At 41.8% G+C, this 114,781-nt stretch carries 113 protein-coding genes and 2 tRNA genes (2 of these 115 running past the window's edge); 44 read left to right on the top strand and 71 right to left on the bottom strand.

The window, feature by feature from the left end; genetic code table 11:
* The 4 genes in view from murC to ftsZ are tightly spaced (at most 28 nt apart) and all read left to right on the top strand, a layout consistent with a single transcriptional unit that may run on beyond the window.
* On the top strand, positions 1-602 hold the final stretch of the coding sequence (gene murC, locus FLP08_RS03380) for a UDP-N-acetylmuramate--L-alanine ligase (protein WP_156274034.1). It extends 754 nt beyond the left edge of the window; the window shows 602 of its 1,356 coding nt (coding positions 755-1,356); its start codon lies beyond the left edge, outside the window; its stop codon occupies positions 600-602.
* Positions 592-1,308 carry a cell division protein FtsQ/DivIB gene (locus FLP08_RS03375; RefSeq protein ID WP_156274032.1) on the top strand — a complete coding sequence of 239 codons (717 nt, stop codon included), beginning with the start codon at positions 592-594 and terminating at the stop codon, positions 1,306-1,308. The genes murC and FLP08_RS03375 overlap by 11 nt, the downstream gene beginning before the upstream one ends.
* Positions 1,309-1,311: 3 nt before the next feature.
* The gene (ftsA, locus tag FLP08_RS03370; RefSeq protein WP_156274030.1) at positions 1,312-2,664 is read left to right on the top strand and encodes a cell division protein FtsA; all 1,353 of its coding nucleotides are present in this window, start codon (positions 1,312-1,314) and stop codon (positions 2,662-2,664) included.
* A gap of 28 nt (positions 2,665-2,692) precedes the next feature.
* Positions 2,693-4,687, top strand: a complete 1,995-nt coding sequence (gene ftsZ, locus FLP08_RS03365) for a cell division protein FtsZ (protein WP_156274028.1) — start codon at positions 2,693-2,695, stop codon at positions 4,685-4,687.
* Positions 4,688-4,755: 68 nt separating this feature from the next.
* Here ftsZ and FLP08_RS03360 read toward each other — a convergent pair whose 3' ends face one another.
* The 4 genes from FLP08_RS03360 to FLP08_RS03345 all read right to left on the bottom strand — a co-directional run bounded on the left by FLP08_RS03360 (position 4,756) and on the right by FLP08_RS03345 (position 7,721).
* Entirely contained in the window at positions 4,756-4,959 is a 204-nt protein-coding gene (locus FLP08_RS03360) for a hypothetical protein (RefSeq protein WP_156274026.1), read from the bottom strand.
* A 194-nt stretch (positions 4,960-5,153) separates the two neighbouring features.
* A complete protein-coding gene (locus FLP08_RS03355) occupies positions 5,154-5,624 on the bottom strand; it encodes an inorganic diphosphatase (protein WP_238388433.1) in 471 nt (156 codons plus the stop codon).
* Position 5,625: 1 nt separating this feature from the next.
* The gene (locus FLP08_RS03350) at positions 5,626-6,183 is read right to left on the bottom strand and encodes a hypothetical protein (RefSeq protein WP_156274024.1); all 558 of its coding nucleotides are present in this window, start codon (positions 6,181-6,183) and stop codon (positions 5,626-5,628) included.
* A gap of 17 nt (positions 6,184-6,200) precedes the next feature.
* Positions 6,201-7,721, bottom strand: a complete 1,521-nt coding sequence (locus FLP08_RS03345) for a helicase HerA-like domain-containing protein (RefSeq protein WP_156274022.1) — start codon at positions 7,719-7,721, stop codon at positions 6,201-6,203.
* Positions 7,722-7,869: 148 nt separating this feature from the next.
* Between FLP08_RS03345 and FLP08_RS03340 the strand changes: the two genes are divergently transcribed.
* Positions 7,870-9,003, top strand: coding sequence for a serine hydrolase (locus tag FLP08_RS03340; RefSeq protein ID WP_156274019.1), 1,134 nt, complete (start codon positions 7,870-7,872; stop codon positions 9,001-9,003).
* Between the two features lies 1 nt (position 9,004).
* On the opposite strand, the gene FLP08_RS03335 is transcribed toward FLP08_RS03340, so the two are convergent.
* Together FLP08_RS03335 and FLP08_RS03330 are read right to left on the bottom strand one after the other, a co-directional pair.
* Positions 9,005-10,060, bottom strand: a complete 1,056-nt coding sequence (locus FLP08_RS03335) for a S66 peptidase family protein (RefSeq protein WP_156274017.1) — start codon at positions 10,058-10,060, stop codon at positions 9,005-9,007.
* 19 nt (positions 10,061-10,079) lie between these two features.
* Entirely contained in the window at positions 10,080-11,354 is a 1,275-nt protein-coding gene (locus FLP08_RS03330; protein ID WP_238388432.1) for a D-alanyl-D-alanine carboxypeptidase, read from the bottom strand.
* 247 nt (positions 11,355-11,601) lie between these two features.
* Here FLP08_RS03330 and FLP08_RS03325 point away from each other — a divergent pair, with 247 nt between their 5' ends.
* From FLP08_RS03325 to FLP08_RS03315, 3 genes are all read left to right on the top strand, one after another.
* Positions 11,602-12,267, top strand: a complete 666-nt coding sequence (locus FLP08_RS03325) for an N-acetylmuramoyl-L-alanine amidase (RefSeq protein ID WP_156274013.1) — start codon at positions 11,602-11,604, stop codon at positions 12,265-12,267.
* Between the two features lie 5 nt (positions 12,268-12,272).
* Entirely contained in the window at positions 12,273-13,739 is a 1,467-nt protein-coding gene (locus FLP08_RS03320; protein ID WP_162430890.1) for a M14 family zinc carboxypeptidase, read from the top strand.
* A gap of 64 nt (positions 13,740-13,803) precedes the next feature.
* A complete protein-coding gene (locus FLP08_RS03315; RefSeq protein ID WP_156274011.1) occupies positions 13,804-14,436 on the top strand; it encodes a 7-carboxy-7-deazaguanine synthase QueE in 633 nt (210 codons plus the stop codon).
* Between the two features lie 48 nt (positions 14,437-14,484).
* On the opposite strand, the gene FLP08_RS03310 is transcribed toward FLP08_RS03315, so the two are convergent.
* Complete coding sequence (locus tag FLP08_RS03310) at positions 14,485-15,063, bottom strand: DUF2911 domain-containing protein (RefSeq protein WP_156274009.1); 579 nt, start codon at positions 15,061-15,063, stop codon at positions 14,485-14,487.
* Positions 15,064-15,321: 258 nt separating this feature from the next.
* On the opposite strand from FLP08_RS03310, the gene asnB reads away from it, so the two are divergent.
* The 6 genes from asnB (at position 15,322) to FLP08_RS03280 (ending at position 25,036) form a co-directional block, all read left to right on the top strand.
* A complete protein-coding gene (gene asnB / locus FLP08_RS03305) occupies positions 15,322-16,932 on the top strand; it encodes an asparagine synthase B (RefSeq protein ID WP_156274007.1) in 1,611 nt (536 codons plus the stop codon).
* Between the two features lie 179 nt (positions 16,933-17,111).
* Positions 17,112-19,052 carry a DNA topoisomerase (ATP-hydrolyzing) subunit B gene (gene gyrB / locus FLP08_RS03300; RefSeq protein ID WP_156274005.1) on the top strand — a complete coding sequence of 647 codons (1,941 nt, stop codon included), beginning with the start codon at positions 17,112-17,114 and terminating at the stop codon, positions 19,050-19,052.
* A gap of 117 nt (positions 19,053-19,169) precedes the next feature.
* Positions 19,170-20,156 carry a DUF6588 family protein gene (locus tag FLP08_RS03295; protein WP_156274003.1) on the top strand — a complete coding sequence of 329 codons (987 nt, stop codon included), beginning with the start codon at positions 19,170-19,172 and terminating at the stop codon, positions 20,154-20,156.
* Between the two features lie 96 nt (positions 20,157-20,252).
* Entirely contained in the window at positions 20,253-21,179 is a 927-nt protein-coding gene (gene mdh / locus FLP08_RS03290; RefSeq protein WP_156274001.1) for a malate dehydrogenase, read from the top strand.
* Positions 21,180-21,348: 169 nt separating this feature from the next.
* A complete protein-coding gene (secDF, locus tag FLP08_RS03285) occupies positions 21,349-24,348 on the top strand; it encodes a protein translocase subunit SecDF (protein WP_156273999.1) in 3,000 nt (999 codons plus the stop codon).
* Between the two features lie 79 nt (positions 24,349-24,427).
* The gene (locus tag FLP08_RS03280; RefSeq protein ID WP_156273997.1) at positions 24,428-25,036 is read left to right on the top strand and encodes a hypothetical protein; all 609 of its coding nucleotides are present in this window, start codon (positions 24,428-24,430) and stop codon (positions 25,034-25,036) included.
* Positions 25,037-25,122: 86 nt separating this feature from the next.
* Here the strand turns inward: FLP08_RS03280 and FLP08_RS03275 are convergent, their stop codons facing one another.
* From FLP08_RS03275 to folE, 5 genes are read right to left on the bottom strand one after another with little or no spacing between them, the layout of a single operon-like run.
* Complete coding sequence (locus FLP08_RS03275) at positions 25,123-25,623, bottom strand: DUF192 domain-containing protein (protein ID WP_156273995.1); 501 nt, start codon at positions 25,621-25,623, stop codon at positions 25,123-25,125.
* On the bottom strand, positions 25,620-26,441 hold the full coding sequence (gene lgt / locus FLP08_RS03270) for a prolipoprotein diacylglyceryl transferase (protein ID WP_156273993.1): 822 nt from the start codon (positions 26,439-26,441) through the stop codon (positions 25,620-25,622). The genes FLP08_RS03275 and lgt overlap by 4 nt, the downstream gene beginning before the upstream one ends.
* Before the next feature lie 45 nt (positions 26,442-26,486).
* On the bottom strand, positions 26,487-26,735 hold the full coding sequence (yidD, locus tag FLP08_RS03265) for a membrane protein insertion efficiency factor YidD (protein WP_156273991.1): 249 nt from the start codon (positions 26,733-26,735) through the stop codon (positions 26,487-26,489).
* A gap of 9 nt (positions 26,736-26,744) precedes the next feature.
* On the bottom strand, positions 26,745-28,229 hold the full coding sequence (gene cysS, locus FLP08_RS03260; protein ID WP_156273989.1) for a cysteine--tRNA ligase: 1,485 nt from the start codon (positions 28,227-28,229) through the stop codon (positions 26,745-26,747).
* A 23-nt stretch (positions 28,230-28,252) separates the two neighbouring features.
* Positions 28,253-28,930: a GTP cyclohydrolase I FolE gene (gene folE / locus FLP08_RS03255; RefSeq protein ID WP_156273987.1), complete on the bottom strand. Its 678-nt coding sequence runs from the start codon at positions 28,928-28,930 to the stop codon at positions 28,253-28,255.
* Between the two features lie 199 nt (positions 28,931-29,129).
* Between folE and FLP08_RS03250 the strand changes: the two genes are divergently transcribed.
* Entirely contained in the window at positions 29,130-30,914 is a 1,785-nt protein-coding gene (locus tag FLP08_RS03250; protein WP_162430888.1) for a T9SS type B sorting domain-containing protein, read from the top strand.
* Between the two features lie 41 nt (positions 30,915-30,955).
* On the opposite strand, the gene FLP08_RS03245 is transcribed toward FLP08_RS03250, so the two are convergent.
* Both FLP08_RS03245 and FLP08_RS03240 read right to left on the bottom strand, forming a co-directional pair.
* Positions 30,956-32,437, bottom strand: a complete 1,482-nt coding sequence (locus tag FLP08_RS03245) for an OmpP1/FadL family transporter (RefSeq protein ID WP_156273983.1) — start codon at positions 32,435-32,437, stop codon at positions 30,956-30,958.
* Positions 32,438-32,511: 74 nt separating this feature from the next.
* The gene (locus FLP08_RS03240; protein WP_156273981.1) at positions 32,512-33,585 is read right to left on the bottom strand and encodes a hypothetical protein; all 1,074 of its coding nucleotides are present in this window, start codon (positions 33,583-33,585) and stop codon (positions 32,512-32,514) included.
* Between the two features lie 105 nt (positions 33,586-33,690).
* Between FLP08_RS03240 and proS the strand changes: the two genes are divergently transcribed.
* From proS to rpsT, 4 genes are all read left to right on the top strand, one after another.
* On the top strand, positions 33,691-35,169 hold the full coding sequence (gene proS / locus FLP08_RS03235; protein WP_156273979.1) for a proline--tRNA ligase: 1,479 nt from the start codon (positions 33,691-33,693) through the stop codon (positions 35,167-35,169).
* Positions 35,170-35,246: 77 nt separating this feature from the next.
* Positions 35,247-35,318 (top strand) — tRNA-Glu (locus FLP08_RS03230).
* A gap of 69 nt (positions 35,319-35,387) precedes the next feature.
* A tRNA-Glu gene (locus tag FLP08_RS03225) sits at positions 35,388-35,459 on the top strand.
* A gap of 30 nt (positions 35,460-35,489) precedes the next feature.
* Positions 35,490-35,738 carry a 30S ribosomal protein S20 gene (rpsT, locus tag FLP08_RS03220; protein ID WP_156273977.1) on the top strand — a complete coding sequence of 83 codons (249 nt, stop codon included), beginning with the start codon at positions 35,490-35,492 and terminating at the stop codon, positions 35,736-35,738.
* 69 nt (positions 35,739-35,807) lie between these two features.
* Here the strand turns inward: rpsT and FLP08_RS03215 are convergent, their stop codons facing one another.
* Positions 35,808-36,722, bottom strand: coding sequence for a glutaminase (locus FLP08_RS03215; protein ID WP_156273975.1), 915 nt, complete (start codon positions 36,720-36,722; stop codon positions 35,808-35,810).
* A gap of 1 nt (position 36,723) precedes the next feature.
* A complete protein-coding gene (pepE, locus tag FLP08_RS03210) occupies positions 36,724-37,428 on the bottom strand; it encodes a dipeptidase PepE (RefSeq protein ID WP_156273973.1) in 705 nt (234 codons plus the stop codon).
* A 115-nt stretch (positions 37,429-37,543) separates the two neighbouring features.
* On the opposite strand from pepE, the gene FLP08_RS03205 reads away from it, so the two are divergent.
* From FLP08_RS03205 to FLP08_RS03175, 7 genes are all read left to right on the top strand, one after another.
* Positions 37,544-38,371: a BamP family beta-assembly machinery protein gene (locus tag FLP08_RS03205; protein ID WP_156273971.1), complete on the top strand. Its 828-nt coding sequence runs from the start codon at positions 37,544-37,546 to the stop codon at positions 38,369-38,371.
* On the top strand, positions 38,352-39,119 hold the full coding sequence (locus FLP08_RS03200; RefSeq protein WP_156273969.1) for a BamP family beta-assembly machinery protein: 768 nt from the start codon (positions 38,352-38,354) through the stop codon (positions 39,117-39,119). The genes FLP08_RS03205 and FLP08_RS03200 overlap by 20 nt, the downstream gene beginning before the upstream one ends.
* A gap of 20 nt (positions 39,120-39,139) precedes the next feature.
* Positions 39,140-39,988 carry a BamP family beta-assembly machinery protein gene (locus FLP08_RS03195; protein ID WP_156273967.1) on the top strand — a complete coding sequence of 283 codons (849 nt, stop codon included), beginning with the start codon at positions 39,140-39,142 and terminating at the stop codon, positions 39,986-39,988.
* A gap of 108 nt (positions 39,989-40,096) precedes the next feature.
* Entirely contained in the window at positions 40,097-40,597 is a 501-nt protein-coding gene (locus tag FLP08_RS03190) for a DUF6702 family protein (RefSeq protein WP_156273965.1), read from the top strand.
* Positions 40,598-40,660: 63 nt separating this feature from the next.
* Positions 40,661-42,958, top strand: a complete 2,298-nt coding sequence (locus FLP08_RS03185) for a M1 family metallopeptidase (protein ID WP_156273963.1) — start codon at positions 40,661-40,663, stop codon at positions 42,956-42,958.
* A gap of 84 nt (positions 42,959-43,042) precedes the next feature.
* The gene (locus FLP08_RS03180) at positions 43,043-43,324 is read left to right on the top strand and encodes a Sec-independent protein translocase subunit TatA/TatB (RefSeq protein ID WP_156273961.1); all 282 of its coding nucleotides are present in this window, start codon (positions 43,043-43,045) and stop codon (positions 43,322-43,324) included.
* 12 nt (positions 43,325-43,336) lie between these two features.
* The gene (locus tag FLP08_RS03175) at positions 43,337-43,894 is read left to right on the top strand and encodes a phosphatase PAP2 family protein (RefSeq protein WP_156273959.1); all 558 of its coding nucleotides are present in this window, start codon (positions 43,337-43,339) and stop codon (positions 43,892-43,894) included.
* A 1-nt stretch (position 43,895) separates the two neighbouring features.
* Here the strand turns inward: FLP08_RS03175 and FLP08_RS03170 are convergent, their stop codons facing one another.
* Positions 43,896-44,537: an O-methyltransferase gene (locus FLP08_RS03170; protein ID WP_156273957.1), complete on the bottom strand. Its 642-nt coding sequence runs from the start codon at positions 44,535-44,537 to the stop codon at positions 43,896-43,898.
* Between the two features lie 92 nt (positions 44,538-44,629).
* Between FLP08_RS03170 and kynU the strand changes: the two genes are divergently transcribed.
* The gene (kynU, locus tag FLP08_RS03165) at positions 44,630-45,922 is read left to right on the top strand and encodes a kynureninase (protein WP_156273955.1); all 1,293 of its coding nucleotides are present in this window, start codon (positions 44,630-44,632) and stop codon (positions 45,920-45,922) included.
* A 101-nt stretch (positions 45,923-46,023) separates the two neighbouring features.
* Here kynU and FLP08_RS03160 read toward each other — a convergent pair whose 3' ends face one another.
* The 9 genes from FLP08_RS03160 to FLP08_RS03120 all read right to left on the bottom strand — a co-directional run bounded on the left by FLP08_RS03160 (position 46,024) and on the right by FLP08_RS03120 (position 52,979).
* Entirely contained in the window at positions 46,024-46,695 is a 672-nt protein-coding gene (locus tag FLP08_RS03160; protein ID WP_156273953.1) for a hypothetical protein, read from the bottom strand.
* A gap of 35 nt (positions 46,696-46,730) precedes the next feature.
* A complete protein-coding gene (locus FLP08_RS03155; protein ID WP_156273951.1) occupies positions 46,731-47,489 on the bottom strand; it encodes an SDR family oxidoreductase in 759 nt (252 codons plus the stop codon).
* 68 nt (positions 47,490-47,557) lie between these two features.
* Complete coding sequence (locus FLP08_RS03150) at positions 47,558-47,713, bottom strand: lmo0937 family membrane protein (protein ID WP_011710576.1); 156 nt, start codon at positions 47,711-47,713, stop codon at positions 47,558-47,560.
* 145 nt (positions 47,714-47,858) lie between these two features.
* Positions 47,859-49,406: a cryptochrome/photolyase family protein gene (locus FLP08_RS03145; RefSeq protein WP_156273949.1), complete on the bottom strand. Its 1,548-nt coding sequence runs from the start codon at positions 49,404-49,406 to the stop codon at positions 47,859-47,861.
* On the bottom strand, positions 49,391-50,680 hold the full coding sequence (locus FLP08_RS03140) for a DASH family cryptochrome (RefSeq protein WP_156273947.1): 1,290 nt from the start codon (positions 50,678-50,680) through the stop codon (positions 49,391-49,393). Before FLP08_RS03140 ends, FLP08_RS03145 begins: the two co-directional genes overlap by 16 nt.
* The gene (locus tag FLP08_RS03135) at positions 50,677-50,811 is read right to left on the bottom strand and encodes a DUF2256 domain-containing protein (protein ID WP_156273945.1); all 135 of its coding nucleotides are present in this window, start codon (positions 50,809-50,811) and stop codon (positions 50,677-50,679) included. Before FLP08_RS03135 ends, FLP08_RS03140 begins: the two co-directional genes overlap by 4 nt.
* Entirely contained in the window at positions 50,808-51,458 is a 651-nt protein-coding gene (locus FLP08_RS03130; RefSeq protein WP_156273943.1) for a flavin reductase family protein, read from the bottom strand. Before FLP08_RS03130 ends, FLP08_RS03135 begins: the two co-directional genes overlap by 4 nt.
* A gap of 73 nt (positions 51,459-51,531) precedes the next feature.
* Positions 51,532-51,777 carry a hypothetical protein gene (locus FLP08_RS03125; RefSeq protein ID WP_156273941.1) on the bottom strand — a complete coding sequence of 82 codons (246 nt, stop codon included), beginning with the start codon at positions 51,775-51,777 and terminating at the stop codon, positions 51,532-51,534.
* Positions 51,778-51,866: 89 nt separating this feature from the next.
* The gene (locus FLP08_RS03120; protein WP_156273939.1) at positions 51,867-52,979 is read right to left on the bottom strand and encodes an alkene reductase; all 1,113 of its coding nucleotides are present in this window, start codon (positions 52,977-52,979) and stop codon (positions 51,867-51,869) included.
* 204 nt (positions 52,980-53,183) lie between these two features.
* On the opposite strand from FLP08_RS03120, the gene FLP08_RS03115 reads away from it, so the two are divergent.
* Positions 53,184-54,527, top strand: coding sequence for an FAD-dependent oxidoreductase (locus tag FLP08_RS03115; RefSeq protein WP_156273937.1), 1,344 nt, complete (start codon positions 53,184-53,186; stop codon positions 54,525-54,527).
* Between the two features lie 31 nt (positions 54,528-54,558).
* Here the strand turns inward: FLP08_RS03115 and msrA are convergent, their stop codons facing one another.
* The 4 genes from msrA to FLP08_RS03095 all read right to left on the bottom strand — a co-directional run bounded on the left by msrA (position 54,559) and on the right by FLP08_RS03095 (position 57,873).
* Complete coding sequence (msrA, locus tag FLP08_RS03110; RefSeq protein WP_156273935.1) at positions 54,559-55,221, bottom strand: peptide-methionine (S)-S-oxide reductase MsrA; 663 nt, start codon at positions 55,219-55,221, stop codon at positions 54,559-54,561.
* 2 nt (positions 55,222-55,223) lie between these two features.
* Positions 55,224-55,811, bottom strand: a complete 588-nt coding sequence (locus FLP08_RS03105; protein WP_156273933.1) for a hypothetical protein — start codon at positions 55,809-55,811, stop codon at positions 55,224-55,226.
* Positions 55,812-55,997: 186 nt separating this feature from the next.
* Positions 55,998-56,777 (bottom strand): zinc ribbon domain-containing protein, encoded by a 780-nt coding sequence (locus FLP08_RS03100; RefSeq protein ID WP_156273931.1) that lies wholly within the window; start codon positions 56,775-56,777, stop codon positions 55,998-56,000.
* A 1-nt stretch (position 56,778) separates the two neighbouring features.
* Positions 56,779-57,873, bottom strand: coding sequence for a Nif3-like dinuclear metal center hexameric protein (locus tag FLP08_RS03095; protein ID WP_156273929.1), 1,095 nt, complete (start codon positions 57,871-57,873; stop codon positions 56,779-56,781).
* A gap of 117 nt (positions 57,874-57,990) precedes the next feature.
* Between FLP08_RS03095 and lpxK the strand changes: the two genes are divergently transcribed.
* The gene (gene lpxK, locus FLP08_RS03090) at positions 57,991-58,995 is read left to right on the top strand and encodes a tetraacyldisaccharide 4'-kinase (protein ID WP_156273927.1); all 1,005 of its coding nucleotides are present in this window, start codon (positions 57,991-57,993) and stop codon (positions 58,993-58,995) included.
* Between the two features lie 105 nt (positions 58,996-59,100).
* Here lpxK and FLP08_RS03085 read toward each other — a convergent pair whose 3' ends face one another.
* The 6 genes from FLP08_RS03085 to FLP08_RS03060 all read right to left on the bottom strand — a co-directional run bounded on the left by FLP08_RS03085 (position 59,101) and on the right by FLP08_RS03060 (position 65,219).
* Entirely contained in the window at positions 59,101-61,329 is a 2,229-nt protein-coding gene (locus FLP08_RS03085) for a response regulator (protein ID WP_156273925.1), read from the bottom strand.
* Positions 61,330-61,369: 40 nt separating this feature from the next.
* Positions 61,370-62,377, bottom strand: a complete 1,008-nt coding sequence (gap, locus tag FLP08_RS03080) for a type I glyceraldehyde-3-phosphate dehydrogenase (RefSeq protein ID WP_156273923.1) — start codon at positions 62,375-62,377, stop codon at positions 61,370-61,372.
* Positions 62,378-62,384: 7 nt separating this feature from the next.
* Positions 62,385-63,266: a lipoyl synthase gene (lipA, locus tag FLP08_RS03075; protein WP_156273921.1), complete on the bottom strand. Its 882-nt coding sequence runs from the start codon at positions 63,264-63,266 to the stop codon at positions 62,385-62,387.
* A 77-nt stretch (positions 63,267-63,343) separates the two neighbouring features.
* On the bottom strand, positions 63,344-63,913 hold the full coding sequence (locus FLP08_RS03070; protein WP_156273919.1) for an RNA polymerase sigma factor: 570 nt from the start codon (positions 63,911-63,913) through the stop codon (positions 63,344-63,346).
* On the bottom strand, positions 63,904-65,007 hold the full coding sequence (locus tag FLP08_RS03065; protein WP_156273917.1) for a glycosyltransferase: 1,104 nt from the start codon (positions 65,005-65,007) through the stop codon (positions 63,904-63,906). The genes FLP08_RS03070 and FLP08_RS03065 overlap by 10 nt, the downstream gene beginning before the upstream one ends.
* Positions 65,007-65,219: a membrane or secreted protein gene (locus tag FLP08_RS03060; protein WP_156273915.1), complete on the bottom strand. Its 213-nt coding sequence runs from the start codon at positions 65,217-65,219 to the stop codon at positions 65,007-65,009. The genes FLP08_RS03065 and FLP08_RS03060 overlap by 1 nt, the downstream gene beginning before the upstream one ends.
* Before the next feature lie 166 nt (positions 65,220-65,385).
* Here FLP08_RS03060 and FLP08_RS03055 point away from each other — a divergent pair, with 166 nt between their 5' ends.
* On the top strand, positions 65,386-66,003 hold the full coding sequence (locus tag FLP08_RS03055) for a fasciclin domain-containing protein (protein WP_156273913.1): 618 nt from the start codon (positions 65,386-65,388) through the stop codon (positions 66,001-66,003).
* Between the two features lie 50 nt (positions 66,004-66,053).
* On the opposite strand, the gene murB is transcribed toward FLP08_RS03055, so the two are convergent.
* The 3 genes from murB to FLP08_RS03040 form a co-directional block, all read right to left on the bottom strand.
* A complete protein-coding gene (gene murB / locus FLP08_RS03050; RefSeq protein WP_156273911.1) occupies positions 66,054-67,067 on the bottom strand; it encodes a UDP-N-acetylmuramate dehydrogenase in 1,014 nt (337 codons plus the stop codon).
* A 5-nt stretch (positions 67,068-67,072) separates the two neighbouring features.
* Positions 67,073-68,263 (bottom strand): pyridoxal phosphate-dependent aminotransferase, encoded by a 1,191-nt coding sequence (locus FLP08_RS03045; RefSeq protein WP_156273909.1) that lies wholly within the window; start codon positions 68,261-68,263, stop codon positions 67,073-67,075.
* Between the two features lie 192 nt (positions 68,264-68,455).
* Positions 68,456-68,854, bottom strand: coding sequence for a DUF1573 domain-containing protein (locus FLP08_RS03040; RefSeq protein ID WP_156273907.1), 399 nt, complete (start codon positions 68,852-68,854; stop codon positions 68,456-68,458).
* Positions 68,855-68,988: 134 nt separating this feature from the next.
* Between FLP08_RS03040 and FLP08_RS03035 the strand changes: the two genes are divergently transcribed.
* A complete protein-coding gene (locus FLP08_RS03035) occupies positions 68,989-71,619 on the top strand; it encodes a valine--tRNA ligase (RefSeq protein ID WP_156273905.1) in 2,631 nt (876 codons plus the stop codon).
* Positions 71,620-71,688: 69 nt separating this feature from the next.
* Here FLP08_RS03035 and FLP08_RS03030 read toward each other — a convergent pair whose 3' ends face one another.
* The 6 genes from FLP08_RS03030 to rsfS form a co-directional block, all read right to left on the bottom strand.
* A complete protein-coding gene (locus FLP08_RS03030) occupies positions 71,689-71,964 on the bottom strand; it encodes an acyl-CoA-binding protein (RefSeq protein ID WP_156273903.1) in 276 nt (91 codons plus the stop codon).
* A gap of 5 nt (positions 71,965-71,969) precedes the next feature.
* A complete protein-coding gene (locus FLP08_RS03025) occupies positions 71,970-72,626 on the bottom strand; it encodes a phosphatidylserine decarboxylase family protein (protein WP_156273901.1) in 657 nt (218 codons plus the stop codon).
* Positions 72,616-73,452: a phosphatidate cytidylyltransferase gene (locus tag FLP08_RS03020; protein ID WP_156273899.1), complete on the bottom strand. Its 837-nt coding sequence runs from the start codon at positions 73,450-73,452 to the stop codon at positions 72,616-72,618. The genes FLP08_RS03025 and FLP08_RS03020 overlap by 11 nt, the downstream gene beginning before the upstream one ends.
* Before the next feature lie 3 nt (positions 73,453-73,455).
* On the bottom strand, positions 73,456-74,067 hold the full coding sequence (locus FLP08_RS03015) for an LUD domain-containing protein (protein ID WP_156273897.1): 612 nt from the start codon (positions 74,065-74,067) through the stop codon (positions 73,456-73,458).
* Between the two features lie 97 nt (positions 74,068-74,164).
* A complete protein-coding gene (gene ftsH, locus FLP08_RS03010) occupies positions 74,165-76,225 on the bottom strand; it encodes an ATP-dependent zinc metalloprotease FtsH (RefSeq protein WP_156273895.1) in 2,061 nt (686 codons plus the stop codon).
* A gap of 23 nt (positions 76,226-76,248) precedes the next feature.
* Entirely contained in the window at positions 76,249-76,620 is a 372-nt protein-coding gene (gene rsfS / locus FLP08_RS03005; RefSeq protein WP_156273893.1) for a ribosome silencing factor, read from the bottom strand.
* Between the two features lie 92 nt (positions 76,621-76,712).
* On the opposite strand from rsfS, the gene FLP08_RS03000 reads away from it, so the two are divergent.
* Positions 76,713-77,444, top strand: a complete 732-nt coding sequence (locus FLP08_RS03000) for a biotin--[acetyl-CoA-carboxylase] ligase (RefSeq protein ID WP_156273889.1) — start codon at positions 76,713-76,715, stop codon at positions 77,442-77,444.
* Between the two features lie 53 nt (positions 77,445-77,497).
* Here the strand turns inward: FLP08_RS03000 and FLP08_RS02995 are convergent, their stop codons facing one another.
* Positions 77,498-77,890 carry an SRPBCC family protein gene (locus FLP08_RS02995; RefSeq protein WP_156273887.1) on the bottom strand — a complete coding sequence of 131 codons (393 nt, stop codon included), beginning with the start codon at positions 77,888-77,890 and terminating at the stop codon, positions 77,498-77,500.
* Entirely contained in the window at positions 77,890-78,534 is a 645-nt protein-coding gene (gene pyrE / locus FLP08_RS02990) for an orotate phosphoribosyltransferase (protein WP_156273885.1), read from the bottom strand. Before pyrE ends, FLP08_RS02995 begins: the two co-directional genes overlap by 1 nt.
* A gap of 8 nt (positions 78,535-78,542) precedes the next feature.
* Between pyrE and FLP08_RS02985 the strand changes: the two genes are divergently transcribed.
* Positions 78,543-79,166 (top strand): NUDIX domain-containing protein, encoded by a 624-nt coding sequence (locus tag FLP08_RS02985; RefSeq protein WP_156273883.1) that lies wholly within the window; start codon positions 78,543-78,545, stop codon positions 79,164-79,166.
* Here the strand turns inward: FLP08_RS02985 and FLP08_RS02980 are convergent.
* A complete protein-coding gene (locus FLP08_RS02980; RefSeq protein WP_156273881.1) occupies positions 79,134-80,885 on the bottom strand; it encodes a M14 family metallopeptidase in 1,752 nt (583 codons plus the stop codon). The genes FLP08_RS02985 and FLP08_RS02980 overlap by 33 nt on opposite strands.
* 265 nt (positions 80,886-81,150) lie before the next feature.
* Between FLP08_RS02980 and FLP08_RS02975 the strand changes: the two genes are divergently transcribed.
* The gene (locus tag FLP08_RS02975) at positions 81,151-83,442 is read left to right on the top strand and encodes a TonB-dependent receptor domain-containing protein (RefSeq protein WP_156273879.1); all 2,292 of its coding nucleotides are present in this window, start codon (positions 81,151-81,153) and stop codon (positions 83,440-83,442) included.
* A 216-nt stretch (positions 83,443-83,658) separates the two neighbouring features.
* Here FLP08_RS02975 and coaD read toward each other — a convergent pair whose 3' ends face one another.
* Together coaD and FLP08_RS02965 are read right to left on the bottom strand one after the other, a co-directional pair.
* A complete protein-coding gene (gene coaD, locus FLP08_RS02970) occupies positions 83,659-84,114 on the bottom strand; it encodes a pantetheine-phosphate adenylyltransferase (protein ID WP_156273877.1) in 456 nt (151 codons plus the stop codon).
* 51 nt (positions 84,115-84,165) lie between these two features.
* A complete protein-coding gene (locus FLP08_RS02965; RefSeq protein WP_156273875.1) occupies positions 84,166-85,143 on the bottom strand; it encodes a D-alanine--D-alanine ligase in 978 nt (325 codons plus the stop codon).
* Positions 85,144-85,244: 101 nt separating this feature from the next.
* On the opposite strand from FLP08_RS02965, the gene FLP08_RS02960 reads away from it, so the two are divergent.
* The 4 genes from FLP08_RS02960 to FLP08_RS02945 all read left to right on the top strand — a co-directional run bounded on the left by FLP08_RS02960 (position 85,245) and on the right by FLP08_RS02945 (position 88,640).
* Positions 85,245-85,862, top strand: a complete 618-nt coding sequence (locus FLP08_RS02960) for a PASTA domain-containing protein (RefSeq protein WP_156273873.1) — start codon at positions 85,245-85,247, stop codon at positions 85,860-85,862.
* On the top strand, positions 85,852-86,913 hold the full coding sequence (locus FLP08_RS02955; protein WP_156273870.1) for an RluA family pseudouridine synthase: 1,062 nt from the start codon (positions 85,852-85,854) through the stop codon (positions 86,911-86,913). Before FLP08_RS02960 ends, FLP08_RS02955 begins: the two co-directional genes overlap by 11 nt.
* Positions 86,914-87,170: 257 nt before the next feature.
* A complete protein-coding gene (yaaA, locus tag FLP08_RS02950) occupies positions 87,171-87,932 on the top strand; it encodes a peroxide stress protein YaaA (protein WP_156273868.1) in 762 nt (253 codons plus the stop codon).
* A 42-nt stretch (positions 87,933-87,974) separates the two neighbouring features.
* A complete protein-coding gene (locus FLP08_RS02945; RefSeq protein ID WP_156273866.1) occupies positions 87,975-88,640 on the top strand; it encodes a uracil-DNA glycosylase family protein in 666 nt (221 codons plus the stop codon).
* Between the two features lies 1 nt (position 88,641).
* Here the strand turns inward: FLP08_RS02945 and FLP08_RS02940 are convergent, their stop codons facing one another.
* The 12 genes from FLP08_RS02940 to FLP08_RS02885 form a co-directional block, all read right to left on the bottom strand.
* The gene (locus tag FLP08_RS02940; RefSeq protein WP_156273864.1) at positions 88,642-88,776 is read right to left on the bottom strand and encodes a 30S ribosomal protein THX; all 135 of its coding nucleotides are present in this window, start codon (positions 88,774-88,776) and stop codon (positions 88,642-88,644) included.
* 3 nt (positions 88,777-88,779) lie between these two features.
* Positions 88,780-88,935 carry a hypothetical protein gene (locus tag FLP08_RS02935; protein ID WP_156273862.1) on the bottom strand — a complete coding sequence of 52 codons (156 nt, stop codon included), beginning with the start codon at positions 88,933-88,935 and terminating at the stop codon, positions 88,780-88,782.
* A gap of 71 nt (positions 88,936-89,006) precedes the next feature.
* The gene (trpA, locus tag FLP08_RS02930; protein WP_156273860.1) at positions 89,007-89,777 is read right to left on the bottom strand and encodes a tryptophan synthase subunit alpha; all 771 of its coding nucleotides are present in this window, start codon (positions 89,775-89,777) and stop codon (positions 89,007-89,009) included.
* Positions 89,778-89,857: 80 nt separating this feature from the next.
* Positions 89,858-91,039 carry a tryptophan synthase subunit beta gene (gene trpB / locus FLP08_RS02925; RefSeq protein ID WP_156273858.1) on the bottom strand — a complete coding sequence of 394 codons (1,182 nt, stop codon included), beginning with the start codon at positions 91,037-91,039 and terminating at the stop codon, positions 89,858-89,860.
* Position 91,040: 1 nt separating this feature from the next.
* The gene (locus tag FLP08_RS02920) at positions 91,041-91,754 is read right to left on the bottom strand and encodes a phosphoribosylanthranilate isomerase (protein WP_156273856.1); all 714 of its coding nucleotides are present in this window, start codon (positions 91,752-91,754) and stop codon (positions 91,041-91,043) included.
* Entirely contained in the window at positions 91,755-92,543 is a 789-nt protein-coding gene (trpC, locus tag FLP08_RS02915) for an indole-3-glycerol phosphate synthase TrpC (RefSeq protein WP_156273854.1), read from the bottom strand.
* A gap of 4 nt (positions 92,544-92,547) precedes the next feature.
* Positions 92,548-93,543 (bottom strand): anthranilate phosphoribosyltransferase, encoded by a 996-nt coding sequence (gene trpD, locus FLP08_RS02910; protein WP_156273852.1) that lies wholly within the window; start codon positions 93,541-93,543, stop codon positions 92,548-92,550.
* Positions 93,544-93,546: 3 nt separating this feature from the next.
* On the bottom strand, positions 93,547-94,164 hold the full coding sequence (locus FLP08_RS02905; protein WP_156273850.1) for an anthranilate synthase component II: 618 nt from the start codon (positions 94,162-94,164) through the stop codon (positions 93,547-93,549).
* Between the two features lie 10 nt (positions 94,165-94,174).
* Positions 94,175-95,569, bottom strand: coding sequence for an anthranilate synthase component I family protein (locus FLP08_RS02900; RefSeq protein WP_156273848.1), 1,395 nt, complete (start codon positions 95,567-95,569; stop codon positions 94,175-94,177).
* Positions 95,570-95,792: 223 nt separating this feature from the next.
* Positions 95,793-96,362 (bottom strand): YceI family protein, encoded by a 570-nt coding sequence (locus tag FLP08_RS02895; protein ID WP_156273846.1) that lies wholly within the window; start codon positions 96,360-96,362, stop codon positions 95,793-95,795.
* A 19-nt stretch (positions 96,363-96,381) separates the two neighbouring features.
* The gene (locus tag FLP08_RS02890) at positions 96,382-97,035 is read right to left on the bottom strand and encodes an NAD(P)H-dependent oxidoreductase (protein ID WP_156273844.1); all 654 of its coding nucleotides are present in this window, start codon (positions 97,033-97,035) and stop codon (positions 96,382-96,384) included.
* Positions 97,019-97,471, bottom strand: a complete 453-nt coding sequence (locus FLP08_RS02885) for a MarR family winged helix-turn-helix transcriptional regulator (RefSeq protein WP_156273842.1) — start codon at positions 97,469-97,471, stop codon at positions 97,019-97,021. Before FLP08_RS02885 ends, FLP08_RS02890 begins: the two co-directional genes overlap by 17 nt.
* Positions 97,472-97,620: 149 nt before the next feature.
* Here FLP08_RS02885 and FLP08_RS02880 point away from each other — a divergent pair, with 149 nt between their 5' ends.
* Together FLP08_RS02880 and FLP08_RS02875 are read left to right on the top strand one after the other, a co-directional pair.
* Entirely contained in the window at positions 97,621-97,935 is a 315-nt protein-coding gene (locus tag FLP08_RS02880; protein ID WP_156273840.1) for a rhodanese-like domain-containing protein, read from the top strand.
* A 161-nt stretch (positions 97,936-98,096) separates the two neighbouring features.
* Positions 98,097-98,786, top strand: coding sequence for a porin family protein (locus FLP08_RS02875; protein ID WP_156273838.1), 690 nt, complete (start codon positions 98,097-98,099; stop codon positions 98,784-98,786).
* Positions 98,787-99,041: 255 nt separating this feature from the next.
* On the opposite strand, the gene FLP08_RS02870 is transcribed toward FLP08_RS02875, so the two are convergent.
* Together FLP08_RS02870 and rlmF are read right to left on the bottom strand one after the other, a co-directional pair.
* Complete coding sequence (locus tag FLP08_RS02870) at positions 99,042-99,641, bottom strand: HD domain-containing protein (protein WP_156273836.1); 600 nt, start codon at positions 99,639-99,641, stop codon at positions 99,042-99,044.
* Positions 99,642-99,827: 186 nt separating this feature from the next.
* On the bottom strand, positions 99,828-100,679 hold the full coding sequence (gene rlmF, locus FLP08_RS02865; protein WP_156273834.1) for a 23S rRNA (adenine(1618)-N(6))-methyltransferase RlmF: 852 nt from the start codon (positions 100,677-100,679) through the stop codon (positions 99,828-99,830).
* Positions 100,680-100,839: 160 nt separating this feature from the next.
* On the opposite strand from rlmF, the gene FLP08_RS02860 reads away from it, so the two are divergent.
* Positions 100,840-102,039 carry an NAD(P)/FAD-dependent oxidoreductase gene (locus FLP08_RS02860; protein ID WP_156273832.1) on the top strand — a complete coding sequence of 400 codons (1,200 nt, stop codon included), beginning with the start codon at positions 100,840-100,842 and terminating at the stop codon, positions 102,037-102,039.
* 50 nt (positions 102,040-102,089) lie between these two features.
* On the opposite strand, the gene FLP08_RS02855 is transcribed toward FLP08_RS02860, so the two are convergent.
* From FLP08_RS02855 to FLP08_RS02825, 7 genes are all read right to left on the bottom strand, one after another.
* Complete coding sequence (locus FLP08_RS02855; RefSeq protein ID WP_156273830.1) at positions 102,090-103,529, bottom strand: exonuclease domain-containing protein; 1,440 nt, start codon at positions 103,527-103,529, stop codon at positions 102,090-102,092.
* A 120-nt stretch (positions 103,530-103,649) separates the two neighbouring features.
* Positions 103,650-104,306: an SGNH/GDSL hydrolase family protein gene (locus FLP08_RS02850; protein WP_238388431.1), complete on the bottom strand. Its 657-nt coding sequence runs from the start codon at positions 104,304-104,306 to the stop codon at positions 103,650-103,652.
* Positions 104,303-105,361, bottom strand: a complete 1,059-nt coding sequence (locus FLP08_RS02845; protein ID WP_156273828.1) for an NAD-dependent epimerase/dehydratase family protein — start codon at positions 105,359-105,361, stop codon at positions 104,303-104,305. Before FLP08_RS02845 ends, FLP08_RS02850 begins: the two co-directional genes overlap by 4 nt.
* A gap of 183 nt (positions 105,362-105,544) precedes the next feature.
* On the bottom strand, positions 105,545-107,323 hold the full coding sequence (locus tag FLP08_RS02840) for a vWA domain-containing protein (protein WP_156273826.1): 1,779 nt from the start codon (positions 107,321-107,323) through the stop codon (positions 105,545-105,547).
* Between the two features lie 276 nt (positions 107,324-107,599).
* A complete protein-coding gene (locus tag FLP08_RS02835) occupies positions 107,600-108,310 on the bottom strand; it encodes a fibronectin type III domain-containing protein (protein ID WP_156273824.1) in 711 nt (236 codons plus the stop codon).
* Positions 108,307-111,366: a T9SS type A sorting domain-containing protein gene (locus FLP08_RS02830; protein WP_156273822.1), complete on the bottom strand. Its 3,060-nt coding sequence runs from the start codon at positions 111,364-111,366 to the stop codon at positions 108,307-108,309. The genes FLP08_RS02835 and FLP08_RS02830 overlap by 4 nt, the downstream gene beginning before the upstream one ends.
* Before the next feature lie 149 nt (positions 111,367-111,515).
* Positions 111,516-112,130, bottom strand: coding sequence for a hypothetical protein (locus FLP08_RS02825; RefSeq protein ID WP_162430886.1), 615 nt, complete (start codon positions 112,128-112,130; stop codon positions 111,516-111,518).
* 350 nt (positions 112,131-112,480) lie between these two features.
* On the opposite strand from FLP08_RS02825, the gene FLP08_RS02820 reads away from it, so the two are divergent.
* The 3 genes from FLP08_RS02820 to FLP08_RS02810 all read left to right on the top strand — a co-directional run.
* On the top strand, positions 112,481-113,359 hold the full coding sequence (locus FLP08_RS02820) for a DUF808 domain-containing protein (protein WP_156273818.1): 879 nt from the start codon (positions 112,481-112,483) through the stop codon (positions 113,357-113,359).
* A 26-nt stretch (positions 113,360-113,385) separates the two neighbouring features.
* Positions 113,386-113,958, top strand: a complete 573-nt coding sequence (locus FLP08_RS02815; protein WP_156273816.1) for a Crp/Fnr family transcriptional regulator — start codon at positions 113,386-113,388, stop codon at positions 113,956-113,958.
* 85 nt (positions 113,959-114,043) lie between these two features.
* On the top strand, positions 114,044-114,781 hold the 5' portion of the coding sequence (locus FLP08_RS02810) for a TolC family protein (protein WP_156273814.1). It continues 636 nt past the right edge of the window; 738 of the gene's 1,374 nt are visible here — the first part of the coding sequence; it begins with the start codon at positions 114,044-114,046; its stop codon lies off the right edge, out of view.

Below are 114,781 nucleotides of genomic sequence, written 5' to 3'. Positions count from 1 at the left end.
ACTATGTGTTCGACCTGAAGACGCCTTCTACGATCATTAAAGATTTAAGATTTAATCTACCCGGCAAACACAATTTGCTGAATGCTATAACAGCCCTGGCGATGGCGATCGAATACGGCTCCCCAACCGACGGTCTGGCCAGGGCTTTATATTCCTTCAAGGGCGTTAAGCGTAGATTCAGCTATAAAATAAAAACGGATAACCTGGTGTTAATCGACGATTACGCACATCACCCCACTGAAATATCGGCGGTGCACCATGCGGTTCGAGAAATGTACCCCAATAAGAAAGTTTTAGCGGTTTTTCAGCCCCACCTGTTCAGCCGCACCCGTGACTTCGCTGAAGATTTTGCCTCCAGCCTTTCAGAATTTGATAAGGTGTTTTTACTGGATATCTATCCCGCAAGGGAAACCCCGATAGAAGGCATTTCTTCAGCCTGGTTGCTGGAAAAGATCAGTAATCCTGAAAAATCCCTGGTGACCAAGTTAGAATTAATAGACTGCATCAAGGCTGAAAATGCCGAAGTAGTGGTTATGCTTGGTGCCGGAGACATTGGAGAAGAAGTTGAACCCGTAAAAAAAGCCCTTTTAAATGAAGCGTAGTCTTGGTTACATAAAAGCTTTCGTTTTAGTGGCACTAATTGGCCTTTTATACGGTTTTGCTGAAAAACGACATAAATCACGGGAAATCAGAAAGGTAGAGGTAAAATTTACTGATACCGAAAATCTCTATGTTACTGAGGAAGTGGTTAATAAATTGTTGATACAAAATAATTCGGCCGTCTCGAGTATAGATAAAGAAACTTTAGATTTGAATAGGGTTGAAGCCCTTTTGAACGAACACGAAATGATTGAAAATGCGGAGGTTTACCTCACTCTTGACGGTAAATTAAAAGCAGAAGTAAGTCAGCGCAAGCCTATTGGAAGAGTAGTTGGGAATTCTTCCTTCTACCTGGATAAGAACGGCGAGCTTATGCCGCTAAGTCAATTTTATACCGCTAGAGTACCACTGATGTTTGGGTTTGATGGAGCCAATGTATCCAAAGCCTACAACATCGTGAACTATATTAAGAACGATGAGTTCTTAACCAGGCATATTACCGGAATTAGCAGGCTTAAAGGCGATAAATATATACTTGAGTTAAGAGAACTGGATTTTGAACTTTACCTCGGAGACTCGAGCAATGTGGCTTTAAAATTCAACAATTTCAAAGCCTTTTATAAAAAAGCACAGAAAGAAAAGAAATTAGATACCTACAAAAAAGTGAACTTACAATTTGGTGACCAGGTTGTGTGCACGAAAAAATAGTTTATGGAACAAAACGATATTGCAGTAGGATTAGATATTGGAACAACCAAGATTGTGGCTATGATAGGCCGCAAAAATGAGTACGGCAAGGTAGAGATCATCGGGATTGGGAAATCCAAGTCTCTTGGCGTACACAGGGGCGTGGTGAACAATATCACCCAGACCATTCAGTCTATCCAGCAGGCAATACAGGAAGCAGAAGCCGATAGCGGTTTAAAGATTAGTGAAGTAGTAGTGGGAATTGCCGGGCAGCATATTAGAAGCCTTCAGCATAGTGATTATATCACCCGCCAGAATCCTGACGAAGTGATAGATGCAGATGATATTCATACCCTTTGTAACCAGGTTCATAAGCTGGTGATGCTTCCTGGCGAGGAGATCATACACGTTCTTCCGCAGGAATTCAAAGTAGACGGCCAGGCAGAGATCAAGGAACCTATCGGGATGTATGGAGGCAGACTGGAAGCCAATTTCCACGTGGTGGTTGGTCAGGTTTCTTCTATCAGGAATATTGGAAGATGTGTGAAGAGCGCCGGTCTTGAGCTTTCCGCCGTTACACTGGAGCCATTGGCTTCAGCAAATGCTGTTTTAAGTCAGGAAGAAAAGGAAGCCGGGGTGGCACTTATCGATATAGGTGGTGGTACTACAGACCTTGCCATTTTTAAAGACGGAATTATTCGCCATACCGCGGTAATCCCTTTTGGTGGTAATGTGATTACCGAAGATATCAAGGAAGGTTGCTCGATCATTGAAAAACAGGCCGAATTGCTGAAAGTGAAATTCGGTTCAGCATGGCCGGGTGAGAACAAGGATAACGAGATCGTTTCTATTCCCGGGTTAAGAGGAAGAGAGCCGAAGGAGATCACCCTTAAGAACCTTTCCAAGATCATTAATGCGAGGGTGGTGGAGATCATCGAACAGGTTTTCCTGGAGATCAAGAACTACGGGCATGATGAGCAGAAGAAAAAACTCATAGCCGGGCTGGTATTGACCGGTGGTGGAGCTCAGTTGAAACACCTGAAGCAAACCGCTGAATATATTACCGGAATGGATACCAGGATAGGTTATCCTAACGAGCATCTTGCCGGTAACAATGATTCTGAAACAACCAGTCCAGTGTATGCGACCGCGGTTGGTTTAGTGATGAACAGCCTGGAAAAAGGAAACAGAAGGTTCCAGGAAGAAGCAGTGCTTTCAGATAAAAGTCCCGTAGAGGATAGCACAGAACATGAAGAGGAAGATCATGTTCAGGACGAGCAGGATCACGAGGAGGAAACCTCGAAAAAAGTTGCCCGCAAAAGCATTTTTGATAAGTGGGCAGAGAAATTCAAAGATTTTTTAGACAACGCAGAGTAATAAAGATACAACCAGTAAAACAGAGTTTATGAGCAGTACAGAATTTGGAGACATCTCATTCGATTTACCTAAGAATCAATCGAACGTCATCAAAGTGATTGGTGTAGGCGGTGGAGGAAGCAATGCCATCAACCACATGTTCCAGTTAGGAATAAAAGGAGTTGATTTTGTTGTTTGTAATACCGATTCACAGGCACTTGAGAACAGTCCGGTTCCCAACAAGATTCAATTAGGTGTGACCTTAACCGAAGGACTAGGAGCAGGAGCGAATCCCGAGATCGGGGAAAAAGCAGCAGTAGAAAGTTTTGAAGAAATCAAACAAATGCTGGATACCAATACCAAGATGGTGTTTATCACTGCCGGAATGGGTGGAGGTACCGGTACAGGAGCTGCGCCAATCATTGCCAAACAGGCAAAAGAACTGGATATCCTTACAGTTGGGATCGTGACAATTCCCTTTCAGTTTGAAGGAAGGAACAGGAACGAGCAGGCCCAGTTAGGGGTAGAAAGACTGAGAAGTCATGTAGATTCACTTATCGTGATCAACAATAACAAGCTTCGTGAGGTTTATGGAAACCTTGGTTTCAAAGCCGGTTTCTCTAAGGCAGATGAAGTCCTGGCTACAGCTTCCAGGGGTATTGCTGAAGTTATTACGCATCACTACACCCAGAATATTGACTTGCGCGATGCCAAGACCGTATTGAGCAATTCTGGTACTGCGATCATGGGGTCCGCTCAGGCCTCTGGCGCAAACAGGGCTACAGATGCGATCATGAAAGCTTTAGACTCTCCGTTGTTGAATGATAATAAGATTACCGGTGCCAAGAATGTTTTACTGCTCATTGTTTCCGGTAACGAAGAGATCACCATAGATGAGATTGGTGAGATCAACGATCACATACAGGCAGAAGCCGGTCACAGCGCGAACATCATTATGGGTGTTGGTGAAGACGAGGCTTTAGAAGATGCCATTGCTGTAACTATCATCGCTACTGGTTTCGATGTAGAACAGCAGAATGAGATTACGAATACCGAAACAAAAAAGATTATCCATACCCTGGAAGATGAACAAAAGGCCGAACAGGACCTTTCTGCCAAGAATTCAGGACCGGTATCCCAGGTTAGTGCTCCCATGAACAAACCTGCAGAAAACCAATTGCAGTTCGAGGAGCCTCAAAAAGAGGAAAAGATCATCCATACCCTGGACGAGAACGAAGAAGAAGTAGATGAGGTAGGAAATATTCAGAAAAAGGTAGATGACGTCTATAAAACTCCAGATTATGCGAGAAAGCTGGACGTTATCTATGAAGAAGTAGATCCAGAGGATTTTATCATTAACGATACTTCAGAAGAAATCAGGGCCATGGAAGTGAACGACCCTGAGGAAGTAAAGTCTGAAAGCGAAGAGCAATTCATGTTCACTTTCGATATGCCGGCAAACCAGGAAAGAGAAGAGCCAAAGGCAAAATTCCAGCAGGAAGAAATTACCAGACATAGCCTGGAAGAGGAAGAAGATCAGCAGGAAGCGAGAAATATCAAGGTAAACGAAGCCATAGAGATAGTTCCTGTGACCGAAAGCTCTAACCAGGGGATAAAAAGATACAGCCTGGACGATTATATGGAAATGGAAGAGAAGCTGGAGAGATCCAAGGCACCTCAAAAAGAAGAGGAGATAAAGGATGAAACCATCGCTTTTGAAAAAAGAACCGTGGAACCTGCTCCTAAGAAGGAAGAAAGCGGAGATGCGCACGATCCTTTCGACAATCCAATTTCATCTGAGGTTGTGAGACAAAGAACTGCCGAGAGAAAAGCAAAAATGAAAGAATTCAATTATAAGTTCAGAACGGGATCTGCACAGATCGACGAGATCGAGAAGCAGCCTGCTTATAAGCGTGCGGGGATCGAACTGGATAATTCTAAACCAGGAGAGGGAAAATTGTCCCGTACCAGCATAGACCAGGACGAGAACAATGATCTTCACTTCAGGAGAAACAATTCTTTTCTACATGATAATGTAGATTAATTTTCAACCTAGCCACGAAAAAGGGACGCAAAATTGCGTCCCTTTTTTATTGCTTAAATTTACAAGTGCTATTGCTGGCTTTGTGCCGCTACCTCGTCTGTATCTCTACGGTATTTCAACATGGAAATTCCGGCGACGAAGAATACAAAGCCCAGGATAGTAAGCGCCCATGGACTAAGCATTAAGGCTACACTACCAAAAATCCCTAAAACTCCCATTACAAGCGCTATGGCGCCACCAATGGTCATTATCATTGCTAAGACTTTAATCATAACTTGTTTTATTGGTTATGAAATAAAAGTAGCTAAACAATCTTTTGAAAAATGAACATTAACAAATTTTACCACTTGCGTTGCAGGCGTAGGATCTCGTTTTCAGTTTCTTTTTCATCGGCCCAACCCAGTAATTCAGAGGTGTCGGCAGGATCGTAATTCAGGAACCAGCTTTCCATGATGATCCTGGCTGGTTAATACTTTTTTACGAAATCTTTAAAACTTTCTACATTAATCGTCCTAAGTGACTCATCGGCAGGGATCGCGATCACTTTAAAATCTTCTTCTCCTGCATCTATCAATTTTATCATTCCTATGGGGATGAACTCTATGATCTTACCGGAGGGAATGGTGGAACTAAGCACCATCACATCAAGGGCATCACCATCTCCTCCTTTTTCAGGATCTGAAAAAGTGGATGGGATGAACCCATAATTCCCTGGGTAGGGCAAGAAATCTATCTTGCGTTCTTCACCATCCCTTAGTGAAGGTTTAAAGACCTTATCGATCTTATGATATTCTATCTTGGAATTTGTACCCGCCGGGATCTCTATGACCGCCTGGAAATAACCATTTTTCGACCTGAGTTCTGTATTTAGGTAATCCTCCGGAGATTTACAGGCCTGGAAAAGGCAAAAGAAAATGAGCAGGAGGCTGGCTCGCATGCTAGTTCCAGTAGATCATGAAATACTTGATCTTGGCCGTGTCTGGGATCTGCGAAGCCATGATCTTGCTGTCTGTATCGTATCTCAGGCTGGTAGGTAACTGGTCTTTGTCTATAGTGATATATGCATTGATCTCGTCGATGAAAACCACTGCAGAATTGATAGTATTTTCTATTCTCGAGATATTATAATTTTCAACGATGTCCTTGAAAGTGCTCTGTATGGTGATCCCGTTCTTGGTCTCATACCTCGGATCCAGAATCCTGATATACCCGATAGTACTTGTGGAATCGAATTCCTGAAGTGGTTCCAGGCTTAATAAAGCTTCTCCATCCTGGCTGAATATCTTGATCTCATCTGTAGACCTGAATTCCTGTGGACCGCTGGTTTGGCGTACGATACTGTCGTTCTTAAAAATTGAGTCTAGTTGATTAATCCTGATCTCTTTTTTAAGCGGACCCACCTGGTTAGAAGTAATTAAATAAGGGTTTTCTTCATCATTGGTACAGGAAACGATACCTGCACATAAACCAAGAATAAATAAAGCTTTTTTGTACATATTAGATTGAGTAGTTTTTATTTTAAAAATTTATTCAGGATGCCCATGACTCCCCTGATAAAGGTAGCACTCGTAAGGACCTTGATTACTGCTCCTTCGGTACTGCTTGTTCGACGGCGGGTGCTGGGTTTTGTTACTTCTTCTCGTTGTTTTTCTGCCTTTTCTTTTGCTTCCGTTTTTTCTGCTTCTTCTATCTTCCTGTTCAGCAGTTCATAGGCGCTTTCGCGGTCTATTTCCTCGTTATATTTTTTTACCAGTTCAGACCTGTCTATTAGTTGCTTTAATTCAGAATCTGAAAGTATGTCCATCCTGCTCATCGGCGCCCTGAGCATGGTAGCTACCAGGGGAGAAGGTCTTCCTTTCTCGTCCAGTGCGGAAACCAGTGCTTCACCAATACCTAACGAGGTAAGCATGTTTTTGGTATCATAAAATTGAGATTCGGGATAATTTTCTGCGGCAAGTTTTATGGCTTTCCTGTCCTTGGCTGTGAAAGCCCTTAAGGCATGCTGAACTTTTAGTCCCAGCTGGCCCAATACCTCTTCCGGAACATCGGCCGGGTTCTGGGTAACAAAGTAGATGCCTACTCCCTTAGATCTTATGAGCTTAACGATATTCTCGATCTGGTCGAGCAATGCATCTGAAGCCTCCTCGAAAATAAGATGTGCCTCATCTATGAACATCACCAGTTCTGGTTTGTCCATATCGCCCTTCTCTGGAAAGGTGGTATAGATCTCCGCCAAAAGGCTTAGCATAAAAGTTGAGAACAGTTTTGGCCTGTCCTGTATATCGGTTAGCCTTAGAATGTTTACAAAGCCCTTGCCTTCATAGGTCTTCCGAAGCAGGTCGTTCACCTCGAAGGATCTTTCCCCAAAGAAAAGATCTGCTCCCTGCTGTTCTAGAGCCACGATCTTTCGCAAAATGGCGCCGGTAGAAGCCGTTGAGATCCTGCCATAATCTTTTTCGAACTCTTCCTTGCCCTCCTCGGTCGCATACTGAATGATCTTTTTAAGGTCTTTCAGGTCCAAAAGCGGGAGCTGATTATCGTCACAATATTTAAAGATGATAGCCAGGATACCGGTTTGGGCTGAAGTAAGGTCCAGTATTCTTGATAACAATACCGGACCGAATTCGCTAACCGTTGCCCGTAACCGAACTCCCTCCTGGTTGGAAAGGGTGAGTATCTCTACTGGTGCGGCCTTCTTGTCAAAAGGAAAATTGAGCTTCTTATGTCGGTCGTTTATAAAATCGGCTCCTTCAGAGGGCTCGGCGATACCGCTTAGATCTCCTTTAACGTCCATTAAAAGAACCGGCACCCCTTTTTCCGAAAGATTTTCAGCAATGATCTGCAAGGTTTTCGATTTTCCGGTTCCGGTAGCTCCGGCAATAAGGCCATGGCGGTTCATGGTCTTCAAAGGTATCTTTACGGCAGCGTCTGCATGTACTTCAGAATTTAGCATTCCCGCCCCTAAATACAGGTAATCACCTTTGGTGGTATAGCCTTTCTGAATTTCTTCAATAAAATGCGCTGCTGTATCCATTGTTGCTAAGTTATTATAAAATTGATAATTCAAAAGAAGAAACAATTCACATTCTCCTGGAGAACAAAATTGTTTTAATTTAAATATAGCTTTACTTTTATAAATATCAGGATAGTCTAACTTGTTAATTTAACTTTTGCCACCAAGCATGCGAAACCTATATCTCCTGGCCTTAGTAATGTGTATTTCGGCCTGTAGCTCCAAAATAAAGACCTTTAAAAAAATCACCGATTCAGATGAGCCCAGGCTTTCCCAGGTTTTTAAGAATGCCAAAAAGCACGAGGTGCAGATCATCTATTCCCGGATAATTCGAAAAAATGGAGAGGTGAAATTCCGGGATTATAAATACCGGCTGGACCCTGAGGCCTATTTTTATCCAGCCAGTACGGTAAAACTTCCTATTGCAGTACTTAGCCTGGAAAAGCTTAATGAACTTCAGGAGCAGGGCGTTAGCATAGATAAGAATACTCCTTATAGGTTCGAAAATGATTCGGTGACCCATAAGATCTCTGAGGATATTGACGCGATCTTCGCGGTGAGTGATAATGATGCCTACAATCGTTTGTTCGAATTCCTTGGGCAGGATTATATCAATTCAAAATTGAGGAATAAAGGCTTGGCACCCATCAGGATCTCGCACAGGTTTTCGGGAGAGGGCTCAGACGCAACAGATACGAGGCGAATGATCTTCGATACCTCGCAGGGAGAATACGAAATGCCGGTTACGCATAACGAAAAGGCAGATTCGCTGCAGATATTTGATGTGATAAAAGGAAAGGCCTATATAAAGGAGGATAAAGAGGTAAAAGAGCCTTTCAGTTTCGCCTATAAAAATTATTTTCCCTTGCTGGTGCAGCATAATTTGATGAAGCGCCTGTTCTTCCCTGATCATTTTACAAACGACCAGACCTTTTTGCTAGGCCAGGAAGATCGAAAGTTCCTAAAAGCTGCCATGTCCAGGTTGCCTCGTGAAATGGATTATGACGAAACCGAATATTATGACAGTTACGGCAAGTTCTTTATCTACGGTGATTCTAAAGATCGTATCCCTGAACATATGAAAATATATAATAAAGTGGGCTATGCCTACGGCACTCTTACCGAAACCGCCTATATCCAGGATAAGAAAAACAATGTGGAATTCCTTTTATCTGCCACGCTGCTGGTGAACGAGAACCAGGTGTTCAATGACAACAATTATGAATATGATGAGGTGGGTATTCCATTTCTGGCAGAACTGGGCAGGCAGATCTACCAGAAGGAATTAGATCTTAAAAAATAAGTTATTGTACGGCCGGTGATAAAAGGCGGATACTTCCTTCACTGGCGTTTAATTCAGCTTCCAGGCCATTAGGAATAGTAACATTGTCACTTATATGGCCGATCATTGCTCCGGAATATGCCGGGATGTTCAGGGGTTTAATGTAATGGTCTATCACCTCTTCCAGGGTTAATGAGCCGTAGCCGCTGCCGCCGGGGTCACAGTCGGTGCATTTTCCAAAAACGAAACCGCTTATTTGATCAAAGACTCCGCCCAGGTAAAGTTGGGACATCATACGGTCTACTGCGTAAATTTTTTCTCCTACGTCTTCCAGATAAAGGATCTTTCCTGTCCAGTCCTTAGGGAAGTATTCCGAACCCATGATGCCGGTTAGCACAGATAGGTTTCCGCCAAGCAGCTGCCCCTTGACCGTGCCTTCGGTGATCACGCGGATCCGGTTTTTGGTCTGAACCAGTTCATCTCCTTTGTCTGTGGGGTTTCTATAGGTGACGGCTTCCTTCTGAAAAAGAAGTCGTTTTAAATAATCTGTACTAAAGGAATTCCAGCTGGAAACGGCCACGGGACCGTGAAAACTTACCAGCCCGGTTTTTTCAAAAATTGCCGTGTGCAGGGCCGTGATGTCGCTATAGCCAATAAAGACCTTCGGATTCTTTTTGATCGCCGCATAATCTAATTTATCCAGGATACGGGCTGCGCCGGAACCTCCTCGTAACGCGATCACCGCGCTTATGGAATCATCCCGGAACATATCGTTGAATTCCTCTGCTCTTTCTTCATCGGTTCCCGCAAGATGGCCATAGCGGTTGCGGGTATTCTTTCCGAATTTCACTTTTAGGCCCAGGGCTTCGAAAGATTCCTTAGCGATCTCGTAGGGTTCAGATTCAAAAATCGCGCTGGCGGGACTTACAATCCCTATGGTATCTCCTTCTTTCAGGGCTTTGGGAAGTAAAACGTCCTTATTGTATTCATAATTATTTAAGTCCGTGAAAGCATTTGCATGTAGGGGGAGTATCAGGCCTCCTATCCCGATATTCTGTATAAATTTTCTTCGTTGCATTTTTTAAGTAGGTTATCGATTAATAATTATCTCGTATTTGCCCCAGGATCCTCACCATAGCTTTTTTTAGGTCGTAAGTGGGAACGGTGTAGTTGCTATTCATAAAGCTAAAAATAAGCGTTTTGCCACTCTGCGTGAGCAGGAATCCGCTAAGGCTGTGATTGTTTCTCAGCGTTCCCGTCTTGGCATAAATATAGGGAGTTTCGGCATGGTAATAATTCTTGAGGGTGCCCGATTCTCCGCCTGCGGCCAGAATCTGGAAAAGCTCTTCTTTTGGTTTTTTCGCCTCGATCTTTTCTATAAGCTTTACCATTGTCCTGGGGGTGAAAAGGTTATACCTGGAAAGGCCTGAGCCATCTATCCACATAGGTTCGTCTGGCAGGTCCTGCAAATGTTTTTCTTTCATATGCTTTATGGCGATATTCGTTTTTAAGGTGTCTGAGATCTTTCCTGCAGCCATTAAAAGTATCTGCTCGGCAATAAAATTATCGCTAACCTGCATCATACGTTTATAGATGCTGTCGCTGGGGATACTATATAAGGTCTTATCGAATTCAAGATCTTTCATTTCGTCCTTATAAATTGCTACAGGTTTTTTCAGGGTATCTGTAAGTAAGCTGGCAATAAGCTCCTCTGAAAATTTAAAAGGAACCTGCTGGGTCCATTTCTCTCCGCGGTCATAGGCTTGATAAGTGATCTTATTTGATGAAAGCTCTCTCTGGGCATATTTGTTTTCAGGAAAAAATGCTGCGACCTGCTGTACCGAATCCTGAAGTATTTCCGGGCTCACCTTAGGCGCATTGTTGCCGCTGAAAGTTAACTGGATCAGGTTGCCATAGATGGGCAGGTCTATTTTTTCAGCTGAATAGTAAGAATCGTAATCATCCCATGCCCAGCCCGGTCCAAGGCTTTTCTCTTGATATTTGGGCGGAGCATAGAACAGTTGATAAGGGCTTTGCTTTAGGAAATTATAAATTTTGGATTCCGGTAAATCGGGATTCAGCAGCGAGGGGTCTCCGGTACCTTTAAAGATCAAACTGTCACCCTTGATACTATATTCCAGGGCCTTTAGGGAATCTTCCAGGATTACCAGGCCGGTATATAAGGTGAAAAGTTTTGTGTTCGAAGCCGGGGTGAAATATTTACCGGAATTATGCTCATACAGCATTTTATCCTCTTCAGGGTCATACACGGCCAGGCCTGCGAAACCCTTCTGAAAAATAGCCGATTCATTGAACTGCTTTTCAATCTTCCTGTTCGTTCTTTTAATGCTGGAACAGGAGGTACCTAGCAACAGGATTGTCAGAAATGCAGAGATCCGTATAAAAACGGAAGGCGTTAGATCTAAAAGTAGGCCGAAATGGGAGAGTTTATTGTTCAAGGCTGTAGAGAGCTTAGGTTAATTATAGTTGGTGGTTCATAAAAATAGGAATTTTAACTTCATTTAAAGACCTAAAAATTTACAGAGGAGAATTTCCAGTTCAAATTTTATTACTTTTAAAAATACGCCGACCAGAGAATTTTTAACCTAAATTTTTAAAATGAAAACCCTCAAATCTATCTTTCTGTCAAGCTTTCTCTTTATTGGTATGATCTCCTGCAAAACCTCCAGGATCGTTGATAAACCAATAGATTTCGGTGAGGATCGTAAGGATCTCAGTTTGAAATATATGAAAGATCGATATGGTTTGGAAAGTAGCAGTCCCCAGATCGAGCCTAAAATGATCGTACTGCACTGGACGGCAATCCCAACCCTGGAGGCATCTTTCCGGGCTTTTGAAAATTCCCGGCTTCCCCAATCACGCGAGGAGATCTCGGGAGCGGGGCAGTTAAATGTTTCCGCGCATTTCCTGGTAGACAGGGATGGTACTATCTACCGGCTAATGCCCGAAAACCTTATGGCAAGGCATGTGATAGGACTGAATCACGCTGCCATAGGTATAGAGAATGTTGGTGGCACCAGGGATACCCCGCTTACCGATGCACAGTTAGAAGCTAATATTTACCTGGTGAATTATTTAAGCGATAAATATGATATAGATTACGTGATTGGCCATTATGAATACACCAATTTTGAAGGTCATGAATTGTGGCTGGAAAAAGACGAAGCCTATCGTACCAAGAAGACCGATCCCGGAGAAGATTTCATGGCTAAACTGAGGAATGCCGTAAAAGACAAGAATTTTAAAGAAGTACCTTCAAAATAGAAATTGTGAATAAAATCATTAGCCTACTCTGCCTTTTAGTTTTTAGTATAGCAAATTTACTGGCACAGACGGAAGAATTTGCTGAAGAATTATTTGAAAATTATCCGGATTTCAAAGAGGATAAGATCACCGAGCGCCGTATAAAGCATGAACTCATAATTTCGCTTATCGAGGACCTGAAAGCTGAAGCTGAGCTTGAAATAATGAAAGTAGGGGAGTCTATCGAGGGCCGTAGCCTCAATTTGATAAGCCTTGGAAACGGGGATACTGATGTTTTCCTGTGGTCGCAGATGCATGGCGATGAATCTACGGCGACCATGGCGATCTTTGATATTCTGAATTTTTTCAATTCAGATGAATTTGAAGCTGAAAAAAAGGAAATGCTCAGCAACCTCAGGATACATTTTCTACCCATGCTGAATCCTGATGGCGCCGAAAAATTCACTCGTAGAAATAGCCTGGGTATAGATGTGAACCGGGATGCCCTAAGGTTGCAGTCCCCCGAAGCAAAGACCTTGAAAAGGGTGAGGGATAGCCTGGAAGCCGATTTCGGATTTAATCTACACGATCAGAGCAAATATTATAATGCCGAGCGGACAGAGAAACCGGCTACCATCTCTTTCCTGTCTCCGGCCTATAATTACGAAAAGGATATCAACAAGGTTCGGGGAAATGCTATGAAAGTGATCGTAAAGATGAACCAGGTGTTGCAGCAGTTTGCTCCGGGCCAGGTGGGACGCTATAACGATGATTTTGAACCCAGGGCGTTTGGGGATAATATTCAAAAATGGGGTACCAGTACCATTCTTATTGAATCTGGAGGTTATCCTGATGACCCCGAAAAACAGGAGATCAGAAAATTGAATTTTGTAAGTATTATCACGGCCCTACATTCTATAGCCACTGGGAATTTTAAAGATTCAGGTATTTCAGAATATGAAAAAATACCGAATAATGATCGGATGTTGTTCGACCTTAAACTTACTGGTCTTGGTTATGACCTAAACGGAAAGACCTATACACTGGACCTGGGGATCAACCAGTTTGAAAATGACCTAAAAGGGAATTTAGATTTTTACTATTCCGGAAGGATCGTTGATCAGGGTGACCTTTCAACCAGTTTTGCTTATGAAGAGCTTGATGCTTCGGGACTGAAACTTGAATTTGGGAAAATTTATCCAGATATGGTTAATTCTAAAGAGGAACTTGATAAACTGGATACTTCAGATTTGCTTAAAAAAGGTTACGCCTATATAAAAGCAGGTGAAGCTTTATTGCAACAGGACTACGCAGAATTTCCATTAAACCTGGTTTCAATAGAATTTAAGCTCAATGAGAACTTAAGGCCGGGAAAGGATGCGAATTTCTTTCTTGCCAAAAATGGAGATATAAAATACGCGGTGATCAATGGGTTTTTAAGTGATCTGGACAATCCTGAGCAGGAAATCAAGAATGCTTTGATCCTGAAGTAAACTCAATTTTATTCAGATTGGCTGAGGTCGCCTAGAAGTTCAAGTTTGCTTATCTTTGCAGGCTATGATTTCAGAAGAGACAAAAGAACTGGTAGATAGAGGGATTATGCTTCCTTTAATGGAAGAATTCTATACCATTCAGGGAGAAGGATACCACAAGGGAACTGCAGCCTACTTCATCCGCATAGGTGGGTGCGATGTGGGTTGCCACTGGTGTGATGTGAAGGAGAGTTGGGATGCCGAGGTTCATCCGCCAACGCATATTGGCCAGATCGTTGAAAATGCTACAAAATATTCCAAGACTATAGTGATCACAGGTGGGGAACCGCTTACCTGGGATATGACCGAGCTTACGGGCAGCCTTAAAAAACAAGGTTGTGATATTCATATCGAAACTTCCGGCGCTTATGATCTAACGGGAACCTGGGACTGGATCTGTCTTTCTCCAAAGAAGATCAAGCTTCCCAAACCAGAGATCTATCCACAGGCACACGAGCTTAAGGTCATCGTTTTTAATAAGCACGATCTTAAATTCGCCGAGGAGCAGGCCGCTAAAGTAAGTGAGGATTGTATCCTTTACCTTCAGCCGGAATGGAGTAACCGGGAAAAAATGATCCCGCTTATCGTGGATTACGTGATGAAGAACCCAAAATGGAAGGTATCTTTGCAAACGCATAAATATTTGAATATCCCATAAAAAAAGCGCCCTATTGAGGCGCTTTCTTATTTCAGGTAAAATATTGTTCTATTTGGCAGCCTTGAAGGGCACTTTTACATAACTGTCATCCCATCCAATGATAAGGTCTGCTCCGTTGTTAGCTTCCTGGAAGGCCATCGAAAGAGCTTCGATAGTATTAGGTGCCTGTCTCACGGGAACCTGTATTCTCACTTTATCCTCTTTTTCAGAATATTCGTAAGCACCCCAAGTATTGGTCTTATTGTTTAGGATCACCGTCCATTCCTTTTCACCTGGAATAGTATATAAGGTATAAGTGCCTGCTTTGATCAAAGCATCTGCAACTTTCATATCCTTATAAAGAGTGATCTCTGTAGCTTCGTTGGCTCCGGTTCTCCAAACTTCACCATAAGGGATAAGTTTTCCGAAGATCTCACGGTTTCTTTTTTGAGGTCGGCTATAAATTACCCTGGCCACGGCAACATCGTTTTCGTCGCGATACATCGCCAGGTCCATTGGGCTTGCGTCCATTTTTGAGAACTTAAGTTCTTCTTTGGTGAAATTCACCTTATCGTCCTCCTGGGCATTCACCGGGTTGGCGATCAATAAACAAATAGCACTAATTCCTCCTATTATAAGCTTTTTCATGTCTTTCTGGGTTTGATTTAATTTTCACTAAAGATAATTGAAGCCAATTGTCCTATTTGTTAAAAAAGAATAAAGGTGCTGTTAAAATTTAAAGGAGTTTATATATGAAAGAACAAAGGGGGATATTAAGCCCGTTTTCTTTATTCTGAAACCTAATTCCAAATTAAAAGTTTCATTTAATAATCAATAGGGCTTTTTATGTTTTATAAAGATAAGTAAGAACGCATATTTGTCTTGTAATTAAAAAACAAATAAGTCATGTGTGGAATTTTAGCAGTTATCGGAAAAGACATTGAAGCGGCAAAAATAAGCAGCCTTTCAAAAAGAATGTCTCACAGAGGACCCGATGAAAGCGGATTAAAAATTACAGAAAAGGGGCATGTGCTTGCTCACGAGCGCCTTTCTATTGTAGATCTAACAACCGGGATCCAACCAATTCAGGGAAGCAGTTCAGCCTGGATGGTTCACAATGGGGAGATCTATAACCACATGGACTTAAGAAATAATGAATTAAAGGATCATAGTTTCAGGACTACCGGCGATTCAGAGGTGATCGTTCATATGTATGAAAAGTACGGGGTGGATTTTGTAGATAAACTGGATGGTGTGTTTTCTTTCGTAATCATAGACGGCGACGATTTTATCGTTGGCCGGGATCCGATAGGGGTGAAACCACTTTATTTTGGAACCGACGAGACCGGAGCAATGTGGTTTGCCAGCGAAATGAAAGCCTTGGCAGACGCCTGTGTTGAATTTTCAGCATTCCCTCCGGGACATTACTATACTCCTGAGACCGGGTTCGTGAGATATTATACTCCTGAATGGTTCGATTCTGAAAAGGCGGTTCAGCCGGCAGATCTCTCTAAATTAAGAGAAAGCCTGATCGACGCGACCAGGAAAAGATTAATGGCAGATGTACCTTTAGGAGTTTTGTTAAGCGGAGGTCTGGATTCTTCATTAACCTCTTCTATTGCTGCTCGTTTAATGGAAGATTCAGGACAAAAACTACATTCTTTCTCTATAGGCCTGGATGCAGATGCTCCAGACTTGAAGGCCGCCAGGAAAGTTGCCGATTTCCTGGGTACAGAACATCACGAGATACATTTCACAGTGGAAGGGGGAATCGAAATCCTGAGCAAACTGGTATGGCACCTGGAAACCTATGATGTGACTTCCATCAGGGCGAGTACCCCAATGTATTTCCTTTCCAAAGCTATTGCTGAAAAAGGGATCAAAGTGGTACTTTCAGGAGAGGGTTCAGATGAGATTTTTGGGGGCTATCTTTACTTCAAGAACGCTCCTTCAGCAGAGGAATTTCAGAAGGAAACGATCAGAAGGGTGCAAAGACTTGCCACTGCAGACTGTTTAAGAGCTGATAAATCGACGATGGCTCATGGTTTGGAAGCTAGGGTGCCATTTCTGGACAAAGCCTTTTTAAAGACAGCTATGGAGATCGTTCCGGAAGAAAAAATGCCTAAAACCTATGATGGTGTAGAAAAATACATCCTGAGAAAAGCTTTTGATACTCCTGAGCGACCATTCTTGCCGGAAGAAGTATTATGGCGACAAAAAGAACAATTTAGCGATGGAGTGGGCTACAACTGGATAGACCAGTTGATCGAGTACGCTTCAAGACAGGTTAGCGATGTACAAATGGAAACCGCGGCCTTAAAATACCCGGTGAACACTCCGGCGACCAAAGAGGCATATTTCTATCGTGAGCTGTTCCATAAACATTTCCCTCAGGAATCTGCTGCTAAAACAGTGAAAAGATGGATCCCGAAATGGCAAAAAGACCTGGATCCAAGTGGAAGGGCGAACGAAACTCATGTGGCTCCAGGAATGAAAAAAGAGATGCAAAAAGTTTAATTATACCAACCCTACTTTTTAAAAACCCGAAACCGGAATTAATTGTTCCTGGTTTCGGGTTTTTCCACATAATTTGTTGATAACTTAAGACCTTATAAGGTTGCTTCAACCTGTTAAAAATATGCGAATTGTTATATTTGTTCGTTATCCAAAAGAGACGAAATTAATTAGCATATTATATGAGCGAAGAAGCTAAGAAACATAATTATTCCGCCGACAGTATTCAGGCACTGGAGGGCATGGAGCATGTTCGTATGAGGCCTTCGATGTACATAGGTGATACAGGCGTTAGAGGTCTGCATCATTTGGTATATGAAGTTGTTGATAACTCTATCGATGAAGCCCTTGCAGGACACTGTGATAATATTAAAGTTACCATCAATGAGGATAATTCTATTACCGTAGAGGATAACGGTAGGGGAATTCCTATTGATATGCATAAAAAAGAAGGAGTTTCCGCACTTCAGGTTGTAATGACCAAGATTGGTGCCGGGGGTAAATTCGATAAAGATTCTTATAAGGTTTCTGGAGGACTTCACGGGGTTGGAGTTAGTTGTGTGAACGCACTCTCTACTCATCTTAAAGCAACTGTTTACAGGGATAACCAGATCTGGGAACAGGAGTATGAGATCGGGAAGCCGTTATACCCGGTAAAACCTGTGGGAGAAACTGAGCTTAGTGGTACAATTGTGACCTTTAAGCCAGATCCAAGTATTTTCCAGCAAACCCTTGAATATTCTTATGATACCCTGGCAAGCCGTATGCGTGAGCTGGCTTTTCTTAATAAAGGGATCAGGATCAGCTTAACCGATAAAAGAAACAAGGAGGAGAATGGTGAATATGTTCATGATGATTTCCATTCTGAAGAAGGTTTAAAGGAATTTATAAAATTTTTAGACGGTAACCGTGAGCCTATCATTGGGGATGTGATCTCCATGGAAGGTGAGAAGAATGATATTCCTGTTGAGGTTGCGATGATCTATAATACTTCATTTAACGAGAACCTTCACTCTTATGTGAACAACATTAATACGCACGAAGGTGGTACTCACCTTTCCGGTTTCAGAAGAGGTCTTACGACCACACTGAAAAAATATGCTGATGCTTCCGGACTTTTGGATAAGGTGAAATTTGAGATCACGGGGGATGACTTCCGTGAAGGTTTAACGGCAATTATTTCGGTTAAGGTTGCTGAGCCTCAGTTCGAAGGTCAGACCAAAACAAAGCTGGGTAACCGTGAGGTGACTTCAGCGGTATCTCAGGCGGTTTCTGAAATGCTTGAGAATTACCTGGAAGAAAATCCGAACGATGCCAAGACCATCGTACAAAAAGTGATACTTGCTGCGCAGGCCAGAAATGCTGCGAAAAAAGCCCGTGAAATGGTTCAGCGTAAAACTGCCATGAGTGTTGGTGGTTTGCCTGGGAAATTATCTGACTGCTCTGAGCAGGATCCGGCACAATGCGAGGTATTCCTTGTTGAGGGAGACTCGGCGGGTGGTACGGCCAAGCAGGGTCGTGACCGTAAGTTCCAGGCCATACTTCCGTTAAGGGGTAAGATCCTGAACGTTGAAAAAGCCATGTCTCACAAGGTTTTCGATAATGAGGAGATCAAGAATATCTATACTGCACTTGGAGTTACCATTGGTACCGAAGAGGATAGTAAAGCCTTGAACCTTGATAAGTTGCGTTACCATAAGATCGTGATCATGTGTGATGCGGATGTGGATGGTAGCCACATCGAAACTTTAATTCTTACATTCTTCTTCCGTTACATGAGGGAGCTTATCGAGAATGGTCATATCTATATTGCTACTCCGCCTCTTTATTTAGTGAAGAAAGGCCAGAAGAAGCGCTATGCGTGGAACGAAAAGGAGCGTGACGAGATTGCTGCCGAATATAGCGGAGGGGTTCAGATTCAGCGTTATAAAGGTCTTGGAGAGATGAACGCAGAGCAACTTTGGGATACTACCATGGATCCTAATTTTAGAAAACTAAGACAGGTAAACATCGACAATGGGGGAGAAGCTGACAGGATCTTCTCTATGCTGATGGGAGACGAGGTTCCGCCAAGGCGAGAATTTATAGAAAAGAACGCGAAATACGCTAATATCGACGCGTAATTCCAGCTTGAAATATTTAAAAAGACCCACACCAGATTAACAGTGTGGGTTTTTTTGTTCAGGCCATTTTTGGAAATTATATTTTATTATTTTTACCGCAACTAAACCCAATGTATCGTGAAAAATTTAACCAAGGCAATACTTTTAGTAATTGTACTATTTTCAATATCTGCTAAGGCTCAGGAAGAATCAGATCTTGATCGTTTCGTGAACGACATGTTATTTCTTGCAGACGGTTTTGCTTCCCCGGCTTCTGAAAGCGCTGCATACCAGGCGACCGCCGGCTGGTTTACTTCAGCAAGAGCTTTGGAAAAGTGGAAAGTAGATGTTTCCCTTCACGGGAATGCTATTTTTGTGCCTACCAGCAAGAAAGAGTTTACCATAAATAATAATGATTTTTCAATTCTTGAAATTACAGGTAATGATAGAGCTGTAGTTCCAACAGCTTTCGGAAAGAATACAGATGTACAATTCGAGGGCGAGGTGAATTATAATGGCCAGGTAATTCCAATTAGTGGATTTGATGCGATCGACGGGATCGACAAAGAAGCACTTATCTATCCTTTTGCCCAGGTTTCTGTAGGCTTGCCATATGGAACCGAAATTGGGGTGAGAGCTTTGCCATCCATGGAAATCAATGGTTCAGAATTCAGTACTTACGGTGTAGGGATTAAGCATAATTTCAATCAATACTTTAGGTTCGATGATGAAGAGAATCTTCAGGTGGCAGCCATCCTTTCCTATAATATATTTGATGTGAAATATGATTTTGATCCTATTTCTATAGACCAGGTGGTGCAGTTAGATCTTATTGACGTTTCAGCCAATGTTTGGATGGCCGAGGTGCTTGCTTCAAAAAGATATGAGAACTTCGAGATCTTCGGAGCTTTAGGAGTTGCCCAGTCAGATTTCGAATATGAATTTGGAGGAGATGGAATTGCCTTACCGCTTATCAATACAGAATTGACAAGGCTTAACGATACAGAAGCTCAGTTCAAGGGGGATATTGGTTTTAATCTGTATTTTGAAAGATTCAAGATCAGTACCATGGCGACGGCTGGGAAGTTTGTGAATGTGAACCTTGGTTTACACTTCATATTGTAGTCGCTGGCTTTGATTTAACCATTCCTTATTATTATTACTGCCTCATTATTCGTAATTTCGCAGTCAATATTAATAGAAATCAAATAATATTTTAACATGAAAGTTACCATAGTAGGAGCAGGTGCCGTAGGTGCCAGCTGTGCCGAATATGTTGCCATCAAAAATTTTGCTTCAGAAGTAGTGTTGCTGGATATAAAAGAAGGTTATGCTGAAGGTAAAGCAATGGACCTTATGCAGACCGCAACTCTAAATGGCTTCGATACAAAAATAACCGGAAGTACCAACGATTATTCTAAAACCGCGAATTCTGATATCGCTGTTATTACTAGCGGTATTCCACGTAAACCGGGAATGACCAGGGAAGAGCTTATTGGGATCAATGCCGGGATCGTAAAGGAAGTTTCTGCGAATCTTATTAAGCATTCTCCAGATGTGACTCTAATAGTGGTGAGTAATCCTATGGATACGATGACTTACTTAGTTCACAAGACTACCGGTCTTCCTAAGAATAAGATCATTGGTATGGGTGGAGCTCTTGACAGCGCCCGTTTTAAGTACAGATTAAGCGAGGCCCTTGAATGTCCTCCATCAGATGTTGACGGAATGGTAATTGGAGGTCACAGTGATACCGGAATGGTTCCTTTGACCAGGCTAGCTACAAGAAATTCTGTGCCTGTATCTGCGTTTCTTTCAGAAGAAAGACTGAACCAAGTTGCTGAAGATACTAAAGTTGGAGGTGCTACCTTGACCAAACTTCTTGGAACCAGTGCATGGTATGCTCCGGGAGCAGCAGTTTCTGGCCTGGTACAGGCGATCGCTTGCGACCAGAAGAAAATGTTCCCATGCTCAGCATTGCTAGATGGTGAATATGGATTAAGCGATCTTTGTATCGGTGTTCCGGCCATTCTTGGAAAAGATGGATTGGAGAAAATTGTGGAGCTGAAATTGGATGATGCTGAGAAAAATAAAATGAAGGAAAGCGCTGAAGGTGTTAAAAAAACCAACGGTTTGCTAGACGTGTAATTTTTTTAGCAGAATCTTTCAAAATATCCTGAAAAGCCACAGTTTTTGTGGCTTTTTTATTGTATTTAAAAGTTAAAATTATCCAAAAAAAAATATTGGGATTTGATAATTGAAGTCCTATATTTGTCCGTTTTTAAAATAGACCTAATAATCAATAATTTGAGGAATAATGCAGAATAAAGGACTTATAAAAGTTTTTGCAATTTTGTTTGGGCTGGTATGTCTTTATCAGCTGTCTTTTACTTTTATAACAAATAGTGTTGAAACTGAAGCAGAGGAATTTGCCGTTCAGAAGATTGGTGAAGATGTAGAGAATTACTCGGAACTTCGTGACCAGGCCGAGGCCCGGTATTTGGATTCCATTGGTAATAATGAAGTGATTGCTGGAGTTACTTACAGCGAGGCGAAAGACAAGGAGCTTAACAAGGGGCTTGACCTTAAAGGAGGTATCAACGTGATCCTTCAGATTTCTGTTAGAGATATCTTAAGCGGACTGGCGAACGATTCCCAGGATCCTGCTTTTAGAAAAGCACTTGCAGAAGCAGACGAAGCTCAGACAGACAGTCAGGAAAACTACGTAGATCTTTTCTTCGAGGCATTCAATAATATCCCGAACGCAAAACTTGCTTCTCCGGATATTTTCGCAAATAAGACCCTTAGCGATGACATCAATTTCAACATGAGCAATGAGGAAGTTGAGCCGATCATCAGAAAAAAGATCGACGAGTCTATTACTTCAGCTTTTGAAGTATTAAGAAAGCGTATCGATAAGTTCGGGGTTACTCAACCAAACATTCAGCGTCTTGGAAATTCAGGAAGAATCCTTGTTGAATTACCAGGAGCAAAAGATATCAGCAGGGTTCAGAACCTGCTTCAAAGTACTGCTCAGTTAGAATTCTGGCATGTGTATAAGAGCAACGAACTAGGAAATTTCCTTGTTCAGGCAAACAACAGACTTGCCGAGATGAAGCGTTCAGAAGAAGCTCCTGCTAAAGAAGCAGATTCTACTGCAACTTCTGGTGATGACGAGATCGATGAGCTTTTGGCAGATGCCGAGGATAGTACTGAAGTTGAAACTGGGAATAACCCGCTTTTCGATCTAATCGTATCTCCTGGTTACCAGGGAGGACCGGTTCTGGCTACTTTCAAGGTTATGGATACCGCCAAGGTAATGGATTACCTGCAGAAGCCTCAGATCAGGTCTTTACTGCCTAACGATATGCGTTATGCTAAATTCGTTTGGGGTGTGCCAGATGAGGATACTCAAACTACCGGTCTTTACGCTCTAAAAGGGAACCGTAACATGGAGCCACCTTTAAGTGGTAGTGTTATTACCGATGCTCAGCAAACTTACGATCAGCTAGGTCGTATTGCGGTAAGCATGCAAATGGATGGAACCGGAGCTAAGATCTGGGAAGATATGACCGGAAAGGCTTCTAACGAGCAAAGCCAGATCGCCATCGTACTAGATAATATTGTTTATTCTGCACCAGGTGTGTCTACCGGACCGATTTCTGGAGGTAGAAGTGAGATCACCGGTGACTTTAGCATTACCGAAGGTCAGGATTTAGCGAACGTACTACGTGCGGGTAAACTTCCTGCTTCTGCAGATATTATCCAGAGTGAGGTTGTTGGTCCGTCATTAGGTCAGGAAGCGATCGATAGCGGTATCAACTCTTTCGTGATCGCTTTAGTACTTGTTCTTTTATGGATGATCCTTTACTACGGGAAGGCTGGTCTTTTCGCAGACGTTGCCCTAGTTGTGAACATACTTTTCATTTTCGGGATCCTTGCAGGTCTTGGAGCTGTTCTAACCTTACCTGGAATTGCCGGTATCGTTCTTACCATTGGTATGTCTGTAGATGCGAACGTACTTATTTTTGAAAGGATCAAGGAAGAGCTTGCGAAAGGAAAGGTTCAAAAGGATGCGATCAAGGATGGTTTCAACAACGCCTTGTCTTCTATTCTTGATGCCAACATCACCACAGGTCTTACAGGTCTAATTTTATTCCTTCTTGGAACAGGACCCATTAAAGGATTCGCAACCACCTTACTAATTGGTATCGCGACTTCTTTATTCACTGCGATCTTTATTACGAGATTGTTCATCGATGGATATGGTAAAAAAGGAAAATCTCTTGATTTCACTACTTCACTTACGAAGAACCTGTTCACTAATATGAACATCGATTTCCTTAAGAAAAGGAAAGTTGCTTATATCATTTCAGGATTGTTCATCGTAATAAGTATTGGTTCACTTTTCGTACAGGGTCTCAACCAGGGTGTTGACTTTGTTGGGGGTAGAACTTACACGGTACGATTCGCTGATGATGTTAATCCTACTGAAGTTCAGAGCGATCTTGTGGCTACCTTCGGAAGTGCTGAAGCCAAAACCTTTGGTCCAGACAACCAGTTGAAAATCACTACTAAATATAAAGTTGACGAAGAGGGAGCTGAAGTTGATGCAGAGATCCAGAGATCTCTTTACGAGTCACTTTCTTCTTATCTTCCTGCAGACCTAACTTATGATGAGTTTGTAGATGGTGCCGATGATAAGCAGGTAGGAGTAATGCAGTCTATGAAGGTTGGAGCTACCATTGCGGATGATATTAAGAATGCTTCGTTCTGGGCGGTATTAGGTTCTTTAATCGTGGTATTCCTTTACATCTTGTTACGTTTCCGTAAATGGCAATTCAGTTTAGGTGCGGTAGCTGCTGTATTCCACGATGTATTGGTGGTATTAGGTATCTTCTCTCTACTATACAAAGTGATGCCTTTTAATATGGAAATAGACCAGGCTTTCATTGCTGCGATACTTACTGTTATTGGTTACTCGCTGAATGATACCGTGGTTGTATTCGATAGGATTAGAGAATATGTGAACGAGCATGCAAGCTGGCCTTTAGGTAAAACTGTGAACTCTGCGCTTAACAGTACCATTAGCAGAACGCTGAACACCTCGCTAACTACCTTGGTAGTACTTCTTGCGATATTCATCTTTGGCGGTGAAAGCATTAGAGGATTCATGTTCGCGCTTATCGTTGGTGTGGTCGTTGGTACTTACTCTTCCCTGTTCATTGCTACTCCGGTAATGTTCGATAGCGTGAAGAAAAAATCATCTATTCAGAAAAAAGAAAAGCCTAAGACTGAAGAGGCTGCTACTGCCTAAGTGTAGTAGATATCATAAACTTAAAAAGGCTTTCCAATCTGGAAAGCCTTTTTTAATGCCTGAATATTATGGGTTTCTTATGAAAAAAAGGGTTGAGTTCTCTACCATTAATATCATTGGATTCGTTCTGGCTTTCTTGCTGCTGTTTGCAGTCGCATACCTAGTTAACTTATTCATCGAGTTCGATCCAGTATATATCTATAGCTTTATCTTTTTAATTGCGCCTATTTATATGCTTTTCAGGGGAAAGCTACACTTGGAGCTATGCGAAGATTATTTGTTCATCAAATGGCTTAAAAAGCCTCTTTTTGGTAAGCAGCCTGACTATAGAATCCATTATGGCAAAATTCTGCGATGGAAATATCGAAGAGGAGGTAGAGGACCGGATGCCCTGATTTTTATTTTAAAAAGTGGGAAGAAGATTCGGATTCGTCCATCCATATTCAATATGAAAGAATTGGAAACAGATTTTGTAAAATCTTTTGGAAGGCGAATTTCCGAGTTCCATTCGAACCGGTCAACGCAGGAATTAATGGAAGAATTGGCTCAATCAGCCTATGTTCAGAAGCTAAAAAAAGAGAAAGCTATCCTGAATTTCCTGCTAATTCTGAATACGGGAATTACAGTATTATTTCTTGTAGTGGGTTCTTTTTCAGAAGCAGGTTCAGCTGATAAAATCTGGATCTAATTTTGCCTTAGCATTTTAATTTTCCTGCTGCTAAGTTTTAGATTCCATTATGTAAAGAATGAGCTGAAAGAAACTTTGTCTCTGACTTAATCCAGTTTCTTAAAGCTGATTTTATCTCCTTGTTCTACACCCCATGCGTCTGACAAACCTCCGTTTATCTCAAGCACAAATTTTGTAGGTCCTTCTGAAGGTAAAGAGGTTTCATCCCTTGGAGTAGCATTCTTCTGTATGCTCACCAAAGTGCTGTCTGCAGCGTAATAAATGATGTCTAAAGGGATATAGGTATTTTTCATATAAAAGCTTCTTACCCTGGCATCATCGTAAACGAAAAGCATTCCTTGGTCATCTTCCATGCTCTCACGGTACATAAGACCGGTTTGATGCTCATAACTGCTCTCTGCCAGTTCTACATCCAGCTTTCTTAAAGTGTCTCCTGAAGCCTTGATCAGGTAAAGTTCTGCTTCCTTGGTGAAGCTGATCGGTTCGGTCTCGATAACCTCCTCTTTCCTGTCGTCATCACCACAGGAGGTGAAACTCAGGCTTAAAATGAGGGATAAAGAGGCCAGGCTTAAAATTCGTTTTTTCATACCGTTTTTGGTTTAACAGGCCTGTACATAAAGTAAAGACCGGCGATCACGAATGGAATGCTTAACCATTGTCCGGTATTTAATAACCAGTTTGCGCGTTCGCCCACCTGTGGTTCTTTAATAAATTCTATAAAGAATCTAACTGTCCAAAGCAATACAAGGAACAGGCCAAATATATAGCCGGTTTTAAAGCGCTTTTCCGTTTTCCAGTATAAGAACCAAAGAATTAGAAAAATGGCCAGGTAACAGGCAGATTCGTATAATTGGGCCGGGTGTCGCGGAAAGTCCTCGCCCAGTTTTTCGAAGATCACCCCGTAATCTGAATTGGTTGGTTTCCCTATGATCTCTGAATTGATGAAATTCCCTATTCTTACGAAAATGGCTCCACTGGCTACCGGGATCACGATCCTGTCCAGGATCCATAATACTGGTTTCTGAATGACCCTTTTTGCGTAAAGATACATGGCCACAATAATACCTATGGCGGCACCATGGCTGGCAAGTCCTCTAAAGCCTGTAAATTCGAATTCCGGTTCGAACCTTACCGGTAGAAATATCTCTAAAAGGTGGTTCTGAAAATACTCCCAGTCGTAAAAGATCACATGACCTAGTCTTGCTCCAATAAGAGTGGCGAGAACGGTGTAGATAAATAGAGAATCTAAATATGCGATAGGCATTCCTTCCCTGTTATAGATGCTTTTCATAATATACCAGCCCAGGGTGAAGGCGATAAGAAACATTAAGCTATAGTAGTGAAGTGTAAAAAATCCTAAATCCAATCCTTCTGAAGGATTCCAGTGAATGGCATTAAGCAGCATATTTATTTTTTTGATTAGCCGTAAATATACGTATTTGCCGATTCTTTAGGCAGATTTGTCATCGGATTTTCCCGGAACGGGATCGTAGCCCGAACCTCCCCAGGGGTGGCATCTGGCAATGCGTTTTAATCCCATCCAGAAGCCTTTGATTGGACCATGCAATTCTATGGCTTCGAGCATATAGCTAGAACAGGTTGGCTGGTATCTGCAGGAGGCTGGAGTAAGAGGAGAAATGAATTTCCTGTAGAACTGAACCAGGGAGGTCAATATTTTACTTAACCATCGGTTCAGCATACAAAAAGCTTATTTAACGGAGAAGGTGGTTCCTTCTTTCCCGTCCTTTAATTGGATTCCTATTTCCTGAAGGCGGTCACGTATCTGGTCGCTCAGCGCAAAATTCTTATTATTTCTTGCTTCAGCCCTTAATTTGATAAGAAGTTCGATGGTGCCGGAAAGTTTATCCTCGCCGTTGTCATTTTCTGAAACAGCATCTACCAGGCCTAGAATATCGAACATGAAGGCGCTCATGCTGCTTTTTAGTTCATCGCGGTCTTCCTTGCTGATGGAAATACTTCCTTCTTTGATGCTGTTAATGGTCTTCACGGCGTCAAACAGCCTGGCGATAACGATCGGGCTGTTAAAGTCATCGTTCATGGCATCATAGCAGGATTGCTTCCATTCTGCCAGCTTAAAATCAGATTTATCTGAAACCGGAAGGTCTTCCACGGAATGATAAGCTTCCATTAACCTATTAAAGCCTTTTTCGCTTCCCAGTAGGGCTTCGCTGGAAAAATCCAGGATACTGCGATAATGTGCCTGAAGTATAAAGAACCTGACCACATTAGGTGAAAATGCCTTGGTAAGCACGTCGTTGTTTCCGGTGAAGATCTGCTCAGGTAGAATGAAATTCCCGGTACTTTTGGCCATTTTCTTCCCATTAAGGGTGAGCATGTTTGCATGAAGCCAGTAATTAACAGGAGATTTACCCGTTGCGGCTTCACCCTGGGCGATCTCACACTCATGGTGCGGGAATTTAAGGTCCATTCCACCACCATGAATATCAAACTCTTCACCAAGGTATTTCGTGCTCATCACTGTACATTCCAGGTGCCAGCCCGGGAATCCGTCGCTCCATGGCGAAGGCCATCTCATAATATGCTGTGGTTCGGCCTTTTTCCATAAGGCAAAATCCTGCGGATTCCTTTTATCGCTTTGTGCGGCAAGTTCACGGGTGTTGGCGATCATGTCTTCAATCGCTCTGCCGCTAAGTTTACCGTAGGAATGATCCTTATTGAATTTTAATACGTCAAAGTAAACCGATCCGTTAGCCTCGTAAGCATAACCATTATCGAGAATGGTTTTAATGATCTCAATCTGTTCTACAATATGCCCTGTCGCCGTAGGCTCAATGCTTGGCGGAAGATTATTGAATTTCTGAAGGATATTATGGAAGTCTACCGTATATTTCTGAACGACTTCCATAGGCTCGATCTGTTCCAGCCTGGCTTTTTTCGAAATTCGGTCCTCACCGCTGTCGGCATCATTTTCCAAGTGCCCGGCATCGGTAATATTTCTTACATAGCGAACTTTATATCCAAGATGTTTCAGGTATCTGAAAACAAGATCAAAAGAAATGAAGGTTCGGCAATTTCCTAAATGTACATTGCTGTAGACCGTTGGGCCACAAACGTACATACCTACATTTCCTTCGTTGATCGGGGTGAAAGTTTCTTTTTCACCGCTCATGGAATTATAAAGCTTCAGGCTTTGTTCCTGGTATAGCGCCATGTAATAAGATATTTATTGATTTATTAGAACGAAGTGTCTAATTTAATATAATCCAGAAATTCTCTGCGAACTTCTTTCTTTTTAAAAGCTCCTCCAAATTCGCTGGTCACGGTACTGCTTTCGATGTCCCTGATTCCGCGGCTGTTTACACAAAGGTGTTTTGCGTCTACTACACAGGCTACATCTGGAGTTCCCAGTACATTCTGTAATTCATGCACGATCTGCATGGTCATTCTTTCCTGTACCTGAGGTCTTTTCGCAAAATAGTCTACTATCCTGTTCATTTTAGAAAGTCCTACCACGGTGCCATTAGAGATATAAGCAACATGGGCCCTTCCTACGATAGGAAGCAGGTGGTGCTCACAGGTAGAGTAAACGGTAATGTTTTTCTCTACAAGCATCTCACCATACTTGTATTTATTTTCAAAGGTAGAAGCCTTAGGTTTTCTCTTGGGATGAAGACCCGCGAAAACCTCGTTCACGAACATTTTTGCTACTCTTAGAGGAGTTCCTTTCAAGCTGTCATCGTTAAGATCCAGGCCTAAGGTATCAAGGATGTTTCTTACGTCTTCCTTAATAAGATCGATCTTTTCTGCATCGGTCTTTTCAAAAGCATCTTCTCTTAAAGGCGTGTTTGCACTACTGCTGGCATGGGCATCACCCATTTCTTCAATTTCGTTCAATATTTTGTCTACTTTCATGCGTTTTTGCAATAATAGTCGGTATAAACCGTATTGGCTTGCAAAGATACATATTTATAAGGTTTTAGCAGTATTCAAAAATCAATATAGCTGAAGTGGCGTTCTGCCTTATATTTCATATTTTGCACAGGTTAAGGTGACGGCGGGAATGGCAAAGATTTTTAAAATACTAATCGTCCTGATTTTTAGTAGCATTTCAATGAATGCTGTCTATGGGCAGGGTACGCTTTGTGCAGACATAGAGCCTTTCTGTGCCGGGGATGAACGACTTACCTTTCCGAATTCGAACTTCACCAATAGCGAACAAATACGAGGAGAGCCTGGTCCAAATTACGGATGCCTGGAAGAGCAGCCATATCCCGCATGGTTCTTTCTTCAGATCGAAGAGGCAGGAGATCTTACCTTTAGAATTTCCCAGTTCGAAAATTCGAACAATACCGGAGCACCACTTGATGTGGATTTCGTGGTTTGGGGGCCTTTCGAGCGGGGAGATGATTATTGTACCGGTTCAGCATTGAGCGGAGCCAGGATCGTGGACTGCAGTTACCTGCCAGATGCCATTGAAACCATGTCTATTCCCAATGCGCAGGCAAGCGAAGTTTATGTGGTGCTCATAACTAATTTTGAGCAGGTACCCGGTTATATCAGCCTTCAGCAAACCAATACAGGAAGTGGTTCTACAGATTGCTCTATTCTGGACCTGGATCTTGGGGATAATATTTCGGTTTGTGATGATGACCAGTATATTCTTGATGGTACTACCAATGAGGCTGAAATTTACGAATGGTTCGTGTTTAATGAAAACACCTCCCAGTACGACAGGATAGTGGGGGAGGATGGGCCTACGTTAACCGTTACTGAAAATGGTAATTACAAGCTCATTGTTACAGATACCGTGGAAAACAAAACCGAAGAGGATGATGTGAATATCACTTTCTACGATAGTCCGGTGATCGGAGAGCTGGATAACCTGGCCGTTTGCCAGGAGGATGTAGAGGTGATAGATCTTACCGAAAGTTATGAAGACCTGGTTGGTCCAAATGGTCCCGGTGACTATGAGGTTTATTATTACGAAAGTGAAGAAGATCTGGAGAACCTGGACAGGATAGCTCAGCCGCAAACCTATCCTTACCAGGAAGGAAAAACGATATTCGCAGAAGTGATAGACCGGGAAAGTGGATGTATCTCACCCTCAGAAAGTTTTCAGCTCAATACATTCGATTTTCCAGATTATGATCTTGGTGAATTTTCGGTTTTTTGTGTAGACGAGAATATGAACCTGGTCAATCCCGTAAGCCTGGGGCTGGACCTGGGACCTGATTATACCTATGAATGGATCGATGATAATAATATCATAAGTACAGATGCCGTGGTTACTTTTACTGATCTGCCTTCAGGTTCACAGGTACGAGTGATCATAGATCATCCTGAGTCTGGTTGTGAGCTCGAGTTTACCACCTTGGTGGCCGCTGTTTCTGAACCTAAAATACTTAGCATTGATATCTCAGGCTCAGATTTTGGAGAGGGTTACACCGTTACCGCCACTCCGGAGAATTTTATTGGAGAAGAATATGCTGAATTCGAATACCGGCTGGATAACGGTAACTGGCAGGCCAGCGAGATCTTCCGTAAGGTGCCCCCAGGTGATCATACCATTACGGCCAGGGAATTGAACGGTTGCGGGGTAATAACCAGTGAAAGTTTTTTCCTGGTGGGTTATCCCAGGTTTTTCACTCCGAATTCTGATGGTTATAATGATAATTGGAACCTGATCACAGATAGTAATATCAGTATTAAAAGGTTGTACGTTTTTGACAGGTATGGGAAACTCATTACAAAGCTCAATCCTTCGGCTAAAGGCTGGGACGGGACCTATAATGGGAGCGATCTACCGGCAGATGATTACTGGTTCAGGGTGGAGTTCGTAGATGAAAAGACCGGTAAATACCAGGAGTATATGTCTAATTTCACCTTGATGAGATAAAAAAGCGCCTCGATGAGACGCTTTAAGATTGAATGCTTTTTTTATAATCCGAAGCTTAGGGAGAGGACCACTTTTGAGAGGTCGCGATCCAGGGTGCTTGGCCGGATGAAGCCGGTTGAAGAATCCTTATAGCTTGCGTTGGTGTAGGCCAGATCAACATTAAAGCTTCCAAAACTATATCCTAATCCAGCGCTGTAGCCATTAAGATCACCTACATATGAATCCTGGAAAGGACTTTCCTCGAATCTAAATCCGCCTCTAAGGCTGAAGCTCGAGATCCTGTATTCTCCACCAATTTTGAAGGTGGAAACGGCTTTCATTTCTTCAGAAATGGCATTGTTCAATTCGCCATAACCTATATCAAAACCAGAGCTGAATTTAATGTTCGAATAGTCCTTCCAGCTGTAATCGAAACTTATAAGCCCCTGCTTGCCGAAAAGATATGCGATGCTTCCGTTGAATTTTGAAGGTGTCCTGAGGCGGTATTCGGGATAAACATTTACTACTTGGGGAAAAACGCTCACGAATTCATCTAAAGAATTATTGGAATCCAGGAACTGAGTGGCTTCTTCCCTGATGGTATACCAGGTAGGGGAATCATAAGTAAGTCCCAGCCTTAAATTATCTGTCACTTTTGCTATACCTCCCAGTTGAAAGGAAAAACCATCACCGTTGGTATAAAGGCTATTCCCAAAATAAACTTCGGTAGTTTCGCTTCCTGAATTATCATTGAATTCGTTAAAACGCGTTACGTTTTCATAGTTGATAAAATGAGAGTTAAGATTTAGTCCCAGGTATAGAAAATCTTTGTACTGCGTACCCAGATTAAAAGTTAGTTTTCCGTTAAGTCCGGTAGCGGCATATCTGTATTCCTGGTCAAAATTTCCTGGAGCTATAAGTGAAAAATATTCGGTGTTGCCATCATTAATTTCTACTGGATCAATAATAAATGCTTGATAGCCCAGATATGCCTGTTGATAGCCATATCCGTAATTTCTACCTAGAAAGGAATATTCCGCCGCATAATTACTTCCTTTAATTAGCTCAAAAGGTACGCCCTGGGCATAATCAAGAAAATACTGGTCTATAGAACTGGAAGAGTTTCCCTGGACAAAATAATTCTCTTCGTAAATAGATTCGGTGTTGTAATTTATTCCAAGGGAAAATTTGCGCCAGTCATTTTCATCGTTTCCGCTAAAAACAAATACGCCCCCAATGTTATTCAAGTCGAAATCATCCTGCTCACTAGTGCTTCGGCCATCATTAAAGCTTATGTCGTTCGCCATGTTGCGATAGCCTAGACTTACCGTAGCGGTACTGGATAAAAATACGGCAGACGAAGCAGGGTTCAGTGCCATCGCTGAGATGTCACCACCCAGGGCTCCAAAAGCTCCACTCATTCCCATGTATCGTGCTGTACCAGTTAGCTCGCTATGGGTATAGCGGTAAGCATCTTTTAATTCCTGGGCATTCATAAGTGAAGTGGCGCTTATAATGCCTATAAAGAGTAATAATTTTTTCATTTTCAAGAACCTTTTTTATAAAAAAACCTCACAGACATTTCGCCTGCAAGGTTTTAGATTTATCATTTTCTTTCTTATCGATTTCCACGACCTCCGCCTCGGGAACTTGATCTACCGCCACCTGAGCTTCTTGTAGCAGAGCCAGAACTTCTGGAGCTGCCTGAACTTCTCACGCTAGATCTTGAAGAGCTACTCCTTGTAGGAGAAGAGCGGTAGCTCCGTGAATTACTTGTGGATCTTCGCTGATAAGTAGGAGAACTACTTCTTGTTCTATTAGAACTTTCGTATGATCTGCCTGAATCTCTTCTTCTGCTAGACCTAGTGTACATGCCAGAATTTTCGTCTCTTCTGGCGCTATTTCGTACCCTGGAGGTGCCATAGTCTGACCTTGAGTTTCTGATTTCGCTGATCCTTCTGGAATAACTGCTCCTGGTATTCGCAGTATTTCTTGCTCTGGAGGTATAAGAACTTCTTGGTGTCCTATTATATACTATATGATCGTTGTAATATGGGTAAAATCTGTAGTTGTGATATGGGTAATACCATCCGCCATATCCATATCCAAAACCGAATCCAAATCCGCCATTAAAGGCCCATCCGGCACGCCAGCCTGGACCCCAACCTGGTCCCCAGCCCGGACCCCATGGTCCCCAGAACGGATCCCAGAAAGGATCATAAAATCCTCCCCAGCCGGGACCCCAGCCAAAGCCATAGTTCCATCTCCATGGGCTATAAAATCCTCCCATAAAACCGTTGTTAAATACATTGATAGTATAGGTGTCCGGATCTTCACCCCAGGGAGCGTTTCCTCCAACGTAAGCGACATCTCCACCTACATCAGAATAATTTTCATATCCGTCATTTGAAGTATAATCCTCAACATCTGTAAATACTTCACTTTCCAATACTTCACCAACCATTTGAGATTGCTGGGCAAAAAGATTCTTGTAGTAAGAATTATTGGAGTTAGGTCTTACCTCGGTGGTTTGCTGATTATCCTTTTCCCAGATACCCGGTCTCGACTCTCCATAGATACCATCGGTTTCGTAACCAGAATACTGGTAAGAACTACAGGAAGCCAAAGCGAAAATCGCTACGGGAACCATGAGCAGGTTCAGTTTATTTCGGAAAAAGTAGTAAAGTTTCATTGGTAATTCTTTTTATTGTTGGGCATCCTAAAAATGCCTAGTTTTGCCCGAACGGTTAGTAAGTACTACCGTAAAAGATACAAGTTTTATGCCAAATAACAAGAAATGGGTAAGAATCTAACTAAGCGAAGCGAAGACTATTCCAAATGGTATAATGAGCTGGTAGTAAAGGCCGATCTGGCCGAAAATTCTGCCGTCCGGGGATGTATGGTGATCAAACCTTATGGTTATGCCATTTGGGAGAAAATGCAGGCAGAACTGGACCGTATGTTCAAGGAAACAGGCCATCAGAATGCCTACTTTCCGCTATTTGTTCCTAAGAGTCTTTTTGAAGCTGAAGAGAAGAATGCAGAAGGATTTGCTAAGGAATGCGCTGTGGTTACCCATTACAGGCTAAAGAACGATCCGGATAAACCGGGAAAATTGATGGTAGACCCAGAAGCAAAGCTGGAAGAAGAACTGGTAGTTAGACCTACTTCTGAAGCAATCATCTGGAATACTTACCGTAACTGGATACAGTCTTATCGTGACCTGCCAATCAAGGTTAATCAGTGGGCCAACGTGGTACGCTGGGAGATGAGAACAAGGCTGTTCCTGAGAACTGCCGAATTCCTTTGGCAGGAAGGTCATACTGCTCATGCGACTAAAGAGGAGGCCCTTCAGGAAACCGAATTGATGAATGATATCTATGCCGAATTTGCTGAGAATTTCATGGCTATCCCGGTCGTGAAAGGTAGCAAGACAGAAAACGAGCGTTTTGCAGGAGCCCTTGAAACCTATTGTATAGAGGCGCTTATGCAGGACGGTAAAGCTCTGCAGGCAGGGACTTCTCACTTTTTAGGTCAGAATTTTGCCAAGGCTTTTGATGTGAAATTTGCTACCAAAGAAGGTGGATTGGAGCATGTATGGGCTACTTCATGGGGAGTTTCTACCAGGTTAATGGGAGCTTTGATCATGACACATTCTGACGATAAAGGTCTGGTGCTACCACCAAACCTTGCGCCTGTACAAGTGGTGATCGTTCCAATATACAGAAGCCAGGAGCAACTAGATGCGATCTCAGAAGTTGCCAAAGACCTTGTAAGAGACCTGAAGGCAGTGGGTATTTCGGTTAAATTTGACGATGACGATAACCAGAAGCCTGGATGGAAGTTCGCACAATATGAGCTGCAGGGAGTGCCGGTGAGATTAGCGATTGGTCCAAAAGACCTGGAGAAAGGAACGGTTGAGCTTGCCAGAAGGGATACCTTAACCAAGGAGTTTGTAAATAATTCTGAAGTGGTAAATAAGGTGAAAGCTTTAATGACCGAGATTCAGGATACGCTTTTTGATAAAGCAAAAAGCTATCGTGATGAGCATATTACTGAAGTGGATACATTTGAGGATTTCAAGAAAGTTTTAAAAGAAAAGGGAGGCTTTATTTCGGCTCACTGGGATGGTACTCCCGAGACCGAAAATAAGATCAAGGAACTTACAAAAGCTACTATTAGATGTATTCCTTTTGATAGAAAGGAAGAGACGGGAGACTGCGTTCTAACTGGAAAACCATCTAAGGGGAGAGTGCTTTTTGCCAAGGCCTATTAATTTTTTTAAATTTTTTTGCTGAACATTTGCGGCATTCCAAAAAAGTTGTATTTTTGCATCCGCATTTGAAACAAAACGGTCCGTTCGTCTAGGGGTTAGGACGCCAGGTTTTCATCCTGGTAACAGGGGTTCGATTCCCCTACGGACTACGAAGAGTAACACTGAAGAAGTGTTGAGTTAAAAAGCAACTAATGGGGTTGCAAATTGAAATAGATTATGGTCCGTTCGTCTAGGGGTTAGGACGCCAGGTTTTCATCCTGGTAACAGGGGTTCGATTCCCCTACGGACTACTTTTAAAACACATTTAAATAATAACTGAAATGGCAAATCATAAGTCAGCGTTGAAGAGGATTCGTAGCAATGAGACTAAGCGTCTTAGAAATCGCTACCAGCATAAAACTACCAGGAACGCGATCAAAAAATTGCGTGACGCCGATAAGAAAGAGGCTGAAGGAATGTTGCCTTCTGTGATTTCTATGATCGACAAATTGGCTAAGAATAATATTATTCACGATAATAAAGCTGCTAACCTAAAGTCAAACTTGACTAAGCACGTCGCAGCACTTTAATTTTAGCAGTGTTCAATTTATAAAAGAATGCTTTTCGGTCTCCGGAAGGCATTTTTTTGTACCCCTAATTCAGAATACCGAAACGCCGGTAAGGGTGGTAAATCTTTCCAGTGCCTTCATCCCAAGTTCTGAATTTCCCTTTTCGTTCAAAATCGGGCTCCAAACAGCTACTGAATAATTCTTTGGATGGATTGCGACGATTCCTCCACCAACACCACTTTTTCCGGGTAAGCCTACCTGGAAACTGAATTCTCCCGCTTCATCATAGAAACCGCAGGTCTGCATAAGTGCGTTGATCCTTTTGACGGTTTTAGGCTTTAAAATTTTCTCGTTGGTATCCAGTATCCTTCCCCTGTTGGCAAAAAGCATGAAAGCTTTGGAAAGATCTTCACAGGACATCGCCAGGGAACATTGGTGAAAATAGAAATCCACTATGGGTTCTACATCACATTTTATATTTCCAAGCGCCTTGATATAATTTACCAGGGCAATATTGCGGTAGCCAGTAGCTTTTTCTGAAGCAGCCACGGTCTTGTCATAATCTATATTCGGATCTCCGGTAATATGCCTCACGAATTCCAGCAGTTCTTTTTTAGGATCATCCAGTTGGTCTACCAGGATGTCTGAAATCACCAGGGCTCCGGCATTGATAAAAGGATTTCTAGGAATTCCGCTTTCGTATTCCAGCTGGGTAAGACTGTTAAAGGGATCCCCTGAAGGTTCAACATCTACACGGTCCCAAAGATCTTCCCCCATCAAGCGCATGGCCATGGCTAGGGTGAATACCTTGGAGATACTCTGAATGGAAAAGTTCTCCTTGCTGTCCCCAAAACAAAAATGTTGCTTATCCCCGCAATACACATGCATTCCGAATTTTTTTCGGTCTACTTTGGCGAGTTCGGGAATGTAAGAGGCTACTTTTCCTTTTACATCCCTGTAACTCATTTCATCGTGAATTGTATCAAGGATATGCTGGTAATCCATACTAATTTAAATCGGTTAAATCTGTTCCTGTCTCTATTTCGAAAGGTACTTTATCCTTTTTAAAAAGTCTCGCCTTTAGCTTCCCTTTTAACGTAACTTTATTATCCTTCAGCTCAAGCCAGCTGCCCTCCCTGAGGCCGATCACTGGTTGAGAATTGAGGCCGTGAAATTCCTTGATTCTAGTCTCCCTTGTTTCTCCTTTATGGGTAGAGCCTGGATCTGGATCGAGATAGTGCGGATTAATGTTGAAAGGGACCAATCCCAGGGTCTGGAAAGAAGGTGGATATACAATGGGCATATCGTTGGTGGTTTGCATGCTTAGGCCTCCAATATTGGTGCCGGCACTGGTACCCATATAAGGAGTGCCATTTTTAACCGCTTCTTTGATAACATTCATTACCTTATTCCGGTAGAGTTCCGAAACCAGTAAAAAAGTGTTTCCTCCTCCAGTAAATATTCCCTCGGCATTTTTAACCGCTTCAACCGCATCTTCAAATTCATGGATGCCTTTTAATTTTATTCCGGCCTTTGAAAATGCTTCGGCAGCCTTCGCGGTATATTCATCATGGGAGATTCCGCCGGGCCTGGCATAGGGAATAAATAAAACTTCTTCTGCATCTTTATAAAGTTCCGGTAAATGCGGGATTAGATATTCCAGGTAATCCTGTTCATGTAGAGTTGAGGTGCTGGCGAGTATTGCGTTCATGTTATTTTTTAGTGTAAATGTAGAGAATCACTGCGATTAAGAAAAGTTTGGCCATTTCTAAAGGCGAAATCGAAAATTTAGACGTTATAATTTACCGAATACTAACCGATTCAATTTGACCATTATAGATACTTTAAGGTTTCCGGCCTTGATCTGTTCATTATTACTTATGAGTTTTCCGGCTTTCTCCCAGGAGATCGAATGGCTGGAAGGCCGGGTGCAGGCAGATAGTCTTAATGTGAGTAATATCCATGTGGTCAACCTGAACTTTCAGACCGGTACCACCACCAATCAAGAAGGGGATTTCAAGATCAGGGCCCGGCTTGGAGATACTTTATTCTTTTCTTCCATTCAATTCGAAAACAGAAAAATTCAGCTTAAAAAGCAAGACCTTAAAGAAACCGGATACGTGGTCCAACTTTATCCAGCACGGAACGAACTAGAGGAAGTGCAACTTACAGACCTTAGACTAAGTGGTCATTTGGATGCAGACCTTCCAAAGATCGATTATTTCAAAAGGGAGAAGTATGGGATTCCCTATCCTGAAAGAAAACTTACCCAAACCGAGCTAAAACTATATACTGCCAGCGCCGGTATAAAAAGTCGCTGGGCTTACCTGGGCGTATTATTGGGTGGTGTGCCCTTGGATGTTATTATAAATGATATAAATGGCCGGACGAAGTATTTGCAAAATGTTCTGGATCTGGAGAAAATGCAGGCCAGGGTGCAAAAAGGAATCGATCTTTTGGGTGGAGATTTTTTTATTGAAGAACTGGAGCTTCCGCAGGCTGAGATAGAGAATTTCGTTTTTTACTGTGCAACGGATCCCAGGTTTACCAAGAACGTTCAATCATCAAATCCTTTAGACCTCATTGATTTATATGAGTCTAAAATAGAAGCCTTCATCAATCTAAGAGAACTAAATGCCAAAACAGAGAATTAATAAATCCCTAATCTTTCTCCTAATATGCTTTGGGGCTATCAAACTGGCTGCACAGGAAAGACGTATGCTGAATGGAAAGATAGCAGTAGACAGTATGCAATATGCCGGTGGTGTTCATGTGGTTAATTTAACTGCCGAGTTGGGAACTACGAGCAACGAACAGGGAGATTTCAGTATTCTGGCCAGGCCGGGAGACAGTCTTTTCATTTCTTCCGTTCAATATCAACATGAGCGGCTGGTAATTCAGGAAGCTTCTTTCCAGCAAACCTTGCTCATCGAATTGAAGGAAAAATTCAATGAACTGGATGAAGTAAGGCTGGACGATATTAAATTATCGGGAGTGCTTTCAGGAGATATCAACAAAGTTCCCGAATCTGTTTACGAAAAGCTGGGTATTCCTTTTCCCAAACCCAGGAGAAGTAGCCTGGAACTGGCCGTGCAATCTGCTACAGGAAATGGTAGTCCCATAGCAATTCTGAATCGTTTAAACGGTACCACCGAAAGACTGGAAAAAGCAGAAAGCAATAATAAATTGTTCCAGAAAGTGAATAAAGGCCTGGCATTGTTCGGCCCTGCTTTTTTCATGGAGAAATTTAAAATCGAAGAATCCGAGATCATAAACTTTCTTTATTTCTGTGCAGAAGATCCTGAATACACCAGCCATTTGCAAGCGGAAAGCATCTTTAAATTAATGGAACTATTTGAAAATAAAATAGTTTCTTTCAAAGAGTTGCGTGTACTGGAATAAATCACTTTTTTTGTGAAATCATGAAAAACATCAACATCAAAAAATCATTTTCAAGCATCAGATCGAAAAAAGGCCTGTGGAGCCTTTTCATTTTCATGCTAGTTTCAAATCTTACCGTCCAGGCGCAGCAACCCGGACTCCTGAAAGGAAAAGTACAGGCAGATAACGAAAATGTAGAAAAGATTCATATCGTAAACCTGAACCTGGAAAAGGGGGCAATAACAGGGAGTAATGGCGAATTTAATATTCTGGCGCAGGAAGATGATAGCCTGTATGTTTCTTCAGTACAATTTCAAAATAAGACAGTGCTGGTTACCCGCAGGATGATAGAGGAAGGTTCAATTACCATAAAATTGCAAAGTTCCGTGAACGAACTTGCTGAAGTGGTGATAGACGATATCCAGCTTTCAGGATATTTGGCAAACGACCTTTCCCAGATCTCCACCACCGAAGTGGAAAACAAATATAAACTGCAGAACCGGCTGGATGATTTCATCCAGAAAGACCGGGAAATGAATCCTTATGAGAAACCAGTACTTAATGGAGGATTAAGACTGGACCTTATTGCGGGCGCTGTAATGGATAAACTTGCCGGAAAAAATAAGGACGCTCCAAAGGAATATTCGCCACAAGAACTGGCCAATAAAAGTATTGCGATCGTAGGTAACGAATTCTTTAGAGAAGATCTTAAGCTAAAGGAGAACGAAATATGTAATTTCGTTTATTTTTGTACCGAGGATACCCGTTTTAAAAGACTGGTCATCAATAACAACGCCTTTGTCCTTATTGAATATTTTCAGACCAAGATCGAAGATTTCAGGGAGAGAAGAGGAGCTATTTTGAATAATCCCGTACAGCTACCCAGTTAAATTTCCATAAAAAATTAAACCTTTTCTATCCATTGGCGTCTAAAACTATGGAGATTTGAATAAGATCATTTTGGATTGGTTTTTGCTCTATTTATGTTAAAAATGAAAATGAAGAAGACTTTAGCACTTGTCTTTGGCCTTATACTGTTTAGTTCCTTCACGACCAGGGATCACGAAACTTACCTTAGCGTTACTGAAGTTGAATACAATGAGGAAGTTCAAAGCATCCAGATAATTTCCAGGGTTTTTATAGACGATCTCGAAAATGTTCTTAGCAAAAGATATCAGCAGGAAATCAGCCTGTCCTATAAAGAGGACCTGGAAAAGAACAGGGAGATAATTCAGAAATACCTGGAGAAGAAATTAAGGATTTCAGTTGAAGGCAAGGAGCAGAAATTGAAGCTACTGGGAAGTAAGTTTGACGCAGACCAGGTAGTTATGTTCATAGAGGCCGCAGGAGTTAAAAGTTTCAAAAAGGTTAAGGTTGAAAACCTAATACTTACAGACCTTTTTGATTCCCAGAAGAATATTGTTCATGTGAAGAAGGATAAAACTATAGAAAGTATGTTGCTGGTTAAAGGCAACGGGAGCCAGACGGTAAATTTTTAAAAAGCTTTCTTTAGTAGAAATTAAAATACCTATTTTTAGCAACCTTAAATTAAAACAAAGTAAATGAAGAAATTAAACATGCTATGCTCCGTGTTTTTAATGTTCGTTTTCGCAGGCGTATCTGCGCAGGAAGCGACCCAGGAAACAACACGGCAGGAAGGCCACACAAATCAAAACAAATTCAGGCAAATGTACCAGGAGCTTGCCACTCCAAACCAATATAGAACTGCATCTGGTGCCCCGGGACCGGCCTATTACCAGAATGAGGCAGATTATAAGATGGATATCGTTCTTGATGACAAGAACTCTGTGCTTACCGGTGAAGAAACTATAACCTATCACAATAATTCTCCACAGGATCTGGAATATCTTTGGGTTCAGCTGGACCAGAACATCAGGAAAAAGGATGCACCACAGAAAGATGGTGAGGGGATGGCTCCGGTAGCTACACCTGGTAGATTCGCTAATAAGTATATGGAAGAGCCATTTGATGGCGGATTCAATATCAAGGAAGTTTCCAGCAATGGTTCTCCTTTAAAATATACCATTCACCAGACGATGATGAGAATAGACCTGAAGCAGCCTCTTAAAGCCGGTGAAAGCTTTACTTTCGATATCGACTGGTCTTATAATGTGAATAATCACGTAACCAATCGTGCACGCTCTGGTTACGAATTTTTCCCTGAAGATGGAAACAAGGCTTATGTGATCGCCCAGTTCTTTCCAAGAATGGCGGTTTATAATGATGTAGAAGGATGGCAAAACTACCAGTTCTGGGGGAACGGAGAATTCGCGCTTCCTTTCGGAGATTATGAGGTGAACATCACTGTACCGGCAGACCACGTTATGGAAGCTACCGGTGAACTTCAGAACAGGAAAGAGGTTTACTCAAAAGAAATGATGAAGCGTTACGAGCAGGCAAAAAAGTCTTACGACAAGCCTGTAATGATCGTAACCCAGGAGGAGGCTGAAAAAGCTGAAAAAGGTTTTGCTGAAAAGACAAAGACCTGGACCTATAAAGCAGAAATGGTGCGTGACTTTGCATTTTCTACTTCCAGAAAGTTCATTCTTGATATGATGGCAGTAGATGTTATAGGTAAAGATGTGATGGCTGTTTCTCTTTATCCAAAAGAAGGTAACCCGCTTTGGGAAGAATGGTCTACCAAAGTTGTGGCTAGTACCTTGAAGAGCTACTCAAAACACACCTTCCAGTATCCTTATCATAAGGCTGTATCTGTACACGCCAAAAACCAGGGGATGGAATATCCAATGATATGCTGGAACTATGGTCGTCCAGATGAAGATGGGAATTACAGCGACCGTACCAAGTTTGGGATGATGAGTGTGATCATCCACGAGGTAGGTCATAACTACTTCCCAATGATCGTGAATTCAGATGAGCGTCAGTGGGGATGGATGGATGAAGGTATCAACACTTTCGTTCAGTATGTGGCAGAGCAGGAATTTGCCGAGGCCTATCCAGAAGCAGTTGCGCCAATGGATAAATATCCTTCCAGAAGAGGAGAGCCTAGCAAGATCGTACCTTATATGAAAGGTAATCAGGATTATATTTCACCAATCATGTCTAACCCTGAGCAGGTACACCAGTTAGGAAATAACGCCTACGGAAAGCCGGCAACTGCGTTGAACATTCTTCGTGAAACTATCATGGGGCGTGAGCTTTTTGATTATGCTTTTGCAACCTACTCTAACAGATGGATGTTCAAACACCCAACTCCTGAAGACTTTTTCAGAACTATGGAAGATGCATCTTCCGTAGATCTTGACTGGTTCTGGAGAGGATGGTTCTATACTACAGATAATGTGGATATAGGGATCAAGGAAGTGAATAAGTATTATGTAACCGATAAGCCTACTGAAAAAGGAAGGGAATTCTTAGAGCGTTACGGTACTTCTCCTGAAGAGACTAAAGCACTATATGTTGTGACCGAAGAAGACGCAGAATTCGACGAGAATATGAAAGAAAAGTCTCTTCTGGAGAGCTCTGAGACGCTTCAGGCTTATGTGATGGACAACTTTAGTGAGGAAGAAAGAAAGAACCTGAAAGCTCCTAAGTATTTCTACCAGGTAGTATTTGAAAAGCCGGGAGGATTGGTAATGCCGATCATCGTAGAGCTTACCTATGCTGATGGAACTACCGAAAAGCAGACCTATCCTGTACAAATCTGGAGAAAGAACGATAAGATGGTGAGCAAGGTGATCCCAACTAACAAGGAGATCACAAAGATCACTTTAGACCCAGATCTTGAAACAGCAGATGTTGATCTAAATAACAATGCATGGCCTAAGAAAGAAGCTAAAAATGAATTCGATGAATTCAAGGAAAGCTCTCAGGACTAAGCCTTTTTAAGTGATAATTATTTAAGCCGACTTTAACGAGTCGGCTTTTTTTATGCTTAGATTTGTATTTATATTTGTCCTGCTATGCACACGTTACCTTTATTTATAAGTGGAGCTGAAATTGCTTTTATCATGTTTATCCTGGTGATGGTATTTGGAGCCGATAAGATTCCGGATATCGCCAGAGGATTGGGAAAAGGAATGAAAGCGATACGAAATGCCTCGAACGATATTAAAAGCGAAATTCAGAAGAGCGCTGAAAAACAGGGTATAGATACAGATTTCACTAAGGACGTAAGAGGGGAGATCGATAAGGTGAAAGAAGATATCGAAGAGATCACCGGTTCGGTGAGGCGTAAGCCCTAATCTTATTTTTGAATGTGGGAGAAGATTCAGCAATGGGACCGGGAATTGTTCGTTTATCTAAATAACCTGGGAATAGAAAGATATGATGCTTTCTGGATCTTCGTTACCGACCCAAGGCACTGGATTCCACTTTACCTGTTATTTTTCCTGTTCTTTTTTCTCGCTTTTCACTGGAAAAAGGCCTCTTTTTCATCCCTGTTCCTGTTAGCCTGCGTTTTTAGTACATGGAGCTTTACCAACCTGGTAAAAGGAATAGCCCTGCGACTCAGGCCAAACAATACCCCCGAACTTACCGACCTTATCCGGATACTTCAGGAACCCACCAACTATAGTTTTTTCTCGGGCCACTCTTCAACCTCGTTTGCTGCCACCACTTTTGTGGTGCTGATATTATCCCAGAAAACCCGCTGGATCTACCTTGCCTATATCTGGCCAATAGTTTTCGTGACCAGCCGTATCTATGTGGGAGTGCATTACCCGGGGGATATAATCGTAGGAATGATCGTTGGGATCATCCTGGCGAACCTCTTTTATTTCCTTTACGTAAGATCTGGAAGAAGGTTTATCTAGCTTATTTTACCCTGGTAAGCGTCAATCCATCTCTTACAGGCAGGATCACCGTTTCCAGCCTTTCATCTTCCGCGAGGATTTTGTTGTATTCCAGTAATGCCAGGGTGGACTCATCTTCTTTTTTGACTTTTTCTATCACTTTCCCAGACCAAAGTACATTGTCTGAAAGAATGACGCCACCCGGATTCATTTTAGAAATGATAAGGTCAAAATATTTTGGGTAATTCGGTTTATCGGCATCTATAAAAACCAGGTCGAATTTCGAACCTATCTGGGGTACGATCTCGGTAGCATCGCCCAGGTATTGCTTTATCTGCTGGCTGTATTCAGACATTTCAAAATACTTCTTCTGAAAATCGAAAAGCTCCTCGTTCACATCTATGGTGTGGAGTATCCCATCGGCAGGCATTCCTTCTGCCAGGCACAGGGCAGAATAACCCGTATAAGTACCAATTTCCAGGATGGTTTTCGGCGTGATTAGTTTGGAGAGCAGACTAAGCACCCGGCCCTGGTAATGCCCGCTAAGCATTCTTGGCTGCATTACTTTTTGATTGGTCTCACGATTTAATTTAGCTAAAAGCTCCGGTTCTTTTTGAGAATGAGCAACGATGTATTCATCAAGTTCTTCAGGTAGAAAATGCATGCAAGGATTTTTTACAAAATTAAAGATTTTATGCGGTGTTTCAGAACTGGGTCATTTAAAACGAAATCGTATTTTTACAAAAAATTGAAATTATGCAGTTCGAGAATTCCAGGGAATTTGCGATACAATTAGATAAAGAAGATAAACTGTCTGGGTACAGGGACAAATTTATATTTCCGAAGGTCAATGGAAAAGAGGTTATTTACTTTGTAGGTAATTCACTCGGGCTTCAACCCAGGTCTGCTCAAAAATACGTGGATGAGGTGATGAAAGACTGGGCAGAACTTGCTGTGGAAGGACACTTCTATGCTGAAAAATCCTGGTGGGACTACCACGAGCGGTTTTCAGAAAAACTGGCTAGGGTAGTGGGGGCAAAACCTTCTGAAGTAACCGTAATGAATACGCTTACCGTGAATCTTCACCTGCTTATGGTCTCTTTTTACCGTCCTGAAGCTAAACGTTACAAAATCATTTGCGAGGAGAAAGCCTTTCCCAGCGACCAGTATATGATCTCCAGCCAGGTAAGGTTCCATGGCTACGATCCCAAAGATGCGATCGTAGAGATCAAAAAGCGCGATGGGGAAAATAATTTCAGGATCGAAGATATTCTTGAAAAGATAAAGGAGGTAGGGGACGAATGTGCCCTTGTCCTTATTGGTGGCGTTAACTATTATACCGGCCAGGTTTTCGACATGGAAACCATCACTAAGGCCGGGCATGAAGTTGGAGCATTTGTAGGCTGGGACCTTGCGCATGCTGCGGGGAATGTCGAGCTGAAACTAAGCGAGTGGAATGTAGATTTCGCTGCCTGGTGCAGTTATAAGTATATGAACTCCGGCCCGGGAAATGCTTCTGGTTGTTTTATAAATGAAAAGTACCATAACAAGAAAGATATACCAAGGTTCGAAGGCTGGTGGGGACATAATAAAGAGAGAAGGTTCCTCATGGAACCCGAATTCCAGCCAGAACCGAACGCCGATGCCTGGCAAATAAGCAATGCGCCTATCCTGGCCATGGCACCTTACCTGGCTTCACTACAGATGTTCGATGAGGTAGGTATGCCGGCGCTTATCGAAAAAAGAAATAGGATTGTAGCTTACCTTGAATTTATCCTTCACGAAATAGATAAGGAAGTTGAAAGCACTTTCGAGATCATTACTCCCGAGAACCAGGAGGAAAGGGCGACTCAGCTTTCGGTATTCCTGCATGGCGAGGGCCGGGAACTCTTTAATTATTTAATGGAGGAAGGAGTGATCACCGACTGGCGGGAACCAAATGTGATACGTCTGGCTCCGGTACCTTTTTATTGCTCTTTTGAAGATATGTACCAATTCGGGCAGATCCTTAAAAAAGGAATTCTTAACAAGCAGAAGGTTAGTAATTAATATAGATCCTGAAGACTCAGAATACTAAGGATATAAAAGTGATAATAATTGGAAATGAAAAAGGAGGCTCAAGGCCTCCTTTTTTGTTATATGTGTATTTATTATTCTACGGAGATATCTGAAAAATAAAGTTCAAAAGACCCATCTGGCGATTTGTGCATCTTCGAGATCTTCACTCCCTTAAAATCTTCGTAATCTTCCCAGGTGGTGGCCATTTCCCTGCCTCCGGCGGAAGCTTTATAAACCCATTCCCTGATCATAAAATCCTCATCGAAGTAGATATCATAACTGTCTCCCGGGGTGTAGCCTCCTTCTGAAGGATATTTTACCGTGAGCATCTGCATTTCATCCCCGCTTATGGGAGCCTTGGCTTTTTTTACTTCACTAAAATCTGCATCAGACCATTTTAACTGAAAAGGGAATAGCAACCAGTAAGAGTCGTTAACGAAGCGCTGGTCTATATATTCTTTTTCCTTGGCCAGGCTATCTTTTTGAATATAGCTCATAACAGAGTCTTTTTCCCGTAAACTTATCTTGTCGCTATCTATGTTCCAGGTCCATTCCCTTTTAGAGCGCAGGCTGTCGTTCACTTCTACGTTGAAGGTGAACTTGATCTGCTCAAGGCTATCGAACTCCTTAAAACCATTAGCCATGGCTATCTTTTCATGGGTTTCTAGGTTCGGAGCATTTTCCGGCTGTTCCTGTTTTTTCTTATGCTGGTTGCAGGAGATCAGGGAAACAGCGAGAAATGCTAATAATAATAAATTTTTCATGTGTTTGTTTTTTCTAAAATTACTAAATATTCGATTTACAGGGCCTTAATGCTCATTCCTCCATCGGCAACTATATTCTGGCCGGTCACAAAAGAAGATCTGTCCATAGCCAGGAAGCTAACGATAGCCGAGATCTCTTCAGGTTCACCCACTCTGTTTAATGGAGTGCGGCTCAAGATAGCTTCCATTCTTTTTCCATCTTCCAGGTAACCCTGCGTAAGTGGAGTTTTAATGAACCATGGTGATACTGCGTTCACCCTGATCCCGTCCCGGGCCCATTCCGCCGCCAGGCTTCGTGTTTGTTGTAAGAGTCCAGATTTAGACATTGCGTAGGGTGTTCCCGTTCCCACATCCTGGATCGCGGCAGAGGAAGCGATGTTTATCATCGAAGCTTTTCCTGATTCCTGGAGATAGGGATAAAGAACACGGCTAATCTCGAAAGGAGCGACCAGGTTTATCTCCAAAACTTTTCTGTATTCTTCTTCAGAATAATCCCTGGCTCTTTTTCGAATATTGATACCGGCATTGTTTACCAGGATATCCAGTTTTTTCCAATTATTAGCAACCCACTGGGCTAACTTTTCCCGGTCTTCCTGTTTCTCTGCATCGGCAACCAGGCCGGTGGCCTTATAACCCTGCTTACGCAATTCTTTGGTAAAATTATTTATATCCTCTTCATTTCTGGCGGTGAACATCACTTCAGCGCCAAGTTTCAGGAATTCCATTACACAGGCTCTGCCAATACCCTTGGTTCCGCCGGTGATCACGGCTTTCTTACTTTCTAGATCCCACATAGATTTGATTTTATTATAAATGAAAAACCCCTTGATCTCTCAAAGGGTTTTATAAAATTTCAATTTTACTACAGTCGCCTTCCGGTTAATAGCTTATATAATATTAAGATAACGGCAAGCACTATTAAAATATGGATAATGCTTCCCAGGTCTGGAAATGCAAAATATCCTACAAGCCATCCAATCACCAGTAATACGATAATAAGCCAAATTAAATCTCTCATGTTAGGTTGTTTTATGGCGGCACCAGGGCCGGCCGTTGGTTAATATTAAATGTTAGTTAGTTTATTCTGTTGAACAGTTCTTCTACGAATTTAGATAATAGATAAACCTGCCTTGGCTCATTTAACCTTGATTTAACTTTGGATCCTAAAAATCAGAAGGATGGCTAATGATCCTTTTTGCCCTTTTTCTAATTTTCTCCAATTCTTCCGGATCCTTCTTATCCAGTAGGCTGTACATCATATTCATTCTTTGGTTGTCTCCAAAATAGTCCCGATTAGAATCCAGAAAATTCCAGTAAAGACTGTTAAAGGGGCAGGCTTTTTCTCCCAGTTTTTCCTTTACCTTGTAATGACAATCCTTGCAATAATTGCTCATTTTGTTGATATAGCTTCCGCTGGAAACATAAGGTTTGGTAGCTACGATCCCGCCATCGGCGAATTGGCTCATTCCTCTGGTATTGGTGATTTCTACCCATTCTATGGCATCTATATAAATACCCAGGTACCATTTATCAACTTCATCTGGATGGGTTTCTGTAAGCAGTGCATAATTACCGGTGATCATAAGCCGTTGTATATGGTGGGCGTAAGCATTTTCCAGACTGCCCTTGATGCTATGGTGCAAACAATTCATCTTTGTCTCGGCATTCCAGTAAAATTCTGGAAGCTCATTTTGATTACGTAGCTTATTAGATCTTCGATATCCCGGCATCTCTTTCCAGTAAATACCTCTCATATATTCACGCCAACCCAGGATCTGCCTCACAAAACCTTCTATCTGGGAAATATCTATTTCATCTTTATGCTCGTAATAATAATTGGTTGCAGAATCGATAACCTCTTTAGGACTTATCATTTTGGTGTTAAGACTGAAAGATATCCTGGAATGGAACAAATAATCCTGATCTGTATGCAAAGCATCCTGGTAATCTCCAAAATGTACGAGCAGGTTTTTACAGAAGTAGTTCAGGACCGAAAGGGAATCTTCCCGGCTGGTAGGCCAGTTGAAGTTCTTTTCCTCGATGCTCCCCATGGTTTTGATTCCGGCTTTTTCTATTTCCTCCAGAATTCCCGAAACATCCTTTCTGAAGCCTCGCTCATGCGGAATTTCAGGTTCGCCGTCCCATTTTTTTCTATTGGATTTGTCGTAGTTCCATTTACCGCCTTCGGGATCTTTTGAATTGGTCATGAGGATTCCGTGGTTCTTCCGCATATCGCGGTAAAAATACTCCATCACCAGTTGCTTTTTTCCTTCGTAAAACTTTTCCAAATCATCTCTCCTGGTGTAGAAATGTTCGGTATCAAAAGCCTCTGATTCGATAGACAGGTTTTCGCATATCTCTTTAAGCTGCTCATCGAGCCGATATTCGTCTGGGAGCTGGTACTCAAATTTTTCGAAGTTATGGTCTGCGATCAACTGTTCCAGGTTTTTACCAAGATCCTGCTGGTTGTTCTTATCATTTATTTTCATATAGATCACCTGATGATCTCTTTCTTTAAGATGATCGGCAAAATTTCGCATGGCACTAAAAAAACCAACAACCTTCTGAATATGGTGTACTACATAATCTGTTTCCTGGCGCATCTCCATAAAAACATTGGTGATATTTTCCTGGTCGTCCTTGTACCAACTGTGGTGGTGGTTTAACTGGTCGCCGAGAATGAGTCTTAAAATCTTCAATTTTTCAGCCATAAATCCTGATATTCATTATTTGGGTCGTAGCGGTCTGCCTGACTTTTTATGTTGAATTTTCTATCCCGCGGGTCGTTGCCTACGCCGCTGTTGTACATCCAGTTTCCCCAGTTGCTGTGTACATCGTAATCTATGAGCAGGCTTTCAAAATAGGCGGCTCCCATGCGCCAGTCCTGCTGCAGTTCTTTGGCCCAGAAACTGTTTACGTTCTGTCGCCCACGGTTACTCATGAACCCGGTGGCCGCTATCTCTTTCATGTTTGCATTTACAAATGGCTCGCTTGTTCTGCCCGATATCCATTTCTCAAACCTGTCCGTATCCTGTCCCCAGGAGAGCTCCTTTTCTAGGATACCATCTATTTTAAAGATCTTATTACCGTGTTTAAGGGATACATATTTGAAAAAATCCCTCCAGATCAATTCGAAAATGAGCCAGTAAGTGCTTTGGTTGCTGGTCACTTCTTTTTCGTATTTCTTCACCTGCTCATATACCTGTCTTGGAGAAATAGAGCCATTGGCCAGCCAGGCAGATAATTTGGAGCTGTATTCGGTTCCAATTAGTCCGTTCCTGGTTTCCTTGTATTCCGAAAGATTTTTTGAGTTCCAGAAATATTGCTGGATACGTTCTTTAGCCTCGGATTCACCTCCCTTAAAAGGAAAGGCTGATCTCTGGTCTATTTCAAAATCCTTCAATCCTAAATCCTCCAGGTTCGGAATTTCAAGGTTTTTATCAATTTGGAAATTATCTGAGAGGACGGAAGGAGTTTCTAGGCATTTTCTTACTTCAGCATTTTTTTCGCAGGCTTTTCTGAAATCGGTGAAAACCTTAGGAATATCCTGGAAAGATTCAAAGGGAATATCTTCAGGGTGATACAGGAACTGCTGGTAGTATGAATTATAATTTAGCTTGCCGCAGTTTTTCCTTATACCATTTTCAACCTTCTGTTCTTCGGCTGTCCATTCTTTCTGAAAATAAATGCCATCTATATCATATTCTGAGGCAAGCTTAGGGATGATCTCTTCTGGCTTTTTTTGAAAGATTAACAATGGAATATTAATATCTCGCAGGTTTTTTTGAAGTTCCTCTAGCGTTTCTATCAGGAATTTAGCCCTGAACTTTCCCGTTTTTGGAAATCCATAATTCGTTTTTTCAAAATGTCTTGGGTCAAAACAATAAACACCAAGTATCCGGTCATTTTCCTTGCAGGCATTAAGTAGAGCCTCATGATCTGAAATCCTTAGATCGTTCCTAAACCAAACCAGTCCGTTCTTCATTTTTTATTTTTTCGGCATTTTTCACTGCAATATTTTACATTCTCCCAGTCTTTTTCCCATTTTTTACGCCATTTAAATGGCCGCTGGCAAACCGGGCAGATCTTTTCTGGGAGATGTTCTTTTTTTCTCAATTCGATTCCTTGCTAAAAAAGGATTTTACTTCCTGATTAGGTCTGGCATAATGAAACCTGTCCAGTAAACTAGGCAGGGAATAGCCATCCAGACCATTTACCGCGACCGTACCAGCATCGTCCAGGCGCAGCCAGCCATCTGGCATTTGAATTCCTTCGTCGAAATAGAGATGCTCGATAGATGCTACCAGCAGGAGGGTGTCATTTTCCTTGATATGGTATTCGTTAAGAAATTTACAGCCCAGTTTTATTTCAGATTGTTTTACATAGGGAGCATGAAAGTCATCCAGGTATTCCTCAGTAAGGCCCGTCTTATGGAATTCTGAAATTTCCTCGTCATATTTCGCGGCAGTCTGGTGGGCCTGCTCGATCATTCTTTCGTGAATATGGTTCACCGTGAAATAGGAGGTTTCCTTGATATTTTTATAAGTATTGCGGGCAACGCTTAAAGGCCGGGTAACGAATCCCAGCATGGCCGGGTTACTTCCCATATGCGTCACCGAGCTGAATACGGCTACGTTGGGATTACCCGTTTTTGATTTCGTTGCGATGAGGTTGGCAGATTTATACCCGGTGGAGCTGTTGATTAAATTCAGGCGGAAGATCTTTTCCATTCCTTTGATGTCTTCGGAGCTAATATGTTTCATAAAAAAAGGCCAGTTTTTAACTGACCTTAATTTATAGATTGCCAGCCTAAAAGGCTGTTAATGTATTTTTAAATTAATCCTGATTTTCCATTTTATTGATGGCCATCTCATATTCTTCCATGGCTTCTCTAACCTGGTCGATATTGTCTGAAGCTTTTTGATGGGCATCTTCCATTACTTTTTCCAGATTCTTATCTGGATGCTGAAATAAATCGGTGATCACATGATTAATTTTATCAATAAGACTACTCTGAGTATTCTTGATATCTTCCAGTTTGTTTAACGTAGACCTCATGTGGTCAAGTTTCGCCTGATCCATAATTTATATGTTTTAGTTAATCTAATTTACCTTAACATTCAGTTGGTCCAAAAATTCTTAACAGCTTTTAAACCAGCTTTATAATAAAATTATGAAACTTTTTCCTCTTTATAAACAGGATAATCTGTATATCCTTCTTTTCCAGTGGTGTAGAAGGTGTCTTCATCATATTCTGCCAGAGGCCAGTTGTTCTCAAACCTTTTTGGAAGGTCTGGATTCGATATGAAGAGCTTTCCGAAGGCAACCAGGTCTGCATGCCCGTCTTCGATCACCTTGTTACCAGATTCCCTATCGAACCCATTATTGATCATTAAAGTACCCTTGTAGATCTGTCGGTAGCGCTGGGCGATCTCGGTCTCCAGGTAAGGCACGTCGCTTACGTCTGTAAATGGTTCGGAAAGATGTACATAAGCCAGGTCGTAGGCGTTCAGCTTTTCTATGATATAATCGAAGGTCGCGATACTGTCTTCAGTGGCGGTAATTCCGAAAGATTTATGCAGGGAAGGATTGAACCTGCAGCCTATCTGGTTCTCCGGCCACACCTCGGCTACCGCCTCCAGCACGTCGAAAAAGAACCTTGCTCTATTGGGAATGCTGCCCCCATAATCATCGGTTCTCTGGTTGGCGTTCTTGTTAAAGAACTGGTGAAAAAGGTATCCATTAGAGGAATGGATTTCTATCCCGTCAAATCCCGCATCTTTGGCCATCTGGGCGGCGTGTTTGAATTCCTGGACAGTTTCCTGAATCTCCTGTATGCTCATGGCTTTGGGTTCGGTAGTTTCTTCGAAACCTTCTGGAGTGTATACCTTGGATTTTGGATTTACGGCACTTGGGGCTAAAGGTTTATCCCCGTTATGGAATTTAGGATGGGAGATCCTTCCCACATGCCATAGCTGGATAAAGATCTTTCCGTTTTCTTCATGAACCGCATCGGTCACTTTTTTCCAGGCTTCTTTTTGTTCGGGGGTATGAATTCCTGGGGTGTGCACATATCCAACGGCACGGCTCGATACCTGGGAACCTTCGGTGATGATTAGGCCGGCGCCGGCACGCTGGGTGTAATATTCCACATGCAAATCTGTAGGCGCTTTTTCTTCATTATCGGCACGGCTCCTGGTCATGGGAGCCATCACTACCCGGTTTTTCAGGGTCATGTTGCCCAGTTTATAGGGCTGCAGCAGGGCTTGTTTTTCTTCTTTCATCTTATTTCTTTTCCTAAAAATACCAGTTCCGGAGATTTATGGCTGTTAATTAAATTGTAAATGAGATCTGGTGAGGGATAATCTGGCTATTAGCCGAAAGGAGGAAGCTTGTTTCATATTTATTAATTAATTTCGCATTTGAATCAATAGCAATCTTTTGGCGACTGTCAAATCTCTGCCGGGATATACTTTTCAAACCAATTCATGCAAAAAGAAAAAAATGTAGCGATAGTAGGATCGGGACTTGTGGGATCATTACTGGCCATCTTCCTGCGGAAACAAGGCCATAAAGTTAGCGTTTTCGATCGCCGTCCAGATGTAAGAAAGGTACAGTTCTCGGGCCGTTCCATCAACCTGGCGATGTCTAATCGAGGTTGGAAGGCACTGCGGGAAGCAGGGATAGAGGAGGAGATCAGGAAACTGGCTTTGCCGTTAGATAAAAGAGCTATGCATGTTGAGGGACAGCCGGTTTATTTTCAAAAATATGGTGATGAGGGAGAGGCTATCTATTCAATTTCCAGGGGAGTGCTTAATCGCAAAATGATAGACCTGGCTGAAGCTGCCGGCGCCCAGTTCCGTTTTGAGGAAAAGATCTGGGATGTAGATATGCGTGAAGCTAAGCTTTATACAGGCGATTCTGAAAAAGGTCCCTGGAAGGAATACCAGTTCGACCTTATTTTTGGAGCCGATGGAGCTTTTTCCCGGGTGCGCCACAAGATGCAAAGACAGAGCAGGTTCAATTATTCCCAGCATTTTATTGATGTTGGTTACAAAGAGCTTACCATTCCTGCCAATGAAGATGGTACGCATAAACTCGATAATTCCTCTTTTCATATCTGGCCCCGAGGCAATTTTATGCTTATCGCGATGCCTAATTTGAACGGTACCTTTACCTGTACGCTTTTCATGCCTTTTGAAGGCGAGGTGAGCTTTGAAAGTATAGTGACCGAGCAGCAGGCAGATGCCTTTTTCGAGAATTATTTCCCTGATATTAAGGACGAGATCTATAATTTAAAAAAGGACTTTTTTAATAATCCTACCAGTGCCATGGTGACCATCAAGTGTTTTCCTTGGTCTTATTATGACAAGATCACACTTGTAGGCGATTCGGCGCATGCTATTGTTCCTTTTTATGGACAGGGAATGAATGCCGGTTTTGAGGATATTTCTGTGCTGAATGCTAAAATGGAAAAATACGGAAACGATTGGCAGCAGATTTTCGAAGAATACCAAACCGAAAGGAAGCCGAATGCCGACGCTATTGCCGAGCTTAGCTACCGGAATTTTGTTGAAATGAGCAGTAAAACGGCAGATCCGATGTTCCTGCTTAGGAAGAAGATCGAAAAGAAATTTGCCGATGATCATCCCGAACTCTGGATGCCTTTATATTCAAGGGTTACCTTTTCTGATAAGGCCTATGTCGAAGCACTCAAAGTTGGAGATTACCAGCGAGAAATTATGGATGAGGTCATGCAGATACCGGGAATAGAGGAGAAGTGGGATTCCCAGGAAGTAGAAGACAAGATCATAAGTCTTATAAAAAAATAAAAAAAAGCTGCCTCGAAGGCAGCTTTTCTAATTAATGGGACTCATTCTCTTTAAGAATATCAGGGAATTTGCTTTTAAACCTGTTTAGTCTCGGGATCGAAACATTTCTTATATAGGGATTGTTCGGGTTGTTCTTTTCGTAATCCTGGTGGTAGTCTTCGGCCTTCCAGAATTTCTGAAAAGGTAAGATCTCAGCAGCAATGGGTTCATCATAATTGTTGGCCACTTGAGCTTTCACCTCTTCGATGATCTTTTTTTGTTCGGCATTCTGGTAGAAAATAATAGACCTGTACTGAGAACCCCGGTCCGGTCCCTGGCCGTTAACCTGGGTTGGATCCTGGGAACCAAAATATACTTCTACAAGGGTTTTAAAGCTAACCACCTCTGGATCGTAGATTACCTCTACGGCCTCTGCATGTCCGGTCTTACCCGTGTTGCTTTGTTCGTAAGTGGGATTCTTGGTGTGACCTCCCGAATAACCCGATAAAGCCTCCTCAACCCCTTCAATGCTTTCGTAAATAGCTTCTACACACCAGAAACAACCACTGGCGAAATAGGCTTTTTTAAGGCCATCCTGAGCCGGGACTTCCATTGGTTCAGCATTCGCGATTTCCTGGTGGGTTGCATTGCTTTTGGTTTCATTGCCACACCCCAGAAGCACTAGGCTGAGGAAATTTAATAATAAGAGTTTCATGATTATTTCTTTTTATAGGTTCCTTCCAAAGTCTTTTTTCCGTAAAGGGCGTAATCTACAGCGATCTTACCGTCTATAGAAAAGCCTTTCCAGTCAAGTTTCAAAGAGCCATCGCTCTCCGGGCTTAAAACTGCAATTGGCGTACCAGTCTCGAATTTATCCCAGGGAATATCCTTGTTGGTGGTACCTGGAGATTTTCCCGAATAGAAAACATTGATATTATTAGCTTGCCTTTGAAAACGAGCCATTATATATAACTCATCTTCCTTTAGGCATAATTCTGAAGTACCATTTGTTTTGATATTTACGCAATAACAATCGCAATTAACATCATCTGTATGGCTTTTGTTCTGATAAAGTCCAGAAATTACCGAAGCTCTATTTTCACTGGTATCATCAGCGGTATCTTCATCTGAATATTTCAGGTCGCTGTTCTCGCCAATAGGCTGGTCCTGGGCTGAACTGCCCAGTTCATCCTTAGGTTGGATTTTTTCAGTGTTGTTTATAGGAGTTTCGCTTTGTTCTTTTTTTGAATCCTGGCAGGAAACCAAAGCAGCAATAAGTAATATAAGTATGAACGGTTTTTTCATAATGAGTGATTTAGGCTCATTAAAAATACCACATAAATGCTCGTTTATTGTGAAATAGTTGTTAATCCCAATAGCCATGAATGCAGCAAGATATGGGCATAAAAAAACTGCCTGAAAAACTTTTGCTTCAGATCTCGCGATCTTACTGTTATTTTCCAGGCAGTCTGTATGTAAGTTTAAAAAAGTCTAGAACTTTTTAAACATGCTTTGCATTTTTTCCTGCTCTTCTTTAGCCAGTTCCTCATCTACAAGGATTCTTCCACTGTGCTCATCTGTAATGATCTTCTTGCGACCAGCAATTTCCATGATCACCTGTGGTGGAATGGTAAAGAATGAACCTCCTGAAGCTCCACGCTCAACCGGTACTACGGCAAGGCCGTTCTTTACATTGCTTCTAATTCTTTTGTAAGCAGTAACCAGCCTGTCTTCAATTTCCTTCTCGTACTCTTTAGACTTTTCAATAAGAGCCTGCTCTTCCTTTTCAGTCTCTTTAAGGATCTCCTCAAGTTCACCTTTTTTGTGCTTCAGGTGCTCCTCACGCTCAGAAAGTTTTTCTTTAGTTTGAGCGATCACTTCTTTTTTCTGCTCGATCTTAGCCTTGTACTCTTTGATGTGCTTTTCAGCAAGTTCTATTTCAAGCTCTTGGAATTCGATCTCTTTGCTTAGCGCATTGAATTCCCTGTTGTTACGTACATTTTTCTGCTGATCGGAGTATTTCTTAATCGTAGTTTTAGACTCCTCGATCTGGTTCTTCTTGTTCTTGATGTCATTATCAATGACCTCTATATCTGCATCCAGTTTTTCCAGGCGTCTGTTCAAACCTGCTACTTCATCTTCCAGATCTTCAACTTCCAGAGGTAATTCACCACGTACGTTTCTAATTTCATCAATTCGCGAATCCACCAACTGAAGATCGTACAGTGATCTTAACTTCTCTTCTACAGTAACATCGTTTTTTTTCGCCATATTATAAATAATGTATTGGATTGGTATTTGTATCTGCTAAAATAAGTGCAAAACTACTAATTTTTTTGCTAAGAAAAGAATATAGTAAATTTTTTGTAAACTGTTCACTTTCATAGTGTCCAATATCCGCGAGCACCAGCTTTTCCTCGGCTTTGTAGAAGTCGTGGTATTTGAGGTCTGCGGTTACATATACGTCTGCACCGGCCGCCTTGGCATTATTGATGGCAAATGCACCGCTGCCCCCTAGCACCGCAACCTTTTTTACCTTTTTGCCCCGTAATTTAGAATGCCTAACGCAACCGGTCTTAAAAGTTTCTTTAAGCTGCTCCAGAAATTTCTTTTCGTCTACAGGATTATCCAGTTCACCGATCATGCCCATTCCCAGTTGCTGATTTTCATTTTCCAGGCTGTGGATCTCGTAGGCAACTTCTTCATACGGGTGAGCGGAAAAAAGATTTTTGAGGATTTTCGATTCTAAATGAGCAGGATAAGTAATTCCTATTTGTGTCTCTTCCTCATAATGTATTTTGCCTTTTTCGCCCACCACGGGGTTGGAATCATCGTTACCCTTGAAGCTTCCTTTTCCGGTGATGTTGAAACTGCAGTTGTCGTAATTGCCAATACTTCCGGCACCGGCAGAAAATAGTGCTTCCCTTAGCTTTTCGGCATCTTTTAATGGAACAAATGTGGTAAGTTTTTTTATCGAATCCTTGCGTGGAATCAGGATCTGGCGGTCTTTAAGCCCAATTTTTTCGCATATCATATCATTCACCCCTTTATGCTGATTATCAAGAGCGGTATGTATCGCATAGATCGCAATATCATTCTTGATGGCTTTTAAAACTGTTCTTTCCACATAATCCCGGCCGGTAAGCTTTTTTAAGCCTGAGAATATGATTGGGTGAAAACTGATGATAAGGTTGCATTTTTTCTCGACGGCTTCATCTACCGTAGCTTCGAGGGTATCCAGGGTGACCAGAGCTCCGGAAACTTCGGCTGAGGCATCTCCTACCAGTAGCCCTACATTATCAAATCCTTCTGCATATTTAGTGGGAGCAAAGTCTTCAATTAGTTCAATTACTTCCTTTATGATCATAATTAATTATTTTAGCCTTCAGTTTTTAGAATAGAATAGCTGAAATTGTGGATTATTTCAACGTATTCCAGAATAGATCGCCAGTTTTTCAAATATAAATATTATACAAAGCCTTTCATGCCGAATCTCAGAAAATTACTTTTTCCATTTTCAGTGCTCTACCGCGCTGTAACCGGGATACGTAATAATCTTTATGATCATGAGATCCTGAAATCGGAATCTTATGAGCTACCGGTGATCGCTGTGGGAAATCTCAATATGGGAGGTACGGGTAAATCCCCAATGATAGAGTATCTCCTAAAGATGCTTGCAGAAAATAACAAAGTCGCTACCCTGAGCAGGGGGTATAAAAGGGAGAGTAAGGGTTTTCAGTTGGTAGAAATCGCCGATCCCGCAACCAAATCTGGAGACGAGCCATTACAGTTTAAGAATAAATTCCCTAAAGCCATAGTTGCCGTAGATGCGAACAGGAGGGAAGGTATTGCTGAATTATTGAAGTTTGACCCGGATGTGATCCTGCTTGATGATGCATTCCAGCATCGGAAAGTTAAGGCAGGTATGTACATTTTGCTTACAGCCTACGGTGACCTGTATACAGATGATCTTTTGCTTCCTGCCGGAAATCTTCGGGAGTCATCCATTGGAGCTGCGAGAGCCCAGATCATTATCGTCACTAAATGTCCTTCAGATCTTAGCGACTCTGAAATGGAGAAAATTCGACAAAAATTAAGACCAGATTCAGGTCAGCAGGTTTATTTTACCAGCATTAGGTATTCAGAAAACATTTTTTCGGCAAGGGAAGAAAGGACACTGAACGGACTAACTAATGATTTTGTCCTGGTTACAGGAATAGCCAATCCCAAACCCTTAATAGATTATTTGGAATCCAAAGAGATTTCTCTAAAACATCATAAATTCTCTGATCATCATAGTTTTTCAGAAAGGGAGATCGAACTACTTAGAGCTGAGAAAAATATCCTTACCACTGAAAAAGATTATATGAGACTCAAAGACAGGTTGCCGGCAGCAAGGCTTTTTTATCTTCCCATTGAAGTGAAATTCCTTGGGGATGGAGAGTCTTCCTTAAGGCAGAAGGTAGAAAGTTTTATAAATAAAAAATGAGGTGCGAAAACACCTCATTTTTGTTTTTGGCTAATTCAAACAAATTAGAATCTTCTCTGTATTTATTTGATCGCCATCGTATTTACAAAGCCTGTGCCAAAAGATCTATACTGCAGTTTCTTTTGCCGCCAGGTACTTATTTATTTTGTGAAAGAATTCCTCTGTTTTATAAGGTTTTGGGATGATGTCATTAAAACCATTCAGGTAGAATTCATCCAGGTTATCGTCCAGGGTTACCGCGGTAAGGGCGATAATTGGAATAGTCTCATCGAATTTCCTTATTTCTATCGTGGCTTCTATCCCGCTAATTCCCGGCATATGGATATCCATTAAAATAAGGTCGAATTCGTTGTTTTTTACCTTTTCTATAGCGATACTTCCATTATCGGCCACATCGCAAATTACCTTGTTCTTCTCTAGGATCTTCCTGGTGATCATCTGGTTGATCTTATTATCCTCCACTACAAGGATATTCTTACCTTCCATGATATCATTGGTAAGTTCTTCGTCTGGGATCTCTACCGGTTTAGCGATCTTTTTGATCTCGGCTTCCGGTGCTTCAAATGTGAGATCGAACTGGAATTTGGATCCTTCTCCTAATTCACTTTCCAGGTCTATTTCACTCCCTAAAAGACTAAGCAGGTTTTTAACGATAGAGAGGCCAAGACCGGTACCTCCAAATTTTCTATTGATCTGGGTAGAGCCCTGAGTGAAATTCTCGAAAATCGCCTTTTGTTTTTCTTTGCCAATTCCCTCGCCGTTATCCTTGATCTCGAAATGAAGAAAAATGTTCTTGTCTTCGACCCTGGTTTGTTTTACTTTGATCCAGATATCCCCATTTTCAGTGAATTTAATGGAGTTACCAATCAGGTTGATGAGGATCTGCGAAACTTTAAGCGGGTCTCCTTTTAATTTCTTCGGAATCTTACTGTCGAAATCAAAATGCAGTTTTGTATTTCTTTCATCGGCAGAATTCTTTAGCGCGACCAATACGTCTGATATCCTTTTTTCCAGGTCGAATTCAGAATTTACGATCTCTACCTTGTTTGCCTCCAGTTTGTTCAGGTCAAGAATATTATTTATAAGTGATAATAGATATTCTCCGGAAAACTTAAGGGAGTTAAGATGCTCTTTCTGGCTTTCGGTGGGGCTTTCTTCAAGGAGGAGATGTGTTAAACCGGTCACCGCATATAGAGGTGTTCTTAATTCGTGAGTAATGGTGGTAAGGAACTGTGCCTTCGCCAGCGAAGCCTTTTCAGCATTTTCCTTTGCCAGAACCAGTTCAGAATTTTTCTTTTGCAAAAGTTCGTTGGCTCTTGCCCTAAGATTGTTGTTCTTATAAAGTGACAGGGTAAGTAACGAAAGTATGGTGATAAGGGCTACGCTGAGAATGGTGGTTAGCTTGTTCACCTTTAAAGTGCGTTCCTGTTCAGCATTCTGCACGGTGAGTTCATCAAGAGTGGTCTTTAATGCATCTACTCCCAGTTTAGCATTCGCCTCAGAAGCCAGAGCTTCTTTATTTACATTAAAAACTGCTTCTCTAATTTCGTTGGCATTCTTAAGATTTTCAAGCGCCAGGGCAGGGTTTCCCCTGTCTTCTTCAATTTCACTAATAAGGGCGTAGGAATACATGGTCATACTGTCAAATCCGCCGGACTTAGCAATATGTAGTGCGCCCTCCGCAGATTCCTCAGCCTTTTCAAGGTTTCCTTCATACTGGGCAAGCCTGGCCAGGTAATAGTGCAGCCTGGAGAGCTCATAATAATTTTCACTATCCTTGAAGTATATTTCAGCATTGTTGAGTTGGGCTTTGGCGCGCTCCCTGGTTTTTTCATCGTTTATCAATAAAATTCCTTTATTAAGCGCAATGACCGCCAGCTGTTCCTTATTATCCTCCTTTTCGTAATACTTCTGCGCCAGGTTGAAGTACTTCAGGGCACGATCCTTATCTCCTTTGCCGTTGAGTAATTTGCCGTACATTACGTAAGAGTAGGCGAGACCAGCTTCGTCACCAATCTCACGCTGAATGGAAATTGCTCGTTCCAGCTCGGTGATTCCCTTTTTATAGTTATGTCTTACGTAATACCACCTGGATAGAATGCTGCTGGTGAGGGCGATGTATCTTTTATTGTCTATTCTTCGGGAGTATTCCAGGGCCTTGTTCAATTGATTGTGAGCTTTGTCAAAAAGCATCATATCAATAGACTTCTCTGCCTCGAAAAGTAACTCCTTGATCTGTTCAGGTTTTGGCTGGGCTTCATCGATTTTAGGATTCTGAAATCCAAAGTTCAAAAAGCAACACAGTAGTATCAGGATTAGGTTTAGATTCTTCATTCGGGAAAATAGCTACTAGCTGTTAATGTGTTAAATATAGCTATTTATCGTTAATGAGTGAAATTAAATCGATAAGACGGTTAGAGTAACCAATTTCATTGTCGTACCATCCGATCAATTTAATCAGTTTACCGCCTATGACAGAGGTCATTTGGGCATCGAAAACACAACTGGATTTGCTATCTAAAATATCTATAGAAACAATGGGATCTTCTGTATAGTCTAATATGCCTTTGTACGTGGTTTCAGCAGCATTTTTAAAAAGAGCATTGACTTCTTCGATAGAAGTTTCCTTGTTCACGTTCAGGGTCATGTCGGTCAGGGAGCCGTTAGGCACGGGAACCCTGATTCCGCAGCCACCTATCACCTCACTCAGGTCTGGGAAAATACTTGTTAAAGCTTTAGCTGCACCTGTAGTGGTTGGAATGATAGATTGTGCCGCTGCCCGGCTTCTTCTAAGGTCCCTATGCGGTTTGTCATGCAGACTTTGGTCTGAGGTATATGAATGCACAGTTGTAATATAGGCCTGAGTAACTTCAAAATGATCATGGATCAATTTCAGCATCGGGGCGGCATTATTCGTGGTACAGGAGGCATTAGAAATTATTCTCTCGGAGCCGTCTAAAATATTTTCATTTACTCCCAGTACCACCATTTTAATGTTCTCATCCTGGGGAGGAACCGAAAGTATCACTTTTTTGACACCTTCCTTAAGGTGACCTTTAAGGCTTTCTTCGGTTTTGAACTTTCCTGAAGATTCTACCACATAATCTACCGAGTACTTATCCCAGGGAATGTCTTCCGGTTTGCTGTGGTTTAGAAGGGGAACTTCCCTGTTGTTAACCACAATGCCAGAATCTGTAGAAGAAATTTCAGCCTTTAAAGTACGATGTATGCTATCGTATTTGAGTAAATGAGCCAGGCTTTTAGAATCGTGAATATCATTTATAGCCACCACCTGTATCTCGGGATGGTTCAAAAGAAGCCTGAATAGATTTCTTCCGATTCTGCCAAACCCGTTGATGGCAATATTAATAGACTTAGCCATTCAGTGACTAGTTAATATGTTTCTGAGCCTTGTACGAAGACCTTACCAGGGCACTACTTTCAACGTGCCTGAAACCAAGGTCAAGACCTATCTCCTCATATTTTTTGAACTGGTCTGGGGTGATAAATTGTTTTACCGGTAAGTGTTTTTTACTTGGCTGTAAGTACTGGCCAATGGTTACAACATCTACTCCTGCTTCTCTAAGATCCTTAAGGGTTTGAATAACTTCTTCTTCCTGTTCCCCAAGACCTAACATGATCCCAGATTTGGTTCTTCTAATACCATTATCCTTAAGATATTTAAGAACAGCGAGGCTTCGGTCATATTTAGCCTGTATCCTAACTTCTCTGGTAAGCCTTTTTACGGTTTCCATATTATGAGAAACCACCTCTGGCATTACCTCGATGATCCTGTCTATATTTCTTTCATTTCCCTGAAAGTCTGGAATAAGTGTTTCCAGAGTTGTTTCAGGATTCATTCGCCTGATCGCCTTTACGGTTTCAGCCCAGATGATCGACCCCATATCCTTTAGGTCGTCCCGGTCTACGCTGGTTACCACAGCATGCTTGATCTGCATGAGTTTAATGGAGCGTGCTACCTTTTCTGGTTCATCCCAGTCTACCGTTTCCGGGCGTCCTGTTTTTACACCACAAAAGCCACAGGACCTGGTACAAATATTACCAAGGATCATAAAAGTGGCAGTCCCTTCGCTCCAGCATTCACCCATATTGGGGCAACTTCCTGAAGTACAGATGGTATGCAGGTCATACTTGTCTACAAGACTTCTAAGTTCGGTGTATTTCTTCCCGGTAGGGAGTTTTACACGAAGCCATTTTGGTTTAGGCTTTCTTTCTGTTTTTGATTTTACGGGCGCAACGTCTGTATTCATAGCAAAAATCTGAGGTTCAAAGATACAATAATAAGCTGAACTGCATAAATTAGACTCGCCAGGATTTAAATCCTTACTTAGCTGTTCCTGGTCTCAATTATTTCAGCCAGAAGTTTCTTGGCACGAAGCAATTTAACCTTGATGTTGTTCATAGGTTCATCAAGGCTTTTGGCGATCTCCTTATAAGATTTTTCCTGAAAAAAGCGCAGGTTGATCACTTCCTGATAATGCGGTTTAAGCTGTTTGATATCTGCCAGCAATTGCTCCAGGTTTTGTTCCTTGATGAGCTTATCTTCAATCCCCGGTGTTTCATCGGCGATTTCGTAAACCCTTTCCTCATCCTGCATGGATGTTTTTGAACTGATACTTGCTTTTTTCTTACGAATCTGGTCTATGTGTATGTTCTTGGAAATAGCGATCAGCCAGGTAGAAAAAGAATAATTCTCGTCGAAAGTGTCGATCTTATTGAAGGCTTTGGAAAAGGTCTGTATGGTAATGTCTTCAGATTCGTACTCGTTCCGGGTCTTTTTTAACTGGAAGCCATAAACGTCGTTCCAATATCTGTCGAGAAGGTAATTAAAAGCCGATTGACTTCCGTCTTTTGCCTCCCTGATCTTTTCAAGGAGATGGTCCGGATTTATTTCCAATGCTTCGGTTTTGAAATGAGGTTAGCGATAAAGATAGCTAATTGTGTGAAGATTAAAAAGAGATCGAAAAAGGGAAACAACCATACCACGTCTGTCTCGTTCAGTTTTTTTCCTGCTTTAATGTACACCAGGGCTTCGATCAATAATTTTAAACCTAAGATTCCCAGTACGATTTGAGGATAGATCTGCAATGCCAAGATTGTTATAAGCAATATCCAGAATAATATTCTGAATAAATAGAATGAGCCCAGCAGCATCTTATGTTTTGTCTTATAATACCCGGCAACAGAGGCGTGCCTACGTTTCTGATGAAACCAGTCTGAAAAGCTGTTCTTTGGGATGCTACGGGTTATGGAATCTGGATGAAAACAGATAGCGGTATTATCTGAGGTGGAGGCCTCGTTCACAAAAAGATCATCGTCTCCCGATCTTAAGTGTAAATGATTGGCAAATCCTTTCATCTCGTAAAAACGGGTAGAAGTATAAGCCAGGTTCCTGCCAACACCCATATAAGGTGAGCCCAGGCGGGCATAGGAAAAATACTGGATCGCCGTTAGCAGGGTTTCGAACCTTATAAGTTTGTTCAATAGAGAGCCTTTATGCTGAAAATAGCCACCATAGCCAAGAACGATTGAATTTCCCGGTTGAAAATTTCGTGACATTTCCCTGATCCAATTTTTGGACTGGGGCGCACAATCGGCATCAGTAAAAAGTAGATGAGTGTTTTTCGCCTTTTTGATGCCCAGGGTTAAGGCGTATTTTTTATTCCCCCAGAAAGCTTCATTGTTCTGAACATCTACAATCTTGATTCGGGGGTCTATCTTTTGAAACTCTTCGATGGTTTCAAGGGTGTTATCTACCGAAGCATCGTTGATCACGATGATCTCGAAATCGGGATAATCCTGTTCTATAATGGAGGGAAGAAAATTCCTGAGATTCTCTTCTTCGTTCTTGGCACAAATAATTACTGAAACCGGAACTTCAGGATGCAGCTTATTCTTAATCCCTGAAGTGGAAAAAGAAAAAAATGAGAAAAAATAAATGAAATTAACTAAGCTAACGAGGATGAATAGTCCCAGTAATAGTGTTGCCATTAAGCCTGCGAGGTCTTAGGAGTTTCAGAACAATTTTCCATTTCATCTGGTAATTTACCGCAAAAACTGCAAGGCTCACCAGATTTGTTAAGATAAGGATTCTGGCTGGCGCAGGTTCCGGCAAATTTACCGTCTTTTTTAGCCCAGATCTTGATTGCGATTCCCGCAAACGCAAGACCCAGTAAAACAATACTTATGATTAATAATTTCATATCCTTAAGATTCTGATGCAAAAATAATAATAAAATGAAGCAACTAAAAATAGCACGGAGCATTAATAGATCCTTTACACTATTTAACTAAACTTTAATCGAATTGTAAGCTATAAGTGGCTTTTGCACAATATCTTGCATCGTTAATCATGATAAAACTACAATTATGAAATTTAAAATGTTATTTACTGCCCTGGTGCTTTCAGGAATTATGTTCACTTCATGTGGAGATGATAAGAAAAAGGAGCAGGAGGAAAAGGCTAAAATGGAACAAATGGAAGCTGAAAGAGAGGCTGAAATGCAAGCCGAAAAAGAAAGAATGGAAATGGAATCCAACAGTATTGCTGCTAAAGCAATGGAAACCGACACTCTAAGTACTTTGGTTAGTGCTCTTCAGTCAGCCGATCTTGCAGAAATGTTCAAAACCGAGGAAGGTCCTTTCACTGTATTTGCACCACACAACGGGGCATTCGCGAAAGTTGACAAGGCTACCCTAGAATCATTGATGCAGCCAGACAATAAAGAGAAACTTGCAGATGTATTGAAATATCACGTGGTTTCTGGAGAGGTTACTTCTCAACAATTGGTTCAGGCTATCAAAGATAATGACGGGAAATACGAAGTTTCTACCGTAGGTGGAGGAAAGCTTGTTGCTTCTATTGAAGGAGAAAATGTAATCCTGACCGACGAGAACGGAAATAAAGCAACCGTGGTGATGACTGATGTTGATGCATCTAACGGAGTTGTACACGTTATAGATGCGGTAGTAATGAAGAAGGCTTAATTATATAGATAATCTTAAAAAAAAGGGAGAGCTTAGCGGCTCTCCTTTTTTTATATGATATTCACTTCAGCCTCCAGGTCAATCTGGAATTTTTCTTTGATACTATGCTGTATCTCTCGCGAAAGTGATAATATTTCTTCTCCGGTGGCAGCGCCGTAATTAACCAGGACCAGGGCCTGATTCTTATGAACCCCGGCATCACCTCTTCTGTATCCCTTGTAACCTGCCTGGTCTATCAACCAGCCAGCAGGAACCTTGATCTCTTCATTAGAGATCCTGTAACTCGGTATTTCGGGGAATTGTTCCTCAAGCTTTTTAAAATGATCTCCCCCGATGACCGGGTTTTTGAAAAAACTTCCGCTGTTCCCAATTTCGTTGGGATCTGGTAATTTAGACTGCCTGATGGCGATTACTGCATTAGAGATATCCCTGATCGTAGGGTTTTCTATTGCCTGCTTTTCCAGTTCAGACCTGATGGCACCATATTCGGTATGCAATTCATGGTCCTTTTTGCTAAGGCGAAATTTTACCGAAGTAATGATATACTGCCCTTTTAGCTGGTTCTTGAAAATTGAATTCCTGTAACCAAAATCGCATTCTTCACGACTGAATTCTTTCTCTTCCAGGGTTTGAACATTCATGGCCTTACAGCTCACAAAAGTGTCCTTTAGCTCAACCCCATATGCTCCAATGTTTTGAATTGGCGCTGTACCTACATTGCCGGGGATCAGCGAAAGGTTTTCGAGTCCGCCAAAATTATGTTCCAGCGTCCATAAGACCAGTTCATGCCAGTTCTCTCCCGCCTGGACCTCAATGGTCACTTCGTCGTCGGTTTCAGCAACGATCTCTTTGCCTTTCAGGGCAATATGCAATACGGTCTTGTGAATATCTCTCGTTAACAACATATTGCTGCCACCTCCCAAAATAAAAAGTTCAGCAGCATAACTCTTGCGAAGTATGGTGCGCAGATCTTTCAGGTTTTGGATAGAGAGAAACTTGTCTGCCTTAACCTCTATGCCAAAACTATTGTGCTTTTTTAGGGAGTAATTCCGCAGGACGCGCATCGAGACTACTTATTATATTGCTTAAGCGCTTTTTCAAGAATGTCGATAGCTCTTTCCAGGTTTTCCTTTTTTAGAACATAAGCGATCCTAACCTGGTTCTTTCCGGTGTTCGGGGTAGAATAGAAGCCTGCTGCCGGAGCAACCATTACGGTTTCGTTATCATCCTCGAATTCTTCAAGAAGCCATCTGGCAAAATCATCGGCATCCTCTACCGGAAGCTCAGCGATACAATAAAATGCACCTTTTGGCTTGGCAACCTTCACGCCTTCGATCTTCTCGAGCCCGTCTACCAAAAGATTTCTCCTGTAGGTATATTCTTCAATCACTTCGTCAAAGTATTCCTGTGGGGTATCCAAAGCAGCTTCGCTGGCTATCTGGGCGAAAGTTGGTGGGCTAAGCCTTGCCTGGGCGAATTTCATCGCGGTGGCAATTACCTCCTCGTTTTTAGATACCAGGCAGCCAATTCTCGCGCCACACATGCTGTAACGCTTGGAAACTGAATCTACCATTATGGCATTATTTGCAAGTTCCGGGATGCTCATAATGGAATGGTGTACCGCACCTTCATAAGCAAACTCCCGGTAAACCTCGTCTGAAACTATAAAAAGATCATGTTTAAGAGCAAGATCGGCAAGTTGTTTAACCTCTTCCTTAGTGTAAAGATATCCCGTTGGGTTTCCAGGGTTACACAGAAGAATGGCTTTGGTTTTGTCTGTGATCAATTTCTCAAATTCCGAAATAGGAGGGAGGGCGAAATTGTTCTCGATGCTGGCCTGTATAGGTTTTATTTTTACTCCCGAAGCCGTGGCAAAGCCATTATAATTTGCATAGAATGGTTCTGGAATGATCACCTCGTCATTCGGATCTGTAATACTTCCCATAGCAAATAGCAATGCTTCAGAGCCTCCGGTGGTTATAATGATATCATCCTTCTCTACGGGAAGAGAGGTTTTCTGGTAATAACCGGCCAGTTTTTCTCTATAAGATTCAAAACCTGCAGAGTGGCTGTAAGATAAAACTTCAATATCATGGTGTCTAACTGCATCAAGGGCTGCTTCCGGAGTTTTAATATCCGGCTGGCCAATATTGAGTTGATAAATTTTCCTTCCTTTTTTGGTAGCTGCTTCAGCAAAAGGAACCAGTTTTCTTATCGGAGATTCAGGCATTTCCAGCCCTTTGTTTGAGATCTTAGGCATAGCTTAAAATTTGTGCGTTGCAAAATTGCAAAATTTAAATATGAATCAATAATTATAGGTCTTAATAATCGGGTATTTTTTGTGATTTAAGGCCATTCAAACGAGCCTTGCAGGTTTCCTGCAAATTTCGGTATAATTCAAAAAAAAAGCCTTCCGCGATGGAAGGCTCATAAAATTATATATTTATAAGATTTAGCTGTCGTCGCCATCTGTCTCAGAATCTACTACGCTTCCTTTGATCTTCAAAGCTTTTACAGATTCTTCAGCATTGGAATAAACAGTAACGGTCTTTCTGATGGGCCCAACTCTTTTAGTGTCATATTTCACCTCGATCTGTCCTGTTTTTCCAGGTAAGATAGGTTCTTCTGGTTTCTTCGGAACGGTACAGCCACAGCTTGATTTAACGTCTTCGATAACCAGGGGAGCGTCTCCGGTATTCGTGAATTCGAATACTCTCACTCCGTCACTACCTTTTTTGATCTCACCATAATCGATGGTTTCAGATTTGAATTCCATCTTTGCAACTTTCTGAGCCTGAGCGAATGAAACTCCGGCAAGTACAAATATGGCGATTGCGATTATTTTTTTCATAATTTAAAATTTTAGCGGATTAGTAAAGATATACTGAAATACTTTAAAACTCAAAACTTTTAATCATTTCAGCAGCTTTCATAATCCTTCATTAATAATTACTTTTGCCATTATTTCAAAAATCAGACCAAGAAATGGCAATTGCTTCACAGTACAACGCGAAAAAAGTAGAAGATAAGTGGTACGACTACTGGATGAAAAACAATTATTTTCATTCAGAAGTTGATGAAAGAGAGCCTTATACCATAGTGATCCCGCCACCAAACGTAACCGGGGTACTGCATATGGGGCATATGCTCAATAATACTATTCAGGATGTGCTGGTAAGACGCGCGCGCCTTAAAGGATATAACGCCTGCTGGGTGCCGGGAACAGATCATGCTTCCATTGCTACAGAGGCCAAGGTCGTTGCTAAGCTTAAGGCTGAAGGTATCGACAAGAATAGCATTAGCCGGGACGAATTTCTACAACATGCGTGGGATTGGACACATAAGCATGGCGGAATCATCCTTCAGCAGCTGAAGAAACTGGGAGCTTCCTGTGACTGGGACCGTACCAAGTTTACGATGGATGAGAAAATGTCTGCTTCAGTCATCAAGGTTTTCGTGGATCTTTATGAAAAAGGCCTTGTTTACCGTGGTTATAGAATGGTGAACTGGGATCCGCAGGCAAAAACAACGCTCTCTGATGAGGAGGTGAATTATGAAGAAAGGAACGGCAGGTTATACTATTTGAAGTATAAAATAGAAGGAAGCGATGATCATCTTACCATCGCTACTACCAGGCCAGAAACAATACTCGGGGATACCGCGATCTGTATCAATCCTAACGATGAGCGTTTTACTCATCTAAAAGGCAAGAAAGCGATCGTGCCTATCTGCAACAGGACCATCCCTATTGTAGAGGATGAATATGTAGATATGGAGTTTGGTACAGGTTGCCTTAAGGTGACTCCTGCCCACGACGAGAACGATAAGAGCCTGGGTGATAAGCATAACTTGGATGTGATCGATATCTTTAACGACGATGCTACTCTAAACCAATATGGTTTGCATTATGAAGGTAAGGATAGGTTCGTGGTAAGGGCAGAGATCGTTGAAGAGCTGGAAATTTCCGGTTTCCTGGATAAGGTGAAAGATCATGTGAACAAAGTAGGAACCAGTGAAAGGACAGGTGCGGTTATCGAACCTAAATTGAGCGACCAGTGGTTCCTTAAAATGAAAGAAATGGCCGAACCAGCTTTAAAAGCGGTGATCGGAGACGATATAAACCTGGTGCCGGAAAAATTCCTGAATACTTACCGTCACTGGATGGAAAATGTGCGCGACTGGAACATTTCCCGCCAGCTATGGTGGGGACATCAGATCCCTGCGTATTACTACGGAAGTGGCAAGAACGATTTTGTGGTTGCCGAATCTGCTGAAGAGGCACTGGAAAAAGCCAGAAAAGCTTCTGGAAATGCGGACCTACAGGCTAAAGATCTTAGCCAGGACAAAGATGTGCTGGATACCTGGTTCTCTTCATGGCTTTGGCCAATGAGCGTTTTCAACGGAATCCTGGAGCCAGAAAATAAAGAGATAGAGTATTATTATCCAACCAATGACCTGGTTACCGCACCAGAGATACTTTTCTTCTGGGTGGCCAGGATGATCATGGCAGGTTACGAATACAGGGGTGAAAGACCTTTTAAGAATGTGTACCTAACCGGGATCGTAAGGGACAAGCAAAGACGAAAAATGTCTAAATCGCTGGGGAATTCTCCAGACCCGCTGGCCCTTATAGACCAATATGGGGCAGACGGAGTTAGGGTAGGGATGCTTTTAAGTTCTCCTGCGGGTAATGATCTTATGTTCGATGAAGATCTTTGTAAGCAGGGTAGTGCTTTTTCTAATAAAATCTGGAATGCTTTCCGCCTGGTTCAGGGTTGGGAGATCTCAGAAGAAAGGGAGCAGCCTGAAACTGCCAGGATGGCGATAGACTGGTACAAGGCTAAATTCCAGAGTACCCTTAAAGAGATTGAAGACCATTATTCAAAATACAGGATCAGTGACGCTCTGATGGCGACCTACAAACTTGTTTGGGACGATTACTGCAGCTGGTTCCTGGAAATGGTTAAACCAGCTTATGGTGAACCTATAGATGCAAAAACCTATAAAGAGGTGATAGAGATTCTTGAGGACAACCTTAAGATACTTCATCCTTTCATGCCTTTTGTGACCGAAGAGATCTGGCAGGAAATTACCGAAAGAACTCCTAAGCAGGCCCTGATCGTTGCAAAATGGCCGGAACAGAAGCAGTTTGATGAAAAGATCATCAGGGAATTCTCCCAAGCGGCTGAAGTGATCGCCGGAGTTAGAAAGATCAGGAAAGACAAAAACATTTCTTTTAAGAACGAGATCGAGCTGAAGGTGATGAACAATGAAGACACTTCCACAACCTTTGACGGTGTGATCGCCAAAATGGGTAATATCTCGAAACTTGAATATGTAGATGGTTCTGTAGACGGAGCTCTATCATTCAGGGTAAGGTCCAATGAATATTTCATTCCTATCGTTGGAGCCATAGATGTTGAGGCCGAAAAGAAAAAGATCCAGGAGGAACTGAGCTATACTGAAGGTTTTCTGAAATCTGTAGACAAGAAGTTGTCTAATGAAAGATTTGTGAATAACGCTCCGGAGAAAGTAGTGGAGGTTGAGAAGACCAAGAAAGCCGATGCAGAGGCTAAGATCGAAGCTTTAAAGGCGAGCCTTAAAAGCCTGGGATAAGCTTACCAGGTATATAAAATAGAAAAGAGGACATCAAGTCCTCTTTTTTTTGCTTTTAATTGAAATAGATCAATCGGGGATCTTGCCAATATGTGTTTCTACCATCTCTATATAAAGCTTCTTAGCTTCCTTTTTGCTTATATCCTTAACCTGCAGAAGCGCGTTGATCTTAAAGGCGCTTCTAAGGTCTCCCTTGTCTGTGGGAGGGATGTAGAATCCATTCTTTTCGGTTGCACGCTTGTATAGAGCGTAAAAATGCAGCATCACGTCTGGCGGTAATTGCCGGTCGGTGCTACTCGCCATGTCGTAGGCTTTTAGAAATTTTGAATTTTCTTCTGCCATCATAATTTCTAGGAGGCAACATCAGCTATTACGCTAACTCCTCCTTTTACTTTTTGGTTAATCTCAACATTCACCTTTGTTCCCACAGGAACAAATACATCTACTCTACTACCAAATTTAATAAATCCACTGTCGCTTCCCTGAACGACTTCAGCGTCTACTTCAGCGTAATTTACGATTCTCTTAGCCAATGCACCGGCAATCTGTCGGTACATGATCTCACCGGCAAGCTCGTTCTTAACGACTACCGTAGTTCTTTCATTCTCCTCGCTGGACTTAGGGTGCCAGGCTACAAGGAATTTTCCTGGATGATATTTGCTGTAAGTGACCTTCCCTCCAACAGGATGTCTGGTCACGTGCACATTGATTGGCGACATAAAGATCGAGATCTGTAGCCTGTTATCCTTGAAATATTCTTTTTCGTAGACTTCTTCTATGGCAACCACTTTTCCGTCTACTGGAGCAATAATATGCTTGTTGTTATGGGAGGTCGTTCTTTTTGGGTTCCTGAAGAACTGAATGATTAGCAGGAAGAAAAGGATCGAAACGACCAGGATGGCAAATTTCACCCAGTATACATTGATCAAACTGTAGGTGATCATATTTATAGCGATCAGGATGATCGCCGTTACAGTCATTATTTTGTATCCTTCTTTATGAAACATAGTTCAATATATATAAGTAAGCGTAAATAAATGGGCTTGCAAAGATAATACTATCCAGCCTGTCAAACAATCCTCCATGTCCCGGCATTAGTTTTCCGCTGTCTTTTACGCCCGCCTGTCTTTTGAATTTCGACTGGATAAGGTCTCCCAGGGTACCGAAAATACTGATGATAATGGCCATTCCCAGCCAGATGCCTGGAGTGTTGAACTTCCCAAAATCCGCTAATTTTGTAGGGAACATTGGGCTGTAATACCAGATGGCGTAGCTCATAAGGCAGGTAAAGACCAGGCCACCAAGAAAACCTTCTATGGTCTTGTTCGGGGAGATCTTTTCGTAAAGTTTTCGTTTTCCAAAATTCTTACCTACCAAATAGGCGAAGGTATCGTTGGTCCAGATAAGGAAGAAAATTCCTATAACCAGCTTAGGTATAAATACACCTTCAATGGTTGGAATAAGGGTAAGGAAAATAGTAGAAGATATCAGGTAGAAAATAATAATGATATACTTCTTCTTTTCGAATACAGGTATCTTTTTAACCACCAGTAAATCTTTTACCAGGAATAAATTCACGAAAACGGTGATAAGTAGTAGCAGTATGGTCGCGTCCTGGTTGAATTTCAAAAAGCTGAAAAGATAGAAAAGCAGGGCCTGTAAAAAGTAAAGCGCATAGCTTTTAAGCCTAAGAAGTTTCTGCATTTCTACCAGGCAAACCAGGCTTAACAGGTAAAAAAGGCAGATAAAGATTATTTCGGAAGACAGGATGGAAGCAACCAATATGGATGTATATAACAATCCCGAAACAGTTCGAATAATGGTTTCCCTCATAAATTACAGATCTTCCAGCAGCAGCAAATATAGGTTTTTTGTACTACTTCCGTAACTCATGAAATCACCTTCTTTTTGAGTTTCAAAATTCTTTATGGTGGTGATGTTGGAAGGGATTTGCTGTTTGTTCTTAAATTTGATGCCTCTTAGCCCTTCACCGATGGTGTCTATAAGCTGACTTGTAGAGGATAATATTATAAAGTTTGCGGGAAGATCGTGAAGTTTACGCTCTTTGATCTGGTTTGAAGATATTAAAATGGAGCCATCATTGGCTACAAGAAATTCACAGGTAGATAAAAAGAATTCAGCATTCGCTGATTTATTGAACTCCAGGTTAAACCCACTAAATTTGCTTTTGAGCTTTTCATCGAAACAACAACATTGTTTCTCGTACCAGTCATTCTCCAGTAAAATATTGTCAAAAGCTTCCTGGATTTCAGAATCATCTACGCAGTATAAGAATTTCCCGCCATTGTTCTTAAAGTTGAGCATGAATCGCTCATCGGTAGGTAGCTTTACCTCCGGCATGTATTTCCCTCTGTCAGCATTCTCAGGTAAATCCTGATCCTGGTCTGCCTTGGACTTGGGATTAAGAAACCTCTTGAATAGATTCATAGAGTTTTGGGTATGATTCTTACAGTCATTTTATCAAAGTTAAAAAATCTGAAATTAACCATTGTTTAATTTCAGATTTTTTACTTGAACTTCTACACTACTTATTAACCGAATTGTTTTCGGTCAATTTTCCTTCTTCATCTGTATCTTTTCCCTCTGAAGACTCAGATTCCTTCTCGTTTTCATCCTTTGCCGGAAGAGTGTTTTTCTCTTTTACAGGCTTTCCTTCTTCCTTTTCTTTTTCAAAAGGGCGCTTTCCGAAGATCTTTTCAAGATCATCTTTGAAAATAACTTCCTTGTCTAAAAGAATTTCAGCCAGCTCGGTAAGCTTGTCCTTATTATGTTCTAAAAGGTCCAGGGCACGTGCATATTGAGCCTCGATAAGGTTCGAGATCTCTTTATCTATCAATTCTGAAGTCTTTTCACTATAAGGCTTGGTGAAGTTATATTCACTCTGTCCCGAAGAATCGTAATAGGTAAGGTTACCCACAGCATCGTTAAGACCGTAAATGGTAACCATGGCTCTGGCCTGCTTGGTCACTTTTTCAAGGTCGCTCAAGGCCCCGGTGGAGATCTTGTTGAAGATCACTTTTTCGGCAGCTCGCCCACCAAGTGCGGCACACATCTCGTCCAGCATTTGTTCAGGTCTAACAATAAGTCTCTCTTCCGGAAGGTACCAGGCTGCACCCAGGGATTGTCCCCTTGGTACTATAGTAACCTTAACTAGCGGGGCAGCATGTTCCAGCATCCAGCTCACCGTGGCGTGTCCGGCTTCGTGGAAAGCAATGGCTTTCTTCTCCGCAGGGGTAATGATCTTGTTTTTCTTTTCAAGACCACCAACGATACGGTCTACCGCATCCAGGAAGTCCTGTTTCCCCACCGCTTTATTGCCTTTTCTAGCCGCGATAAGCGCTGCTTCGTTACATACATTAGCAATGTCGGCTCCGGAGAAACCTGGAGTTTGCTTAGCTAAAAATTCTATATCCAGTTCATCTGAAACCTTTTTAAGTGGTTTAAGGTGAACCTCAAAGATCTCTTTTCTTTCGTTCAGATCTGGAAGGTCTACATAGATCTGCCTGTCAAAACGTCCAGCTCTCATTAAGGCCTTATCCAGAACGTCTGCACGGTTGGTCGCAGCGATCACGATCACATTGGTGTTCGTTCCAAAACCATCCATTTCAGTAAGTAGCTGGTTCAGGGTGTTCTCACGTTCATCATTTGAACCTGAAAAATTGCTTTTTCCCCTGGCTCTACCAATGGCGTCTATCTCATCGATGAAAATGATAGAAGGTGATTTTTCCTTAGCCTGTTTGAAAAGGTCTCTAACCCTGGAAGCACCAACTCCTACAAACATTTCCACGAAATCTGAACCTGAAAGTGAGAAGAAAGGTACCTTGGCTTCACCGGCAACGGCTTTTGCTAACAAGGTTTTACCAGTTCCCGGAGGTCCTACCAGTAGCGCTCCTTTCGGGATCTTTCCACCAAGAGCGGTATATTTCTCAGGTTGTTTCAGGAAATCCACGATCTCCTGTACCTCTTCTTTTGCTCCTTCTAATCCGGCAACATCTTTAAAAGAAGTCTTGACATCTGTATTCTGGTCAAAAAGTTTGGCCTTGGATTTACCAATATTAAAGATCTGCCCTCCGGCACCTCCGCCGGCACCTGAGCTCATTTTTCTCATTATGAAGATCCAGACCCCTATAATAAGAATGAATGGCAGTAGTGCCCAGAAAAGCTCTCCTATCACATCACTCGAGGTATCATAAGTGACCACCGTATCCAGGTTACTCTCTTTTTTGATCTCGTTGATGTCATTCTCAAAGTTCTGAAGGTCTCCGAACTGGAAACTATAGGTTGGAGATTCTCCGGTTGGGAGAAACTCGGGGTCTATGTTCTTTTTATGTATATCTTTTTGCTTGGCCTCTTCGGTAAGGTATACCCGGGCCTGGTTGCGGTTGATGATCTCAACTTTCTTCACATCACCGTTGCGCAGATATTCTTTAAATTCTGCCGGGTTAGTTTTGGCAGGTTCAGAAAAACCTCCATCACCAAATAAATTAAGGCCTAGAAATATGATGATGATCGCAGCATAAATCCAGTAGGCACTAAATTTAGGTTTTTTGGGATCTAATTTTTTCTTTGGTTTTTGATTCGCCATTCTGTCGTTCTAATGATTTGGATTTAATAACTTGTTTCTATGGAAGTGATCTTTGCATCCCCCCATAGGCTCTCAATATCGTAAAATTCCCTGATATGTTTCTGGAAAACGTGAACTACTACGTTCACATAGTCCATAAGCACCCATTCGGCATTTTCAGAACCTTCAATATGCCATGGTTTGTCTTTCAGGTTTTTACTAACTGTTTTTTGTATGGAATTGACTATGGCGTTAACCTGTGTATTGGAAGTACCGTTACAAATAATGAAATAATCACAAACGGTGTTTTCGATCTCTCTAAGGTCCAGGATATCAATATCATTACCTTTAACTTCCTCTATCCCTTTTATAATATGTGCAATAAGTTGATCGCTGTTTTTTTCCTTTTCTGACATTAAATTAATTTATTTACGCAAATTTATCATTTTTTGCTCTTTTAAAGAGATTGTTTGCAGAAGATTTAACGCCTTATCTCTTATACTTTTATATGCGTATAATCAAAGTTAATGCCATTGATTCCACGAATTCGTTTGTTCGGAAGTTTTACGAAGGCAATAAAGATTTTGAACCGGTGTGTGTTCGCGCGATCATCCAGACTTCTGGAAGAGGGCAGCGGGGTTCTAACTGGATGTCCAGGGCGGGGGAGAACCTAACTTTCAGTATCCTGTACCCCCAGCAGAAATTGAATATTTCCCGTCATTTTCTGCTTAGCGCCACGGTTTCCCTGGCCGTTCTTGAGGTGCTGAAGGAATATGAAATTCCCGATCTAAGCGTGAAATGGCCTAACGACATTCTGTCAGCAAAGAACAAGATAGGCGGTATCCTTATTGAAAATATCCTGAAAACCGAGGGCATCGTAGCGAGTGTCATCGGGATTGGACTGAATGTGAACCAGCAGGATTTTGAAGATCTGCCCCGCGCAGGCTCACTTAAAAAAGTGACGGGGAAGGACTATGACCTTGATGAACTGCTGGAAAATCTTGTGGCACGCATTGAAAGAAATTTGAAAGAATTACCGCACAGAACTACTGAAGACATCCTTGAAGAATACGCCGGTCACATGTTCAGGCTTAACGTTGTTTCCAGTTTCGAGGATACTGCGAGAAATAAATTCAACGGTATCATCAGGGGAGTAACCACTGAAGGTAAGCTCAATCTGGAAATAGAAGACGCGGTCTTTAAGACTTTCGATCTTAAAGAGATCCAGTTGCTTTACTAAATAAAAAAAGCCGGAAAAATATCCGGCCTTTAATTATTCGATTTTGAAACTGCTTAAAGCTTCCCGATGTTTTCGGTAAGGGCAGTAATGAATTTCTTCAACGGGCCTTTGATCATCATGCTCATCATGGGGTTGAAGTTTCCTTCAAAATCCATATTCACCTCGCTTTGGTTTGCACCTGCGTCGGCAATATGTGTATTTAATTTAAAAGGGAATTTGTCTGAGGTAGACCCAAGAACTACTAGTTCCGGCTCCTGCGTTTCCACGATCTTTAGTCTGATCTCTGGCATTCCCTTTAATTGAAAAAGGAAAGTGTCTTCTGAAAGAACCTTGAACTTTTCCTTGCTCTCTGGCATGATCTGCTCGTAGTTCTCTACGTTGGTTAAAAATTGAAACATTTCTTGCTGACTTTTATCAGCGGTTACTTTTGGGCTTTCTAATTTCATTATGATGGTTTCCAGTTAGCAGGGTCTTCTCTCCATTTGCGAAGAATGGCTGCCTCCTCGGTATTTATATAGTTAGTATTCTGGGCTGTTTCGATCAGGTTTTCGTAGTCACTAAGGGTGTGTAGTTCCACTTCGGCTTCCTTGAAATTTTCAATGGAAGTATCGAATCCGTAAGTGAAAATCGCGAACATGCCTTTTACATTGGCTCCGGCCTCATTCAGGGCCTTTACCGCGTTTAGGCTGCTGTTACCTGTACTTATAAGGTCTTCAATGACTACCACCGTCTGACCTTCCTCCAGGTTTCCTTCGATCTGGTTCTGCCTGCCATGACCTTTTGGTTCTGGTCTAACATAGGCAAAAGGAAGACTCAGGTATTCTGCAACCAGCATCCCGATTCCAATAGCTCCGGTAGCTACGGCGGCGATCACATCTGGTTTGCCATACTTGTCTTCGATCTGTCTGGCGAAGTTCTCTCTTACGTAATTTCTGATCATCGGATATGACAGAATAATTCGGTTGTCACAGTATATTGGTGACTTCCAACCGCTGGCCCAGGTAAATGGTTGTTGTGGTTCTAATTTTATTGCTTTAATTTGCAACAAAAGCTCAGCAGTCTTTTTTGCTGTTTCTTTATTCAAAATCATAGCTGCAAATGTATAAAGTTTTTGTGAATGATATTCCCATAATCGTTTCAACAAAAGAAGAAATTGGGGAAAAATATACATCCTTTCCATTAAAGACGGTTCGGCTTAAAAAAGTGATCAGGAAGATCCTCAAGGGGAAATTGCTCTACGTAAATCTCTATCATCATGATGAGACCAAGCTTTTAAAATTGCTATTTAAGAAAATGAAAGTGGTCACTGCAGCAGGTGGAATGGTGGTCAACCAGAATAAAGAGATCCTTTTTATTTACAGGAATCACCGCTGGGACCTTCCGAAGGGTAAGACCGAAAAGAAAGAAAGTATCCAGGATGCGGCGATCAGGGAGGTTGAAGAAGAGACCGGGGTAGAAGGATTACAGATCACCAAGTTTATTACCCGTACTTACCACGTTTTTAAACGAAAGGGCAAACTTAGGCTTAAAGAAACCCACTGGTTCGAAATGTATACCGAATACGATGGCGAGCTCATCCCGGAAACGAAGGAAGGCATCAAAAAGGTCAAGTGGAAGAATTTTGAGAAGAGCCGGAAGGCCCTCACCAAATCCTACGCGAATATTAAAATGCTTTTTTCTGAAAAATACCTAGCGGGGAAGTCTGAAGACCGGGTAGCGTAGGTGAGCCGCTTCATAGTTAGCAGACCTTTTATACAGCCAGTCCAGCTGGGCATACCAGTCATTGCTGAATTCGGAATCACTATCTTTCTTCTTTTCAAACTCTTTTTTTAATTCCTCGTCTTTTTCAAGCATCTTTCGGGCTATGTCTTCAAAAACATATGGTGAAAAACCTTCTTTCTGCTGAAGCACCGTATCGAAAAAATTCCAGTTGAAGAAAGAGTCCACCGCTTCGGGTTCCAGGGTTTCAATAAGGTATCTTGCTCCATCCTGGAAGGTAGTGATCAAAAGATCACCTTTTCTAAACCTTACATCCTCTTGGCTTCGACTTACCTTAGTATTCTTATGCGGGTAATGGCCTTCGAAGGCGGTTTCGCTGGTTTCATATTCCTCGATCTTATAAACCTCTACATTGATAATGGTGTCACGTTCCAGTGGCTCCATCTTGATGTCGTTCATCTTAAGGCGATCTATCACCTGCCACCAACCCTGCGGAATAATGTAAGCCCGAGGAATTTCGATCTCCTGGCTTACCTTGAAATTATCGTAATACTTTATCTCTTTATTAAAGGCTTTGGTCGTATCGTATTTGAGTCTTTGCTGGCCAGTGATCTCACTGGTGATCTTTTCGGCTTCATAACCTTTGAATTCCCTGCTGCTTGGATTTTCTTCGTCCACCTCGAATTTCAGGTTATAACTGCGATCTGTAAGGTATTTTCTTCGGGCCTGGTTCCTAAGGTCTTTAATGACCGAGCTTTGAGCATCGGTGATCTTGATCATGGACCTCATAAGTTCGTAAGTTCCATATACCCTTTTATCATAGGGCTTCAGCATATGGGTTTCTACCATCATTCCCAGGGTGTTCCAAAGTGTGGCGTACCCGGTAGAATAACGTGGAGTATCCATGAACTGGGTAAAGCCATTTTCGGGAACCTCGTTGAAAACATTTACATAGGGCGTGATATCCCAGTCCTTGGCTTTAAGTGAATCTTCCAGCGCCGGCATCATTTTTTTCTGAACATACTCGCCAAGGTTGCCGCCAAGTTTGTCATGCTGAGTGAACAAATGGGTAAGGGTGTACTGGTAATCTGCTCCATTACTAACATGATTGTCTATAAAGACATCGGGATCCAGGTAATGAAAGATCTCGTAAAAAGTTTGCGCATTCTTGGTGTCGGCTTTTATAAAATCACGATTCAGGTCATAATTGCGGGCGTTACCTCGAAAGCCATATTCCTTGGGTCCATTCTGGTTGGTCCTGGTGCTGGAGTTCCGATTAAGCGCACCGCCAACATTATAAATAGGGATCGTGGCTACGATGGTGTTCTTAGGGCTGGCAATAGAATCGCCGGCCAGATCCCTGAAAAGCATCATGGTCGCGTCTATCCCGTCACTTTCTCCCGGGTGAATGCCGTTATTGATAAGCATGATACTATGGGATTTCCTGGTTTTCTCAAGATCTAATTCGCCGGAGCGGTTGTAGATCACCAGGTGGAGAGGAAGGCCACTGTCTGTTTTTCCGAATTCCTGTATGCTGATGCTGGGATAAGCCTCGGCCAGTTCTTCATAAAAAGAAATAACTTCGCTATAAGTGCCGGTTTCGGTACCGCCAGACTTCTCGAAGCGGGTCTCAAAATCGTATTCTTTTATTAGCCTATATTTTGAAAAATCACAGGATGTAAGGCTGATCATTATCCCCAATACCAACCACAATTTTCTCATCTGGTGCTATTTGTTTAGTTTTCGGTCAGATGCAATTCGCCATGCTAATTCCACTCAGGAATGTAGTTCAAAGTATGGCGCATTTCATAAAATTTTCTAAAAAATATAGCCGTAAACTTAATTAAAAAGTCTGAAAGCAACCAAAAACATCGGTCTTATCTCGTGTTTAGACGATCGTTAAACCTTGAGCTCTGGCTTTTAATTCTTGCCGGAAAATGATCTATCCGTCAATTTTTGGTTAAAATTGTGATCTAAAATTCAAGTTTTGAAGCATTTTCTGTTATTAGGTTTTTTATGGTTGTTCGGTTGGAACCTGGCGTTTACCCAGGAATTCCGAGGAAAAGTACTGGATGCCACCACCGGAAACCCGATCGAGAATGCCAGGGTTACCGATCTAAATTCAGGGCAAACCCGATATACCGATAGGTACGGCAATTTTCGCTTCCAACAGGTTTCCTTTCCCCTGATGCTGGAATTTATGGCTCCGGGATACCAGGTTTACACGGAATCTTTTGAAGCTGAAAAGGAAAGAACAGATATCTTTCTTCAAAAAAATATAGACCAGCTATCGGAAGTGGTGGTAAGAAGTTCCAATATTCCAGAACAGATCAGGGAAATTCCGGCCTCGGTTAGTCTGATAAGCGATAATGACCTGAAGCGGACAGATAATTTTAACCTGGTTCAGAATTTTAATTATGTACCCGGGGTTTTCGTAAGCCAGGGAGCTTTAAATACCAACAAGATCAATATTCGGGGAATCGGTGCCCGCTCGCAGTACAGCACTAACCGGATAAAAGCCTATATTAACGGAATACCGTTAACTACTGCCGAAGGTGAACTTACCCTGGACGACCTGGATCCCGAATACCTCGAAAGGATAGAGATCTTTAAGGGGCCGGTTTCCTCAACTTTTGGAGCAGGACTAGGCGGCGCCATAAATTTATACACCAATAGAAACCGGAAGGAGCAAAAATCGATTACCGGAGCATTCAGTTATGGAAGCTTTAATACCCGTAAAACCAGTGCTAATTTCAGTTTTGTAAAGGATAGCCTCGACATTTCTATGAATTACAATAACGTACAAAGCGATGGGTATCGACAAAATGGTGCTTATGACAGGGTTTCTTTGTTAGGTTCCGCAGGCTTTCTGGATAAAAAGGGAAATTATTGGTCTTTCTTTTATTCGTATACCAGCCTGAAAGCCTTTATCCCCAGCTCGCTGAATGTGACTGACTTCAGGGAAAATCCTGAAAAGGCTGCTTTTACCTGGTACCAGGCGGCAGGCTACGAATCTTACGCTAAGAATATCATGGGTATTTCTTATGAACATAATTTCTCTGATAATTTCCAAAATCAAACTTCTGTATTTTATAATTTCCGGGATGGTTATGAGCCGCGTCCTTTTGATATACTGGATGAAGACAGGAATTCCATAGGTGCGAGGACAAAATTCAATTTTGTGACGGAGATCTTTGAGCTGCCTTCCAGCCTGAGTTTTGGTGCCGAAACCATGTACGAATTCTACGAGGTTGCCACCTATGAAAATCTTTATGAAGAAGCTGAAGCCAGGCGAAGCCTACAGGGTGATCGCTTGAGTGCCAGTGACCAGCTTAGGAATTATATCAATATTTTTGCACAGTTAAATTCTGAATTGACTTCAAAACTAAAACTTGAAGCAGGGATCAATTTTAATACAACCTCATACGATCTGGAGGATAATTTTGAAATAGATGAGGTCAACCAGTCGGGAAATTACAGTTTTGAAGCGGTCTTTTCGCCTCGGGTAGGATTGAGTTATGAGGCCTTTGAAGGAAAGAATTTTTATGCCTCGGCTAGCCATGGTTTCTCAACTCCTGGTTTAGCCGAGACCTTAACGCCGGAAGGTCTGATCAATACCGAGCTTAAGACCGAAACTGGCTGGAACTACGAGGTAGGATTTAAAGGGAACTGGTTAAGGAACCGGCTGTACACAGAATTGAATCTATATTCGATACAGATTAGGAATTTGCTAGTGGCCAGGCGGGTAGGCCAGGACCAGTACGTGGGAGTGAATGCGGGGAAAGCAGATCATAATGGGATCGAATTTTCATCTGCCTACCAAAGTCAGCTGTCAGATGGCTTTGATTTAAAGTTGTTCCTGAATTCCAATTTCAACTTTTTTACTTTTGATCGGTTTGTTGATCTGGGAGAGAACTATTCGGGCAATACTATTCCCGGTGTTCCGGAATATATGATCTCGCCGGGAGCGGAGATCAGCTATAAAGAACTTACGGCTAATCTGAATTTACAGGCCTTTGGTGAAATGGCCTTGGACGATGCTAACTCCGGTTATACCGAGCCTTACCATTTGCTTAATTTAAAGCTTGCTTACGCTTTACAGCTTGGTTCAAATCTCGGACTTCAATTCAATTTTGGGATCAATAATATTTTAGATGAAAACTATGCGGCCAGTATCGTGACCAACGCGGTTGGTTTTGGCGGCTCTGCACCTAGATATTATTATCCGGGGAACCCCAGGAATTTCTTCGGTGGGGTTAGATTGAATTTTAATTTGTAATCTCAAGAGACCCTGAAATAAGTTCAGGGTGACACTTATTTAAATTCGTCATGCTGTCCCGAAGGTTCGGGAGTTTCAACATCTTTGCTTTATGATTCCTCACTTTTTTAGGAATAACATCAAATGTCATCCAAAACGGAACGCAATAAAGCGAGGTGTCTTTATTATAGGGGAGTGAAGATGAGATTCCTCACTGTGTTCGGAATGACAGCGGCTTTACTTTTTCCTCACCACATCTGGCACCATGAACTGATAGTTGCCACCATGATGCATCACATCCCGAACCACCGTAGATGAAATGTGCGCCATCCCGGAACTTGAGATCAAAAAAATACTTTCTATTCCAGACATCTTATAGTTGGTCTGCCCGATGGCTTTTTCGAATTCCAGGTCCTGCCCGTTACGTAAACCACGCAGAATAAAGCCTGCATCCTGGGATTTACAGAAATCCACGGTAAGGCCCTTGTAAGTTTCCACTTTTATTTTAGGCTCTTTCTTATAGGTCTCTTTCAAAAAGTGTAACCTTTCCTCAAGGCTGAACATGTATTTCTTGCTGGAGTTAGTACCAATGGCAAGAATGATCTCGTCAAAAAGAGGAAGGGCACGATCTATAATATCGGTATGCCCAAGGGTTAACGGATCGAAGGATCCGGGAAAAACTGCTTTTTTCATCAGGCGGTTTTTGATTGGTTATTCTGCAAAAAGATAATCAGAAAATATGAACTAGCGTTTCAGGGCAGCTTCGATGGCACTTCCAAAGAGGTCTTTCAGGCTTATCCCAGCCTTTTCTGCCTGCTGAGGCAATATGCTCGCCTGGCTTATTCCGGGGTTGGTGTTCATCTCGATAAAATGAGGTTCGCCGTCGTGGAAAATGAATTCAGACCTGGAAAAGCCTTTCATCTTTAATTTCTTGTAGATCATAATGGCAATGTCCTGAACCTTTTTGGTGTTCTCTTCAGAGATCCTGGCCGGGGTGATCTCCTGGGATTTCCCCAGGTATTTGGCAGCATAATCGAAGAATTCACCTTCAGGAACGATCTCGGTGACCGGCAGGGCCATGATCTCACCTTTATAAGTGATCACTCCCACAGAAACCTCGGTTCCGTCAAGGAAAGATTCAATGATGGCCTCATCATCCTCGGTAAAAGCGGTCTTGGCGGCAGGGATCAATTCTTCCTCGGTCTTCACCTTGGTGACCCCAAAACTACTTCCGGCACGGTTCGCCTTCACGAAACAGGGTAGGCCCACCTTATCCACGATCTCTTTTGTGTTTATCTCATCTTCCTTGTTCAGGTAGTAATTGGTGGCGGCCAGAACCCCGAAAGGCCTAAGCACGCTGATAAGGTCCCGTTTGTTGAAGGTAAGGGCAGACTGGTAGTAATCACAACTGGTCTGCGGGATCCCGATAAGCTCTAGGTAAGCCTGTAAAAGTCCGTTTTCGCCGGGAGTTCCGTGGATGGTATTGAATACACAATCGAACTCTATCACCTTGTCGTTGATCTTAACCGTGAAATTGCTCTTATTGATCGGATAGGGGGTATCGTCCTCGGTCACCACGAACCATTCTCCTTTTAAGATATGAACACGGTAGGGTTCATAAAGATCGCGGTTAAGGTGTTTGTAAACTATATTCCCGCTGTTAATCGAGATACGGTATTCGCTGGAATACCCGCCCATGGCGATGGCAATTTTTTTCTTCATATTCAATATATCCGGTTAGCTGTCGTTAAACAAAAATATCACTTAAAAGGGCAGTCACCAAAACCAATGGGTTTTATATCTTTGCCCATTATTCAAAAACTATGGGATTATTTCGATTTATATTCAGCAAGACCTTTTTAATTCAACTCGTGTTGGCGGTTGTGGTACTGGTAGTGCTTTCATTTTTAACGATGCAATGGCTTGATTATTCTACCAACCAGGATCAAAGGATCGAGGTGCCAGACCTTGCCAAGATGAACCTGGACAATGTGGAAGAAAGGCTTGAGGAGCTGGACCTGTCTTACGAGATACTGGATTCAGCGAATTTTAATCCCGATTTCCCAAGATATTCCGTGATAGATCAGGTGCCTGCACCGGGAAAGTTCGTGAAAGAGGACCGGAAGATCTACCTAACCCTGAATCCTTCAGGATATAGAAAAATTGAAGTTCCCAACAACCTTATCAGGAAAACCAGGAGACAGGTGGAGCCTACATTAAGGTCTTTAGGTTTTGAAATTGGAGAGATCAGCTATAAGCCGGATATCGCTAAAGATGCCGTACTGGAATTAAGACACCAGGGGAAAACGGTGAAGCCGGGCGAAAAGCTGATGAAAACCTCTAAAATAGACCTGGTTCTGGGAGATGGAAGTGGAAGTTATAGAAATGTTGATAGCCTGGAAACAGAAGATGCAACCGAAAGCGAGGTAGATGAATTCTAATAAAGACCAGAGGGAAGAGATTGAAAATGAGGATGAAGATGAAAGTCTTTATGAACATCATAAATTTGTCGCTGAGGTTGGCCAGAAACCTTTGAGGGTAGATAAATACCTGATGAATTTCATCGAGAACGCTACCCGTAACAAGATTCAGAAAGCTGCAAAAAGCGGGAATATCTACGTGAACGGGGAAACTGTAAAGCAGAATTACAAGGTGAAGGGCGGCGATACCGTCCAGGTGATGTTCGAGCATCCACCTTACGAATATCTACTGGTGCCAGAGGATATCCCTCTGGATATCGTTTACGAAGATGAAACCTTGCTGGTGGTGAATAAACCCGCCGGGATGGTGGTGCATCCCGGCCACGGGAACTACAGCGGAACCCTCATTAATGCCCTGGTACATCACTTTGATAACCTGCCTAATAACAGCAGCGATCGTCCCGGTCTGGTGCACAGGATAGACAAGGATACCAGTGGACTCCTGGTGATCGCCAAGACCGAAGAGGCCATGGCGCATCTTTCCAAGCAATTCTTCGATAAGACCAGTGAACGCGAGTACGTGGCTCTGGTATGGGGCAATGTAGAGGAAGATGAAGGGACGATTGAGGGCAACATAGGCCGAAATCCGAAAAACCGGCTTCAGAATATCGTCTATCATGGTGACGATGCAGATAATGGCAAACCCGCAGTGACCCACTACAAGGTTCTCGAGCGCTTCGGCTACGTGACCCTGGTTTCCTGTAAACTGGAGACCGGCAGAACCCACCAGATCAGGGTGCATATGAAGCATATTGGCCACACACTTTTTAACGATGAGCGTTATGGTGGCGATCGAATTTTAAAGGGTACCACCTTTACCAAATACAAGCAGTTCGTTGATAATTGCTTTAAGATACTCCCAAGACAGGCATTGCATGCCAAGACCCTTGGTTTTACCCATCCCGTGACCAATGAGTGGATGAGCTTTGATACCAATTTGCCCCAGGATATGGTAGATTGTATCGAAAAATGGCGTGGTTATGCCAAAAATCAGAAGGAATATCTGGATTAGGGCGTGCCCCAAAATGAATTTTGGGTCGGGCTTTCGGCAGTCGCTGTCCCCGCTAGATAGCGGGGACGAGCTCCAACAATGCCTCAATCCCTCACGCGGTAGGTTTGCAAAGGCAGATTGCATAGCGGTTAATAGCGATATCCAGCCCTCGAATTCGGCATAAAAGCCTTCTATAGATTCATAAGAAACAATTTTCGGGGATTTTTCGGTTTTTCAGCTGATAGGTTATCTTTGGTAGAAAATTAACCGAAAGAGAAATGAAAATCGTTGTTTCGCCGGCGAAAACGCTGGATTATGAATCCAAATTGCCAACTACCAGGGGTACCCAGCCAGAATTTCTGGAAACCGCTGCCAAGCTGAACCGGAAGCTTTCCAGGCAAAGCAAAAAGAAGATATCAGAATTGATGAGCATCAGCGATAAGCTGGCAGATCTTAATTATACCAGGTATCAGGAATTCGAGGAAGAACATGATAAGAAAAATTCCCGCCCAGCCATGTACGCTTTTAACGGGGACGTCTATACCGGCCTGGATGCCTATTCCATTCCTACAGAAAAACTGGATAAAGTCCAGGACACTTTAAGGATACTTTCAGGGATGTATGGCATCCTGCGACCGCTGGATCTTATTCAGCCTTACCGCCTGGAAATGGGAACGTCTATTGGGATAGAAAGAAAAGATAACCTATACGAGGTTTGGCAAAAGAAGGTCACCGAATTTCTGAATAACGAATTAGAAGACGATGAACTTTTCCTGAACCTGGCGAGCAATGAGTATTTCAAGGCTGTGGATACCAGGAAACTTAAGGTGCCGGTGATCTCCCCTGTTTTTAAGGATTTTAAGGACGGTAAACTAAAGATCATCAGTTTCTTCGCTAAAAAAGCCCGTGGCTCCATGGTTAGATATATCATCGATAATGATTGCAAAAGCCCGGACGATATCAAAGGCTTCGATTATGACGGGTATCGTTATAGCGAAGAACATACCGAAAAGGAGAACGAACCTACATTTATAAGATAAATTAAGCTCAAAGCTTACTGCTTATTGCTAAAAGCTATCAATTTGGAACTCTTTCACCACAAACATCCATTCCCGCCGTTCATTCCCGAAAATGCCACGAAACTAATCGTAGGCACGCTACCTCCTCCTAGGTTTACCAAAAGACAGTTACGGGAAGATGATGTGGATTTTTGTTATGGAAGTGGTGATGGGCAACTCTGGATCATCCTTGACCGCATTTTTAACCTGGGGCTTAAATTCGAAAATACACCAGAGGCGGTAGAAGAGCGCAAAAACTTTCTACGTAAGCGGGGCATCGGGATCTGCGATGTGGTAGAAAGTAGCCGGAGGGAGAAAATAGATGCTTCAGACCTGGGGATGCAGAAGGTACAATTAAGGGATATGATCGGAATTCTTAAAGAGCATCCAAAGGTAGAAACCTTACTTTTTACAGGGGGAAATTCTAAAAATGGTCCCGAGTACTTTTTTAGAAAATACCTGAAAGAGTCTGATCATGATATTAAACTGAAGGTAGTTTCAAAAAAATCTCCCAGGATTCATCAATTTGTGCTGGATGGCAGGCTAATAAAAACCGTTTCTTTGATCGCTCCTTCGGGAGCGGCGAATATTGCAGTTGGAAGTTCGCAGTTATATAAAGACCTGAAAAAGAAAAACCCTGAATTCAATACTCTTGATTTCAGGGTTCTTCAGTATAGAGAATTTTTCTAATTCATTGCAGTTCTTTTTTATCATGGTCGGCTAGTGTACTCGGCTTTATCTTAAACTTTTTACGCTTAGGCCTCAATTTTCCACTAGTGCCAATAGCAATTTTTCCTCTTTTGGTTTTTTTATCACCTTTTCCCATTAATTACTTTTTATTTTGCTGGTCCTTAATGGTTTCTTCATCGTAATCTACTTTATTTGTTTGCTTCTTACGATCACCCAGACCTCCGGTTAATGGATCGTCTTCGCTTTTTCTACGGTCTTTTTTTCCTCTGTGCTTATCTTCAATTGGTCCTCCCATAACTTTAAGTTTTATGATTTACTCTAATATAGGCAGAACTAGTCTTAAAAGCTGCTAAGGGCCTGTTACAATTAGGTTAAAGCTTTAACATTTTGCACGAATGAAGCAATATTGCCGGTGCCATGCTCATTTAAATGCTTAATAAAGGCACTTCCAATGATGGCTCCGCTGGCATACTCGGTAGCCTGTTCAAAGGTTTCCCTGTCCTTGATCCCAAAACCTACGATCTGCGGGTTTTTTAATTGGAGTTCGTTCACCCTTTTAAAATAAGCTTTTGTTTCTTCGCCAAAACCGCTGGTAGAACCGGTAACGCTCGCACTACTTACCATATAAATAAATCCGTCTGAAACCGAATCTATATATTTAATTCGTTCATCTGAAGTCTGCGGGGTGATTAGAAAAATATTCCTGAGCCCATATTTCTCTAACAACTGTTTATATTTTTCGTGGTATACATCTACCGGAAGGTCTGGAATAATAAGCCCGTCTATCCCGGCCTTCTGACATTTTTTACAAAATTCTTCCACCCCGTACTGCAGCATCGGGTTAAAATAACCCATGATGATAAGAGGGATCTCCACTTTATTTCTGATGCCTTCTAACTGTTCGAAAAGTTTTGTAGTGGTCATCCCATTCTTCAATGCCATGGTGGAACTTTCCTGAATGGTGGGACCGTCTGCCAGGGGGTCACTAAATGGGAGGCCTATTTCAATAAAATCTACGCCACTATTTTCAAGGTCTTCTATGATCTTTTCGGTATCGCCAAGATTCGGATATCCGGCGGTGAAATATATGGAGAGCAGTTTTTTATCTTCCTGCAGTTTTTTATTTATTCTGTTCATTCTTCAAAATTCTTGGAATTCGTCGCGCTGAACTTGGTTCAGCGTCTCAAAAGATTCTGAAACAAGTTCAGAATGACGAGCTATAGATTAAAATATTCGATATAAGTGTTCAAATCTTTATCTCCGCGCCCGGAAAGATTCACCACCACGATATCATCCTTTTCAAATTTCCTGGATTCAAAGATCGCCAGGGCGTGAGAGGTTTCAATGGCCGGAATTATACCTTCCAGTTTTGCCAGTTCCAGGCCTGCCTTCATCGCGTCCTCATCGGTGATGCTAATAAACTCTCCGCGTCCACTGGTATATAGATTCGCGTGCATCGGGCCCACACCAGGATAATCCAGTCCGGCTGAAATAGAATAGGGTTCTGTGATCTGGCCATCCCCGGTTTGCATCAACAGGGTTTTACTACCGTGAATGATACCAGCTTTTCCCAGGGCTGAGGTCGCAGCACTTTCGCCGGAATCCACGCCTTTTCCGGCAGCCTCCACCGCAATGATGCCCACTTCAGGATTGTCCAGGTAGTGGTAATAGGCCCCGGCGGCATTACTTCCTCCGCCTACACAAGCCACCACGTAATCTGGATCTTCCTTACCTTCCATTTCCTGCAGCTGGCTTTTGATTTCCTCAGAGATCACCGCCTGGAACCTCGCCACCATATCTGGGTAGGGATGAGGCCCAACTACAGAACCTATGATATAATGCGTATCCACAGGGTTGTTGATCCAATCCCGAATGGCCTCGTTGGTTGCGTCTTTTAAAGTTCGGCTTCCAGATTTTGCAGGAACCACCTTTGCCCCAAGCATTTTCATCCTGGCCACGTTAGGTGCCTGCCTGTCTATATCTATCTCACCCATATAAACGATACATTCCATCCCCATGAGCGCGCAAACAGTAGCCGTGGCCACTCCATGCTGGCCCGCACCGGTTTCAGCAATAATTCGCTTTTTACCGAGTTTCTGTGCCATCAGGATCTGCCCTATGGTATTATTCACCTTATGAGCGCCGGTATGGCAAAGATCTTCTCTTTTCAGGTAAACCTTTGTACCGTATTTTTCGCTAAATCTTTTTGCGTAATAGAGTGGTGTAGGGCGCCCTACATATTCTTTCAGGAGTTCTTTGAATTCCTTCTGGAAGGATTCCTCTTTCATGATCTCCAAATAGCGCGAGCGCAATTCTTCAACGTTTGGATATAACATCTCGGGAATATAGGCTCCGCCAAATTCTCCGTAATATCCTTTTTCATCAACCTGGTAGCTCATCTTATGAATTTATCTGGGTTTTGAATTCTTTCAATTCTTTTAATTTTTTTAATCCGGGCTTCAGTTCAAATTTGCTGTTTACATCAACGGCGTATAAGAGGTTCGGTTTTCCCTTTCGGTAAAAATGGTTCTTTAGTTCGGCAATGGCCTTTCCGTGTTCAGGGCCAATTCCGCCACTAAGGAAGAATGGGGTATTCGAGGGATAATCTTTTAGGATCTGCCAGTCGAATTCCTTACCATTGCCGCCTCGAAGTTTGCCTTTGGTATCGAAAAGGAAATAATCTACGATCCCCTCATAGGCTTTGATTTCCTGAAAATCGAAATCTTCTCCAACTGAAAATACCTTGATGATCTCAGGGGTATTTCCCAGTTGCTGCAATTCGTGTTTAAGGTCTTTGGCAAATCCCGCCGATTCTTCTCCATGCAGCTGGATGGCATTTAGATTATATTTTAGAACCTTTTCTTTAATTTCTTCGATCTCGGCATTAACAAAAACACCGGTCTTTTTAATTTCTGCCGGTATCTCTGGCAACTCTCCCTCAAAATATCTGGGTGATTTATCGTAAAAAATCAATCCCATATAATCCGGCTGCAATTCTGCCACCTGTATCATGTTTCCGGCCTGTTGCATTCCACAAACTTTAAGACTCAATCCGGAACTTTGCCCAGATGCCGGAGTGATCAGGGATTTCTCTTTCATGTTCTTTTGGTCCATTTATACGATAGATTTTAATTCGGTAATAAATTTTTTCGCCGCAGACCCGGGATCATCGGTCTTCATAAAATTCTCTCCTACCAGGAATCCCTGGTATCCATATCCTTTTAGATCTGCGATAGCTGCGGTATTGCTTATCCCGCTTTCTGAAACTTTAACGAACCTGTCTGGAATCTTGTCTGCCAGTATTTTGGAATTATCTATGCTCACCTCGAAGGTCTTCAGATTGCGATTGTTAACGCCTATCATGTCTGCCTTCACTTCTAAGGATTTTTGCAATTCATCTTGGTTATGTACTTCCAGCAATACGTCCATTCCCAGCTCCTTAGCCGTATCTGCAAGATAGTTCAATTGTTTTTCAGATAAAACCGCGGCGATCAAAAGTATAGCGTCTGCGCCATAAGCTTTAGCCTCAATAACTTGGTAAGGGTCTATCATGAATTCCTTACGAAGAATTGGGATATTCACCGATGCCCGGGCAAAAAGCAGATCTTCCAGAGATCCTCCAAAATATTTCCCATCGGTCAAGACAGAAATTCCCGAAACTCCGGCCATTTCATACCCTGCTGCTACATCCTGCACGTTGAGACCTTGGTTGATCACCGATTTTGAAGGGGATCTTCTTTTATGTTCAGCGATGATGCCCGAACCATTTCGTATGTTTTCAGCCAGGGAAGTACATTTTTTTTCAAACAAAACAGAACTTTCCAGTTGCGAAACCGGGATGAGCGATTTTTTCAACTCAACTTCCTTATGTTTATCGGCAATGATCTTATCGAGGATATTCATGAATTTATTTTTGACTTAATTCCTGTAATTTTTTAAAACTTTGGTAAGCCTTTCCAGATTCCAAAGATTCTTTTGCATTGGCAAAGCCGTCCTGCGGGCTCAGGTTCCTGGAAGTTGCAATAGCCATACCAGCATTGGCACAGACCACGTTGTTCTGGGCTTCAGAGCCCTTTCCCTTCAGAATATTTGTCAGGATCTCGGCAGAACTTTCTATGGAGCCGCCACCGGCAATTTCAGATTGCTTCAGAGTTTCAACTCCAAAATCTGAAGCCTTCAGTATCCTTTCAGAATTATTGCTTATGCTCTTGGTTTCGCCGGTAAGGGAAATTTCGTCATATCCATCCAGGGCATTCAATATGGTATAGTTCTTATCGGTATTTTGATACAAATAAGCATACATCCTCGCCAGTTCGAGACTAAATACGCCCACGAGTTGATTCTTAGGAAAGGCAGGATTCACCATTGGGCCCAGCATATTGAAAAAAGTTTTTACGGCCAGGCTTTTTCTCACCGGGGCAACATTTTTCATGGCCGGGTGAAATAATGGGGCATGCAGGATACAAATATTGGCCTCATCGATACATTTTTCCAGGAAGCCTTTATCATTGCTGAATTTTATTCCCAGGTGTTCCATGACGTTGGAACTTCCACTTATAGAAGAGACCCCGTAGTTACCATGTTTGGCAACTTTCACCCCTGAACCCGCGGTGACAAAAGAAGAGGTGGTGGAAATATTAAAGGTGTCCTTTCCATCCCCCCCGGTTCCACAAAGGTCCACTGCTTCGTAGCCAGATAAGTCAACTTTAATGCAAAGTTCCAGCAAGGCATCCCTGAACCCTTCCAGTTCTTCAATGGTAATACTTCGCATCATGTAAACGGTAAGGAAAGCTGCTATCTGGGTTTCGTTATATTTCCCTTCAGAAATATTGAAGATCACCTGCTTGGCTTCCTCGGTACTGATGGTTTCATGGCTGATGAGCCTATTTAAAAGTTCTTTCATTTTCTAAATTTCGTGCTGAGGTTTAGCTTCGGTTTTTTCGACTTTTTGTCCGGGATCATAGGTAACCCAGTTTTTGATCATTTTCTTTCCCTCAGGTGTCAAGACAGATTCCGGGTGAAACTGAACCCCACGTACATCAAATTCGGTATGCCTCAAGGACATGATCTCGCCTTTTTCATCATAGCTGGTAGCCTGGAGTACCGGAGGCAGGTTTTTCTCCACTACCCAGGAGTGGTAACGGCCAACCTGTAATTCCTTGTCCAGTCCGGAAAAAATATATTCATCATCCACAAAAAGCTCGATCTTGGTAGCCACCCCGTGATAAACTTCGTCGAGATTAAGAAGTTTTCCGCCAAAGACTTCGCCAATGGCCTGCATCCCCAAACATACGCCAAGAATGCTTTTGGTGGCCGCGTACTTTTCGATAATGGGTTTCAGGAGCCCCGCTTCATCAGGAATACCCGGACCCGGTGACAACAGGATCTTGTCGTAATCTTCAACATCGTCTATATGTAACTGGTCATTTCTTCTAACAGTTACCTTGCAATCCAGCTCCTCCAGGTAATGCACCAGATTGTATACGAAAGAATCGTAATTGTCTATTACCAGTATGTTCTTCATCTCTTTCATTCTAAATTTCTTCAGCTATTTCAAGGGCCTTGGTAAGGGCGCCTAATTTGTTATACACTTCCTGTAATTCATTTTCGGGTTTGGATTCTGAAACTATCCCTGCCCCAGCCTGATAATGTAATTCATGATTCTTGCTTACAAAAGACCTGATGATGATTGCGTGGTTGAAATTCCCCTCAAAATCCATGAACCCAATAGCCCCACCATAGGCACTTCGGTTCACATTCTCGAACTTTTCTATGAGCTTAAGCGCCATGGGTTTTGGAGCGCCGCTCAAGGTTCCTGCCGGGAAGGTGTCGGCTACGATCTGGGGGGTAGCTACTCCCTTACTTATTTTGCCGGTGACCTTACTTACCAGGTGGATCACATGGGAGAAAAACTGTATCTCCCGGTAGGTTTCCACCTTTACATCGCTGCCATTTCGGCTAAGATCATTGCGGGCAAGGTCTACCAGCATTACATGTTCTGAATTCTCTTTTTCATCGGCAGCAAGTTCCTTGGCGATTTCAGCATCCTTTTCGTCATTCCCTGTTCTTTTAAAGGTACCGGCGATGGGATGAATTTCTGCCCTTCCTTTATCCACCACAAGTTGGGCTTCCGGCGAACTACCAAAAATCTTGAAATTCCCATAGTCGAAATAGAATAGGTAAGGGGAGGGGTTCACATTACGTAAGGCCCGGTAAACATTAAATTCATCTCCCTTGAACTTCTGGGAAAACCTTCTTGAAAGTACCAGCTGGAATACATCCCCACGGTGACAATGATCTTTGGCCGCGTGTACCATAGATTTATATTCTTCATCGGTAAGATTCGATCTTGGGTCCTCGTTACGTGAAAAATTGTAAGAAGCGAAATTTTTCACCTTCAGCAATTGTTCGATCTCATCGATCTTGCTTTCAGAATCGTAAGAATGGTCAAAAATATAGGCCTCATTCTTGAAGTGATTTATCGCGATGATATTCTGGTAAACCGCGTAATAGATATCAGGGATCTTGAGGTCCTTCTCTTTTCTTTTTACATCGACATTTTCGAAATACCGAACCGAATCGTAAGCGATATAGCCAAAAAGCCCATTGTTGATAAATTTGAATTCTGATGAATCTGCCTTGAACTGCTGCGAAAAGTTCTGAATAGCCTCTGGAACCGAAGTCGAGGTCTCAATAGTTCTTTCTTTTACAGAGCCATCTGGATAGGTTTCGGTAATGCTGTCGTTCTCGACCTTGAAAGAGGCGATAGGGTTACAACAGATATAGGAAAAACTGTTGTCACTGGCATGATAATCACTACTTTCCAGAAGCAGACTGTTGGGATATTTGTCCCTTAACTTCAGATAAATACTCACCGGGGTGATGGTATCTGCAAGGATTTTCCTGTATTTCGTATTTAATTCGAACATTGAATGTTGATTTAAGCAATAAAAAAAGGCTTGTCGTGAGACAAGCCTTTGAGTTTTCTATAATGGAAATGGCAGTTTAGCTCACGAAGTTTGACGTAAGTTATTCCACCACCAGTTATTTGTATTCATTTTAAACATGACTTCAAAGATAGAGATCAAATTTTTCTAAACAAACATTTTTAGAAATAAAAATCCCGGAAGCAGTCTTCCGGGATTTTGAGATTTAGAACTTAAGATTTACATCAAGTTCAAAGTTGTCATAAATGGTCTTGTCTCCAAGGTTGTCAAAGAAACTTCCAGATCCATATCTCACGTTATATTTTGAACGGTCTATGGTAAGACTGGTCGAGGCGGTATTTCCATTCATTACCAGGTCGAAGGTAATTGGATGGGTTTCGTTCTTAATAGTAAGATCACCTACGATCCCGTATTTACCAGCTCCTTTAGAGGCTGCACTGGTAATTACCAGTTTCGCGGTAGGATGCTTTTCTACACCGAAAAAATCTTCAGATTTCAGGTGACCTTCAAGTTTACCCTTGTTTTCACCGGTAAGATCGGTTACTTCTATGGTGCTCATGTCCATCACGAATTCTCCACCAACGATTTTATCATCCTCCATCATAAAATGTCCGCTTTCCAGTTGGATGGTTCCGTTATGAGATCCGGTCACTTTCTCTCCAGTCCATTTTACAGTACTGGCCTCTACATCTACCTCTTTTTTAGTGTTTGTGAATGCAAGGGTAGTCAAAATGATTGCGAGGGCTATTCCGCCTTTTAAAATTCCATTTTTCATAATTATCGATTTTTGTTTGTTAAATTATTTCTATTAAGTCTGATTTTGATTTTCTCACTTTTGCCAGGTGCTGGTAAGAGTCATCTTCACTTCTATATCCAACAGGTGCGATCACGGCCGTGGTAAGATTTTTATCTTTTAAGCCCAGGATCTCATCAAATTTCTGAGCATCGAAACCTTCCATCGGGCAGGTATCGATCTTAAGATTAGCCGCGGCCGATAATAGATTTCCCAGAGCTATATAGGCTTGTTTGGCTGCCCAGGCTTCCTGTTCTTCCGCAGATAGTTGAAGGGTAGTATTTTTGATCATATCTTCCATTCCCTTCAGATCTTCGCGAGAAAGATTCCTGGTATCGGCAATATTATCAAGGTAATTGTCTACATACGATTCACTAACCGATTTAAGATTAGCAAATACCAGTAAATAGGATGCATCGGTAACCTGGGTCTGGTTCCATGCAGCAGCCTTTAATTTTTCCCTGGTTTCAGGATCTTTAACCACGATTACCTCGTAAGGCTGTAAACCGTAAGATGAAGCTGAAAGTTGAATACTTTCTAATAAAGAATTCAGGTCTTCCTGGTTTATTTGCTTATTGGCATCAAATTTTTTGGTCGCATACCTCCAGTTGAGGTCTTCGTTATAAGTTGTTTGGGTGTTAACTTCTAAGTTCATTTAATTTAGTGTTTAGTGATAAAACTTCTTTTTCATTTATTTTTCTAGCAAAGCTATTTTCGATCTCTTCTATGATAGGATCCAGTTCTTCCAGTAATCTTAATCCTTCACCGGTGATCCTTATTTCTACTTTTCTTCGGTTAGAAGGGCACACAATCCTTTCACAAAGATCCTTGTCTACTAACTTATCTACCAGCCTGGTCGTGTTGCTCATTTTAGTGACCATCCTTTCCTGAAGCGTTGACAGGTTGGCTGGTTTTCCTTTTTGCCCTCTTAAGATCCTAAGGACGTTGAATTGCTGACTGCTAATTCCGAAAGGTTTAAATGCTTCGGCCAGTTTTTCGGTTATGTGATTGGCGGTCACTATAAGATTCAGGACCAGTTTTTTGGCCTCAGACATTTCATTTTCAGTTTTCAGCAGTTCTTCTATCTTCATTTGTTACTACAACAATTGTACATACAAATGTAATTAAATTTTAATGTGGAAGAATTAATGTTCTGTTAAATTTTCCCTGTGGCGGCTCTCAGATTTCTTAGAAGAAAAAATCAGTTATCTTTACACGACCAAATAAAACCGATATTACTATGAAAGAGTTAACTCAAAAAGAATGGCAGGAAAAACTTGAAAAAGATGACAAGGCCGTAATTCTTGATGTTAGAACAGAAGAAGAAGTAGAGGAGGGTTATATCCCGAATTCAAAAAATATAGATATTTATAAAGGTCAGGGTTTTGTCAACGAGGTTGAAAAACTTGACAAATCAAAGCATTATTATATTTATTGCCGTTCTGGGAAAAGAAGTTCCCAGGCCTGTATCTTACTGGACCAGATGGGCTTTAGTGAAACTTATAATCTTTTAGGTGGATTCTCTGAATGGGAAGGCGATAAAACCACAGCATAATCAAAAATTTTCTAGAAAATGAAAGCACCAGTTATTGGTGCTTTTTTGATTTTAATATACTGAAGCAGCTTTTTTTGCGTTAAAAACATTGGTTGAACTATTTGATTAGTCCATTAAATTGATATATTTAACCCCGATTGTCTGCCAATATACTATGAATTATGAATAAAGCATTTTATCTACTTATAATTGGATTTTTCTGTATTTCGGTTTCTAATGCTCAGGAGTTTAGCTTCGGGATCAAGGGAGGTCCCAGTTATGTAATGGGTGGCCAGATCACTGGTAGAGTTGGTGGAGGAGCCGATTTTGGAGGTACCGTAGAGGCAGACTCCCAATTTAAATATCACGGAGGTGGATTTTTCGAAGTAAGGTTCAACAAGTTTTTAATTCGTCCGGAAGTGATCTATAGTGCTATGGAAACAGAATTTCCTTTTCCTACTCAAGCATCTACCTACGCTGTAGAAAAGGTAAGTGTACCTTTACTCTTTGGATATAATGTGTGGGGACCACTGGATATTTATGCCGGTCCTGCTTACCAGAAAATTCTTGATGCTACTTTAGAAGGGAATGAGCCAGACCAGCCTGTTATAGTACAGAATAACCCCTTGGCTGCGCAGGCAGGAATAAAAGCCAGTTTTGGAAGATTTGAACTGGATCTTAGATATGATCGTACTTTGGCTTCCAAGGAGCCTTATGTAATTAATATCGTAAATGGAGGTAGTGATGGTTACGGGATAAACACTGCAGATTTCGATGATGGAAGGCTTAACCAGATCCTTTTAAGTATTAGCTTTAAAATATTTGACAGTGCTGCCAACCCTGGCAGAAGAAAAGGAGGCTGCTATTTTTAGCCAATTCACAATTAGATAAACTAATGCTCCTTCTAAGGAGCATTTTTTTTGTAAAAAAGAATTTACATATATAATCGTTAGGGGCTCAGGTACTTAATTCAAAGGTCTAGAAAGCAAAAAAGGGACAGCTATAGCTATCCCTTTTCCTGGTTGGTTAGTTAAAGAATAAGATTTTATTATCACCTATGCTGTTTACTTACTCTAAAACCAAAAATTGAAATTTAAAGTTATATTATTTTTTTGAATAATTTCAAATCATTGCGAGCCGTTTAATAATTGGTCCTGGGAATTCATTAATTTTTCGATGTTCATTTCTTTCACCGGTGCAAGTATCTCCCTTGCATAGTCTGTATGATAACGATGTTCTTCGAGAAAATTAAGTTGAATTTCAAACCATTTCCTTTCGTCAATTTCCGGGTAGAGATGTCTTAATTCTTTATATAACTGGTTGGCATAAAAATCATATTTATTGGTGCCCAGGTAGAACAGATCTGCATCTGCAACAATCTGCTCATTAAGATTGTGGGTTTTTTGGGGAATGCGGGTAGCATTTATCATTCCACAGATTTCCTTGATCTGGCTATCAGAATAGCCGTAGACCGGCAATTCCTTTGAGGCCAGCTTACAGCTTTTAGATTCATGATCTTCTCTGCCAATAAGGAATCCGGCGTCGTGGTATAAGGCCGCAACCTTTATAAGTTCAATATCTTTCTCGGGAAGATTTTCAGTTTTAGCAAGGAATACCGAACGTTCTATAACGTTTAGTGTATGTTCCGGGCTGTGATAGTAGAGGTAGTAGGGAAGCTCATTTTCCAGGCGGGAGTATAGATTATCAAAAAGTTGATCTTTTTCCATTTCAGGTAAATTCGTCTAATAATACTTCCTTATTTTATACTATTTACGAAAATTAACTCAAATAAGCCGCATTTTTGATAATCAAGTTTTGAAAATTGATCAAAATAAATGCCTTTAAGACAGAAAATTATATAGATATTAATTCATTCGAAAAATGAATAAAACTCCGTTCAAAGTAAATTCGTTTTAGAATTTCCAGGCAATGAACCTGCTTATCTTATTACCCTGGCCCATTTCGATAGTTTTAAAGCTGGCCTTTAGTTTTTTCAGTTGTTTATATAGCCTGGGAAGGTTTTCCCTTTTTGATACCAGGCAGGTGAACCAGCCTACCTGGGAGCTGAAACCTACACTCTCTCTTATCATCCTTTTAATGAATAAGGCCTCGCCTCCATTGCACCATAACTCATTTGCCTGTCCACCAAAATTTAGGCCTGACGAAGTAAGTCCAAGATTCTTCAGTTTTCTCTGCGCAGCTTTTTCTGCCTCCTTTTCGGAAGCATGGAAAGGTGGATTGCACATGCTAAAGTGATAATATTCTCCTTTCTTTATAACGCCTTTGAATATGCTGCCACGATCCTGTTGAAACCTGATCTCTATTTTCCCTGAAATTTTTTCATTTCCCTGAATGTTCTTTTGTGCGGCGAGGACAGATCTTTCCTCTATATCGGTTCCGGTCATTTCCCAGCAGTAGATGCTTGCTCCCAGTATTGGGTAAATGGCATTGGCCCCAACCCCAATATCGACTCCCTTAACCGGCTGCTCCGTCGATGTTTCTCCAAGCAGATCATTAATATAGTGTATATAATCTGCACGGCCCGGAATTGGCGGGCATAAATAGTTTTTGGGAATACTCCAGTGTTCGATCTGGTAGTGATGTTTGAGCAGAGCCCTGTTTAATTGCAGTACCGCTTCGGGATCGCCGAAATCAATGCTTTGGTTACCGAATTTATTGGTGAATACGAACCTGGAAAGTTCAGGATTTGCCATGGAGAGAGCATCAAAATCATAAGAATCCCTGTGAAGGTTATCCGGGTGCATATTCTGAAATTAAATTGGGTTCAAAGATAGCAGATTTTAAATCGTCTAAACCTTGTCTGGATATCTTCGGTTTTTTGATTTTAAAAGTCTGGAAATGTGACAAATGTCACTGTACAGCTTCCTGGGTTGAATTAACTTTAATGTATAAATTTCAGAAATCATGAAAACGGTGATCATAGGAGGTAATTTTGCGGGAATGACCGCAGCCCTTGAGTTGAAAAGAAAGATTGGAAAAGAACATAAAGTTCTTATGATAGATAAGTCACCCTTATTTTTATTTATACCCTCATTGATTTGGGTTCCCTTCGGTAGACGTGAAGTCAGGGATATCTCTTTTAAAAAAGATGCTATCCTGGCAAAGAAAGGTGTTGATTTTATGCAAGCCGAAGCGATTGAGGTTGATACCACGAATCAGGTTATAAAGACAAATAAGGGTGATGTTTATTACGATCAGTTAGTGATCGCCACGGGGCCTAAAGTGGCTTACGATGTTGCTCCTGGAGTTAAAGAGCATGCATATTATATTGGAACTCCCGCCGGAGCCATGAAAACCAGGAAAGCTCTCGAGGAGTTTAAAAATGATCCCGGACCTATCGTGATCGGGGCCACACAGAATGCCGGCTGTATGGGAGCGGCTTATGAATTCCTGTTTAATATCGAAAAATGGCTTCGTGAACAAAAGATCAGAAAAAAGGTTGACCTATACTGGATCACCCCCGAAACCTTTTTGGGACATTTTGGAATAGACGGAATAACCGGTGGAGAAACCATGCTAAAATCTTTTATGAAAATGTTTAATATACACTACAGAACTGAAGTAGGGGTTAAAGAGGTTTTTCCAGATAAAGTTGTCTTGAGTAACGGCGAGGAATTGCCAAGTAAGTTCACCATGCTTATGCCTCCTTTTGTAGGAGTTGATTTTGTGAAAAATTCTCCTTGTCTGGAAGCGACACAAAACGGTTATATCCCGGTGACCGATGATTACCGGCATGTGAGTTTGCCCAATGTATGGGCCGCTGGCATCGCGGTAGATGTAAAACTACCCTTCAAACCCGGCAAGATCCCGTTCTCGGGGCCTAAAACCGGATATCCGTCAGATGAGACCGGGAAGATAGTTGCAGAAAACATTTCCAGGATTTTAAAAGGCAAAAGCGAGCTGAAGAAAAAAGCCTGGGGAAAAATTCCCGGAATTTGCGTGATGGATGCAGGTAAAAAGGAAGTCATCATTCTTTCTGATACTTTGTTCAAGCCTCGAAAATTTGCCGTGATGATCCCAAACCTGATCTTTGATTTCTCCAAGGTTCTTTTCGAGAAATATTTTCTTTGGAAAACCAGGCACGGATTTTCTCAATTACCCTGATTAAAATTAATGTTCAATAAAGCCGGCGAAAAGGGCCGGCTTTTTATTTATTAATGAATTTCTGCGAAGAAATTTTCCGGCTCGTAACTGGTAGTTTTGCTGGACTGGTCTTCCAGGTCGATCCTTTTGATGTTCTTTTTGGTATTGAGGTACCTGCTCACGATCCTGTCAGTATAACCAGAATTCTTTTGGGGGATCAAAAAATTCCTGAAGTCTTCAGGTTGGGAAAAATCTTCTGAATTACTGATAAAACCGTATCCGGCATATTTCCCCTGGTCCAGGTAGATAAAGGCCTTTTCGTCCCTGTTCCTACCTTTTTCCATCAACAAACACGAATTATCATATTCGTTTATAAAGTCCAGTGCCTGGGCTACCCGCTCGTTATATTCGTGAATCCCGATTTCATCTTTACACAAACCACTGCAGGACTTTATTTTATAATGGTCACAGGATTTAACTCCGCGCTGCAAACCCGAATACTTAGGGCAAAGCTCAAATTTTTCGCATACAAATTCCATGAACTTCACCGCTTCTTCCCGCGTATAGAACTTCATCCAGCTAACCGGCGCGATCTTGTTTTTATGCAGGGCAAAAACTTCGATCCCTTTTTGGTTGTGGTAAGAAGTTAGCGTATAAGGTTTGGTATATTTTTTCTGGGCCTTGTTGAATTCCGGATAGTATTTAAGAATAAGTTCAGACTCACGGAGCAAGGCGAGGAATTCGTTGCCCGTAAGCTCATAATCGATGCTATGCGTAGCCTGCATCAACTTATACTTCCTGTTAGATCTCTCCTGAAAATGAGATTTTATCCTTGTCTTTATATTTTTTGCCTTGCCAATGTAAAGCGGAATACCATCCTTGTCCTTGAAAAAATATACTCCGGTACCCTTTGGAAGCTTATCAAAATCTGAATCCTTGAAATGCGGCGGCAGATAGGAGGCGCCGGTTTTTCTGTTCAGCATTTCAGTGATCACCACATATTCAGGATCTAAGGAAACGCAACGTTGAAACAGGGTTACGGTAGCTTCACAATCGCCACCGGCGCGATGCCTGTCGAAATGCGGAATATTGATGCTGGTACAGATGTTACCCAGGCTGTAGGAAAAAAGACCGGGGATAAGTTTCTTTGTCAATCGTACGGTACATATTCTCTTCCTCTTAAATTCCTTACCAATATTGGTGAACTCGGCCCGGAGAATATTATAATCAAAATTCACATTATGGGCCACAAAAACGCAGTCTCTGGTGATCTTCTCGATTTCATCTGCAATTTCAGAGAATTGCGGCGAATTTAAGACCATTTCGTCATTGATCCCTGTAAGACTTTCTATATATAGAGGAATTGACTGACTTGGATTCACCAGTGAGGAATACCTGTCTATAACCTCCCCATTCTGAACTACAATGATACAGATCTCGGTGATCTTATTTCCTCTTATCCCACTGCCGGTGGTTTCAATATCGGTGATCGCGAATTTGATATCTTTCATGGGATAAAATTAGCCTTTAATAGGAAAATATCCAAACCATAGGAAAAAATCCAAGTTAGGAGTAATTGACTATTTTATAGTCGGTTCGGAAATTAAGGGCTTTCAATATTTATCCGGAAGCTAAATTTTATTGGTCTTTTTCCATTCTATAATTTCTGAGGCAATAACTTCGGCAGCAGCCCGGCTTCCTTTCTTCGAGGGATGAAACTGATCGGGGCCATAGTAGTCGAAATTATTACTCGCTTCAAAATGCTTTTTCCAAACCTCGCCTACGGGTATTAATAGCGCTTTATTGATTTTCGCCGCCTCCCGATGGTTTTCGATAAGCTTTTCAAAGGTATGATAATATCGGCGGGAAGGCCAGACCATTAAATACGCCAGCTGGGTATCGTTCTGTTCACATAAGGCTTTAATTTTTCCACCATATTCTATCAGGATCCTCTTTCCAAATTCCTGAGAAGAGGGGCCTTGCTGGATAATTACCAGATCATAATTTTTTCGGGAGATCAATCTTTGTATTTTTCCATCCTCCCAGTGATCTAACAGGGCATATTCTGGCCTGGCAACTATATCGGTTTTTATAGTTAAACCCTGCTTTTCGGCAACCTCCTCCACAAGTTTTGGAAGATCATTAGTGTAGGTAAGGCTGTTTCCAATAAAGAGAATTTTAAGCTCAGTGTCCTGTGAATAGGAAATTCCGCTTGTAAGCAATACCATGAAAATTAAGCATAACTTGAAATATTTCATGCTGGCGATCTGGTTAAGGAAGAAATTCAAATTATATTATTATCGATGAGTACCTGGAAGGAGTCTTCCATGGTTTCCTGCATAGGCCTGAATTTAATATTCAGGTCGTTCTTAATTTTGGAATTGTCTGCTCTCCATTCTTTGTTAACATTGTTTCTAATAAATTGCCGCGAGAGATTTTTATTAACATAGGGGCCAATTAAAAGCAATAGCCATTTTGGTAAGGCTTTGGTTGGCACCGGATAAGAATCCCCATATTTTGGTTCAAGAGCTTCACCAAGTTTTACAAAATTGGTGTTATGCGCTGAGGTAATATACCTGCCTTTTGCAGAGGGAGTAAACCCGGCCTGGTAATGCGCCTCTGCTACGTCCCGCACATCAACAAGGCCAATTCCAAGTTTAGGAGCTCCCATTTTGAAGGTTCCATCACCGAGTTGCTTCAGTAAGCTGAAACTTTCAGAAGTCGTTGCCCTGGGATTAAGAGGCGGTCCCATCACCAGGGACGGATTAATAGTTATAAGATCCCAGTTTTCCTGGGCTCGATTGATCTCCCAGGCCTTCTTTTCTGCCAGGGTTTTAGAATAGGAGTAAGGCTGATAGTCCAGGGAGGCCGTGGTGTTCCACATATCCTCGGTAAGTTTATTGTCTGGAGTTTTTTCCACCTCGATAGCGTCAGTATATATGGCTGCACAACTGCTGGTAAGAACCACTCTTTTTACTCCTTCCGTTTTATTTGCTTGCTGTAATACATTTTTGGTTCCTTTCACCCCCGGGTCTACCAGTTCCTTTTTTGGATCATCGAACTCTGAAGTGAAGGGAGATGCCGTATGGAAGACCAGCTCGCAGCCCTGCATGGCTTCAGCATAGGAACCTTCATCTAGAAGATCAGACCTGAAATATTTTATGGTTCCCGGGGAATTTTCAGCGATCCCGTTGAGGTGGTGTACTTTTTCCTCCTTTTCAGGATCCCGAACTGCCGCATGCACGGTAATTCCATCTTCGAGAAGTCTTTTAACCAGCCAGCCGGCAACATATCCTGTTGCTCCGGTTACCAGTACCGGTTTGGTTTTATCTATATGAGCCATAATTTTAAATTTTAATTATATCCGCTAATTTCAGCGATCATAAAAGATAAGGCTTTTTCCAGCTAATTTTCAGATTTGCTTTAGGTTTCAGTTTTAGGAATAAAAAAAGCACCCCTAGAGGTGCTTTCAAAAAATAAGACCTAAGAAAATCTTAGGTCTTACTCTATCATTAGAATTTGAAATTTATTTTTCGGTAAGATGGTCCTTATTCGAATAGCTTTTTACCAACCTGATAAATTCCGCACGGTAACCCTCCTCGTCTTTACCTCTTCCTTTCTCAGCAAGATCAATGACCGTTCGTGAGTTTTTTCCGTTTGTATATTCTGAATCTCTCAAATTCATCCCAAATAAAGCCAGGGCAGAAATAAAATTAAAATCTTCTGAAAGTTCATTTTCTGAAGAGGTATAAACCACCTCTTCGATCAATTTGCTTTTTTTACCATCCGGCTCCTTGTATCTGAACTTTACGGTTAGAAGTTCCCCCGAATTTTTAGTTTTTGGAACCTGTTTGGTGTATTTATAATCATCAATATCCTTCAGGAATTTGCTTTTTACCCCTGGAGGTATGATCTCGTAAACAGCAGTTACATTATGGCCGCTCCCTAATTCTCCTGCATCCTTTTCGTCATCATTAAAATCTTCATCGTTCAGCAACCTGTTCTCATACCCAATAAGTCTGAATGCTTCCACATTTTCAGGATTGAATTCTACCTGGATCTTTACATCCTTTGCGATGGTATATAAGGTCCCGCCAAATTCAGTTCCCAGGATTCTGCGTGCTTCCTGCATGGAATCTATATATGCATGATTTCCATTCCCGGCCTGTGCCAGGGTTTCCAGTTTGGAATCTTTATAGTTCCCCATTCCGAAGCCAAGAGCTGTAAGAAAAACTCCCGTTTCCCTTTTTTCCTTGATGAGGTCCTTCATCGCGTTATCACTATGCAGGCCAACATTAAAATCGCCGTCGGTTGCAAGAATCACCCGATTATTTCCGTCCTCGATAAAATTTTCAGAAGCAATCTTATAGGCCAGTTCAATTCCCTGACCTCCGGCAGTAGAACCTCCGGCAGCAAGTTGGGCAAAAGCTTCTTTGATCTTTATTTTCTGATCTCCAGATGTTGGTTCCAGCACCACGCCTGCTGCACCGGCATAAACTACTATAGACACCTTATCCTGTTCTCTTAATTGCTGAGTGAGGAATTTGAAAGCCGATTTAAGAAGCGGTAATTTGTTGGGGGCATGCATCGACCCCGAAACGTCGAGCAAGAATACCAGATTTGAAGCTGGTACATTTTCCAAAGGAACTTTCTTTCCCTGGATGCCTATTTTCACCAATTTGGTATCAGGATTCCATGGCGTTTCAGCGTATTCTGTTTGAATAGAAAATGGATGTTCACCCTTAGGTTGTTCATAATCATAATTGAAATAATTGATCATTTCTTCGATCTTCACCGCGTCCCTGGGGATTTCAATGCCATTGTTGATCATTCTTCTAATATTGCTATAGCCGGCCTTATCAACATCAATCGAAAAAGTGGAAAGAGGAGAGGCTTTGACCAGTTTAAAATTGTTCTCCTCTATCTCATTGTAAGATTCGTTTGCGGTAATTGGAGTTTGAGGACTGGAGACACCACGTATTCTAATACCTGCTGAATAACCAGTTACGACCACTTCTTCCAAGCTGCTGGAATCAGCTTCCAGCGTGACATTAATTTCGGTCTTTTTACCAACTTTTTTTTCTTTGGTTTTGAAACCCACGAAGCTGAAAATAAGTACATCACCCTCCTCGGCTTCAATAGAATACTTTCCCTCAAAATCTGTAGTTACCCCGGTAGAGGTTCCTTTGATAATAACATTTACACCTGGCAAAGCCTGGCTTTCGGTATCGATAACGGTTCCGGTAATGGTTTTAGCCTGTATATTCAGGCAAAAAGCGAAAATTAGAAAGTAAAATATTCTCATAATAGTTTAGTCGTTTAGTTAGGTAAATAGGCTTATGAAAGCCAGGCTCGTATGTTGAGGATCAAATTTCGGACCGTGAAATCGAAAAATTCAATGCTTAATTATCTAGTGTAAAATAGATCTTTCCTTCAGATTTCGGCCAGTCTGCAATAACCTTAGTTAATGGCCTAATTTCAGGAAGCTGATCCTGGTAATTAATAACGGTTGGGTTTGTCAATAAAATTTATTTTGCAATTTTTTATTTAAATACAAAGTAGACCTGAAAATTAAACTTTTTTATTGAGTTTCGAATTTCCAGGTGGGGCTGGTCGCCCTGGCATCTTTCGGATCTTTGGCAACAATATACCAATAATAGGTTTTTCCTGTCTCAAGGCTCACACTGACTTCGGGGTTCTCAATATTCTCAAGATATTTCTGAGGAGGATTGTTGAGCCCGAAATAGACATCGTAAGTTAAAAGATCCCCATCTTCATCCTCACAGCTCCAGTTAAGATCTATTTGAGATGCACTCTGTACAGAATTGTTTTGAGGAATTTCGGAGTGAGGGTTTTGAGGAATGGCATTAAAGGCCAGTTTAGGTTCTGTGAAAAAGGTGCGAATTTCTGAATATTCACTTTGCTTAAACTTTTCATCATGTGCCACCACACGCCAATAATATTTCTTTCCTTTTTCCAGTTCGATGCTAACAGAAGTATAGCTAGTTTCAAGGTTTTTAAATAGGTTTGAAAAATCCTCCTTTTCAGAAATCTCGAGGAAGTACTTCACCAATTCGTTTTCCGGATCTATAGAGGTCTCCCATTCAAAATTAAGCGAAGAATTAGAACATTCAAGATCTTTTTCTGGAGAGATTAAAACAGGAGTGGAAGGAGCTAAATTTAGGGGCTTTCCAGTTTCGACCTGATCATCTGTACCTGTTGAATCTTCTTTTGAACAAGCCAGGGAAACCATGCAAATAATTATAATGGGTAGATTTTTAATAATTCTCATCGTTTTATCATTTTTAAGATATGCTGGTTTTCCAACTCAAATTGCACATAGTATATACCTGTGACCAAAGATGAAGTATCAATCAACAACTTGTTATCATGGCTTTGCTCTTTTTTTCTCGAAATCAATACCTGACCAGAAGTATTGTAGATTTTTACCTTGATCTTGCCAGATTGAACTTTTGAAAAGATAAACTCAGCCTGGTTGTGGACCGGGTTGGTAACCAAGTAAACAGACTCTTTCTCATTTACAAGGATCTCTATATCACCTTCACATTCTTGGGCAGACCTTATTTTTAATCTGCCACCATTCTCTACAAGTACCTGGAAGTTTGTGGAGTTAAATGTGCCGAGATTTCTACCATCTAATTCTACATTAAAAGGTGCACTACCTTTTTCGATATGTATGTTCATATTTTTACCAACCAAGTTGCTAGTAGCCTTCAGACTTTGACCTTCCCTGATCTCAAACTCGAAGCATCTCTCCGTTTGAGGTTCCGCTTTTACCATTATACAGGCGGTGTAGCTTCCAGGTGCCAAAGCTTCGAAATACATTCCTAACCTGAATTCATGTTGTTCATCATTCAGGTTAATAATATAATTGTGTTCCTGCTTAACTTCAACGCTTAATTTTCCATTTTTGCTACCCAGGCAGGTTTCATCTCTGGTCTGAATACTAAAATTGTCGGTTGGTAATTGAAGCAACTCACATCCTGCCTCGTTAACTGTTACCCCTTCAGGCGTGTCTGGGCATTGGTCATAAAGGTCAATCACACCGTCATTGTCCTGATCATTGTTGGTGGTATCCTTTAGATAGTCTTCGACCAAATCGCCGTAACTACTTATGGCAAGCCGGCTCCAATTAAAACCATGTTCCGTATAAAGTCCCTGTCCCGTTAGGTGATATACTATAAAATCATCTTTTTCATTGAAAAAAGCTACACTAGGGTGTATATAACCCTTCAGGGAAAATTGAGATTCAAATTGGCCATATTGATTAAATACCTTTACGAGTCCCAGGTGTTTTACATTTAGCATTATCTTATTGTTTTTTTCAACCAAATAAGGTGCGTTTTCTGAATCAAAGTAATTCCGCTCATATTGATTGAAAGAGATAAGGCTTAGATCTGGGGCATAAATTCTAATGGAGTAATCCTCAAAGAAGCTAAATATCCAGTTATTCTTAAGGATAAGCATTTTATTCATACTGCCCCCGGTATCTAAGAAAGAGTATTCGTTCTCTGGGGTAAGTCTATGAATTTTGCCATATGTAGTTCTATAGAGCGAGGAAGAGACTATAAAATTCCCTTCTTTATCAACCTTATTCGAATGATTTATCTTTGAATAGTTGTCGGGTAAATTCAGGTTCCTGGTCCACTCCAGATTACCATCCCGGTAGAAATTTACACTTCTTTCATCCTCCCCAATTTCGTAGGTATATTTTTCTCCATTTTCATTTATAAATTCATGGCCTGGTTCCTGCCAGAGGTCAAAGTCGAAATCAACGATCTCTTCATCCATATATTCAAGTTCAGAGCTAAAACGAATCAGCTTTTTATCGCTGGGAGCTTTTGAACCATAAGCACCAATATTATGAGGACCGTAAAATTCCCGGCAGGAGACTATTATTTCTCCGTTTGCCTGCTCCACCATCTTATAATTATAGAATTTGGAGGTTCCTTCCCCATTAAAATTGAATTCAGCCGAAACCTGGTCGTTTTCAAGCTTTCTTACATGAAAATTTTGTTCTCCTAAGTAATCTGAATCTTCATATTTTTTCGAGATATAAGTTCCAACTTCAAAGGGCTTTTCTTCAATTGAATGTATGTTCGAAAGATGAAAATAGGATTGATGAGCAGTTTCAGAAGTAGAAGAAATTAGTTGAAGTTGTTCGTTATATTGCTGTATTTCACCAGAAGTAGTACGGATGATGATCCCGTTTTCAGAAAATTTCCCAAAATTAGCCGTTAGGCCGGGAATTCGCTTGGAGGATAAAAGTTCTCCCGATTGAGAGTATCGCTCTAAGCTCAGGTCGGGTTCATTAGCTCTTTCTGAGATTGCATGGGAATTGCTTAGTACAAGAATTTCGTTGTTCTCACCTAAAGTTGCATCCAGAAAATACTTGTCATTATCGGGATCATCTTTATTGAAAAAATTAATGGTACCTTCTGAAGTAAGGGACATCATGATTATTCCCTCATGCATAGAATTATCTGAGGCGTGAAATTTCCCATCTCCAATAAAAATATAGTTTCCGCTGCTATCCACTAAATTCAAAGAAGTCTCCTCATATATAGAATTGCGAAGCTGGGAATCCTGTTCTTCAGTAAGCTCTACATGAACTCGATGTATATCATCTTTTCTGAATTTTAGATAATAAAGGGTTTCAACACCTTCATAATATTCTAAGCTAAGGCCCCGATAAAAGTTCTGAAAGTTGGTCATGATCGAAAACGGACCTACCAAATCATACCGATCCTGAATACTACCCTGTGGAGAAATCCTGAAAAAGCTGTATTCGGGATGGTATTGCCCGTTACGGCTAAAACTGAAATTTAGAAAGCCCTCGTCATCAAAGAAGTGAGGATATTGTCTCATATTCAGTGTAGAAGTTTCCAGAGGTTCCGGTGAAATGTATTCCCAAAGTTTTTCTCCAGATGGAGTATATCTGGTAATGATAAAATTTGCTGCTGTGCCACCGAGATAATTCTTGGATATTACCCAAATGTGATCATCTTTGTCTATGAACATATCCAGTGGATAGTCATAACTGGTTCCTCCCCAACTAAGCCTGTCAGTCCAATTCTCCTCTAGGTCTTTATTTAAGCTAACGATCTTCACATCGGTAAAACTAAAGTCTCTTTCGGTTGTGCCTAAAATAATAAGGTTTCCTTGAGAATCGGTTGCCGAGAAATATATGGCATCCCTGCTGGTATGTCTGTGATTACCGTAGGTAACCATTTTTGTTGGAACTAGAGGTTCAGGAACTTCCTGGGCGTTCAGGAATAAAGGTGCTAACAGGATCCCTAGAAAGATCCTTAGAGTAGTAAAGTTCATTTAATTTGGAAAAAATATGTTGTGAAGATAGAAAAATTAAATAAAATACTCTGAACAGAAAGTAGTTGGGGTTGTTAACCTAATTTTAGGTCTTTGTTGAAAATAAAAAAAGCACCCGTGAAGGTGCTTTTTTTACAAAGTTCAATAGACTATTTAGATCCCTGACTAGGCATGATTTGGCCGCAAGCTACAGGCAAGCCGGCCCAGTATTCACCGTCTACAGTCATACCATGTAATACGATAGCTCGGTTTTGTAGTGGGGTTATATCTGAATCTATACCGTCTTCATACTCATAGGTCATGGTAAAATTGATATTTCCGTTAGCATCAGCTGTTGGAATAGGTCCTAAAGTTAGTAAGACACCCCCGTAAAACGGTGCACCTTCTGGAATACTAACGTAACCGTCTCCATCCTGGTCTGCCGAAGCGGGAGGACAGGTAGAATTACCTTTATTTGAACTGAATCCATGGATGTGCTGTGGGTGAACCTGGTTGGCTTCAAGTCCCGAGGCGCTAATGTTTACCGTCAAAGTACTTCCTGTAAGGCTCAACTCGGCAGTACCGGAAACACCAGACTCATTGAGTGATCCAAACTCTACGGTATACATTTTTGCTTTGGAACCATTATTAGCTAATTCATTGGGCTCAATATGAGCATTTACGGCATTCACTTCTTCCATTCCGGTTTCTTCTTTGGAACACCCAACTGTGAAAATTAGCGTCATTGACAGCATTCCCAGGTAAAATAATTTTAAAGTTCTCATAATTAAAAATTTTAGTTTTATACTCATACTTACGGGCAAAGGGAGGCTTCCGGTTTCCTTTAAAGCGTTAATATTCAGTTAAATAGGTAGCATGTAGGTAGTTAGCTTCATGCTGAATATTCATCTATGGACAAGATGCGAATTGGAGCTGTTGAAAGCTTTTCGATGGGCCTGAGATTGGATTTTTAAAAGCAAAGATTTTTCTATTTCGGGGACCGAATAGTCTTATTTACAGAAAAATATTTCCAAAATTCGAATATAAAGCAGTCTTCTGGCGAGCCCGTTACCTAAAATTATTTTCTGATTCTGCTAAAAAAGATGGAACTTACTCGCATAATTAAAAAGGATATATGGCATCAGGATTTTTTGCGCTATTAGACGATATCGCCGCCCTTATGGACGATGTAGCTACCATGGGGAAGGTAGCCGGTAAGAAAACAGCGGGCATACTCGGGGATGACCTCGCAGTAAATGCCGAAAAAGCTTCAGGCTTTATGTCTTCACGAGAGATCCCAGTGCTATGGGCTATTACCAAAGGCTCCTTTTTAAACAAGGTAATCATCTTACCGGTAGCCTTCCTGCTGAGTGCCTTTGTCCCCGTCGCGATCAAGTTCATACTTATTCTCGGTGGATTGTACCTGGCCTATGAGGGTGCCGAAAAGATCCATGAATATCTATTTCCGCACAAACATCACAAAAGTAAACCTAAACTCGAAAAGATCACCAAGGAGGAAGCCCTGGCGAGGGAAAAGGAAAAGATCAAATCGGCTATTATAACCGATTTTATTCTGTCCGTAGAGATCATCATTATTGCTTTAGGGACCGTTAGCGAGGAAGCCTTAAGTATTCAAATTGGAGTGGTGACTCTTATCGCCCTGGTAGCGACGGTAGGTGTTTATGGGATCGTGGCATTAATCGTAAGAATGGACGAATTTGGAGCCAGGCTTATCGACCTGAACGAAAGAACCGATAGTTTTTCAGACAAAATTGGAAATTTCCTGGTAAACGCCCTGCCCTGGGTAATAAAAAGTCTGGGCGTGATAGGAACCATCGCGTTGATGCTGGTTTCCGGAGGGATCTTTGTACATAATATCCATTTTATCCACGACCTGGTTCATAGTTTACCTTCTATTTTAGGTGAATTCCTGGTCGGGTTGGTGGTTGGTTTCCTGGTTTTGCCTATCGTAGGATTGCTAAAAAAAGCCTGGAAAGCCATATTCAAAAAATGATGCTTCAACATTTCTAATGATCTGTCATGGAACTTCCTGAATTCTTAAAAAGCCTGGTAGATTTTTCCGAAGAGGAATTGGAGGAGATTTTAACCCACTTCCGGGTGGAAGAGGTAAGCAAGGAATATCCACTGGTGGAGCAGGGGCAGATCTGCCGCAAGCTTTATTATATAGAAAAAGGAGTTGGCCGCAATTATTACCTGAATGCCGACGGAAAGGAGATCACCCAGCTTTTTTTTGGAGAAGGCAGGTTCATGACCAGCCTGGAAAGTTTTTTCCAGGAAAGCCCGAGTCTTTATAATGTAGAGGTGCTCGAAGAATCCCTCATTCATTTTATCACCAAGGAAGACCTTGAATTCCTTTTCGGGAAATACCATAAAATGGAGCAGCTGGGGAGGTTGCTTTCTACCGAAATGCTTACCAAGGTGGTACATAAACTTAATGCCATCCAGTTTCAAACCGCTCAGGAGCGTTATGAATATATGCTTACCGAATATCCGGATATCATCTACCGTGTTCCCCTGGGAATGGTCGCTTCTTACCTGGGGATGTCCCAGGAAACCCTGAGCCGGATCAGGAAGAAAAAACTCGAAGAATAATTAGCATTTTCGTTTTTTGATATAGGTCAAAAGAATCCCTCTTCTTGCATCAGACCTTTGCACTGTAATTCTAAAAACAGTGAAAATGCATATAAAGAAGGTAGGAGGCAGCCTGTTACTTTTAGCTCTGGCCTGGCTTACACCCGTTTCTTCGAATGCCCAGGACCTTGACCCGGTTCTTCGGAATTTGATCGAAAAAGGTATAGACAAAAGCCACGAGCTTAATAATAAAGAATTCGAAGCCCAGCAGGCGGTGATAGATCAGAAACTCGCCCGTGCGGTTTTCCTTCCGAAGATCACCCTTAACGGAAATTATACCCGGCTGGACAGCGACATCAGTTTTGATGAGGACACCCAGCAACTTTTAACCGGAACCCAGAAACTGATTATCAAGGAAGCAGCGGGTATCCCTTTTAATTCTGAATTTCCTGCGGGAGTTCCTGTGCAGCCTATTCCAGCCATACAGGAAAGCAATATCCTCAAATCTTCGGTAGACCTGGACTGGACGCTTTTCAGCGGGTTCCAGGCCTCGAATGCGCTGAAGGCCAGCAAGCACAAGGAGGCATCAATTAATTATGCTGCCCTGGCCATGGAGGATAAAATTGCGCTAAAAATTATTGAAACCTATGACCAGCTGGCCCTGGTGAATGCTTCGGCAGAAGTTCTGGAAACTACGGAAGACTATCTGGAGCAGCAGGAAAAATTCGTTCAGAAAGCCATAGAAAACGGACTTGCCACTCCAATCGAGCGAAAAAAGGTGGAGCTGGCCCTTCAGCAACTTATCGCCCGTCAGCTGGAATTCGAACAAAACCGAACTATCCTC

The sequence above is a fragment of the Christiangramia aestuarii genome (assembly GCF_009735585.1).
GTDB lineage: Bacteria > Bacteroidota > Bacteroidia > Flavobacteriales > Flavobacteriaceae > Christiangramia > Christiangramia aestuarii.
The sequence above is the reverse complement of the archived record's forward strand: the minus strand, read 5'-3'. Positions and strand labels throughout refer to the sequence as shown.

Coding starts and splice junctions, on each gene's coding strand:
- FLP08_RS03340 (WP_156274019.1), top strand. CDS start 7,870: ATGCGAAACCTATATCTCCTGGCCTTAGTAATGTGTATTTCGGCCTGT.
- FLP08_RS03350 (WP_156274024.1), bottom strand. CDS start 6,183: ATGTACAAAAAAGCTTTATTTATTCTTGGTTTATGTGCAGGTATCGTT.
- FLP08_RS03100 (WP_156273931.1), bottom strand. CDS start 56,777: ATGGCGAAAAAAAACGATGTTACTGTAGAAGAGAAGTTAAGATCACTG.
- rpsT (WP_156273977.1), top strand. CDS start 35,490: ATGGCAAATCATAAGTCAGCGTTGAAGAGGATTCGTAGCAATGAGACT.
- FLP08_RS03040 (WP_156273907.1), bottom strand. CDS start 68,854: ATGAAAAAAATAATCGCAATCGCCATATTTGTACTTGCCGGAGTTTCA.
- yidD (WP_156273991.1), bottom strand. CDS start 26,735: ATGCTGAACCGATGGTTAAGTAAAATATTGACCTCCCTGGTTCAGTTC.
- FLP08_RS03120 (WP_156273939.1), bottom strand. CDS start 52,979: ATGAAAGAAGAAAAACAAGCCCTGCTGCAGCCCTATAAACTGGGCAAC.
- FLP08_RS03175 (WP_156273959.1), top strand. CDS start 43,337: ATGTGGGAGAAGATTCAGCAATGGGACCGGGAATTGTTCGTTTATCTA.
- FLP08_RS03250 (WP_162430888.1), top strand. CDS start 29,130: ATGAATGCTGTCTATGGGCAGGGTACGCTTTGTGCAGACATAGAGCCT.
- FLP08_RS03315 (WP_156274011.1), top strand. CDS start 13,804: ATGATTTCAGAAGAGACAAAAGAACTGGTAGATAGAGGGATTATGCTT.
- FLP08_RS03275 (WP_156273995.1), bottom strand. CDS start 25,623: ATGAAAAAACGAATTTTAAGCCTGGCCTCTTTATCCCTCATTTTAAGC.
- FLP08_RS02825 (WP_162430886.1), bottom strand. CDS start 112,130: ATGAGAACTTTAAAATTATTTTACCTGGGAATGCTGTCAATGACGCTA.
- FLP08_RS02890 (WP_156273844.1), bottom strand. CDS start 97,035: ATGAACTTAGAAGTTAACACCCAAACAACTTATAACGAAGACCTCAAC.
- FLP08_RS02895 (WP_156273846.1), bottom strand. CDS start 96,362: ATGAAAAATGGAATTTTAAAAGGCGGAATAGCCCTCGCAATCATTTTG.
- FLP08_RS03025 (WP_156273901.1), bottom strand. CDS start 72,626: ATGTTTCATAAAGAAGGATACAAAATAATGACTGTAACGGCGATCATC.
- FLP08_RS03140 (WP_156273947.1), bottom strand. CDS start 50,680: ATGAAGAACGGACTGGTTTGGTTTAGGAACGATCTAAGGATTTCAGAT.
- FLP08_RS03035 (WP_156273905.1), top strand. CDS start 68,989: ATGGCAATTGCTTCACAGTACAACGCGAAAAAAGTAGAAGATAAGTGG.
- FLP08_RS02870 (WP_156273836.1), bottom strand. CDS start 99,641: ATGGAAAAAGATCAACTTTTTGATAATCTATACTCCCGCCTGGAAAAT.
- FLP08_RS02955 (WP_156273870.1), top strand. CDS start 85,852: ATGAATTCTAATAAAGACCAGAGGGAAGAGATTGAAAATGAGGATGAA.
- FLP08_RS03280 (WP_156273997.1), top strand. CDS start 24,428: ATGAAAAAAAGGGTTGAGTTCTCTACCATTAATATCATTGGATTCGTT.
- FLP08_RS02845 (WP_156273828.1), bottom strand. CDS start 105,361: ATGGCTCATATAGATAAAACCAAACCGGTACTGGTAACCGGAGCAACA.
- FLP08_RS03000 (WP_156273889.1), top strand. CDS start 76,713: ATGCGTATAATCAAAGTTAATGCCATTGATTCCACGAATTCGTTTGTT.
- msrA (WP_156273935.1), bottom strand. CDS start 55,221: ATGAAACTCTTATTATTAAATTTCCTCAGCCTAGTGCTTCTGGGGTGT.
- FLP08_RS03155 (WP_156273951.1), bottom strand. CDS start 47,489: ATGTGGGATCTAGAAAGTAAGAAAGCCGTGATCACCGGCGGAACCAAG.
- pepE (WP_156273973.1), bottom strand. CDS start 37,428: ATGAACGCAATACTCGCCAGCACCTCAACTCTACATGAACAGGATTAC.
- folE (WP_156273987.1), bottom strand. CDS start 28,930: ATGAAAGTAGACAAAATATTGAACGAAATTGAAGAAATGGGTGATGCC.
- FLP08_RS02820 (WP_156273818.1), top strand. CDS start 112,481: ATGGCATCAGGATTTTTTGCGCTATTAGACGATATCGCCGCCCTTATG.
- trpB (WP_156273858.1), bottom strand. CDS start 91,039: ATGAGCTACCAGGTTGATGAAAAAGGATATTACGGAGAATTTGGCGGA.
- FLP08_RS03150 (WP_011710576.1), bottom strand. CDS start 47,713: ATGAGAGATTTAATTTGGCTTATTATCGTATTACTGGTGATTGGATGG.
- FLP08_RS02960 (WP_156273873.1), top strand. CDS start 85,245: ATGGGATTATTTCGATTTATATTCAGCAAGACCTTTTTAATTCAACTC.
- trpA (WP_156273860.1), bottom strand. CDS start 89,777: ATGAACAGAATAAATAAAAAACTGCAGGAAGATAAAAAACTGCTCTCC.
- FLP08_RS03310 (WP_156274009.1), bottom strand. CDS start 15,063: ATGAAAAAGCTTATAATAGGAGGAATTAGTGCTATTTGTTTATTGATC.
- FLP08_RS03190 (WP_156273965.1), top strand. CDS start 40,097: ATGAAGAAGACTTTAGCACTTGTCTTTGGCCTTATACTGTTTAGTTCC.
- FLP08_RS02965 (WP_156273875.1), bottom strand. CDS start 85,143: ATGAAGAAAAAAATTGCCATCGCCATGGGCGGGTATTCCAGCGAATAC.
- FLP08_RS03060 (WP_156273915.1), bottom strand. CDS start 65,219: ATGAAATTATTAATCATAAGTATTGTTTTACTGGGTCTTGCGTTTGCG.
- FLP08_RS02875 (WP_156273838.1), top strand. CDS start 98,097: ATGAATAAAGCATTTTATCTACTTATAATTGGATTTTTCTGTATTTCG.
- FLP08_RS02980 (WP_156273881.1), bottom strand. CDS start 80,885: ATGAGAAAATTGTGGTTGGTATTGGGGATAATGATCAGCCTTACATCC.
- ftsH (WP_156273895.1), bottom strand. CDS start 76,225: ATGGCGAATCAAAAACCAAAGAAAAAATTAGATCCCAAAAAACCTAAA.
- cysS (WP_156273989.1), bottom strand. CDS start 28,229: ATGGCGCTATACCAGGAACAAAGCCTGAAGCTTTATAATTCCATGAGC.
- FLP08_RS02830 (WP_156273822.1), bottom strand. CDS start 111,366: ATGAACTTTACTACTCTAAGGATCTTTCTAGGGATCCTGTTAGCACCT.
- FLP08_RS03215 (WP_156273975.1), bottom strand. CDS start 36,722: ATGGATTACCAGCATATCCTTGATACAATTCACGATGAAATGAGTTAC.
- trpD (WP_156273852.1), bottom strand. CDS start 93,543: ATGAAAGAACTTTTAAATAGGCTCATCAGCCATGAAACCATCAGTACC.
- FLP08_RS03180 (WP_156273961.1), top strand. CDS start 43,043: ATGCACACGTTACCTTTATTTATAAGTGGAGCTGAAATTGCTTTTATC.
- rlmF (WP_156273834.1), bottom strand. CDS start 100,679: ATGCACCCGGATAACCTTCACAGGGATTCTTATGATTTTGATGCTCTC.
- ftsA (WP_156274030.1), top strand. CDS start 1,312: ATGGAACAAAACGATATTGCAGTAGGATTAGATATTGGAACAACCAAG.
- lipA (WP_156273921.1), bottom strand. CDS start 63,266: ATGAATACAGACGTTGCGCCCGTAAAATCAAAAACAGAAAGAAAGCCT.
- FLP08_RS02935 (WP_156273862.1), bottom strand. CDS start 88,935: ATGGGAGGACCAATTGAAGATAAGCACAGAGGAAAAAAAGACCGTAGA.
- FLP08_RS02905 (WP_156273850.1), bottom strand. CDS start 94,164: ATGAAGAACATACTGGTAATAGACAATTACGATTCTTTCGTATACAAT.
- rsfS (WP_156273893.1), bottom strand. CDS start 76,620: ATGTCAGAAAAGGAAAAAAACAGCGATCAACTTATTGCACATATTATA.
- FLP08_RS02940 (WP_156273864.1), bottom strand. CDS start 88,776: ATGGGAAAAGGTGATAAAAAAACCAAAAGAGGAAAAATTGCTATTGGC.
- FLP08_RS03015 (WP_156273897.1), bottom strand. CDS start 74,067: ATGAATCTATTCAAGAGGTTTCTTAATCCCAAGTCCAAGGCAGACCAG.
- gyrB (WP_156274005.1), top strand. CDS start 17,112: ATGAGCGAAGAAGCTAAGAAACATAATTATTCCGCCGACAGTATTCAG.
- FLP08_RS02920 (WP_156273856.1), bottom strand. CDS start 91,754: ATGGACCAAAAGAACATGAAAGAGAAATCCCTGATCACTCCGGCATCT.
- FLP08_RS03195 (WP_156273967.1), top strand. CDS start 39,140: ATGAAAAACATCAACATCAAAAAATCATTTTCAAGCATCAGATCGAAA.
- yaaA (WP_156273868.1), top strand. CDS start 87,171: ATGAAAATCGTTGTTTCGCCGGCGAAAACGCTGGATTATGAATCCAAA.
- FLP08_RS03355 (WP_238388433.1), bottom strand. CDS start 5,624: ATGCGAGCCAGCCTCCTGCTCATTTTCTTTTGCCTTTTCCAGGCCTGT.
- FLP08_RS03020 (WP_156273899.1), bottom strand. CDS start 73,452: ATGAGGGAAACCATTATTCGAACTGTTTCGGGATTGTTATATACATCC.
- FLP08_RS03095 (WP_156273929.1), bottom strand. CDS start 57,873: ATGATCATAAAGGAAGTAATTGAACTAATTGAAGACTTTGCTCCCACT.
- FLP08_RS03335 (WP_156274017.1), bottom strand. CDS start 10,060: ATGCAACGAAGAAAATTTATACAGAATATCGGGATAGGAGGCCTGATA.
- FLP08_RS03375 (WP_156274032.1), top strand. CDS start 592: ATGAAGCGTAGTCTTGGTTACATAAAAGCTTTCGTTTTAGTGGCACTA.
- gap (WP_156273923.1), bottom strand. CDS start 62,377: ATGGCTAAGTCTATTAATATTGCCATCAACGGGTTTGGCAGAATCGGA.
- FLP08_RS02900 (WP_156273848.1), bottom strand. CDS start 95,569: ATGTTCGAATTAAATACGAAATACAGGAAAATCCTTGCAGATACCATC.
- FLP08_RS03085 (WP_156273925.1), bottom strand. CDS start 61,329: ATGAAGAATCTAAACCTAATCCTGATACTACTGTGTTGCTTTTTGAAC.
- kynU (WP_156273955.1), top strand. CDS start 44,630: ATGCAGTTCGAGAATTCCAGGGAATTTGCGATACAATTAGATAAAGAA.
- FLP08_RS03185 (WP_156273963.1), top strand. CDS start 40,661: ATGAAGAAATTAAACATGCTATGCTCCGTGTTTTTAATGTTCGTTTTC.
- FLP08_RS03345 (WP_156274022.1), bottom strand. CDS start 7,721: ATGGATACAGCAGCGCATTTTATTGAAGAAATTCAGAAAGGCTATACC.
- FLP08_RS03065 (WP_156273917.1), bottom strand. CDS start 65,007: ATGGCAACACTATTACTGGGACTATTCATCCTCGTTAGCTTAGTTAAT.
- mdh (WP_156274001.1), top strand. CDS start 20,253: ATGAAAGTTACCATAGTAGGAGCAGGTGCCGTAGGTGCCAGCTGTGCC.
- FLP08_RS03130 (WP_156273943.1), bottom strand. CDS start 51,458: ATGAAACATATTAGCTCCGAAGACATCAAAGGAATGGAAAAGATCTTC.
- pyrE (WP_156273885.1), bottom strand. CDS start 78,534: ATGATTTTGAATAAAGAAACAGCAAAAAAGACTGCTGAGCTTTTGTTG.
- FLP08_RS03030 (WP_156273903.1), bottom strand. CDS start 71,964: ATGATGGCAGAAGAAAATTCAAAATTTCTAAAAGCCTACGACATGGCG.
- proS (WP_156273979.1), top strand. CDS start 33,691: ATGGGTAAGAATCTAACTAAGCGAAGCGAAGACTATTCCAAATGGTAT.
- ftsZ (WP_156274028.1), top strand. CDS start 2,693: ATGAGCAGTACAGAATTTGGAGACATCTCATTCGATTTACCTAAGAAT.
- coaD (WP_156273877.1), bottom strand. CDS start 84,114: ATGAAAAAAGCAGTTTTTCCCGGATCCTTCGATCCGTTAACCCTTGGG.
- FLP08_RS03055 (WP_156273913.1), top strand. CDS start 65,386: ATGAAATTTAAAATGTTATTTACTGCCCTGGTGCTTTCAGGAATTATG.
- FLP08_RS03115 (WP_156273937.1), top strand. CDS start 53,184: ATGCAAAAAGAAAAAAATGTAGCGATAGTAGGATCGGGACTTGTGGGA.
- FLP08_RS02840 (WP_156273826.1), bottom strand. CDS start 107,323: ATGAGAATATTTTACTTTCTAATTTTCGCTTTTTGCCTGAATATACAG.
- secDF (WP_156273999.1), top strand. CDS start 21,349: ATGCAGAATAAAGGACTTATAAAAGTTTTTGCAATTTTGTTTGGGCTG.
- FLP08_RS03240 (WP_156273981.1), bottom strand. CDS start 33,585: ATGAAACTTTACTACTTTTTCCGAAATAAACTGAACCTGCTCATGGTT.
- FLP08_RS02995 (WP_156273887.1), bottom strand. CDS start 77,890: ATGAAATTAGAAAGCCCAAAAGTAACCGCTGATAAAAGTCAGCAAGAA.
- FLP08_RS02880 (WP_156273840.1), top strand. CDS start 97,621: ATGAAAGAGTTAACTCAAAAAGAATGGCAGGAAAAACTTGAAAAAGAT.
- FLP08_RS03245 (WP_156273983.1), bottom strand. CDS start 32,437: ATGAAAAAATTATTACTCTTTATAGGCATTATAAGCGCCACTTCACTT.
- FLP08_RS02985 (WP_156273883.1), top strand. CDS start 78,543: ATGTATAAAGTTTTTGTGAATGATATTCCCATAATCGTTTCAACAAAA.
- FLP08_RS03160 (WP_156273953.1), bottom strand. CDS start 46,695: ATGAAAAATTTATTATTATTAGCATTTCTCGCTGTTTCCCTGATCTCC.
- FLP08_RS03145 (WP_156273949.1), bottom strand. CDS start 49,406: ATGGCTGAAAAATTGAAGATTTTAAGACTCATTCTCGGCGACCAGTTA.
- FLP08_RS03105 (WP_156273933.1), bottom strand. CDS start 55,811: ATGAAAAAACCGTTCATACTTATATTACTTATTGCTGCTTTGGTTTCC.
- FLP08_RS03125 (WP_156273941.1), bottom strand. CDS start 51,777: ATGGATCAGGCGAAACTTGACCACATGAGGTCTACGTTAAACAAACTG.
- FLP08_RS03170 (WP_156273957.1), bottom strand. CDS start 44,537: ATGCATTTTCTACCTGAAGAACTTGATGAATACATCGTTGCTCATTCT.
- lpxK (WP_156273927.1), top strand. CDS start 57,991: ATGCCGAATCTCAGAAAATTACTTTTTCCATTTTCAGTGCTCTACCGC.
- lgt (WP_156273993.1), bottom strand. CDS start 26,441: ATGCTGCTTAATGCCATTCACTGGAATCCTTCAGAAGGATTGGATTTA.
- FLP08_RS02855 (WP_156273830.1), bottom strand. CDS start 103,529: ATGAAAGATATCAAATTCGCGATCACCGATATTGAAACCACCGGCAGT.
- FLP08_RS02835 (WP_156273824.1), bottom strand. CDS start 108,310: ATGAGAATTATTAAAAATCTACCCATTATAATTATTTGCATGGTTTCC.
- FLP08_RS02815 (WP_156273816.1), top strand. CDS start 113,386: ATGGAACTTCCTGAATTCTTAAAAAGCCTGGTAGATTTTTCCGAAGAG.
- FLP08_RS03200 (WP_156273969.1), top strand. CDS start 38,352: ATGCCAAAACAGAGAATTAATAAATCCCTAATCTTTCTCCTAATATGC.
- asnB (WP_156274007.1), top strand. CDS start 15,322: ATGTGTGGAATTTTAGCAGTTATCGGAAAAGACATTGAAGCGGCAAAA.
- murB (WP_156273911.1), bottom strand. CDS start 67,067: ATGCGCGTCCTGCGGAATTACTCCCTAAAAAAGCACAATAGTTTTGGC.
- FLP08_RS03045 (WP_156273909.1), bottom strand. CDS start 68,263: ATGCCTAAGATCTCAAACAAAGGGCTGGAAATGCCTGAATCTCCGATA.
- FLP08_RS03325 (WP_156274013.1), top strand. CDS start 11,602: ATGAAAACCCTCAAATCTATCTTTCTGTCAAGCTTTCTCTTTATTGGT.
- FLP08_RS02885 (WP_156273842.1), bottom strand. CDS start 97,471: ATGAAGATAGAAGAACTGCTGAAAACTGAAAATGAAATGTCTGAGGCC.
- trpC (WP_156273854.1), bottom strand. CDS start 92,543: ATGAATATCCTCGATAAGATCATTGCCGATAAACATAAGGAAGTTGAG.
- FLP08_RS03360 (WP_156274026.1), bottom strand. CDS start 4,959: ATGATTAAAGTCTTAGCAATGATAATGACCATTGGTGGCGCCATAGCG.
- FLP08_RS02860 (WP_156273832.1), top strand. CDS start 100,840: ATGAAAACGGTGATCATAGGAGGTAATTTTGCGGGAATGACCGCAGCC.